At 73.4% G+C, this 96,141-nt stretch carries 47 protein-coding genes and 50 pseudogenes; 45 read left to right on the forward strand and 52 right to left on the reverse strand.

From position 1 onward, the window contains the following. Window positions 1-66: 66 nt before the first annotated feature. Together UK94_RS66450 and UK94_RS66455 are read right to left on the reverse strand one after the other, a co-directional pair. Window positions 67-514: zinc-binding dehydrogenase (locus tag UK94_RS66450; protein WP_235490019.1), on the reverse strand; the 448-nt coding region annotated here is incomplete at its 5' end. 1 nt (window position 515) lies between these two features. Further along, window positions 516-1,419 (reverse strand): annotated as a pseudogene (locus tag UK94_RS66455) (hypothetical protein); the annotation flags it as partial. Window positions 1,420-1,507: 88 nt separating this feature from the next. On the opposite strand from UK94_RS66455, the pseudogene UK94_RS75150 reads away from it, so the two are divergent. Continuing rightward, window positions 1,508-1,651 (forward strand): annotated as a pseudogene (locus UK94_RS75150) (pyridoxamine 5-phosphate oxidase); the annotation flags it as partial. A 1-nt stretch (window position 1,652) separates the two neighbouring features. After that, a pseudogene (locus tag UK94_RS66465) lies at window positions 1,653-1,995 on the forward strand (pyridoxamine 5-phosphate oxidase); the annotation flags it as partial. A gap of 462 nt (window positions 1,996-2,457) precedes the next feature. Here the strand turns inward: UK94_RS66465 and UK94_RS66470 are convergent. The 4 genes and pseudogenes from UK94_RS66470 to UK94_RS26580 all read right to left on the reverse strand — a co-directional run. Further along, window positions 2,458-2,778: pseudogene (locus UK94_RS66470) on the reverse strand (DUF664 domain-containing protein); the annotation flags it as partial. Window position 2,779: 1 nt separating this feature from the next. After that, window positions 2,780-2,865 (reverse strand): annotated as a pseudogene (locus UK94_RS75155) (DinB family protein); the annotation flags it as partial. A gap of 217 nt (window positions 2,866-3,082) precedes the next feature. Next, window positions 3,083-3,821, reverse strand: a pseudogene (locus UK94_RS26570) (nucleoside phosphorylase); the annotation flags it as partial. 649 nt (window positions 3,822-4,470) lie between these two features. Next, entirely contained in the window at window positions 4,471-4,959 is a 489-nt protein-coding gene (locus tag UK94_RS26580) for a MarR family transcriptional regulator (RefSeq protein ID WP_011605133.1), read from the reverse strand. A gap of 146 nt (window positions 4,960-5,105) precedes the next feature. On the opposite strand from UK94_RS26580, the pseudogene UK94_RS75160 reads away from it, so the two are divergent. The 13 genes and pseudogenes from UK94_RS75160 to UK94_RS26625 all read left to right on the forward strand — a co-directional run. Beyond that, window positions 5,106-5,169 (forward strand): annotated as a pseudogene (locus tag UK94_RS75160) (nucleoside-diphosphate sugar epimerase); the annotation flags it as partial. Window position 5,170: 1 nt separating this feature from the next. After that, window positions 5,171-5,717, forward strand: a pseudogene (locus UK94_RS26585) (NAD(P)H-binding protein); the annotation flags it as partial. A 287-nt stretch (window positions 5,718-6,004) separates the two neighbouring features. After that, window positions 6,005-6,180 (forward strand): TetR family transcriptional regulator (locus tag UK94_RS66480; protein ID WP_235490062.1); only part of this gene is annotated, 176 nt, incomplete at its 3' end. A gap of 1 nt (window position 6,181) precedes the next feature. After that, window positions 6,182-6,658, forward strand: a pseudogene (locus UK94_RS66485) (TetR-like C-terminal domain-containing protein); the annotation flags it as partial. 1,545 nt (window positions 6,659-8,203) lie between these two features. Then, window positions 8,204-8,430: pseudogene (locus UK94_RS66490) on the forward strand (ferredoxin); the annotation flags it as partial. 5 nt (window positions 8,431-8,435) lie between these two features. Beyond that, window positions 8,436-9,240, forward strand: an 805-nt coding sequence (locus UK94_RS66495) for an NAD(P)/FAD-dependent oxidoreductase (RefSeq protein ID WP_235490065.1), incomplete at its 3' end; no start/stop codon positions are given. A gap of 1 nt (window position 9,241) precedes the next feature. Continuing rightward, window positions 9,242-9,875 (forward strand): annotated as a pseudogene (locus tag UK94_RS66500) (oxidoreductase C-terminal domain-containing protein); the annotation flags it as partial. An 11-nt stretch (window positions 9,876-9,886) separates the two neighbouring features. After that, window positions 9,887-10,722 (forward strand): NAD(P)-dependent oxidoreductase (locus UK94_RS66505; RefSeq protein ID WP_268761664.1); only part of this gene is annotated, 836 nt, incomplete at its 3' end. A 211-nt stretch (window positions 10,723-10,933) separates the two neighbouring features. Continuing rightward, window positions 10,934-11,353: a carboxymuconolactone decarboxylase family protein gene (locus UK94_RS66510; RefSeq protein ID WP_235490069.1), complete on the forward strand. Its 420-nt coding sequence runs from the start codon at window positions 10,934-10,936 to the stop codon at window positions 11,351-11,353. Next, a pseudogene (locus UK94_RS66515) lies at window positions 11,350-11,679 on the forward strand (cytochrome P450); the annotation flags it as partial. The gene UK94_RS66510 and the pseudogene UK94_RS66515, both read left to right, overlap by 4 nt. A gap of 423 nt (window positions 11,680-12,102) precedes the next feature. Further along, a partial coding sequence (locus tag UK94_RS66520) for a cytochrome P450 (protein ID WP_268761665.1) occupies window positions 12,103-12,544 on the forward strand: 442 nt, incomplete at its 3' end. A 120-nt stretch (window positions 12,545-12,664) separates the two neighbouring features. Then, window positions 12,665-13,042, forward strand: coding sequence for a hypothetical protein (locus UK94_RS26620; protein ID WP_011605143.1), 378 nt, complete (start codon window positions 12,665-12,667; stop codon window positions 13,040-13,042). A 289-nt stretch (window positions 13,043-13,331) separates the two neighbouring features. After that, the coding region (locus tag UK94_RS26625) for a glycoside hydrolase family 27 protein (RefSeq protein ID WP_235490023.1) at window positions 13,332-14,846 on the forward strand (1,515 nt) is incomplete at its 3' end. Window positions 14,847-14,907: 61 nt separating this feature from the next. On the opposite strand, the gene UK94_RS26630 is transcribed toward UK94_RS26625, so the two are convergent. Continuing rightward, window positions 14,908-15,273: a hypothetical protein gene (locus tag UK94_RS26630; protein ID WP_011605145.1), complete on the reverse strand. Its 366-nt coding sequence runs from the start codon at window positions 15,271-15,273 to the stop codon at window positions 14,908-14,910. Window positions 15,274-15,597: 324 nt separating this feature from the next. Here UK94_RS26630 and hrpB point away from each other — a divergent pair, with 324 nt between their 5' ends. The 9 genes and pseudogenes from hrpB to UK94_RS33120 all read left to right on the forward strand — a co-directional run bounded on the left by hrpB (window position 15,598) and on the right by UK94_RS33120 (window position 29,939). Continuing rightward, window positions 15,598-18,306 carry an ATP-dependent helicase HrpB gene (hrpB, locus tag UK94_RS26635; protein ID WP_011605146.1) on the forward strand — a complete coding sequence of 903 codons (2,709 nt, stop codon included), beginning with the start codon at window positions 15,598-15,600 and terminating at the stop codon, window positions 18,304-18,306. 451 nt (window positions 18,307-18,757) lie between these two features. Beyond that, window positions 18,758-19,201 carry a carboxymuconolactone decarboxylase family protein gene (locus UK94_RS26640; protein ID WP_011605148.1) on the forward strand — a complete coding sequence of 148 codons (444 nt, stop codon included), beginning with the start codon at window positions 18,758-18,760 and terminating at the stop codon, window positions 19,199-19,201. Between the two features lie 137 nt (window positions 19,202-19,338). Then, on the forward strand, window positions 19,339-20,310 hold the full coding sequence (locus UK94_RS26645; protein WP_011605150.1) for a sigma-70 family RNA polymerase sigma factor: 972 nt from the start codon (window positions 19,339-19,341) through the stop codon (window positions 20,308-20,310). Between the two features lie 2,923 nt (window positions 20,311-23,233). Beyond that, a complete protein-coding gene (locus tag UK94_RS66525; RefSeq protein ID WP_268761666.1) occupies window positions 23,234-23,926 on the forward strand; it encodes a PP2C family protein-serine/threonine phosphatase in 693 nt (230 codons plus the stop codon). A 188-nt stretch (window positions 23,927-24,114) separates the two neighbouring features. Then, on the forward strand, window positions 24,115-24,330 hold a 216-nt coding region (locus tag UK94_RS66530), incomplete at its 3' end, for a protein kinase (protein ID WP_235490024.1). A 1-nt stretch (window position 24,331) separates the two neighbouring features. Continuing rightward, a pseudogene (locus UK94_RS66535) lies at window positions 24,332-26,837 on the forward strand (AAA family ATPase); the annotation flags it as partial. 1,267 nt (window positions 26,838-28,104) lie between these two features. Further along, window positions 28,105-28,401, forward strand: a 297-nt coding sequence (locus UK94_RS66540; protein WP_235490075.1) for a hypothetical protein, incomplete at its 3' end; no start/stop codon positions are given. Between the two features lies 1 nt (window position 28,402). Beyond that, a pseudogene (locus UK94_RS66545) lies at window positions 28,403-29,595 on the forward strand (sensor domain-containing diguanylate cyclase); the annotation flags it as partial. Window positions 29,596-29,759: 164 nt separating this feature from the next. Next, window positions 29,760-29,939, forward strand: coding sequence for a hypothetical protein (locus tag UK94_RS33120; RefSeq protein ID WP_011605154.1), 180 nt, complete (start codon window positions 29,760-29,762; stop codon window positions 29,937-29,939). A gap of 72 nt (window positions 29,940-30,011) precedes the next feature. Here the strand turns inward: UK94_RS33120 and UK94_RS66550 are convergent. The 3 pseudogenes from UK94_RS66550 to UK94_RS66560 form a co-directional block, all read right to left on the reverse strand. Next, window positions 30,012-30,292 (reverse strand): annotated as a pseudogene (locus tag UK94_RS66550) (LLM class flavin-dependent oxidoreductase); the annotation flags it as partial. 1 nt (window position 30,293) lies between these two features. Next, window positions 30,294-30,668 (reverse strand): annotated as a pseudogene (locus UK94_RS66555) (LLM class flavin-dependent oxidoreductase); the annotation flags it as partial. A gap of 1 nt (window position 30,669) precedes the next feature. After that, a pseudogene (locus UK94_RS66560) lies at window positions 30,670-31,031 on the reverse strand (MsnO8 family LLM class oxidoreductase); the annotation flags it as partial. Between the two features lie 412 nt (window positions 31,032-31,443). Here UK94_RS66560 and UK94_RS26670 point away from each other — a divergent pair. Further along, window positions 31,444-31,881, forward strand: coding sequence for a nitroreductase/quinone reductase family protein (locus UK94_RS26670; protein WP_011605156.1), 438 nt, complete (start codon window positions 31,444-31,446; stop codon window positions 31,879-31,881). Between the two features lie 66 nt (window positions 31,882-31,947). Here UK94_RS26670 and UK94_RS66565 read toward each other — a convergent pair. From UK94_RS66565 to UK94_RS66575, 3 genes and pseudogenes are all read right to left on the reverse strand, one after another. After that, window positions 31,948-32,445: SDR family oxidoreductase (locus UK94_RS66565; protein ID WP_235490027.1), on the reverse strand; the 498-nt coding region annotated here is incomplete at its 5' end. Between the two features lies 1 nt (window position 32,446). Beyond that, window positions 32,447-32,775 (reverse strand): annotated as a pseudogene (locus tag UK94_RS66570) (SDR family NAD(P)-dependent oxidoreductase); the annotation flags it as partial. Between the two features lie 472 nt (window positions 32,776-33,247). Then, window positions 33,248-33,839 (reverse strand): annotated as a pseudogene (locus tag UK94_RS66575) (dihydrodipicolinate reductase); the annotation flags it as partial. Window positions 33,840-34,098: 259 nt separating this feature from the next. Here UK94_RS66575 and UK94_RS26685 point away from each other — a divergent pair. Next, window positions 34,099-34,743 carry a DsbA family oxidoreductase gene (locus tag UK94_RS26685; protein ID WP_041939436.1) on the forward strand — a complete coding sequence of 215 codons (645 nt, stop codon included), beginning with the start codon at window positions 34,099-34,101 and terminating at the stop codon, window positions 34,741-34,743. Between the two features lie 433 nt (window positions 34,744-35,176). Here the strand turns inward: UK94_RS26685 and UK94_RS26690 are convergent, their stop codons facing one another. Beyond that, window positions 35,177-35,608: an Hsp20 family protein gene (locus UK94_RS26690; protein WP_011605162.1), complete on the reverse strand. Its 432-nt coding sequence runs from the start codon at window positions 35,606-35,608 to the stop codon at window positions 35,177-35,179. Window positions 35,609-35,759: 151 nt separating this feature from the next. On the opposite strand from UK94_RS26690, the gene UK94_RS26695 reads away from it, so the two are divergent. Beyond that, on the forward strand, window positions 35,760-36,061 hold a 302-nt coding region (locus UK94_RS26695), incomplete at its 3' end, for a helix-turn-helix transcriptional regulator (RefSeq protein ID WP_235490028.1). A 161-nt stretch (window positions 36,062-36,222) separates the two neighbouring features. Here UK94_RS26695 and UK94_RS26700 read toward each other — a convergent pair. The 7 genes and pseudogenes from UK94_RS26700 to UK94_RS66610 all read right to left on the reverse strand — a co-directional run. Continuing rightward, window positions 36,223-36,981: zinc-binding dehydrogenase (locus UK94_RS26700; RefSeq protein WP_235490030.1), on the reverse strand; the 759-nt coding region annotated here is incomplete at its 5' end. A 1-nt stretch (window position 36,982) separates the two neighbouring features. After that, window positions 36,983-37,158 (reverse strand): annotated as a pseudogene (locus UK94_RS75165) (alcohol dehydrogenase catalytic domain-containing protein); the annotation flags it as partial. Between the two features lie 154 nt (window positions 37,159-37,312). Next, on the reverse strand, window positions 37,313-37,623 hold a 311-nt coding region (locus UK94_RS66585; RefSeq protein WP_235490032.1), incomplete at its 5' end, for an SDR family oxidoreductase. 1 nt (window position 37,624) lies between these two features. Then, window positions 37,625-37,764: pseudogene (locus UK94_RS66590) on the reverse strand (SDR family NAD(P)-dependent oxidoreductase); the annotation flags it as partial. A 1-nt stretch (window position 37,765) separates the two neighbouring features. After that, window positions 37,766-38,098, reverse strand: a pseudogene (locus UK94_RS66595) (SDR family NAD(P)-dependent oxidoreductase); the annotation flags it as partial. A 23-nt stretch (window positions 38,099-38,121) separates the two neighbouring features. Beyond that, window positions 38,122-38,579 (reverse strand): SAM-dependent methyltransferase (locus UK94_RS66600; RefSeq protein ID WP_235490034.1); only part of this gene is annotated, 458 nt, incomplete at its 5' end. A gap of 22 nt (window positions 38,580-38,601) precedes the next feature. Next, window positions 38,602-38,979 (reverse strand): annotated as a pseudogene (locus UK94_RS66610) (SAM-dependent methyltransferase); the annotation flags it as partial. A gap of 1,290 nt (window positions 38,980-40,269) precedes the next feature. Between UK94_RS66610 and UK94_RS26720 the strand changes: the two are divergent. Both UK94_RS26720 and UK94_RS66615 read left to right on the forward strand, forming a co-directional pair. Then, on the forward strand, window positions 40,270-41,157 hold the full coding sequence (locus UK94_RS26720) for a LysR family transcriptional regulator (RefSeq protein WP_041939438.1): 888 nt from the start codon (window positions 40,270-40,272) through the stop codon (window positions 41,155-41,157). Between the two features lie 166 nt (window positions 41,158-41,323). Next, a pseudogene (locus UK94_RS66615) lies at window positions 41,324-41,530 on the forward strand (phosphotransferase); the annotation flags it as partial. A 249-nt stretch (window positions 41,531-41,779) separates the two neighbouring features. Here UK94_RS66615 and UK94_RS26730 read toward each other — a convergent pair. From UK94_RS26730 to UK94_RS66630, 4 genes and pseudogenes are all read right to left on the reverse strand, one after another. Further along, a complete protein-coding gene (locus UK94_RS26730; RefSeq protein WP_011605171.1) occupies window positions 41,780-42,439 on the reverse strand; it encodes an NAD(P)H-binding protein in 660 nt (219 codons plus the stop codon). A 125-nt stretch (window positions 42,440-42,564) separates the two neighbouring features. Continuing rightward, window positions 42,565-42,774, reverse strand: a 210-nt coding sequence (locus tag UK94_RS66620) for a Rieske (2Fe-2S) protein (protein WP_235490036.1), incomplete at its 5' end; no start/stop codon positions are given. Window position 42,775: 1 nt separating this feature from the next. Continuing rightward, window positions 42,776-43,017: pseudogene (locus UK94_RS66625) on the reverse strand (Rieske (2Fe-2S) protein); the annotation flags it as partial. Window position 43,018: 1 nt separating this feature from the next. After that, a pseudogene (locus UK94_RS66630) lies at window positions 43,019-43,722 on the reverse strand (DUF2231 domain-containing protein); the annotation flags it as partial. Window positions 43,723-43,730: 8 nt separating this feature from the next. Between UK94_RS66630 and UK94_RS66635 the strand changes: the two are divergent. The 5 genes and pseudogenes from UK94_RS66635 to UK94_RS66650 all read left to right on the forward strand — a co-directional run. Beyond that, window positions 43,731-43,931: DNA alkylation repair protein (locus UK94_RS66635; RefSeq protein WP_235490039.1), on the forward strand; the 201-nt coding region annotated here is incomplete at its 3' end. A 37-nt stretch (window positions 43,932-43,968) separates the two neighbouring features. Beyond that, window positions 43,969-44,441: pseudogene (locus UK94_RS33125) on the forward strand (DNA alkylation repair protein); the annotation flags it as partial. A 106-nt stretch (window positions 44,442-44,547) separates the two neighbouring features. After that, window positions 44,548-45,036: an SRPBCC family protein gene (locus tag UK94_RS26745; protein WP_011605174.1), complete on the forward strand. Its 489-nt coding sequence runs from the start codon at window positions 44,548-44,550 to the stop codon at window positions 45,034-45,036. Window positions 45,037-45,229: 193 nt separating this feature from the next. Next, window positions 45,230-45,380, forward strand: a pseudogene (locus UK94_RS75170) (slipin family protein); the annotation flags it as partial. A 1-nt stretch (window position 45,381) separates the two neighbouring features. After that, window positions 45,382-45,716, forward strand: a pseudogene (locus tag UK94_RS66650) (SPFH domain-containing protein); the annotation flags it as partial. Window positions 45,717-46,708: 992 nt separating this feature from the next. On the opposite strand, the gene UK94_RS66655 reads toward UK94_RS66650, so the two are convergent. From UK94_RS66655 to UK94_RS76545, 4 genes and pseudogenes are all read right to left on the reverse strand, one after another. Continuing rightward, a complete protein-coding gene (locus UK94_RS66655; protein ID WP_235490041.1) occupies window positions 46,709-46,894 on the reverse strand; it encodes an ATP-binding protein in 186 nt (61 codons plus the stop codon). Continuing rightward, window positions 46,819-48,084, reverse strand: coding sequence for a HAMP domain-containing sensor histidine kinase (locus UK94_RS26760; RefSeq protein WP_235490043.1), 1,266 nt, complete (start codon window positions 48,082-48,084; stop codon window positions 46,819-46,821). Before UK94_RS26760 ends, UK94_RS66655 begins: the two co-directional genes overlap by 76 nt. Further along, on the reverse strand, window positions 48,077-48,646 hold a 570-nt coding region (locus UK94_RS26765), incomplete at its 5' end, for a response regulator transcription factor (RefSeq protein WP_235490045.1). The genes UK94_RS26760 and UK94_RS26765, both read right to left, overlap by 8 nt. 1 nt (window position 48,647) lies before the next feature. Further along, a pseudogene (locus UK94_RS76545) lies at window positions 48,648-49,147 on the reverse strand (hypothetical protein); the annotation flags it as partial. Between UK94_RS76545 and UK94_RS66665 the strand changes: the two are divergent. The 3 genes from UK94_RS66665 to UK94_RS26780 form a co-directional block, all read left to right on the forward strand. Next, window positions 49,062-49,546 (forward strand): MFS transporter (locus UK94_RS66665; RefSeq protein WP_235490047.1); only part of this gene is annotated, 485 nt, incomplete at its 3' end. The pseudogene UK94_RS76545 and the gene UK94_RS66665 sit on opposite strands and share 86 nt — an antisense overlap. 1 nt (window position 49,547) lies before the next feature. Continuing rightward, window positions 49,548-50,567, forward strand: a complete 1,020-nt coding sequence (locus UK94_RS26770) for an MFS transporter (protein WP_313949600.1) — start codon at window positions 49,548-49,550, stop codon at window positions 50,565-50,567. A 331-nt stretch (window positions 50,568-50,898) separates the two neighbouring features. Further along, a complete protein-coding gene (locus tag UK94_RS26780) occupies window positions 50,899-52,179 on the forward strand; it encodes an EAL domain-containing protein (RefSeq protein ID WP_011605181.1) in 1,281 nt (426 codons plus the stop codon). On the opposite strand, the gene UK94_RS26785 is transcribed toward UK94_RS26780, so the two are convergent. Continuing rightward, complete coding sequence (locus tag UK94_RS26785) at window positions 52,109-52,756, reverse strand: VC0807 family protein (protein WP_041940691.1); 648 nt, start codon at window positions 52,754-52,756, stop codon at window positions 52,109-52,111. The genes UK94_RS26780 and UK94_RS26785 overlap by 71 nt on opposite strands. A 1,226-nt stretch (window positions 52,757-53,982) precedes the next feature. Then, the gene (locus tag UK94_RS26795; RefSeq protein WP_235490050.1) at window positions 53,983-55,905 is read right to left on the reverse strand and encodes a hypothetical protein; all 1,923 of its coding nucleotides are present in this window, start codon (window positions 55,903-55,905) and stop codon (window positions 53,983-53,985) included. A 526-nt stretch (window positions 55,906-56,431) separates the two neighbouring features. Here UK94_RS26795 and UK94_RS66670 point away from each other — a divergent pair. Further along, window positions 56,432-57,856, forward strand: a pseudogene (locus UK94_RS66670) (tannase/feruloyl esterase family alpha/beta hydrolase); the annotation flags it as partial. Window positions 57,857-58,453: 597 nt separating this feature from the next. Next, entirely contained in the window at window positions 58,454-59,233 is a 780-nt protein-coding gene (locus UK94_RS26805) for an SDR family oxidoreductase (RefSeq protein WP_011605187.1), read from the forward strand. A gap of 90 nt (window positions 59,234-59,323) precedes the next feature. Here UK94_RS26805 and UK94_RS26810 read toward each other — a convergent pair. The 4 genes and pseudogenes from UK94_RS26810 to UK94_RS66685 all read right to left on the reverse strand — a co-directional run. After that, on the reverse strand, window positions 59,324-59,898 hold a 575-nt coding region (locus UK94_RS26810; RefSeq protein WP_235490052.1), incomplete at its 5' end, for a TauD/TfdA family dioxygenase. A 1-nt stretch (window position 59,899) separates the two neighbouring features. After that, window positions 59,900-60,187, reverse strand: a pseudogene (locus UK94_RS66675) (TauD/TfdA family dioxygenase); the annotation flags it as partial. A gap of 122 nt (window positions 60,188-60,309) precedes the next feature. After that, window positions 60,310-60,774: SDR family oxidoreductase (locus UK94_RS66680; RefSeq protein WP_235490055.1), on the reverse strand; the 465-nt coding region annotated here is incomplete at its 5' end. Between the two features lies 1 nt (window position 60,775). Next, window positions 60,776-61,086, reverse strand: a pseudogene (locus tag UK94_RS66685) (SDR family NAD(P)-dependent oxidoreductase); the annotation flags it as partial. 946 nt (window positions 61,087-62,032) lie between these two features. Between UK94_RS66685 and UK94_RS66690 the strand changes: the two are divergent. Further along, a pseudogene (locus tag UK94_RS66690) lies at window positions 62,033-62,316 on the forward strand (class II aldolase/adducin family protein); the annotation flags it as partial. 1 nt (window position 62,317) lies between these two features. After that, window positions 62,318-62,947, forward strand: a pseudogene (locus tag UK94_RS26820) (class II aldolase/adducin family protein); the annotation flags it as partial. Between the two features lie 75 nt (window positions 62,948-63,022). Here the strand turns inward: UK94_RS26820 and UK94_RS26825 are convergent. The 3 genes from UK94_RS26825 to UK94_RS26840 all read right to left on the reverse strand — a co-directional run bounded on the left by UK94_RS26825 (window position 63,023) and on the right by UK94_RS26840 (window position 67,509). Then, window positions 63,023-63,793, reverse strand: coding sequence for a class I SAM-dependent methyltransferase (locus tag UK94_RS26825; protein ID WP_157734459.1), 771 nt, complete (start codon window positions 63,791-63,793; stop codon window positions 63,023-63,025). A 1,177-nt stretch (window positions 63,794-64,970) separates the two neighbouring features. Continuing rightward, window positions 64,971-66,212, reverse strand: coding sequence for a phosphotransferase (locus UK94_RS26835; RefSeq protein ID WP_268761667.1), 1,242 nt, complete (start codon window positions 66,210-66,212; stop codon window positions 64,971-64,973). 310 nt (window positions 66,213-66,522) lie between these two features. Further along, window positions 66,523-67,509, reverse strand: coding sequence for a hypothetical protein (locus tag UK94_RS26840; protein ID WP_055752025.1), 987 nt, complete (start codon window positions 67,507-67,509; stop codon window positions 66,523-66,525). Between the two features lie 468 nt (window positions 67,510-67,977). On the opposite strand from UK94_RS26840, the gene UK94_RS26845 reads away from it, so the two are divergent. The 4 genes and pseudogenes from UK94_RS26845 to UK94_RS66700 all read left to right on the forward strand — a co-directional run. Further along, window positions 67,978-68,602: SAM-dependent methyltransferase (locus tag UK94_RS26845; protein ID WP_235490057.1), on the forward strand; the 625-nt coding region annotated here is incomplete at its 3' end. 1 nt (window position 68,603) lies between these two features. After that, window positions 68,604-68,835: pseudogene (locus tag UK94_RS66695) on the forward strand (SAM-dependent methyltransferase); the annotation flags it as partial. 405 nt (window positions 68,836-69,240) lie between these two features. Continuing rightward, window positions 69,241-70,223, forward strand: a 983-nt coding sequence (locus tag UK94_RS26850; protein ID WP_313949601.1) for an ABC transporter substrate-binding protein, incomplete at its 3' end; no start/stop codon positions are given. A 1-nt stretch (window position 70,224) separates the two neighbouring features. Next, window positions 70,225-70,419, forward strand: a pseudogene (locus UK94_RS66700) (branched-chain amino acid ABC transporter substrate-binding protein); the annotation flags it as partial. 41 nt (window positions 70,420-70,460) lie between these two features. Here UK94_RS66700 and UK94_RS66705 read toward each other — a convergent pair. The 14 genes and pseudogenes from UK94_RS66705 to UK94_RS76560 form a co-directional block, all read right to left on the reverse strand. Further along, window positions 70,461-70,688, reverse strand: a pseudogene (locus UK94_RS66705) (methoxymalonyl-ACP biosynthesis protein FkbH); the annotation flags it as partial. 1 nt (window position 70,689) lies between these two features. Further along, window positions 70,690-70,737: pseudogene (locus tag UK94_RS66710) on the reverse strand (hypothetical protein); the annotation flags it as partial. A gap of 1 nt (window position 70,738) precedes the next feature. After that, window positions 70,739-71,394, reverse strand: a pseudogene (locus tag UK94_RS66715) (methoxymalonyl-ACP biosynthesis protein FkbH); the annotation flags it as partial. Between the two features lies 1 nt (window position 71,395). Beyond that, window positions 71,396-71,951: pseudogene (locus UK94_RS76550) on the reverse strand (methoxymalonyl-ACP biosynthesis protein FkbH); the annotation flags it as partial. Window positions 71,952-72,422: 471 nt separating this feature from the next. Further along, the coding region (locus UK94_RS66725) for an acyl carrier protein (RefSeq protein ID WP_235490083.1) at window positions 72,423-72,594 on the reverse strand (172 nt) is incomplete at its 5' end. A 1-nt stretch (window position 72,595) separates the two neighbouring features. Then, window positions 72,596-74,575: pseudogene (locus tag UK94_RS66730) on the reverse strand (type I polyketide synthase); the annotation flags it as partial. Between the two features lies 1 nt (window position 74,576). Continuing rightward, window positions 74,577-74,794 (reverse strand): annotated as a pseudogene (locus UK94_RS75175) (modular polyketide synthase); the annotation flags it as partial. Between the two features lies 1 nt (window position 74,795). Further along, window positions 74,796-75,548, reverse strand: a pseudogene (locus UK94_RS66740) (polyketide synthase); the annotation flags it as partial. Between the two features lie 133 nt (window positions 75,549-75,681). Continuing rightward, window positions 75,682-78,600 (reverse strand): annotated as a pseudogene (locus UK94_RS66745) (SDR family NAD(P)-dependent oxidoreductase); the annotation flags it as partial. Between the two features lies 1 nt (window position 78,601). Continuing rightward, window positions 78,602-81,253 (reverse strand): annotated as a pseudogene (locus UK94_RS66750) (type I polyketide synthase); the annotation flags it as partial. Window position 81,254: 1 nt separating this feature from the next. Further along, window positions 81,255-83,370, reverse strand: a pseudogene (locus tag UK94_RS66755) (beta-ketoacyl synthase N-terminal-like domain-containing protein); the annotation flags it as partial. A 1-nt stretch (window position 83,371) separates the two neighbouring features. Then, a pseudogene (locus UK94_RS66760) lies at window positions 83,372-86,064 on the reverse strand (type I polyketide synthase); the annotation flags it as partial. Between the two features lie 138 nt (window positions 86,065-86,202). Continuing rightward, a pseudogene (locus tag UK94_RS76555) lies at window positions 86,203-87,265 on the reverse strand (beta-ketoacyl reductase); the annotation flags it as partial. 1 nt (window position 87,266) lies between these two features. After that, window positions 87,267-89,010 (reverse strand): annotated as a pseudogene (locus UK94_RS76560) (polyketide synthase dehydratase domain-containing protein); the annotation flags it as partial. Between the last annotated feature and the right edge of the window lie 7,131 nt (window positions 89,011-96,141).

Here is a 96,141-nt window from a genome sequence, read left to right on the forward strand (position 1 = left end):
CCTCACGGTCCACCCGCCGGTTCGCTCACCATGCCACGCGACCGCGCACGGACACGCCGACAGGTCCTACATGCCTGGTCCGTCAACCCGGATGACGACCCGGCCGGTGAACGCCCCACGCAGCAGGTCGGTGAAAGCGCGTGGCGCGTTCTCGATCCCGTCCACGATGGTCTCGTCGAGTTGCAGCCGGCCCGTCGCCAGCCAGTGGCCGATCTCCTGTTCGGCCTCGGCGCGGCGGTCCGCGAAGTCGGCGGTGCGCAGACCCCGCAGGGTGAGCCGGTTGGCGATGGCGTAGCCCAGGTCCGGGGTCGTCTCCTCGCCCGCGGCCCGGCCGGGCCGCGGGCCGGTCTGGCGATCGAGCAGCCCGCACAGCACCACCCGGCCGTGCGGGCGCAGCAGGCGGACCGCGGCGGCGAGCTGTGCGCCGCCGGTGTTGTCGAAGTAGACGTCGATGCCCTCCGGGGCGCATTCGCGCAGCCGATCGAGCACGGGGCCGTCCCGGTGGTCGAAGGCCNCGTCGAAGCCGAGAGTCCCAGTCACGTGCGCGACCTTGGCCGGTGACCCCGCGCTGCCGATCACCCGGCCGGCACCGCGCAGCCGTGCGATCTGACCGGCGAGGCCGCCGACCGCTCCGGCCGCGCCGGACACGAACACGGTGTCGCCGGATCGCAGCTCGGCCGCGGCGACCAGACCGGCCCAGGCGGTCAGCAGCGGGGCCAGATACGCGGTCGGGGTGGGGAGGACGGCAGGGTCGACCCGCCGTAGCGCCGCCGCGTCGGCGACGGCGAACTCGCGCCATCCGAGCTGGTGACAGACCTCGTCGCCCACGGCGAAGCCGGGGTCGGTGCTGGCGACGACCTCACCGAGGGCGGCCCCCGGCACGACGTCGCCGAGGGTGAGCCGGGGCAGCGGCAGGCCGACGTCGCCGAGGAACAGGCGGGCGGCGGCGTCGAGAGCAAACAGGGTGGTGCGGACGACGACCTGCCCTGGCCGCGGGGCCGGCACTGCGGCCAGTTCCACGCGGAAGTCCTCCGGTGCCGGCAGCCCGACCGGATACGCGGCGAGACGTACCAGCCGACCGGCAGCCGGTGCGGACAGCGACTCGACGGGCGACGACGAGGTAGGCGACGACGAGGCAGGCGACGACGAGGCAGGTGCCGACGAGATGGGCGACGACGGGGCGGGTGGGGTGACCTGCGGCGGCTCGGTGGCGGACGAGGTGGCGGGGGTGGAGGCGCTCATGTCGCCGACGGTAGGGGCTTCCGCGTGCGTGAAGGTCAAGCCCGCCACGCCGGGAAAATGGCCGACCATAGGAAGTGGGAGTCTCGATTGCGTGCATTGACGGTGCAGGCCGGGTTCCGTGGCAGGCAGGCCATCGGCAGTGTCACCCAGTGCCCAACCGAAGGGAGATGCGGACATGANGGTTCCGACGGAGGATGCCGCCGCTGGTCCGGGCGCCGGCTTACCTGACGGGCGTGGGCGGGACGGCCAATCCCCCGGCGCCGGTCTGACGGACGAGCAGCGGCGGTTCCTCGCCGCGCACACGCGTGGCTTTCTGATCGTGACCGGCGCGGACGGCGGGCCGATCGGTTACCCGATGACCGTCCGGTGGTGCGACGGCACGCTGGAGTTCAACACCTACCGTAGGAGCNCGAAGGTTACCCACCTGCGCCGGGACGGCCGGGTCTGTGTGGTCGTGGTGCCCCGTGACCGGGCGGCCGATCGGCGTGTGCTCAGTGTCTGGGGACGCGTGCAGCCCGGCGAGGGAAGCATCGAGCACTGGATGCACGACGGCGACGGCACGGATCCGACGCCGAGCCCGTCCACGCCGCCGCAGACCACGCCGCCCCACGTCACGAGCCCGCACGTCACGGCCCCGCAGGTCACGACCCCGCACGTCACGACCCCGCCCCACGTTGTCAGCAGGGTCCGGGAGAGGCTGCTCGACGGCAGGCGGATCATCATCCGGGTGAGCCCCCTCACCGCCCTGTTCATNAATGCAGCGCAGGGAGCAGACGATGTCGGCTGAGCGCCGCCGGCGGATCGCGATGGACGCCGAGCAGCTCTCGGCGTTCCTCGACGGTTCCGCGGAGATGGTCGTCGCCTACGTGAACGCGGACGGTTGGCCCGTCGGAGCCCTGGCCGGCGCCGAGCGGCACGGGGAGGAGATCACGGTTGCGTTCGTCGATCCGTCCGGGGCCGCCGCCGAGGTCGGCGTCGGCGATGCGGTGTGCTGTGTCGCCGAGGAGGGGGCCAGCTACGACGAGATCCGGGGCGCGATCGTGCGCGGTGAGGTGACCACGGTCGCCACGGCGGCCGGCCGGCACCGCTGGACCGTCCGCGAGCGGAACATCAGCAGCTTCGACTTCGCAGCCCTGGCCGACCCCGGGCCGGGGGGCGCCGGCTGATCCGCCGGGCGCGTCGACCGGGCCGATCCGTCAACCCGGGGCAGACGCGTCAGACCAGGCCGGCACGGACGATGTCGCCGTCGTGGTGGTGGCACTCGTGCAGGGCGCTGCGGGCCACCAGGGCGACCTCGACGATCCGGCCGTCCAGGTCGATCGTGCGGCGTGCCAGGTCCGCGTCGAGCCGCGCCATCGTCTCGCGCAGGCGGGCGACCCGGCGTTCGAACTGGCCGAGGAGATCGTCCAGGTCGCCGCGGAGGTAGTCCGCCGCGGCCACTGACGCGTCGGGGTCGACGGCCGGGATCACCGGGGTCTGCTCGGCGGTGGCCCGTTCGATCAGCCAACGGTGGAAGGCCATCGATTCGCGCAGGTGNCCGAGGTACTCGATCGGCGACCAGACAGTCGGTCCCGGGCGGTGGCGCACGACGTCCGCGGGCAGGGCCCGCAGATGCTCGGCGATCCGTCCGGCGACCGGGCCGAGATCGGCGGCGACCTGCCCGACCCCGACGGCGGACGCGTCGAAGTCNCACTCGCTGCACACCTGCTCCACCGTCGACTCCTCCACGATCACGTCCACGAGCACGAACGACCACGACCACTAACGACCACGACCACTAACGACCACTGACGACCACGACCGGGTTCGCCCGCGTCATTCGCCCGCGCTCACGAGACTNCCGCGGCGCGGCCGAGTTCCACGCAGGTCTCGGCGGCGAGGTGGAACAGGCGCGCGCGGGTGGGCAGCGCCTGCTGCCAGTCCCGCGACGCCCAGACCGGGCCCGCCAACGAATCGCCGGCGTAGAGGAGCTGCGCGAACCGCACCCCGCGGAACCGGGCGACCGCGAAGAAGGCGGCGGCCTCCATCTCCACCGTGAGGCAGCCCTCCATGCGCCTGGCCTCGACCTTGGCCGGCGTCTCGCGGTAGATCGCGTCGGTCGTCCAGGTCTTGCCGCGAACGAAGGGCACCCCGTGACGGGCCAGCACCGCCTCGGCCGCCGCCACCCCGGCGGGATCGGCGCTCACCTCGCGGCTGGGCGGCTGGTAGTGGAACGAGGTTCCCTCGTCGCGGACGGCCCGGTCGGGGACGATGACCTGTCCGAGCACGAGGGAGTCGACCAGCGATCCCGCCCCGCCGCAGGCAACGAAGGTCCGGGCGCCGAGGACGATGGCCTCCTCCATGAAACCCGCGCACAGCGGTGCGCCGATGCCCGGCTGGAACACGGCGATCGGCGTCCCGTCGAGGAGCACCTCGTACACGGGATGCCGGCCGTGCTCACCGACGAGCTCGGTCAGCACCCGGGCCTGATGGGTCTCCACCAGGGCATCGACGACCTCCCCGAAGAAACACAGCACCGCGAGTTCCGGCAGCCGGACACCCGCCTTCTCCCGACCCCGGCCCGCGAACGGCCGGACCATGCCCGCGGGAGAGGGATNGAACTCGACCAACGGAAGCGACGCAGAATCCGAGATCTCCACCCGGATCATTCTGGCAGGCCCATGTATGGCGCGTCGCCGCTCATATCCGTGATCATCCTTGGCGGGATCGCGCCTGAGCCGCGCCGCGACACTCGAACCGTCACACCAATCCGGTCCGGCGGGCCTCTGAGGGAAGGAGACGGAACGAGGTCCGATGGATTCCGATGGATGAGGAGCGAGACGTCGAGTTCCGGGCGTACTTCGCCAGCCGGCTTCCGGCGCTGCTACGCCTGGCGNACCTGCTCACCGGGAATGCAGCCGACGCCGAGGGCGTGGCCCAGACCGCGCTCGCCCGGGAGTTCGCGCCTGGGACCGTGTGCGGAGCAGTAACGCCCCCGACGCCTACGCCCGGCGCATCCTCATCAACGCTCGCCGTCGCCGGTTCCGCCGCCGGCGGGTCGGCGAGACGTCGAGGTCCGATGTNCCCGACGGCGTCCCTACATCCCGGCGGGCTGGCCGGGGTCGAGGACCGGGTCGGGCTGGCTGCGGCGTTGGCCGTGCTGTCCACGCGGCAGCCGGCCGTGAGGCGTCGCATGATCACACCGTCGATTCCGCGGGCCTGGTCGACGACTCAGGCGACGCAGCTTGATCAGGGCTCGCGGGGGACGGACGAGGCGGCCGCCCGGCACGTGAACTGGCTCGGGTCTGCCCCCGCCTTGGCGAGCAGCGCGTAGAGGTGTTGCTGATCGTCCGGGGAGAGACGGGCGAGCGGGGAGCCCGCCGTGAAGGCCTGCACGAGCTGCGCGCGCACTTCGACGCCTCTGCGGGTCAGACTGATGATCTTCTGTCGGCGATCCGTCGGTGCCGGTCGCCGTCGGATCAGGCCGCGCTGTTCGAGCCGGTCCGTCAGGAACGTCACGGTGGACGGGTCACAGTTCAGCGTTGCCGCCAGCGCGCGCATCGAGGGCGGCGGGCCGTCGGGGTCCAGCCGCCACAGCGCGCCGGCGAGCGCCTCGGTGAGATCGAGCTCCTTCACCAGGTCCGCGGCCAGGTCGTTGGTCGCGACCGCGAGGGTGACGACCTGCTTGACGACGGCGTGGATCAGCGAGTCGTCCGCAAGGCCGTCGCCGTCGCCCACCCGCCGACATTACCTGGAGCGTCCGAACCTGGCACATCCGAACCTGGCATATCCGAAGCTTGACGTCTCCAAGTATNTGCCCAATACTTGGAGACTCAAAGTTTTTCGGCAATGTCGTCAACAGCGTTGATTAGCGGAGGGTCAGCATGCATCTGGCGGTCTTCGGCGGCACCGGGCACACCGGGCGTCACCTGCTCGAACAGGCGTTGGNGCAGGGCCACACGGTCACCGCACTCGCCCGCGACCCCCGCGGTCTCGCCACCCACGAACGTCTGCGGCCGGTGGCCGGTGACGTCCGCGACGCGGCCGTCGTGAAGCAGGTCATCGCCGGCAGCGACGCCGTGCTCAGCGCGCTGGGCCAGCGCAGATGGGGCAGCACGGTCTGCACGGACGGGATGCGCACCATCCTGCCGGCGATGCAGGACCACGGCGTGGAGCGTCTGATCGCCGTCAGCGGCTACGGCGTGGCCGACAGCCGCCACCGCAACCTCTACGTCGCCATCGCCCGGGTGGCGATCAGATCCCTGATGCGCGACAAGGAGGGCATGGAGGATCTCATCAGGGCGAGCGCCACCACCTGGACCATCGTCCGGCCGGCCCTGCTCACCGGCGGCCCGCGCACCGGGCGCTACCGCACCGGCACCGACCTGCGCCTGACGATCACATCCAGGATCTCCTACGCCGACGTCGCCGACTTCATGCTCGCCCACCTCACCCGGGACGACTACGCCTGCCGCGCTGCCGCCATCACCTCGTAGCCGTCCGGCCGGACGAGCCGACCATCGCAAAGGGCGCCGGCACATCACCGGTAGCGGCCTGGGACTGTCCATCCACGGGTTGTCCATCCCTGAGTTGTCCATCGGCCTGCGACGTAGGCTCTGGGCGGAGGTGGTGACCGGTGGCGACCGCGCAGTTTCCGCGCGGCAGGCCGGGCGGCTCGGGCAGGGCGCGCAGCATGCGCGGGCAGGGCGAGCAGCTTCGTCGGGAGATCCTGGCCGCGGTGAACCATCTGCTGGTGGAGTGGGGCAGCGCCGAGAAACTGACGATGCGCGCGGTCGCCCGAGAGGTCGGGGTCGCGGCGCCGAGCATTTACCTGCATTTCCCGGACAAGGCGGCACTGGTCTGGGCGGCGTTGTCCGACAAGTACGACGATCTGGTCGCAAGCATGGCGCGGGCGGACGAGGCCACCGACGACACCGATCCCCGCGAGCCGCTGCGGGCNCAGACGCACGCCTACTGCCGGTTCGCGCTGACCAACCCCGGGCACTACCGGCTGATGTTCGAGGTGCCGCAGCCGACGGTGGAGATCGCGAGGATCAGCGAGCACCCGGCCCACGGCGTCTCGGCCAGTCTCCGCGCCGGCTTCCGGCGCTGTCGGCAGAGCGGATACGCGCTGTCCCTGCCGGTGGAGCAGGCAGCCCAGACCCTGTGGGCGGGGCTGCACGGCATGGTGACGCTCCACCACAGCCTCTTCCACGACGAGTCGACGGAGAACCTGACGCTGCAGCTCGCCGACGGCCTGCTCGACTCCCTCGTCGCGAGCACGCCGGGCACCTCGCCGCCCTTCCGGTCCGCTCCCCCGGAAACCGCCGCCTCCCGCCACATCAGGGCCATTCTGGCAGGCAACACGGATCGTCAGGGGGGAGACAGCCTTGCGCACGCCCCCGGGGGAGCCTCCCACCGGCCTACGGGGCGGTGACCGGTAGCCAGGCGGACGGTACCCCCACGGGATCAGGGCTGGGGTACCGCCACTCAGCGCCGACCTAGGCTCGGCGATCTCGGCACGGAGGTCGTGAACCCGTACGCCTACGGCGCACAGATCGCGAAGACGGTGATGGGCTGATTGGCGCTGTGACGGACCGCCCAGCCGGTCGCCGGGGTGGTCGACNAGCCACCGGTGGGCACCGAGGCAGTGAGAGCGCTTCCGTTCGACGACGACCCGCCGCCGCCGAGAGCGAAGGTGNCCGCCGGACACGACACAGCCGCGACCCTTTCGGCGGTGGCGGAGACGACGAAGCTGCTCGACCCGACGCTTGGCCCTGGCGGGCCCTGAGTGCCTGGCGGACCCTGGATGCCTGGCGGACCCTGGGTGCCTGGCGGGCCCTGAGTGCCTGGCGGGCCTGGCGGACCCTGGGTTCCCGGGGTGCCCGGCGGACCTGGCGGACCCTGGGTTCCCGGCGGACCTGGCGGACCTGGCGGACCCGGCCGGCCCTGGCACTTCTTGAACAGGTCCTCACAGTCCTTGTCGTCCAGGATGTTCAGTTTGTGCGGGGAACCGCCGCTCAGGCCGGGTGCCCCGTGGACGTCCTGCTCGACATTGCTGGCGATCGGGGCGGNCTGAGCGGTGGCCGCCTGGCCGAGCGCCGCGGTGCCGAACAAGCCACCGACCATCGACAGCATGACGGTAGTTCTGACAGCCCTCTTGCTGAGGGACCTAAAATGCATGACCACCTCCACCTTTCAAGGAAAAGATTCTCACTGGGAGCGATCAGTCTGATCGCCGGTTCGCGACGGCCATATCACCNCAATCCTGGGTCCGGTTTCACCCAGAGCAAGGTCGTCCTCTTCTTTCGAGAANCTCCCTACCGCGCGACCGGATCCACTCCTCAGCCGTTTCCGGCACCGACTCGATCGGGTCATCGATCCAGTAGACCTGGTTGATTCCNAAGTAGTATGAACGGTCGATACCGCACGGGCTTTCCTGATGACTCGACCGNCGGCGCNGCGCCTTAATCAATATCAGAGGCGAAGATCCTCGCGCACGTGACACGCCGAACAGCGATCAATAGCCTCCGCAATCCGGGCAGAGAGATCGCGTCGCGCGTATTCACTTCAGCCAATGCCACTTCAGACGCGTCTGCGTCGGAAAATAAAGCCTGCAACTCCAGCGGAGTACCAGTTCCCGCTCAAGTGCACGGATTTTGAAGCGCGATGGAGACCATGCACGCGGCGCGGACATCCGGACCAGAGATCGGGATCCTCACCGTCCACCCAAACCCACCGAGAAAGAATCGCCGATTAATTGGACAAGTGGGTATATGCCCGCTTAAAGACGGTCGGTTTTGCCTACCCTCGAAGGTTGCGAGTACAGTCTGACTTAACTTTGTTAGGTGACCGGGGTCGACAGGTNACCGAGACCACGAAATCTGCCAGTCCCCCGGTCGGCAGAGCCCCCGGAAAGGGGCTTGCCCGGAGGTTTCCATGAAGATTTCTGTCGATGTCGACAGGTGCTGNGGCGCGGGCNAGTGCGTGCTCGCCGCCCCCGACGTCTTCGATCAGCGCGACGACGACGGCATCGTGATCCTGCTCGATGCCAACCCGCCGGCCGACCAACACGACAATGTGCGTAGGGCCGCCGCGGTCTGCCCGGCGGCCACCATCGAGGTGCTCGACATCGAGGTGCTCGACATCGAGGCGCTCGACATCGAGGCGCCGGGGATCGACGCGCCGGGGATCGAGGTGCGGAGGTGAGCGCGGTGGCCCCGTCGCGGGTCACCATCGTCGGCGCCTCGGCCGCCGGTCTGAGCGTCGCGGAGGCCCTGCGACGCGGCGGCTACCCCGGGCGGCTGACGCTCATCGGCGACGAGCCCCACCTGCCCTACGACCGGCCCCCGCTGTCCAAGCAGCTGCTGTCCGGCGCGTGGGACGCCGACCGACTGCGGCTGCGCAACGCCGGGGCACTGGACGCGCTCGGGCTCGACCTGCGGCTGGGCGCCGCGGCCGTCACCCTGGACACCGAGGCGCGCGAGGTCGCCCTGGCCGACGGCGACCGGGTCGGCTACGACGCGCTCGTCCTGGCCACCGGGGCCGCCGCCCGTCGGCTGCCGGGCACCGACGGCGTCGCCGGCGTACACGTCCTGCGCACGCTCGAGGACGCACTCGACCTGCGTCGGGAGCTGCGGCCCGGCCGCCGGCTGGTGATCGTGGGCGCCGGATTCGTCGGCGCCGAGGCGGCCGCCGTCGCCCGGAAACTGGGCGCCGAGGTCACCATGGTGACCGACGCTCCGGTGCCGCTGGCCGACGCGCTCGGCCCCGACCTGGGCGCCATGCTCGCCGAGGTCCACGCCGAGCACGGGGTACGGATCATCTCCGGCGTCCGGGTCGACGCCGTCCTGACCCAGGGTGGCCGGGCCAGCGGGGTGCGGCTGGCCGACGGCCGGACCGTCGAGGCCGACGCCGTGCTGGTCGGCATCGGCGCCCGTCCCAACACCGGCTGGCTCGCGGCAAGCGGCGTCGCCGTCGGGGACGGGGTGGAGTGCGACGCCACCCTCCACGCCGGTTNGGGCGTGTGGGCGGCGGGCGACGTCGTCTCGTGGCCGCACCCGCGCACCGGTGAGCGCATCCGCATCGAGCACCGCGCGAACGCCACCGAGCAGGGCCTGGCCGTCGCCCGCAACATCCTCGCCGGGCCGGCGCACGCGACTCCCTTCGATCCGCTTCCGTACGTCTGGTCCGACCAGTACGACCTGAAGATCCAGATCTATGGCCGGATCCGGGGCTGCGACCAGGTACGGGTTGTCGAGGGCAGCCTCGCCGAACGCCGGCTGACGGCGCTGTACGGCCGCGACGGCACAGTCCGCGCCGTCGCCGGCGTCAACATGCCGCGGGCCACGCGCGGGTACCGCCCGCTGGTCGCCGAGCAGGCCCCATGGCCGCGCGCGACCGACACCGTGCCGGCCCCCAGCGCAGATAAGACCCCGAGCACAGGTCAGGCCCCGGGCACAGGTCAGGCCCCGGGCACAGGTCAGGCCCCGGGCACAGGTCAGGCCCCGGGCACAGGTCAGGCACCGAGCGGACGTCAGGTCCCGAGCGCACGTCAGGTCCCGGTCGCGGACTCGGCCCCCGGCAGCGGCTCGGCGATCAAGGACGAGCGGGCACTCGGTGACGCAGTGGCGCTCAGTGGAAGGGACGCGTGATGGCGGAGACGATGACACTGCGGGCCGGTGTGGTGGGGCTGGGGATGATCGGCGGCGGGGTCGCCGTCAGCATGGCCCGGCGCGGCCGGGTTCCCGCGGTCCACGACGTCCGGCCAGATGCGTCGGCGGCCCTGCCCGGTGTCGGCGACCCGCTGGGCTCGCCCGCGGAGGTGGCGCGCAGCAGCGACGTCGTGATGGTCGCCGTCGTCACCGCCGACCAGGCGCGCGACGTCATCGGCGGGGAGAACGGGCTGCTGGCGGGCGCCCACCCGGGCCTGACGATCGTCCTGCTGTCGACCGTGGAGCTGGCGGTCGTCCACGAGCTCGCGGCCCTGTGCGCCGAGCACGACGTGGGCTTTCTGGACTGCGGGGTGACCCCGGGCGACCGGGCGGCGGACCACGGCATGGTCGCCATCGTCGGCGGGGACGAGGCCACCGTGGAGGCCGCGCGGCCCGTGTTGGACGACTGGGCGAGGCGCGTCGTGCACTGCGGCCCGCTCGGCGCCGGGATGGTCACGAAGATCGCCCGCAATGTCGTCACCTATGGCAGCTGGCGTGCCGTGTTCGAGGCTAGCGCCCTCGCACGCGCCGCGGGTGTGAACCCCGCCCGGCTCGCCGAGGTCATCGACACCGCCGACCCCGAGGGTCACACCCTGCTCACCCTGTTGCGGCTGCGCGGCGGCGACGACCGGCTGCCGCAGGCAGCCGGTCGAAAGATCCAACCGCTGATGACCAAGGACCTCGACGCGGCCCGCGACCTCGCGACCGCCCTGGACGTCGACGTGCCCCTGGTCGAGGCGGCCCGGACCCACGCCGACCAGACTCTCGACCTGCCCGACCCGCACAGNCAGCACAACCCACAGCACCCACAGCACCCACAGCACCCGGACAGCCCACACAATCCGCACGGTAACCCGCCTAGTTCCCATAGCCCGCTCAACCGGGATGATCCACANGTCCCGCACGTCCTGGGTGACTCGAATGACCCGCGCGGCTCGCGCGACTGGGACGTCACCGCCGACCTCGACGACGGCCCGCACCGGTACGGCCTGGAGATGATGGATCAGGTCTACGGCCCCGGCTTCAGCGCCGGCGTGCAGGGCGGGCACGACCCCTTCACCGACGAGACGGTGAACTACTTGTTCGCCCAGGTCTGGGGCCGACCCGGCCTGTCCGTGCGGGACCGCCGGCTGCTCACCCTCGGCGTCGCGGCGACCGTCGGCCGCCCCGAACTGGTCCAGATCATCGCCACCGGCGGGCTGGTCAACGACGAGCTCACGCCCGACCAGCTCCGCGAGGCCGTCCTGCACCTGGCGGTCTACACCGGCTGGTGCAAGGCCACCGCCACCCACGCCGGCGTCACCGCCGCAGTCGAGGCCCACACCGCCGGCAAGGGCCACTCAGCCGACGGAGCCCACACGGCCGACCGAGGCCACACCGGCGACGGAGCCCACACCGCGAAGGAGCAGACGAGATGACGACGCGGCACCTCATCGACCAGCCCATCTCCCGCGACCTGGCCCATCCCCTCGATCCGCCCGCGGCGTACACCGAGCTGCGCGAGAACCAGCCCGTGGTCAGGGCGCGCTTCCCCAACGGCTCCACCGGCTGGCTGGTCACCCGCTTCGAGGAGGGCAGCCAGGTCTTCAGCGATCCCCGCTTCAGCGCGAAGCGCCGCCGCCACGACACCCCCGAGGGCGAGCAGGCCGAGGCCGGGGACGACGCGCCGTTCGACGCGGGCTTCGTGATGATGGACGAGCCCGACCACGGCGTCTACCGCCGGCTGCTCACCGCCCGCTTCACCNCGAAGGCGGTACAGACCAGGCTCCAGCCCTACCTGGACCGGATCGTCGCCGAGCATCTCGACGCCATCGCCGCCGGGCCCGAGACCTTCGACTTCGTCCAGGCCCTGTCGCTGCCCATCCCGTGCCTGGTGATCTGCGAACTGCTCGGCGTCCCCTACGCCGACCGTGACGGCTTCCACCACGCCACCGAGGTGATGATGGACACGGGCGTCAGCCGCGCCGAGCGCGACCGTGGGGCCCACTGGCTGGTCGACTACATCACCGCGCTGGTCGCGGACAAGCGCCGCACCGGCGACACCGAGGGCATCCTCGNCGAACTGATCGGCAAGGCGGACGACGAGGGGTCGATCCTGAGCGAGCGGCAGCTCGTCGGCCTCGGCGTCCTGCTGCTGTTCGCCGGGCACGACACCACGGCCGCCATGATGGGCCTGTCCACGCTCACCCTGCTCACCCACCCGGAGCAGCGCCGGGACCTGACCGAACATCCGGAACGGATCGGGACCGCGGTCGAGGAGCTCATGCGCTACCTGACCATCGTCCAGTTCGGCCTCGGCCGGGTCGCCGCGCAGGACGTGGAACTCGGCGGCGCCCACATCGGCAGGGGCGAGCTGGTCGTGGTCGCCATGAACGCCGCCAACCGCGACCCCCGCGTGTTCGCCGACCCCGACGCACTCGACCTCGACCGAACCATGGTCCGTCACCTGGGCTTCGGCTACGGCGTCCACGCCTGCCTCGGCCAGAACGTCGCCCGCGCGGAACTGAGGACCGTGCTGCCCGCGCTTTTCCGGCGCTTCCCCCACCTGCGCCTCGCCACCCCGCCGAACGAGGTCCCGATGGATTTCACCGGCACCAACTACGGCGTCCNCAAACTCATGGTAACCCGCTGAAATCGGGCCCCGGATTCCGCGGAGCGTGTGAGGTATTCGGCTGTCGGGTACAACGACCACCACGCCGGCAGGTATTCGATGGCGTCGGAGGTGTGCCATGCGAGGGCTGTCACGAAGGCTGTCAAGAATCAGGGCGCTCGTCCTGATCGCGGGGACCGGAGCAACACTGGCCCTCGTTCCACTGGCGCCGGCCGGCGCCGGTACGACCAACAATCCGCTGACGGTCACCGGAACCGTCAGGTGCAAGCTCGGCTCCGCCGAATCACTGAAAATCACCGGCGGCGGGGAGTCCCACGGCACGACCGTGGGCACGGGCGGACGGTTCTCGGTGGTCTTCGGTAATCCGCAGCTCCCCAGCACCGCGAGTGCCGAGGTGCGATGCGACATCGCCGGCAAGAGGACCTTCCGGAGCACGAACTTCACCCTGTATCGACCGACGACCGGCCAGACTCTCGTCGTGGACCTCGCAGCCTGACCCGCTCGTAGCCTGAGCCGCTCCTAGCCTGAGCCGCTCCCAGCCTGACCCGCTCGCAGCCTGACCCGCTGGTAGCCCGATCAGCCGGGAAGCCTGCGAAGCCCGACAGGCAGGTGGTGCGCCCGCGTGTGGGGGCGCACCACCCATGAACGCCGCCGTCGCCCGCCTTCTCGGCCACGACGTCAGCCGCGTCTGCCTGGGCCGTGGACTGACGGCGCGGCGGCGACCCCGCCACCCCGGTGACGCGCCTCGCGCACGCACCGGCCGCGGTCGGCGGCAGGATGAGGCCGTGACCCTCGCCGGTCCACGGTCGCACACCGCGGACGAGCCCCACAGCGCGAACGCGCCCCACGCCGCAGACGCGCCCCACGCCGCGAACGAGCCCCACGCCGAGGGCAAGCCCCACGCCGCGAACGAGCCCCACGCCGAGGGCGACCTGGCGCGGGGACGTGGCAGGGCGCGCGTCGCCGTGGCGCTCGGTGCGCTGGTCGTCCTGCTGCTGACGTGCCTGCGCGGCGATGGCGGCGGCGTCCCGCTCGTCGCCGACTCGACGGCGAACCGACAGGTCTCGGCGGGGCTCGCCCGCACCCCGCCGATGGGCTGGAACTCGTGGAACGCCTTCGGCGGGACCGTGCGCGACGGCGACGTCCGAGCCGCCGCCGACGCCCTGGTGCGCTCGGGGATGCGTGCCGCCGGCTACCGCTACGTGATCGTCGACGACGGGTGGATGGCGCCGACCCGCGGCGGCGACGGGCGCCTCGTGGCCGATCCGGAGCGGTTTCCCGCCGGCATCGCCGCCCTCGCCGCCTACGTGCACGCCCGGGGCCTGCGGTTCGGCCTCTACGCCTCCCCCGGCCGCACCACCTGCCAGGGACTGCCCGGCAGCCTCGGCCACGAGGCCGCCGACGCCGCCACCTTCGCCGCGTGGGGGGTCGACTACCTCAAGTACGACGCCTGCGGCTACCCGGACCTGCGCCCGGCCGGTACCGACGCCCGCAGGTGGCTGATCGCCGGGTTCGGTCGGATGCGCGCCGCGCTCGACGCCACCGGCCGGCCCGTCGTGTTCAGCATCAACCCGTCGGCGGGCGGCGATCCCGCGGCCGCGCGGGCGTGGACCTGGGCGCCGCGGGTCGCCCACCTGTGGCGGGTCACCAATGATCAGGCTCCCTGCTGGGCGTCCACCGAACCGATGGACGGCTACCCGGGCGTCTGCACGGTGGACAACCTCGACGCCGCCCGCGCCTGGGCGGCCGCCGGCGGCCCAGGCCACTGGAACGACCTGGACATGCTGACGATCGGCCTGACCCCGACCACGGCCAACCCCGGGGTGCGCGAACTGGCCGGCCTCGCCACCGCAACCCCGGCGGCCGCCCTCGACGACACCGAGGCCCGCGGCGAGCTGAGCGTCTGGTCGATGCTCGCCTCCCCGCTGCTCGCAGGCAACGATCTGACCAGGATGACCGCGACGACGGCCGCGATCCTCACGAACGCCGCCGTGCTCGCCATCGACCAGGACCCGCTCGGCGCCGCGCCGGTGCCGGTGCCCCGCCGCGACGGTCTCGCGCTGTGGACCCGGCCGCTGGCCGACGGCGACACGGCCGTGCTGGCCGTCAACCGGAGCGACTCCCCCCGCGCGGCGACTCTCACCCGGGCCGAGCTGGCCCTGCCGGCAACCGCCGCCGGCTACCGCGCCACCGACCTGTGGACGGGCACGATCACCACCCTTGCCGGCGGCCCGCTGCCCCTGACCCTCGCGCCGCACGCCGCCGCCCTGCTCCGCCTCACCTCCGCCAAGCCCGCCCCCNCCAGATCCGCCGCGGCGGGACCCACCCCGGCCGGACCCTGAACTGAGCGCGGGAAGGAGTTCAGGCCGGCCAGCGGGCGCCCGGTTCCCAGACCGACATGACGACGCTGGACATGTCCAGGGTGTCGCTCAACGGCAGGCGCCCGTCACCCACCCGGGTGATGAACTCCCCGAACACCTTCGCCGGATCGTCGTCGAGCTCGTAGACTGCCAGGTGCCGTTGTGGCAGGCGGCCGTCACCGGCCTCGCCGTCTGCGGGCAGGACGTCGGCGGGCGGGACGTCCGGCCGCACCTGGTAGCGCTGGGCGGAGACGACGCCGGGGACCTCGCAGACGTCGCGGATGTGCACTTCGTCGTACCACTTGTTGTACTCGTCGTCCCGCCCATCAGCGGGATTGCTCAGAACCAGGAAAAGCGCGCGGGCCACGTCCGGTTTCCCCTCCTCGGCGAGAACCGGCCTCCCTCGGGGGCACGGCCGGTGTCCGATGATCGGGACACTAGCGGCCGCCCGCCGCGCCGTCCATGATTTTCTGGCAGATGACTGCCAGAAAGTGGCGCCGCGAACGCCGCCGCCACGCTCCACTGGTCCCCGCCGCACCCTCCCCCGGCACGCCCCGCATCTCCCGTCCGTCCCGCGCATCTCCCGGCCGCCCCGCGCATCCCGGGCCGCCCCCCGCATCTCCCGGGCCGCCCCCCGCATTTCCGGGCCGCCCCGCGCCCCCGGCCCGCCGCGCCCGAGGAGACTGGGCGCATGCTGCCCGACCGCGCGGTCACCGGCGCGGATCTACCCGTGCGGGAGGTCCTGCCCGCGCTCGTCGCCGCGCTGACCGGCGGCGGCCGTCCCGACCCGGTCAGCGGTAGCCGTCCCGACCTGACCGGCGGCGGCCGTCCCGACCCGGACGGTGACCACGAGCCAGGCCGCCATCCCGATCCGGGCGGCGGCCGTCGCGATCCGGGTGGGGTCGCGGTGCTGGTCGCACCGCCTGGGACGGGCAAGACGACGCTGGTCCCGCTCGCGCTCGCCGGCGAGGTCACGGGCCGGGTCGTGGTCGCCCAGCCGCGGCGGATCGCGGTGCGGGCGGCGGCGCGGCGGATGGCGTGGCTCGTCGGCGGTGAGGTCGGCGATGCCGTCGGTTACACGATCCGCGGGGAGCGTCGGGTCGGGCCGGCCACCCGGGTCGAGGTGGTCACGACGGGGGTCCTCGTCCGGCGTCTGCAACGCGACCCGGACCTGCCCGGCACCGGCGCGGTGATCCTCGACGAGTGCCACGAACGCCACCTCGACGCCGACCTGGCACTCGCGTTCATGCTCGACGTGCGCGCGACGCTGCGGCCCGACCTGCTGCTGCTCGCGACCTCGGCGACCGCCGACACCCCGCGGCTGGCCGGCGTGCTGGGCGCGCCCGGGCCGCCCGCCCCCGTCGTCGGCGCCGCCACCGCGCGCTTCGACGTCGAGGTGGTCTGGTCTCCGCCGCCGGGACCGCTCACGCCCGCGCACGGCCTGCGCGTCGACCCGCGGCTGCTCGACCACGTCGCCGCGACGGTCGGGCGCGCCCTGCGGGAGACGTCCGGGGACGTGCTCGTCTTCCTGCCCGGCGCCGGCGAGATCGCCGCGGTCGCCGGGCGGCTCGCGGGCCACCGCGACAGCGTCGACGTGCTCGCCCTGCACGGCCGGCAGTCCGGCGGGACCCAGGACGCGGCCCTGCGCCCCGGGCCGCGGCGACGGGTCGTGCTGGCGACCGCGGTGGCGGAGAGCAGCCTCACGGTGCCCGGGGTCCGGGTGGTCGTCGACGCCGGGCTGGCCCGCTCCCCACGCATGGATCACGCCCGTGGGCTGGGCTCGCTGGTGACGGTACGGGTGTCCCGGTCGTCCGCCGGGCAGCGCGCGGGCCGGGCCGGGCGCGAGGCGCCGGGCCGGGTCTACCGCTGCTGGTCCGCCGCCGAGCACGACCGGCTGCCCGCCCAGGCCGAACCGGAGGTCGCCGTCGCCGATCTGACCGGCTTCGCCCTGGACCTCGCGCTCTGGGGTCATCCCGGCGGCGACGGACTCGGCCTGCTCAGCGACCCGCCGGCGGGCGCGATGGATGCCGCCAGGGCGTCCCTGCGCGCGCTCGGCGCGCTCGACGACGCCGGCCGGGTGACGCCGCGGGGGCGATCGATCGCTGCCGTCGGCGTCCACCCCCGGCTTGCCGGCGCCCTGCTCGCCGGCGCGGGCGTCGTCGGCGCCGGGCGCGCGGCCGACATCGTCGCCGTCCTGTCGGGGGACGGCCCGGCGGGCGGCTCCGGACCGGGTTCGGGGTCCGACGACCTCCTCGCCGCGTGGCGCCGCCTGCGGGCGAACGCCGACCGGGCCGCCTCCGCCCGCTGGCGCGAGGAGTCGCGGCGGTTGCGCTCCGCCGTCGCAGCAGCCACCGCAGCCGCAGCCGCAGCCGCCGTCCCCGCCGACGCCCCCGCGGCGCGGCCCGGTGACGGCGTCACCGACGATCTCGCGGCGGGGCTCGTGGTCGGGCTCGCCTTCCCCGAACGGCTCGCGCGGGCCCGCGTCCCCGGTGGGACGACGTACCTGATGGCCGGGGGAACGGCCGCGGAGCTGGCCGCCGGCTCGGCGCTCACCGGCGCGCAGTGGCTGGCCGTCGCGGTCGCGGACCGCGGGGTCGGGCGGGCGTCGGCGCGGGTGCGCCTCGCCGTCGCCCTCGACGAGGCGACCGCGCGCGAGGCGGGCGCGGCGCTGCGGCGCACCGACGAGGAGGTCGCCTGGTCCGGCGGCGACGTCGTCGCCCGCCGGGTGGAGCGCCTCGGGGCGATCGTCCTGACCGAACGCCCGCTGGCCCGGCCCGATCCGGCCCTGCTCGAGGCGGCGGTGCTCGACGGGCTGCGTCGCGAGGGGCTGGCGACGCTGCGCTGGACCCGCGACGCGGCGGGGCTGCGGCAGCGGCTCGCGTTCTGCCACCGGTTCCTCGGCGCACCCTGGCCGGACGTCGCCGACACCGCGCTGCTGGCGGCGGCGCCCGACTGGCTCGGTCCGGATCTCGCCGGTGTCCGCCGCCGGGCGGACCTGGAGCGCATCGACGCCGGCCAGGCACTGCGCCGCCTGCTGCCCTGGCCGCAGGCCGCGCGGCTCGACGCGCTGGCACCGGAGCGGCTGGTGGTGCCGAGCGGGTCGCGGGTGCGCCTCGACTACAGCGACCCCGACGGCCCCGTCCTCGCGGTCAAGGTCGCCGAGGTGTTCGGCTGGGAGCGGGTCCCGCCCGTCGCGGACGGCCGCGTCCCCGTCGTCCTGCACCTGCTCTCCCCGGCGGGTCGTCCCGTCGCCGTGACCAGCGACCTCGCGTCGTTCTGGCGCACCGGCTACCCGCGGGTCCGCGCCGAGCTGCGCGGACGCTACCCGCGCCACCCCTGGCCCGACGACCCCACCACCGCTCCCCCCACCCGCCGCGTCACCCCCCGCGCCCGCGGATAGAGGAGCCGATCCCGGCCGCCCGGACAGCAGACGGTGGCCCGGTTCCGCGGAACCTCTGTTCGCCGGGAGCCAGACCGGGGCCGCGGTCGGGGTTGGGGGCGGGGGCGGGGGCGGGGGCGGGCAGCGTGGGGGCGGTTCCGCGGAACCCGACGGGCGCCACGATGGGCGTCCCCGGCCGGAGCGGGATCTCTCTGTACGGGTAGGCCGCCGAGGTCGGCGCGAGTGGCGGGGGTGCCAGCCCGCCGGAAGTCGACCGTGGGCAGCAAGAGTCGCAGTCGCTGCGGCGACCGGCAAGGCCCGACCTTCTCTGCGGCCCGGACCCCGGAAGCCCACCGCCGTCACATGTGCGCCGCACCGCGGGTCAGACGAGGTGACGGGCGGCCGACGGCGCCGCCGCGGCTTGGGCCCGGCATGGGCCCGGACGAGAGGACCTGAAACGGTGGCAGCACGGATGAGGAACCCGGCGGCGGTCATCCCCGAGGCGTGGCCGGCGATCGCGGCCCTGAACGCGGCCAGCGAGACGGGCGGCGTGCCGGCGGCGACCCTCGCGCTGGTGCATCTGCGGGTCAGCCAGATCAACGGCTGCAGTGCCTGCGTGGACGCCGGCTTCCGCGATGCACTGAAGGGCGGGGAGACCGCGCAGCGGCTCGGCGCCGTGGCGGCCTGGCGGGAGACGAGCTACTACGACGACGCCGAGCGGGCCGCGTTGGCCCTCGCCGAGGCCGCCACCCGGCTCAGCGACCGCACCGACCCCGTCCCCGACGACGTCTGGGCCGAGGCGGTCGGGCACTACGACGACCGAGGCCTGGCCGCACTGATCCTCAAGATCGCGACGACGAACGTCTTCAACCGGCTGAACGCCGTCACGAAGCAGGTCGCCGGCTCCTGGGGATAGGCCGCCATCCTGGGGCCGAGATCGGTCGGTTCGTCCGGTGGGACGCCGACGATCCTGCCCGCCACCGACCCGAGCACCTGTGCTGCGTNCCGACAGGACGGCAACGGCAACGGCAACGCGACGGAGGATCGTGACCGATGGACGAACGCGAACGGCTCGCCCGGCGCTTCGAGGAGCACCGCGGGCATCTGCGCGCCGTGGCCTACCGGATGCTCGGCTCCCTCGATGAGGCCGACGACGCGGTGCAGGAGGCCTGGCTGCGCCTGAGCCGATCCGACGTCGGCGCCGTCGAGAACCTCGCCGGCTGGCTGACCACGGTCATCGCGCGGATCTGCCTGAACATGCTGCGCGCCCGCAGGAACCGTCCCGAGGACCTCGCCGGCGTCCACGTGCCCGATCCGATCATCGATCTCGCCCCGGCCACCGGGGCGGGGCAGCCCGAGCAGGAGGCCCTGCTGGCCGAGGCGGTCGGGCTCGCCCTGATCACCGTGCTGGACACCCTGGCTCCCGCCGAGCGACTGGCCTTCGTGCTGCACGACCTGTTCGACCTGTCGTTCGACGAGATCGCGCCGATGGTGGGCCGCTCGCCGGCCGCGGCCCGCCAACTCGCCAGCCGAGCCCGGCGACGGGTGCGGGCGCTGGACACGCCCGTCCCCGACGCCGACCACGCCGTCCAACGCAGGGTCGTCGACGCGTTCTTCGCCGCGGCCCGCGGCGGCGACGTGACGTCCCTGGTCGCGGTGCTCGACCCCGACGTCGTGCTGCGTGCCGACGGCGGGGCGGGCCGGCCGCAGGCCTCGGCGGTGGTGCGCGGGGCGCGCGACGTCGCCCGCCGGGCGCTCCTGTTCGCCCAGCCCGCGGCGGTGGTGCACCCGGTGCTGGTCAACGGCACCGCCGGAGTGGTCATCACCATCGACGGAAGGCCGGTCTCGGTCATGGGATTCGTCGTCGCCGACGAGCGAATCGCCGAGATCCACGCCCTCGTCGACGCCGGCCGCCTCGCCCGGCTCGACCTCCCGGCCCGGCTCGGCCTTCCGGCCCAACTCGACCTCGCGGCCCGGCTCGGGCCGGCCGACGGCGAACGGGCCCGATCTCCACGCTCACGCTAGTTCGGCCCTCGGCGGCAGACGGCCATGCTGGCACCCGAGATTCTGGGCGCGGCCTTCCCCAATATCGTGTGCGTACTCGGCGTGCTGCGGGAGGTGCATGGTCCGGTGTTGGCGGACAGCGGTGGCCAGGCCGTGCGCAGTCCTGCCGTCCTGCCGGACGGAGTGACCGAGCTCGAGGACGACGATCCCCCGGCGCTGGGGCCGTACAGGTTGTTCGGCAGACTCGGTGAGGGCGGGATGGGGACCGTGTTCCTGGCCTGGAACCCGGNCGGTGGCTGGGTTGCGGCCAAGACGCTGCACCGTCACCTTGCCCGGCAGGCCGACTTCCTTGCCCGGTTCGCCCGGGAGGTNGACAACGCTCGGCGGATCAACAGTCCGTACACCCCGTCGGTGTTGGACGCGGACACCGCGACCCGTGACCCGTATCTGGTGACCGAGTTCATCGCCGGGCCGACGCTGAGCCAGGAAATCAGAACACGCGGGCCGCTGTCCCGATCGGAGCTGCATCAGCTCGCCCTGAACCTGGCGTCCGCCATGCTTGCCTTTCACCGCGTCGGGATCGTGCACCGTGACATCAAGCCAGCCAACATCATCCTTTCCCGGACCGGTCCACGAGTCATCGACCTCGGCATCTCCCGCGCGCTGAACGAGGCCGTCGGCATCACCGTGTCCAGCGGCCAGCAGCCCGGAACACCTCAGCTCATGGCCCCAGAACAGTGGACCGGTCAACGCCCGACCCCGGCGACCGACGTGTTCGCCTGGGGCAGCGTGCTCACCTATGCCGGCACCGGACGCTTCCCCTTCGCCGGGGTGGACCACCGGGAACTGCGGGACGCGGTGCTGCACTCCCGACCCGCAACGAACGGCCTGGACGCCTCCCTGCGACCGCTCATTCTTCGGGCGCTGGCGAAGGACCCGGCGGCGCGCCCGGATGTCGCTGATCTCCTGGCCGACCTTCTGGGCGGCGCCGCCCCCCTGGCGGCCGCCGGCATCGAGGCGACGCCCGTCAGTAACGCGACGCTCATCAGCAACCCGACGCCCGTCAGCAACCCGACGCCCGTCAGTGACGCGACGCTCATCAGCAACGCGACGCTCGGCGGCAACGCGGCGCTCGGCAGCCAGGCGACGCTCGGCATCGGGGCGGGCGTCACCGAGATCCCGCCTGTCGCGGCCCCTCCGGTGACCGACGAGTCGGTCACCGCACACGCCGAACCCGATTCCGCCGTCCGGCGGGGTCGCCGACCGGGCCGGCGGCTGACCGTCCTCGCCGGCACGCTGGCGATCGCGGCCGTCATCACGGTGGTCGCACTCCTCATCCATCGGACGACGTCACCGTCCCGCCCGGCCAACGCCGCCGTTCCCGACGGGCTGGTCGGCCTTCCCGTCACCCGCGCGAAGGCCTCGCTCCAGTCTGCCGGCTTCCGCCAGATCACCCAGACCCGCAGGCCGGATGACCGGGCACGGGGCACCGTCCTCGCGGTCAGGCCGCAGTCCGGCGACGTCGTCCGCGCGGACTCGCCCGTGGTTCTCACCGTCTCAGCCGGTCGCTCCGCGGTTGCGGTCCCGAATGTCGTCGGTCGGTCGCAGTCNGATGCCGAGACCGTGCTCCGCCGGTCGAACCTCGCCGTCACCGCGCAGATCAGCACCGCGGTCAGGGCGGGCGCCCCACCGGGGTGGGTCGAGGCGCAGGATCACNCCGGGGAGAAGGTGGAGCCCGGAACCGAGGTGACCATCACCGTGGTGAGCCTTCAGCTCCCGGTGCCCGACGTCGTCGGCCAGCCTGCCAGGACCGCCGTCGAACAGCTCACGGACGCCGGATTCCAGGTCACGNGGGAGGAACGTCGGTCGGATGCCGCGGTGGGCACGGTCATCGACCAGCAGCCCCGGATCACGGCGGCGGACCGAGGCTCCGACGTCCGTCTCGTCGTCTCCGCCGGTCGCCCGGCCCAGACAGCACCGCCCCGCCCCACCGCACCCCGAAACGTCACACCCCGAGCCACAGCCCCTCGAACCACCACACCCCGGGCTACGACGACCCATGCGCCGACTCCGCGGCTGACCGGGCTCTTCAGTGATCCCCTCGGGTAGGACGGCAGAGTGAATCCGGGCCTCCGGNGCGGGCAGAAGGTCCGGGACGCAGATCGACACCTGCCGGCACGTCTCGGCGAACACAGGTCCGTACGGGGCTGCGGGAACGGTACCCGGGTGTTCCCTGGCTGAACGACTTCGCCAGCGCTCCCGGCGCCCGCCCCGAGACGGCGCAGTGGTTCTCCAGCCTATCGAGCAGTGGTTGAGGCGGGGTGTCGGCGTGACCGGTTGACGTCGTCCGGTCAGGCTCGCACAGCTGGGAGGGGCGGGCGAGGGACAGGGGATGGCCACGGTGGCAGGCGGACAGGGCTCTCGCGATGTTCCGGTGGATCGGTCGGAGGGGTTCGGCGAGCGGCTGCTCGGCCTGCTGCTGGACCGCGCGCACGAGATGCCGCCGCAGTTGATCGCCCCGCTGGTGGCCGAAGAAGTGAACAGGATCGGCGGTCGGGACATCACGATCCTGCTGCAGGACTACGAGCAGCGGGTGCTGACGCCGCTGCCGGGCCGAGGCCTCGCGATCGGAGAGCCCGAGCCGATCGACGACTCCCCGGCTGGCACGGCGTTCCTCGGCGCGACGACCGTCGAGCAGTCACGGGCGGACGGTGTGCGGATGTACCTGCCCCTGCTGGACGGAAGCGACCAGGTGGGAGTGCTCGCTCTCACCCTCACCACCGTCGATGACGACGACCGCCGGTTGCTGCGCCNGCTGGCCGGCCTCGTCGCCGACATGCTGGTCACGAAGAGCAACTACACCGACCAGTTCTTCCGGGCCCGGCGCCGCGCGCCGATGAGCGTGGCCGCGGAGATCCAGTGGTCCCTGCTGCCCCCGCTGACCATGCTCACCCCGCAGGTCGCGGTGGCCGGCATCCTCGAACCCGCCTACGACATCGCCGGTGACAGCTTCGACTACGCCCTCAACGACGACATCCTGCACGTGTCCGTCATCGACGCGATGGGGCACAACCTGGACGCCGCCGTACTGGCGACGGTCGCGATCGGCGCCTACCGGCACGCCCGACGCGCCGACGTCGGGCTCGCCGAGCTCTACATGTTCATGGACGCGGCCATCAACAGGCAGTTCGGCCCCGACCATTTCGTCACCGCGCAGATGATGCGCCTGGATGTCGGGACAGGTCACCTGCAGTGGGTCAACGCGGGTCACCCACCAGCACTGCTGATCCGCGATCACCAGGTCATCCAGACCCTGGCGGGTCCGGGAACGCTACCGGTGGGCTTCGGCGGTGACATACCTCAGATCAGCGAGCAGAGACTCCGGCGCGGGGACCGCGTCCTGTTCTTCACCGACGGTCTCGTCGAGGAGCATGAAAGCGGCGGAGAACAGTTCGGCGAGGAACGACTGATCGGAATCGTCGAACGCGCCCGAGGCGAAGACGTGCGGGAAATGGTGCGTGGAGTCTCCCATGCGCTGATGCGGGAACGGCGCGGGATCACCAGCGACGACGCGACCCTCTTCCTGGTCGAGTGGCGCGGGGGCACCACCGATCATCTCGCCACCGTGGATCTGTGACCAGGGGGACGCCGAGCGCACCCGGCCGGCGGATCCCGGCGGTCGTCGCGGTGCGGACTCGACGTGCGATCACCCGCATATCGCGAGACAGTCACCAGGTCCGGGGTGAGCCGGTACGGACCGCGACAGGTGGAGCATAGGCGCGGACGAGATGACGCTGTGTGGTTCAGGTGACGAGGTGACGCTGTGTGGTTCAGGTTGAGATACCCGGCGTCCTGATCCGGGAGGAGCTGGGGCGCGGCGCCTACTCCGTCGTGTATCGGGCGGAGCGGGAGGGCCGGAACTATGCGGTCAAGGTGCCCCTTCGGGCGGTGGCGCGCGACGAGTCCGTCGTGCGTGCGTTCGCCCGCGAGGCCACCATTCTGGCCTGCATAAACCACCCCAACATAGCGCGGGTTCGGGCCNCCGGGCACACGGCGGATCACCCGTTTCTCATCATGGACATGATCGAGGGAGAGTCCCTCAAGGCGCGGATCGCCGAGGGGCCGCTGGGGATCGCCGAGGCCACCCGGGTGGCGCTGGACGTGGCGTCGGCGCTGTCCGAGGCGCACCGGCGCGGCCTGGTCCACCAGGACGTCAAGCCCGCCAACATCATGATCGGACCGGACGGGAAGGCCACCCTGCTCGACTTCGGGCTGATGACCCGGGCCGGCGGGCCACCCACCGACCGGGCCGTCGGCACGGTTCTGTTCGGTGCCCCGGAACAGACCGGTATGTTGCGACGGCCGGTCGAGCCGCGCTCCGACCTCTACGCCCTCGGCGCGGTGCTCCACACCTGCCTGGCCGGCTCGCCGCCGTTCCAGGCCGGCGACACCGCCGAGCTGCTCCGCCTGCACGCGGTCGCGACGCCTCGTCCCCTGACGCAGGTCCGCGCGGACGTCCCGGCGGAACTCGCCGCGGTCGTGACGCGGCTGCTGGCCAAGGACCCGGACGACCGCTTCCCGTCCGCCCTCGACGTCGTCGCGGCGCTGACGCCGCTCGCGCCGGGCGTGGCCGGGCTCGCGCGTCCCCCGGTCGACCAGGCCGCGGCGGCCGGCGCGGGCGACCCGGACCTGCTGGTCCGGGGTCGCCACGTCGGCCGCCGCCACGAACGCGCGCTGCTGCGACAGGCGTGGGCACGATGCCTCACCGCGCAGCGACGGACCCCCGGGGAACGATGTACCGCCGGCGAACGATCCACGGCGGGGCAACGATGGACCGTGGGGGAACGTGGCGTCGTGACGGTCGTCGGGGAGGCCGGCGCCGGCAAGACCCTCCTCATCCAGGACCTCCTCGCCGCGCCCGGGCCGGCCGCCACCCCACCCGGCACTCCGCCCGGCCCGGCGGACGGCCCGGCGGACGGACCGGCGGAGGCACCAGGGGCCGGACCGGTGGTCCTACGCGGGCGGTGCGCCGCGAACGGCTCCGCGCCCCTGGCACTGCTGCACGATCTGATCGACGGCTACCTGCGCGGCCTGGCGAGCCTGCCCGAGCCGCGGCGGCGGGAGCTGCTCGCCCGGATGGTGTCGGCCGCGGGTCCCGACGCCGCGTTGCTCGCCCGCGTGCACCCGCTGTTCGCCCGCGCGTGGGACGTGGACCGCCCCGCCCGCGAACCGGAGGCCGGCGAACCGCGCTTGCGTGCGGCCGCGGCCGGCTTTCTCAGCCGGCTCGCGATCCGCAGCCACGGCCTGGTCATCTGGGTGGACGACGCCCACTGGCTGGGCCCGGCCGACCGGCAGATCCTCGAGGATCTCACGGCCTCGACCGACCCCGCGCCGCTGCTGCTGGTCAACGCGACCCGGGATCCGCGGCTGCGCGTGGCGGCCGGATCCGCCACCAGCTGGGACATCACGCTCGGCCCGTTGGACGAGCACGAGGTCGCGGAGGTGATCCGCGACTATCTCGGCGAGATCACCGACCACGCCTTCGCTCGCGATGTCGCCGTGCGCTCGTCCGGGAACCCGCTGGCCGTGGCGGAGTACGTCCGGGCCGTGATCGACGCCGGGCTCGTCCGGCCCGACTGGGGCCGCTTCGTCCTCGACCGCACCGGCCTGGACTCGCTGCCGCTGCCCGAGGAGGTCCTCGACCTGATCCGCCATCGGGTGCACGCGCTCAGCCCGACCGCGGCGGCGGTCCTCGGGGTCGCCGCCGTCATCGGCCGCGGCTTCGACCTCGCGCTTCTGACCGCCGCGAGCGGCCAGAGCAGCGCCGCGATCTCGATGGCGACCGCCGAGGCGCAGGCCCGTCAGCTCGCGGCCCGCGGCCGGGACGGAACCTGGTCCTTCGTCCATGACTGCGTCCACGAGGCGCTGCTGTCGACCATGAGCCCGTGGGAGCGGATCATCGCGCACCGGCGCGTCGTCGAGGCGCTCGACACCGTCGGCCCGCGCGGCGACGGTGCGAGCGGCGACGGTGCGAGCGGCGACGGCCACCTGTACGAGTTGGCCCGGCATGCCATCGCCGGGCGGATCGCGCCGCAGCGTCGCTTCCGGCTGGCCTCGGCCGCCGCGGCGGCGGCGCTGGCCACCCCGGCGCCCTACGAGGCCGTGGCCCTGTACCGGGCCGCGCAGGCGGCCGCGGACGAGGCGGGCGTCGAACCGGACGCCGCGTTCGAGGAGGGTTTCGCGCTGGCCTCCGCGCGCACGCTCGCCCCCGCCGACGCCCGCACCCACTTCACCCGCGCGCTGCGCACGCAGACCGATCCGCGCCGCCGCGCCCGCGCCCTGCTGGAACTGGCCGGGGTGGAGTTCGCCGAGTTCCGGACGGCCGCGGCGCTGGACTACGTCCACCGGGGGCTGGCCGAGATCGGCCGCGGACTGCCCGCCAACCCGGCCGCGATGGCTGCCGTCAGCGTGGGTCGGTGGGCGGCGGGCATGGCGTGCCGCCGACCGTGGACGGGCTTCGGCGCAGCCCGCGGGGAGTGCCGGGAGCTNCACGAGATCCGCTGCCGCCTCTACGAGATCGGCATCCTGAGCGAATGGATCTCGGGGCGGATCGGTCCGATGCTGGCCTTCATGATGTCGGCCGTCCACCCCAGTCAGCGGCTGGGTTCGGGCGAGGAGTACGTGCGCAGTCACGGCTGTTTCGTCCTCGTCGCGGCGGACTTCCGGCGCGCCCGGGTGGTGGAGCGCGGGGTGAGCCGGCTGCGGGAGCTCGTGGCGGACAGCGACGATCCGGTGCTGCGGGCGGAGGCCTACCTGTACACGTCCGCGGCGCTGCTGTTCGCCGGCCGCAACGTCGCGGGTGAGCGGGACTCCGAGGACACGTTCCGGCGCGCCCACCGGTGGATCGAGACGTTCTTCTTCACCAGCAGCTACTCGATCCTGGTGCGCAGCCTCGCGCTGCGCGGGCATGACCGCGAGGCGTGGGCGAGCTGCGAGACCAGGCCGCACGGCGATCGCGTGCAGGCGGACCTCGCCATCCTGCGGGCGAGGCTCGCCCGGACCCTGNGGTATCCGCCGGTCCCCCATCCCGGGCTCGGTGCGCTCGACGACGAGTCCGAGGTCGAGCGGATCCGGCGCTACCTGATCTGCAGCGACGTCGCCGAGCTCGAGGTCGAGGACGACGACTTCGGGCCGACCTTCGACGCCGCGGTCGAGATGGGCGACGCCGTCGTCCAACCGTCCTGGCGCGTGCCCCGGTTCTTCCGGAAGTTCTGGATCACCCGGGCGCGGGGCCGGCTGGAGCAGGCGCGGGCCGCCCCGCCGGGGCCGGTCCGCGCCCGGCGCCACCGCACGGCGCACGCGGCGCTGCGCGAGGCCCGCCGCGCCGCGGACTACCCCCCGTTCGCCGCCGACCTGCAGGTGCTGCGGGCCGTCGACCGCCAGCTCGCCGGCGACCACGCCGGCGCGCTCGACCTGGTGGATGCGGCGGAACGGGCCGCCCGCACCCTCGACCTGCCCCGGGTCCGCTTCGACGCCCTGCTGGAGCGGGCCCGCTGCCTGCGCGCGCTCGACGAGCCCGACCGCGCCACCACCGAGGCGGAGCTGGCGGCGACGGTGGCCGCCAGGTACGGCTGGATCGGCCGGGAGCACAGGGTGTACCGCGAGTTCGAGCTGACCGAGCGGGGGCTGTCGTTCGCCGAGGCCAGCGGCGCGGCGTCACNGGCCACCGCGTCCCGGGACCGGCGCCGGCTCGACGCGGTGCTCCAGGTGAGCGCGGCGGCCGGGCGGGAGACGACGCCGCAGGCCGTCGCCACCGTGGCCCTCGACGAGATCATCTCCATCCTCGGGGCGGACCGGGCGCTGCTGCTGCTCCCCGACCCGGCCGACCGCGAAGGCGACTCGGGGCGGCTGCGCCTCTACGCGGAGCGCCACGCCGACCAGAGCGACGAGCGCGCAGCGGACGGGGAACCCGGCGGCGGGCAGGACGGAGGGCCGCGCGAGGGGTCGGACGAGCCGCCGCGCGGCATCGCCATGACCGTCGTCGAGCGCGTCCAGGCCGAGCAGCGGCCGCTGGTGGTCACGGGCACGGACGAGGGGGCCGCGCTCGGTTCGNAGAGCGCCGTCCAGTACGGGCTGCGCAGCATTCTCGCGGCGCCGGTTCCGATCGACGGCGGGCGCAGCGGCGTCATCTACGTGGACAGCCGGGTCGCCAAGGGCCTGTTCAACTCCGACGACGCCCGCATCCTCATCACGTTGGCCAAGCAGGTGGGCCTGTCGCTGAACATGGCCGAGGCGGCCCGCCTGCAGGCGGTCGTCGCGGCGGAACGCCGGCAGCGGGACCTGGCCGAGACGATGCGCAACGTCACGCTGCAGGCGACGTCGACCCTGAACACCCGGGAGATCCTCGGGCGGGTGCTGACGGCGGCCGGGCCCGTGCTGCCGTTCGACGTCGCCTGGGTGCTGACCCGGGTGGGCGGCACCGTGCGGATCAGCTCGACGCACGGCGAGGTGGCGGACGGCCTCGTCGGCACCGAACTGCGCCCGGCCCCCGGCGGTCCGATCGCACGCGCCTTCGACCACGGCGAGGTGCTCGCCACCGCCGACGCGATGGCGCTGCCGGGCGGCGGGCGGGGGGCCCGCAGCTGGCTGGCCGCGCCCGTCCCGCTGCGGGAGAGCATCGAGATGGTCGTCGTGCTCGCCTCCCGGACACCCGACTGCTACTCCGAGACACGCATCCAGATCGCGCAGACCATCATCGATCAGGTGGTCATCGGCTACCAGAACGCCTGGCTGTTCGAGAAGGTGCAGCGCCTGGCGGCCACCGACCAGCTCACCGGCCTGGCCAGCCGGCGGCACTTCCTCGAGCGGGCGGACCACCTCTACGCCGCCCAGGCCGCCGCGGGCCGCCCGGTGTGCGCGGCGATGGTCGACATCGACCACTTCAAGCGGGTCAACGACGCCTATGGGCATCTCGTCGGGGACGAGGTCCTCACGGAGGTCGCCCGGCGCATCCGGCGGGCGTTCCGCGACGACGATCTCATCGGCCGGATCGGCGGGGAGGAGTTCGCCGTGCTGATGTCCGGGCCGGTGACCACCGCCGAGAGCCTCGGGCAGCGGCTGCGCAACGCCCTCGCCCGGGATCCGATCGACACCTCGGCCGGGCCGCTCGACATCCGGCTGAGCGTCGGCCTCACCGCGCGGTCACCCGCCGACGGCAGCCTGCGCGACCTGCTGGCCCGCGCCGACGCCGCGCTGTACGAGGCCAAGCACGGCGGGCGTGACCGCGTCGCCGTCCAGCTCCGCTGACCGGCACCCCTGCAAACCGGAATGATCTTCCGTATCGTTGGGGCCCCCGAAACGGAAACGGATTCCTGTTCCGGCGCCCGAGGCGGACGGACGGCGGGATCTCGAGAGGGCCCGCCGGGTCTCCCCGCCGGGGCGTCGGCCACGGCCTGGAGACGCTGGCCGCGTTGGGAGTGCCGTTCGAGGAGAACTGGATCAACGCGTGTTGCGTCTCCTTCGGCTACCCGACGGGGCGCTGGGCGGTCGCCCGTCGAGAACCCCCGCAGGCGGTGACGTATCGCAATCGTTGGCTCGCGCCGAGCGGCTTCGTCGGCACCGGCCCCCTGTGGCCCGACAGCGCGTCGTGATCGGAGCCGCCGAGCTGTCCCAGGCCGAAGGGCGCCGCCCGCAGTGAGGCGGCCGCTGCGGCGGCGGTGCGCTCAGGCGAGCTGGCGCCAGGCGTCGGCGAGGGCGGCGAAGCTGTCCCGGCGGCGGTCCCGGTCGAGGTTCGGGGTGACGACGACGATCTCGTCGACCTGGGCTTCCTGCTTGAGCTCCAGCAGCCGCCCCGCGACGGACTTCGGCGCACCGGTCACCATCCGGCCGTCGTCACCGCGGGCCGCGCGGAACTGGGGCGACCGGGCGAACGCGCGGATGTCGTCGGGGCGCAGCGGCTCGCGGATCCCGCGGGTGATGTTCTGGATCATCAGGGTCCAGGCGGNCTCGAACTCGCCGATCGCCTCCTCGTCGTCGCTGGCGAAGGCCAGCACGGACATCGCCGCGTACGGCGTCGCGCCGTCGGTGCGCGCGGTGAACTCGCGCCGGTAGGCCCGCAGCGCCTCCACGGCGAGATCCGGGCTCATGTGGTGCGCGAACACCGCGCTCAGGCCGTTGACGGCGGCGAAGCGCGGGCCGTACGGGCTCGACCCCAGCACGAACAGCTCGGGCCGCTCCTCGACCAGCGGCGCGGCCACGAGCTGCGCGTAGGGATGGCCGGCGGGGAAGCCGTCACCGAGGAACGCCAACAGCTCGCCGACCTGCCCGGGGAACTCCGCGCCCGGGTCGCCTGCCACCCCCCGGCGCAGCACGTGGGCCGTNAGCGGGTCGGTTCCCGGGGCCCGACCGAGCGCGAGGTCGATCCGCCCCGGGTACATCGCCAGCAGCGTCCGGAACGTCTCGGCGACCTTGAACGGCGCGTGGTTGGGCAGCATGATGCCGGCCGCGCCCACCCGGATGCGGGACGTGTGCGCGCCGACGTGGGCCGTCAGCAGCTCCGGGGCGCTGCACGCCAGGCTGGTCATGTTGTGGTGCTCGGAGACCCAGTACCGCCGGTAACCGGCCGCCTCGACGGCCTGGGCGATGCTCACCGCGCCGGCGATCGCGGCGCTCGGGCTCTCGCCGTGCTCGATCCCGACGAAGTCGAGAACGGCCAGCGGAAGGACGTCGTCAGCAACACTCACCCTCAGGTCAATTCCCCGTCCCGCGACCGCATTCCCGCCGCCGCCACCCAGGTGCGTGCGGTCGACGACGCCGCAGTCGCGGCCGGCCCCCTCCGGGGTGGGCGGGTTGCGGCACGTCCAGCCCGGCCCGAGCCCGCAGACCGTGCACGACGCACCGCATCCGAGCAGCGCAGCTGACGTCCCGCGGCACCGCCGGGGCGCAGCGAGTCGGCGGGTACCCCGCCGTCCGACCGCGGGCCGGACGTCGGGCGGCGGCGGGCCGGACGGCGGGCGCCGCCGGGAGGAAGGTCCCGCGGAGCCGGGTCCGGCTCGTCCCGTATTCAGAATGCCCGGCCGAGCGACCACGTGCCCCGACCGGGCGACGCATCAGCCCGATCGTCGGGTCACCAGCTGGGAAGAGAAAGCGGACACGATGAGCAGGAAGACCTTCACCGCCCAGGACATCGAGGACTACATCACCGAGTACCGGGCCACCGGCGGCAAGCCGACCGGCAGGTTCGCGGGGCCCACCCGGCTGCTGCTGCACAGCGGCCACGATGCCGACGGCACGCCGCACATCGTGCCGTTGAGCTACTTCGCCGACGCCGACGCCGACCGTTGCGTCGTGCTGGCCATCAACGACGGGCTCGACGAGGATCCGCGGTGGCTGCGGCACCTGCGCGCGCACCCGGAGGTCACCGCCGAGATCGGCAGCGACACCGTCCGGCTGACGGCCACGGAGATCCTCGGTGAGGAGCGCGACGCCATCTACGCGCGCCACGCCGAGACGTTCCCGATCCTGCTGGAGTTCCAGTCGGCGACGACCCGGGTCATCCCGGTCGTCGCGCTCACCCCGACCGGCGGCGCCTGACCCACTCGACGCCGCCGTCGCCGCCGCCTCGCTCCGCCCTCCTGGCCGGGAGCGAGGCGGCGCCGGTCAGTCGCCGAGGGCGGCGGCGCTCGCCGTGTCGGGCATCTCCAGGTGGCACGTGAGTCCGCCGTCGATCGGCAGCAGGACGCCGGTGATGAACGAGCCCTCGTCGGAGGCGAGGAACACCGCTCCGCTCGCGATGTCGCTGGACAGGCCAAGCCGAGGCAACATGATCGTCTTGCGGACGGGCGCCATCAGCGCCTCGTTCGCGACCATCTTCGTCATCTCCTCGCCGCCGGTGTTCGTGAAGCCGACGATGATGGCGTTCGAGCGGATGCCGTACTGGCCGTAGTCGACCGCGATCTGCCGGGTCAGCGAGTTGATCGCACCCTTGGAGGACTGGTAGCTCGGCCGCCCGGTGATCGACAGGACGCTGGAGGCCGCCGAGATGTTGATGATCGCGCCGCCGCCCGCCGCGATGAGGTGCGGGATGGCGTACTTCGCCGCCCAGAACGTCCCGTACAGGCCGATGCGGACGATCTCGTCGAAGACCTCGGTGCTGACNTCGGCGACCTTGGTGTCGGGCCGTCCCGGCCCGGTGAGGTGCGTCGCCGCCGCGTTGTTGACGACGGTCGTCAGCGAACCGTAGGTCGACACCGCCAGCTCGACCGCCGCGCGGACGTCGTCCTCCGACGCCGCGCTGCCGGCGGCGAACGTGACGTTCTCCCCGCGGGCCTTCGCCTCCTGCTCGATCTGCGAGCCGGCGTCCACCGAGCGGCCGGTGAAGACGACGGACGCGCCCTCCCGGGCGAACCGCTCGACGAACTCCCGGCCGATGCCCCGCGTGCCGCCCGTGATGAGGGCGACCTTGCCGGACAGGCGCTGCGCACTCATGACTGCAGCGCCCCGGACACCACGCCGACCGGCGCGGGCAGGTCGAGCACCGTGACCCAGCCGGTCTTCTGCGTGGCGGCGACGCCGGGCAGGCAGGCGACCGCGCGCGCGGCGTTGAGGGCGGCGACGTGGTCCGGACCGTCGTGCGAACCGGGCAGGCCGAACTGCAGCTCGATCGACGGGCTGCCCTCGACGACGACGCGCCAGTTGGGCTCGTCGTCGTCCTGGCGCCAGTCGTCGCCGAGGCCGAGCACCGCGCTCTGCTCGTTGACGAGCTCGTAGAACGGCTTGCCGTTGGAGTAGGCGGTCAGCGTCCACCGGGCCCCGGCGACGTGCCCCTTCGGGATGTGAAGGCCGCTGGGCTNCAGCGTGAGGTCCTCCGGCGCCGCGCCGAACTCCTTCTTCGTCAGCTTGGTGCCGTCGTACGGAATGCCGAGGGCCCGGGCGACGATCTGCGCGGACTGGCCGATGNACCACTGCCAGGACGCGTCGGCGAAGGAAAGCTCGCCGTCGAGGTCCACCTTCTCGGGGATCTCCTGGCCGAAGCCGAGGAACTCGCCGAGCTGGAAGGCCGACGGGTAGTGCGGGACGTGGTCCTTCTGCCAGGCGCGCACGTACGTCACGTCGGCGCTGTAGCCGGTGGCGAACAGCGGCAGGACGTCGCTGATCAGGCCGGGGATGTTGCCGCCGGCGATCAGGGCGGAGCCGCCCTCCTCGCCCGCGGCCTGAATCAGGTCGTACGAGGGTTCGCTCGGCAGGAACCAGCCGCCGTGACTGGAGTAGACGCTGGTGCCCGCGCGCATGAACCGCGCGATCAGCTCCGGCTGCCAGTCGATGCCGTGCCAGGCGAGGACGTCCGCCTTCAGCCCGATCAGCGCGTCGACGTCGCGGGTGGCGATGACGCCCGTGGGGGCGATCCCGACGATGTCGCCGGCGTCCTTACCATCCTTGTCCTCGCTGTGCACGAGAACACCGACGAGTTCGAACGCCGGGTTGCCCTGCACGAGCCGGACCACCGTGCTTCCGACCCCGCCGGTGTAGCCGACAACCACCCGTAATGCCATGCGTCGCCTCCGCGTTCACCTCTGCGCGTCCAACCGGACGTGCCGAGGGTCACACGCGTCGNCCAACCCAGTCAATCGACGGTCAGGAAGCTGAACACTTGTACAGCACCCGGAATCTCCCCGTCCGGCGCGGTGTTCACCTCCGGCGACGGTGGACGGCAGGGTCGCCGGTCGGGCCTGGTGCGCCCGCCGGCCGCGGGGTNGCAGCAGGTCGGCGCCCCGCGACGGGCCCGCGACGAGGAGGGTGACGGTCGGACNCATGCGCGTGGACATCTGGAGTGACGTCGTCTGCCCGTGGTGCTACATCGGCAAGGCGCGCTTCGAGCAGGCCCTGGCCGGTTTCGCGCACCGCGACGAGGTGAGCGTGGTGTTCCACTCCTACGAGCTGGACCCGACGCTGCCCCGCGGCGAGTCCGGCCCCCTGCGCGAGGCGCTGGCCGCCAAGTTCGGGCGCCCGGTCGAGGAGGTCGCCGCGATGGAGAACCGCGTCGCCGACGCCGCCCGCGGCGAGGGGCTGCAGTACACCGCCGACCGGCTCAGCGGGAACACCTTCGACCTGCACCGGCTGCTGCACCTGGCCACCGACGCCGGCCGGCAGGCCGAGGCGGTCAGCGCCCTGAACGCGGCCCACTTCGGCGCGGGCCGGCCGGTGTTCGACGCCGAGACCGCCGTCGAGGTCTTCACCGCCGCCGGCCTCGACGCCGCCGAGGTCCGCCGGGTCTGGAAGGGCGACGACTACACCGACGCGGTGCGCGCCGACGAACGCGCCGCCCGCGACCTCGGCATCACCGGGGTACCGTTCTTCGTCCTCGACGACGCCTTCGGCGTCTCCGGCGCGCAGCCCGTCGAGCTGTTCACCCAGGCCCTCGACCAGGCCTGGGCGCACCACCGGGCCGCCGTCTGAAGGCAGGTCTGGCCCCGGGTAAGGGCGCCCGGGGCCAGACCTGTGCGCGAGACGACGTGCTGAGGGAATCTCCTTGGGTCGTGAGTAGTGGCTAGGTCTCCCTTCGCCGTGCTGCTGCCTCGATGTCGGGGTTCGGGCTGCTGGGCGGCGCCCGCTGCCCGGCTCTGCGTTGGGGGCGTCGGGCGACCGGCGGTCCGGACGGGTGCGGGTGGGGACGGCACGCGGTCGGCGGTGGTCCCGGCGACGCTGGGCCCGGCACGGGTGGCCGCCCTGGCCTGCCCGTCGGAACGTCGCTGTCCCACCCGGCCGAGATGATCGCGTCGAACTCGGCGTGCAGCAGGTCGGGGTCGGCGCAGATCAGGTCGGCCAGTTGTGCCTCGACCGGCCGGACCGGCGCCGGCCCCGGTGGGGTCGTCATCGGTCCCGCCCCGGCTCAGGCGTGGATGGCCCGGCGGTCGTCGCTGGACGTCTCGATCGCGATCTTCCGGGGCTTGGCCTTTTCCGCGACCGGGATCCGCAGGGTCAGCACGCCGGCGTGGTAGCTGGCGGTGATCTTCTCGGTGTCCAGGTTGTCGCCCAGGATCAACTGGCGGCTGAACACTCCGCGGGGCCGCTCGGCGACCAGGACCTCGCGGTCTCCTCGCAGGGCCGGGCGTTGCGCCCGCACGGTCAGCACGTTGCGCTCGACGTCCAGATCCACGCTGGCGGGGTCAACCCCGGGCAGATCGAACTCCGCCACGAACTCCTCGCCGTCGCGCCAGGCGTCGATCGGCATCCCGCTCGGCCGGGCCACCGTGCCCAGGGTGCCGAGCACCTGCTGGCTCAGCCGATCCAGCTCCCGGAACGGGTCGGTGCGCACCAACATCGGAACTCCACCTCCACGATCACGATCTTGTAGACCAGCACGTCAGGTCATCCACTTATCTGTGGCTGCTGACATAGATTTTGTATAGCACCGGTGGCAGACTGAGGCAAGACCCCGGCCGGCCGTCCGGGCGAGTCCCTGGAGGCGCCCCGTGAGCCCGTCCGACGTCGACCCGGCCCAAGGGGTGTACGGGATCTCGGTGGCCGCCGATCTGGTCGGGATGGACCCGCAGAGCCTGCGCGCGTATGAGCGGCGCGGGCTGCTGGACCCGGCCCGCACCGGCGGAGGGACCCGCCGCTACAGCAGCGACGACCTGGCCCGGCTGCAACGGATCGGGCATCTACTCGCCGCCGGACTGAACCTCGCCGGCATCGCCAGGGTGCTCGAGCTGGAGACCGAGAACGCACGGCTGCGAGCCGCACTCGAGCTGACTCAGGCGGCGGACGTGAAGCCNCNACCTCGGCCGGACCGCCCTCGAGCCACGGACTGAGGCAGGACCGAGGCAGGACTAGGGCAGGAAGGCCGCGCCCGCGACGCGGACCGGCGCGGTGACGCGGACTACCCGTCCAACGGACTACCCGTCCAACGGACGGCCCGTCCAATGGACCGCCCGTCTAACGGACCGCCACGGTGCGCCCCTCGGCCTCGCCCCGGCGCAGGCGCTCGAGCCCGTCGGGGATGGCGTCGAAGCCGACGGTGGAGATGACCGGGTCGAGCGCGCCCGAGGCCAGCAGCGCATAGACCGCGACCAGGTCCTCCTTGGTGGCGCCGAGGGTGCCGCGCAGCTCCAGGCGGCGCACCACCAGGTCGACGATGCTGATGGTCGTCTCCGGCCGGCCCGCGCCGACCTGCACGACCCGGCCGCCGGGGCGGGCCGCGCTCAGGGCGAGCCGCGTGGTGCCGACGCCGGCGAAGTCGAACACCACGTCGAGGTCGAGGCCGGCGAACCGACCGGCGTCGGTGGTGAACGACGCCGCGCCCAGCAGGTCAGCCGTCGTCGCCAGCTCGGCCCGCACGTCGGTGACGTGGACCTCGCCACCGAGCAGGACGGCCACCCGGGCGCCGATCTGACCGAGGCCGCCGAGCCCGATCACGCCGACGCGACTGCCGCCGGCCACCTCGCCGACCGCGCTCACCGCGTGGTAGGCGGTCGCCCCGGCGTCGGTGGCGGCGGCGGCCTGCGCGTAGTCGACCCCGGCGGGCACCGGCACGAGCTCGTCGACCTGCGCCAGCGCCCGCTCGGCGTAGCCGCCGTCACGGCCCACCCCGGGACCGTCGTGCAGGACCGGGGCGATGCCGACCCGCTCGCCGACGGCGAAGCCCGTGACGCCGGCGCCGAGTTCGGCGACCACCCCGGCGATCTCGTGGCCGAGNACGATCGGGAGGTGCGACGGCATGCCCGGCACCTCGCCGTTCATGAAGGAGATGTCCGTGTGGCACAGCCCGGCCGCGCGAACGTCCACGACCACCTGGCCGGGCCCCGCCACCGGGTCGGGAAGCTCCACCGGCCGCAGGGGCTCCCCGGTCGCCACGAAATGCCACGCCTTCATCACGGTTCTCCTCGTCACGCGCCGCCCGCAGCGGTGGGAANTGGCCGCCTGGCGCCCCTATTCCCACTGGTGGGAGGGCTGACCCGGCCTCAGGGAGGCGGACGGGACGCGAGCTGACCAGGCGGCCGGGCGGGGGCTGACCGGCGCGGGCGGATCAGGAGTAGAGCGGGAAGCCGCCGGTGACCTTGAGCGTCTCGCCGGTGACGAAGCCGCCCTCGGCCGAGCACAGGTAGATCAGCGCCGCGACGATGTCGGCGACGCGGCCCTGGCGGTGGATGAGCTGGCGCTGGTCGATGATGTCCCGGACGAGCTCCGCGGGCAGGTCGGCCATCGCGCTCTCGGTGTCCATGAGCCCGGGTGAGATCGCGTTCACCCGGATGTTGTCGGGCGCGAACTCGGTGGCGAAGGCGACCGTCAGGCCACGGACGGCCAGCTTCGACACCGCGTACGGCGACGTCCCGAGGTNCGACGCCATCGACGAGATGTTGATGATCGACCCGCCGCCCCTGGCCGCCATCGACGGCCGGGCGGCCAGCGAGCAGTTCACGACGCCCATGACGTTCACGTCGAACAGCTCGCGCACGTCGTCGCGGGCCAGCGTCTGGANCGGCAGGTTGTACCGGGTCAGGTGCCGGCCCGCATTGTTGACCAGGATGTCGATCCCGCCGAAACGCTCGACGGCCGCAGCGACCGCCGCGTCGACGGTGTCCTCGGCGGCGACGTCGCACCGCACGGGCAGCACCGGGTGGCCGGCCTCGGTCAGGGCGGCCGCGGAACGTTCGGCGGCGGCGGCGTCGATGTCGGCGAGCACGATCGAGGCCCCGCGTTCGGCGAGTTCCCGGGCGAACGCGAGGCCGAAACCGGCCGCGCCGCCGGTGATGAAGGCGACGCGGCCGTCGAAGCGGCGGGCGGGCTCGTGGGTGCCTGACGGTGCGGTCATCGCATGAACCTCCGGCGCGGGGACTACGGCTTGCGGGCGACTGCGCCGTACGTGCCGACCTGAGCGTCGGCCAGTCCGTCCGTGGTGCCGTCGGCCCGCCAGCGCAGGACGTTGACCAGGCCGGGGTCGACGAACTCGAAGCCCTCGAAGAAGCGGAGCACCTCGTCGCGGGAGCGCAGGCGCGTCGGGATGCCCTGCTGCCGGTAGATCTCCGCGGCCGACTCCGCCTCCGCCGGGGCGAAGTCCGCCGTGCCATGCGTGAGCGACAGGAAGCTGCCCGACGGCAGAGCATCCGTCAGCGTACGGACCAGGCCATGCGGATCACCCTCGTCCGGGATGAAGTGGAGCATTCCGATCAGGGACAGGACAATGGGCTGCGTCAGGTCGAAGGTGTCACGCACCTCGGCGGAGGCCAGGATGCGTGCGGGGTCGTGGAAGTCGGCGTCCACATACGCGGTGCGACCCTCCGGGCTGCTGGTCANCAGCGCCCGGGCGTGCACGANCACAATCGGGTCGTTGTCGACGTAGACGACCCGGGAGTCCGGCGCGAGCTCCTGGGCGACCTCGTGCAGGTTCGGGCTGGTGGGAATGCCGGTCCCGATGTCGAGGAACTGCCGGACGCCCGCCTCCCTGGCCAGGTAGCGGGTCGCCCGCAGCATGAACGCCCGGTTCTGCTGGGTGGTGTTCTGGACGTCCGGGAAGACACTGATGATCTGCTCGGCGGCGGCCCGGTCGGCCGGGAAGTTGTCCTTCCCGCCGAGGAAGTAGTCATAGACCCGCGCCGAATGCGGGATGTCCATCTTCAGATCGGCCGCGATGAATCTCTGCGCCGCGGGAACATCCCGTGCCGCGCTCGACACCTCGTCCTCAGCCGTAGCCACCGCGACCGCCCTCTCCCCGTCTGACGCTCGTCAGACGCTCCGTGGACCTCACCTTAGCGGTCAAATCGCCCACAAGCAGTCATGGGTTCGGCCGTCCGGGGAGCCGGGCTCCCGCTGGGGAGAGGCTCTCGCGCACCTGCGCCCCGGACCGCCGTTTCGGTCGCCCGCACAGGGCCCGCAGCCCGGTCCGNCGTATGCGCCCTGACCTGGGATTTCACGCGCTACCGTGCCCGCTTCGGAGCCCGTGCTCCCCCGCGGAGGTGTCACGCGGGCACTGCGGGTACCTCCGTGACGCGGAACCGGGCCCTGATCATCGTCGTGATCACGGGCAGCGCGCTGGCCGCCGCGCTGGTCGTGGCGTCCCCNCTCCCNCGTACGAGCACCTCCCGCACGGCGTGATCGGAACCCTTGCGCACGATGACGTCGNCCCGCTCCCGGGTGGGCTGGATGTTCTCGACCAGGTTGACCTCGTTGATCTCCCGATAGCGCCTCGTCGCCTCCTCGGCGATCTCGGTCGCGGAAAGGCAGGCGTACCGACGAAGATGCGCGGGAGGATTTCCCTGTGCCGTCCGCAGGAGTGTCCGCAGGCGAGCCACATACCACCGGCGCAGATCGTCGAGGTCGGCGTCCACATACAGGGTGAGGTCGAAGAGGTCGTTGAGGTGCACTNCCGGGCCGCGGCCGTCCGGGCCGCGACACGACTGCAGCACGTTGAGACCTTCGACGATCAGGATGTCCTCCCGGNCCACCGTCACCGACCGGCCCGGCACCACGTCGTAGTGCTCATGCGAGTACACCGGGACTCGCACCTGCCGGCCCGCCCTCGCCGCCGTGAGGAACCGCAGCAGCGCCGCCTGGTCGTACGACTCCGGAAATCCCTTGCGATCCAGGATTCCGCGCCGCTCCAGGACCAGGTTCGGCTGGAGAAATCCGTCGGTCGTGACGCTGCCCGTGCTCNGGGCCGCCGGCCGGCGGGACAGCAGCTCGCCCAGCCTGCGCGCGATGGTNCTCTTTCCGACGGCGACCGGCCCGGCGATCCCGATGAGGAAGGGCATTGTCGGCTCTCTCCCCGGTCCTGGCTGTCCGCCGTCGCACTGTCGGGGTCGGCACCCGCCCGGCGGCACCCGGGCAGCCGTGGCCGGGACCCGGGTCCCTGGACACGCCGCCTGCGAGGCCGCGGACGGGTTGCCGCCACGCTTCCGATTCCGTGCACCGTCATCGTGCGGCGAATCTGGACCCAAGTCAATCGACGGGTTTTATCGAGCTGACCCAAGTGATAGCTTGGGTCAGGTGACCCTCGAGGATCTCCGGGTGTTCGTCGCCGTCTGTGCTGCCGGCAGCCTGGCCAGCGTCGCCCGGGACAGCTCCCGATCCCAGTCCGCCGTGAGTCAGCACGTGAAGCGGCTCGAGCGGGCGACGGGCCTGACGCTCCTCGAGCGGCAGCCGCGCGGAGTGGTGGCGACGCCCGCCGGTCGGCTGCTGTACCTGGCCGCCCTGAGCGCCACCGCCTCGCTGGACGACGCACTGCAGCACCTGGACGACCTTCGCCGCGGCGTCGGCGGGGCCGTCCGGATCACCACCGGCGGTGTCACCGTGCGGCACTTCATGGCCGAGGCCGTCGTCGCGTTCCGTGCGCGCTATCCGAAGGTGACGCTGGAGTTCCACGCGGCGAACTCGACCCAGCACTGTGTCCAGATCCTGCAGGCGGGCCAGGTCGACCTGGCCTGGATCACGCTGGGTCAGCCGCTGCCCGGCATCGAGCAGCGATCCGTGATCGACCTTCCGTGGGTGCTCGTCGTGCGCCCCGACGACCCGCTCGCGCAGCGCGCCGTGATCCGGCCGGAGGATCTGGGCCACATCAGTTACATTGCTCAGCCCGAGAACTCGACCTCGCGTCTGCGACTCGAGGAAAGCCTCGTCCGACTCGGCGTCAGCCCCCCGGCACCGGCGGGAATCGCCGACTGGGACACGGCCCTTCTCCTCGCCGAACTCGGCACCGCCCCGGCCATCCTCCCGGCGCTGCCCGGACCCACGTCGCTGCCGGAAAGCCGTACCAGGACGATCCCGATTCCCGCTCTCACCCCACTCGCCGTGGGCTGGGCGGCCCGCAGCTGGCCGGCGCTGTCGCCCTACGCCACCGAGTTCGCCGACACCGTCGCCGCCACCCTGACGCCGTAGACTGCGCGGCATGTCGCAGGGTCCCGAGCGCGACCTTTACGTCGTCACCGGCATCTCGGCCAGCGGAAAGTCGACGGTGGCCCGACTGCTTTCGGACCGCCTCTCGCCGAGTGTTCTGGTCGAGGGCGACGTGCTGNGGGTGATGGTCCGCAACGGTCGCGAGGAAATGACCGCCCAACCCACCGCGCCGGCTCTGGCCCAGCTCGATCTGCGGTATCGACACGCCGCCATGATCGCCGACTCCTGTAGTCGGGAAGGGTTTCACACCGTCGTCGAGGACGTGATTGTCGGCCGACTCCTGGAGACATTCCTGTCGTACCTGCGAAGCCGTCCGCTGCGGCTCGTGATCCTGGCTCCCGACGTCGACGTGGTGNGACGACGAGAGGCAGGGCGCGACAAGGTCGCGTACGGCACCCGGTGGAGTCCCGCCCAGCTCGACGCGGTCCTGCGCACCGAGACACCGCGCGTCGGCCTATGGCTGGACAGCGGTGCGCTGACGCCGGAGCAGACGGTCGACGAGATCCTGCGCCGCCGCGACGAGGCCCTGCTGCCGGACCCGGGCCCGGGCTCGGGCTCGGCGGCGTAGGAGGCGGGAGTCGGGCGCCGGGTGTCGCCGCGGGACCTACGCCTCGAGGACGACGACGACGTCGCGCTCCTTCGCGTCGACGAGGACGTCACAGACCCGCTCGCCGATGACGTCGGAGCCGAGCATGCCCGGGCCCGGCTCGCCGGGCTGGCCGAAGCCGTGGACCATGGCACGGATCATGACCTCGCGAACCAGCACCTCGCTGGCGCGGGCCTCCCGCTCCAGGTGCCGGTAGAGCATCCGCTGCGCGGCCTGGGCCATCGACACCACGCCCATCCCGCGGGCCGGGATGTCCGCCATGCCGCCGCCCATGCCCAGGTAGACCGCGCCGGCCGACAGTGCCGGCAGGAAGGTGGTCGCCGCGCTCAGGTGCAGCCGCAGGTAGGGGCCGAGGTGGTCGTCGGCCTGCTGCCAGGTCGTCGCCAGGACCGGCGTGGGCGTCCACGGGATGTTCACGGCGACGACGACGGCGTCGGCCGAGGCCAGGTCCAGGCGCGCCGCCAGCTCGGCCGCCCGCTCGGCGTCGGCGACGCTGCCCACGACGGTCTTGACGCCGGCGAACTCCTCGGGCAGAGCGTCGAAGCCGACGGTGTCGCGGTCGACGGCCGTCACCTCCCAGTCCCGCTCGCGGGCTGCGGCGACGATGCCGCGCCCGACGTTTCCGGTCGCGCCGACGACGATGAGGGAGAAGGCCATGGAGGAAACCTAGCGAAGGATGCCGTCAGGTGTCCGAAGCAGCACAGGGGCAGGTCTCCGCCCGATGCCGGGCACCGGACACCCGACGGCCCGACGGCCCGACGTCGGACGTCGGACGCCGAACCTCAGCCGACCGGTACCCGGTCGGGTGAGGGACCGACGGGGTTGGCGCGCAGGGCCCGGACCTCCGAGCGGCGCAGCTCCACCCGCCCGCCGCGCTCGCGGACCTCGTAGACCGGCTGCGGGCGGGTCGCCGGCCCCTGGACGACGTCACCGGAGGTCAGAGCGAACCGGCTGCCGTGCCAGGGACACTGCACGCAGTCCCCGTCGCGGTCNCCGTCGCTGAGAGGGGCGCCCCGGTGGGTGCAGCGGTCGTTGATCGCGACGATCCGGCCGTCGACCCTGGTCAGCAGCACGGGCACGCCGTCGACCTCGACCTGCCGCAGCGCCGTGGTGACCTCGCCGGCCGCCAGTACGTCCGTCCAGTCGGCCGGGCCCCGCTGGAACGCGGTGGTGTCCACCCCCACCCCGAGCGCGTAGGCGAGATGGCCGCCCAGCCACCCACCGACCCCGAGGGCNCTCGCCCCGGCGAGGCTCGCGGCCAGCCCGCTCCCAGCCACCCCGCCCTTAGCCACCCCGCTCCTGCCATTACGCCGCTGCCACCAGGATGCCGTGTAACACCCGATACCGACGATGTTGCAGGCGGCGTGCACGAGCCCGACGCGGCGTTCGGCGCCGTCGGTGTCGAGCCAGTCCGACCACCCGGCGACCGCCGCGGGACCGGCGGACAGCAGCCCGAGCCCGATGAGCCGCCGCGCGGCCGGGCGCAGGGCGGACCCGCCGGTGACGTCGAGCAGGGTCGCGCTCAGCAGCGTCCCCGCCGGCACGATCACGGCCGCGGGGTGCAGCGGATGCCCGAGTGCCCGGCCGCTGAGCAGATCGCGCAGCCGCGGCGAGCGAAGCGCCTTCGACCAGAACGCGTGGGCGCGCCCGGCGACCGCATCAAGCGCCTGCTCCCGTTCGAGCCGATCGAGTACCCGTTCGGACCCGCGCATACCTACCTCTTCTCGCCAGATTCCGCCACCCTCGGCGGCGGCGCCGCTGCGCGGCGCGACCGGCGAACTACCCGCGTCCGCGTCCCGCACACGCCCCCGGCCCGCCAGGTCCCGTGGGCGGCGGCGATGGCTACGACGTTCGTGCCGGCGCGGTCGCCCGACGCGAAGAATCCCGCGGCCACGATCGCATCCCCCCGCGAGCGGCCTGCCGGTCGTGGCGGGCACCATGTCAAGCCGTGGCGGGAGAGCGTGACGCAGCGGTCGACGGCGCGGTCGACGGTGGGCTGGTGGCGGGGGTGCGGGCCGCGCTCGCCGGCGCCGCCGACCCGGCGAAGGCACCGGGCATGCAGGCGTACATGAAGTCGGACATGCCCTACCGCGGCGTGCCGAAGCCCGCGCGGGAACGGGTGCTGCGTCCCGTCTTCGCCGCGCGGACGNTGCCGGACCTGGCCAGCTGGACGGCGACCGTCCTCNCGATCTGGCGGGACGCGGCCTACCGGGAGGAGCGGTACGCCGCGATCGACCTGACCGGCCATCGCGCCTACCGCCCCTACCAGCGGGCGCAGACGCTGGACCTGTACGAAGAGATGATCACTACCGGCGCCTGGTGGGACTATGTGGATGAGATCGCCGCCCGCCGGATCGGACCGCTGCTCGCCGTCGACCCCGCCGCGATCCGCCCCGTGATGCTGCGCTGGAGCCGCGACGGCGACCTGTGGCGGCGCCGCACGTCGATCATCTGCCAACTGTCGTTCACGACGGCGACCGACCTCGAACTGCTGTACGCCTGCATCGACGCCAACCTCGACGACCGGGACTTCTTCATCCGCAAGGCGATCGGCTGGGCGCTGCGCCAGTACGCCCGGACGGACCCGGCGGAGGTCCGCCGCTTCGTCGGCGCTCGCGGCCAGGCCCTGTCGTCGCTGTCCCGCCGCGAGGCGCTGAAGAAACATAGGCTGATCCGTCGACCAGAGCCCCACGAGCGACGAGAGCCCCACGAGCGACCAGGGCCCCACGAGCGACGAGAGCCCCACGAACGACGAGGACGACGTCATGACCGTGTCCGTCATAGACACCGGACCGCACCAGATCAGCCGGTCGGTCCTGGTGGCCGCGCCGGTGAGCGACCTGTTCGCCATCGTGGCCGACCCGCGCCGGCACCGCGAGCTCGACGGCTCCGGCACGGTGCGGGCGACCGTCTCCGGGCCGCCGCGGCTGGCCGCGGGGGCGACCTTCTCGGTGAACATGAAGGCCTTCGGCCTGCCCTACCGGATCACCAGCAGGGTCACGGCGTTCGAGGAGGACCGCCTCATCGAATGGCGGCACCCGGTCGGCCACCGGTGGCGCTGGCAGTTCAGCCCGGAATCGAACGGATCCACCCGCGTCACCGAAACCTTCGACTACAGCGGAATGGGACGCATCAAGGCCACCATTCGCTACTACGACCTCATCCGCGCGCCGAAGGCCAACGCGGCCGGCATCGAGGCGACCCTGACCCAACTCCAGGCCCGTTACGCGCCGCCCGGCCCGACGACCACCTGACGGCACCGTCGGGACGTCCCGAAGGGTGCCGATCGGAGCGTAGAGTCGGCAGTGACCGGGACGACGACATCCCACCCTTTCGAGGTGCCTGCCACACCGGCGAGGCAATGAGGCTGTCATGGGTGTTCTGATCGCCGTGCTGGTGGCGGTGGTAGTCGTGGTCCTGGTTTTTCTGGCGGCGAGTGTGCNCCGGGTGGAGCAGTACGAAAAGGGCATCGTGTTCCGGTTCGGCCGGGCGCTGCCGGCGGTGCGTGGCCCCGGCCTGAACATGATCCTTCCGGGTGCGGACCGCATGGTGAAGGTCCCCATGCGCACCGAGGTCCTCGGTGTTCCCGCCCAGGGCGNAATCACCCGGGACAACGTCACGCTGACGGTGGACGCGGTGGTCTATTTCCGGGTGATCGATCCGATGAAGGCGATCGTCAACGTCCGGGACTATCGCAATGCGGTGTCGCAGGTCGCCCAGACCTCCCTGCGGTCGGTCATCGGCCGCGCCGATCTCGACACCCTGCTGTCGGACCGCGAGCAGATCAACCTGCAGCTCAAGAGCGTCATCGACGCCCCCACCGAGGAGCCGTGGGGGCTGCGGATCGAGCGGGTCGAGGTCAAGGACATCGCCCTGCCCGACTCGATGAAGAGGTCGATGTCGCGCCAGGCCGAGGCGGAACGTGAGCGGCGTGNCCGGGTCATCGCCGCCGACGGCGAGTTCCAGGCGTCCCGCAGGCTGTCCGATGCCGCCGAGGCGATGGCCGCCACTCCCGGGGCACTGCAACTGCGGCTCCTGCAGACGGTCNTCGACGTCGCGGCGGAGAAGAACAGCACCCTCGTCATGCCGTTCCCGGTCGAACTGCTGCGCTTCTTCGACCACGCCAACACCTCCGCCGCCAACGTCTCCGCCACCAACACCCCCACGGCCACCAGCACCCCCACGGCCACCAGTGCCCCCACTGCCGCCGACACCACTGACACCACCGCCGCCGGCGCGGTGCGCACCACCGAGGCGAGGGACATCGTGGGAAGCGCGGAACCCCTGGGCGCACGTGGCAGGCTCCGCCGGCCGTCGACGGCGAACGACGCGCCGACCCACAACGGAGCGGGTCCCACTCAACCCGTGTGATCAGGCGGCGCGACGTTGATCCCGTTGCTGCGCAGGCAGCCGGCCAGCGCGAGCAGTTCGTCGTTCTTCTGGGCGAGCTGGTCGGGATCCTGCTTCCCGCGCTCCTGCACCACGCCCGCCAGAATCCCGGCGCACGCCTTGTCGGCCGTCTGGAACGCGACCGACGAGGTGTCGACGCCCTGGTACAGCGACGCGGGATTGCTCGGCTGCGGATCCGGTACCTGGACTCCTTTGTCCCGCATGCACTGGGCGTAGGACAGCATCGGATCGCCGGTCGGGCTCGCCGCCGAACCCGGCGCCGCCGAGGCCGCCGCCACCGGATTCCCGCCGGCGTCGTCGCCGCTGCCCGAGNAGGCGACCAGCGCCAGCAGCGGGAGGAGCAGGAGGAGCAGACGTCCGTTCATGAGTCGTGTCATCGGCGATCGCCTCCGAGAGTCCGGTTCCAGTCACTGTCTGGCGCCAACCGTGACCCACGAACCTGCGACGCAGCTGAGCTCACCTGAGAGGAAGCTGAGAGCCCAGGCCAGCGGCCCGCGCACGCCGGCGGCCGGGCGGTCAGTCGGTGATCGCCCCCGGCAGCGGCAGGCGAACCTCGAAGCGAGCACCGCCGAGGAGAGCCGTCCGCACGACGACGTCGCCCCCGTGGCGGCGGGCGATGCTCCGGGTCATCGCCAGGCCCAGGCCGACCCCGCCACTCGACCGGTCCCGGCCGACGTCCAGCCGGAAGAAGCGGTCGAACACCCGCTCCCGCTGCTCGGGGGGACGCCGGGGCCGTCGTCGTCGACGGTGAGGACCACCCGGTCCCCCTGCGTACCGAGCCGCACGGCCACGGTCGCGACGGCGTGGCGGTCAGCGTTGTCGAGCAGGTTGCGGGCCAGGCGGGCGAGCTCCGCCGCGACCCCGAGGACCTCGACGGGTTCGAGGGACACGGTCAGCTCGACGTGGCTGACGGTCGGCAGCTCGCCCGCCACGACCTCGTCGAACCGCAGCGTCTCGACGGGCCGGGTCACCGTCAGGTCCTCGGATCGGGCGAGGACGAGCAGGTCGCCGGTCAGGCGTTCCAGGCGCCGGGTGTCGGTGTGCAGGCGGCCGGCGACGGCGCGCCAGTCGGCCGCGCCGCGGTGGGTCAGCGAGACCTCCAGCTCCGCGCGCATCGCGGCAAGCGGGGTGCGCAGCTCGTGGGAGGCGTCGGAGAGGAACTCGCGTTGCACCCGGGCGCCCGCGTCCAGGCGGTCGAGCATCTCGTTGAGGGTGCGCGCGAGGCGCTCCACCTCGTCGCCCGTCGTCGGCTCCGGCAGGCGTTCACCCAGCGTCGAATGGCTGATTGCCTCCGTGCGTACCCTGAGCGCCTCGATCGGCCGCAGCGACCGGTCCACCGCGAACCAGGTCAGCAGCCCCACGACCAGCGTGAGCAGGGGCGCGGCCAGCTCCAGCGACCGCTCGACGAGGGTGATGCTCTGCGAGATCTGGCCCAGCCGGGACACGGCGATCACCGTCCGTCGGCCCTGCGGCGTCATCACCGTCCGCGAGGCGACCCGCAGGTCTCGGGGCGGTGGCTGCCTCGGCACAACACCCGGCTGGGGCGCGCTACCCGGCTGGAGCGACGGGCGCGCCGACGGGACGGGCCGCGCCGAGGTCGCACCCGGCGACGCCGCGGGCAGGACCGCTATCACCCGGCCCGCGTCGTCGCGGACCTGGATCGCCGTGATGTAGCCGGCGGGGACGCCGGGACGGTCGATGATCGGCTCGCCGCGGACCAGGGCCTGCGCCACCCGGTCCACCTCGGCGCTCGCGGCGGCCTCGGCTCGTCCGAACAGCGTCCGGGACATGGCGATGACGAACAGGACGGAGGCAGCCGCCAACGTCAGGCCGACCGCGAGCGTGACTGTCAGGGTCAGGCGCACGCGCAGGGAGCGCAGGAACCTAGGCATCGGGGTCCAGCAGGCGATACCCGAGGCCCCGCACGGTGGCGATCCGGTCGCTGCCGATCTTGCGCCGCAGGCTCGACACGTAGACCTCGACAAGATTGCCCTCCCCCCCGCCGTCCAGACCCCACACCGCGGCCAGCAGGCGGTCCTTCGACAGCACTCGGCCGGGGTTGCGCAGCAGAACCTCGAGCAGCGCCCGCTCGCGCGGCTGCAGCGACACCGGCGCAGCGCCGACGGAGCAGTCGCCCGACTCCGGGTCCAGCACCAGGCCGCCGTGGCTCAGCAGCCGCGGGCGGGGGCTGGCACCCCGGCGGGCCAGCGCTCGTAGCCGGGCCGTCAGCACCACAAAGGAAAACGGTTTGCGCAGGTAGTCGTCCGCGCCGGCGTCCAGACCGTCCGCCTCGTCGTAGTCGCCGTCCTTCGCGGTCAGCATCAGCAACGGCGTCCAGACCTTCTCCGCACGCAACCGGGCGGCGACCGCGTAGCCGGTCATCGACGGAAGCAGGATGTCGAGGACGACGACGTCATGGGCACCTTCCCTGGCCTGCCAGTACCCCTCGAGACCNTCATGGACGACGTCGACGTCGAAGCCTTCGGCCCGCAGGCCTGAATACAGCACTTCCGCCAGCCGAAGATCGTCCTCGACCACCAGGATCCGCCTACGCCCAATGATCCCCGGGACGGCGCAGACCACGGCGTCAATGCCGCCGTCGAGACTTCCCGCTTTCCCGCCATTGCCATGTTTTGATGTGTACCGGCCACATCCGGGCGGGCCGGTGTCAGGCGAGGGGCCGGTGTCAGGCGAGGGGTGAGTCTCCACGGCGACGACCACGACACGAGACGAGGACGATGCCGGGCGGAGACCTTTCTCCCCGACCGCCACCGACACCGCTGCCACTGCCACTGCCACCGACACCGACACCGACACCGACACCGACACAGCCCCCGCCGACACCGCCGCCGCGGCCCACCGGCGGACGATGCGCGCCATCTCCGGTCTGCTGGTCGGGCTGTTCGTCTCGATGCTGTCGACCACGATCGTGACGAACGCGCTGCCGACCATCATGGCCGACCTGCACGGCAGCGCCACCGGCTATACCTGGGTGGTCACCGCCCACCTGCTCGCGATGACGGCCAGCATGCCGATCTGGGGCAAGCTCGCGGACCTGGTCGACAAGAAGCGGCTGGTCCAGTCGGCGCTCGGCGTGTTCGTCCTCGGCTCCGTGCTCGCCGGGCTGGCCGGCTCACCCGGAATGCTGATCGCCTGCCGGTTCGTCCAGGGCGTCGGCGGCGGCGGGATGTCCGCCCTGGTCCAGGTGGCGATGGGCGCGATCATCCCGGCCCGGGACCGGGGCAGGTACAACGGCTACGTGGGGGCGACCTTCGCGGTGGCCACGGTCACCGGGCCCCTCGTCGGCGGACTCGTCGTCGACGCCCCCTGGCTGGGCTGGCGCTGGTGCTTCTANCTGAGCCTGCCGATCGCGGCGCTCGCCGGTGTGCTGATCCAGCGCACGCTGCGGCTGCCCGTCGGTACCCGCGAGGTCTCCATCGACTACGCCGGCGCCCTGCTGATCTCCGGCGGCGCGTGCTGCCTGCTGATCTGGGTCTCGCTGGCCGGGGGCGCCTTCGGCTGGGCCTCGGCGCAGACCGGCTGGCTGGTCGGCGGCGGCGTGCTCCTGCTGGCTGTCGCGGTGGCGGTGGAGTTCCGGGTCCGCGAGCCGATGATCCCACCCCGCCTGTTCCGCGACCGCACCCTCGTGCTCTGCGTGGTCGCGGCCTTCTGCATCGGGACCGTGATGTTCTCGACCCCGGTCATGCTCAGCCAGTACTTCCAGCTCGGGCAGGGCCGATCCCCGGTGATCTCCGGGCTGCTCGCGGTTCCCCTGGTCGGCGCGATGGCCTACGCCTCGCTCCACGTGGGCCGGGTGATCTCGCGATCCGGGCGCTGGAAGCGCTTCCTCGTCCTCGGCTGCGGGCTCGTGCTCGCCGGCCTGCTGCTGCTCGGGCTGGTCGGCCCGACGACGACGCCGGTGCTCGTCGGGCTCGCCATGGTGCCGGTCGGCCTCGGCCTGGGTCTGGTCCAGCAGAACGTCATCGTGATCGCCCAGAACACCGCCCCGCTGGCCGATCTCGGGGCCGCGAGCGCGACCGTGCAGTTCATCCGCAGCCTCGGCGGAACGACCGGCGTCGCCGTCCTCGGCGCACTGATCGCGCACCGGATCACCGACCTGACCGCCGCCGGGCTGGCGGCCGACGGCCTACCCGTGGACGCCCTGGGAGACGGCCGGGACATCCCGGATCTTGACGCGCTCGGCCCTCCGGTGGCCTCCGTCGTCCGCCACGCCTACGGTACGGCGGTTCCCGAGGCCTTCCTGAGCGCGATTCCGCTCGTCGTCGTGGCCGCGGTCGTCATCCTGCTCATCGTCGAGACCCCGCTGCGCACCACGGTGCGGGTCGAGCCCACCGCCGACCCCGCGCCTCGCTGAGGCCATCGGACGACGCCGGACCTCCGCTCCGCCGGACACAGCCGGTTCACGGCCGGGATCACAGGCGGGATCGCAGGCGGAACGTACATGTTGGTGTACGACCGGTTACGGGGGGCACGGCGGAGGCAGGCACCAATCGCGTGACGGCTGGGGGTGAGGGGCGATGGCACGGGCGGAATCCGCCTCCGGACCCTCCTCGGACGGGCCCGCCCCGTCTGCGACCGCCTCGTCCGGGACCTCCTCGTCCGGGACCTCCTCGTCCGGACCCTCCTCGGACGGGACCTTCTCGGACGGACCCTTCTCGGACGGGACCGAACCGGACACGACGGTCATGGAACTGCTCGGGATACTGCGCCGTCACCTGCGGATGGATCTCGCCTATCTCGCTCGGGCGGACGGCGACGATCTGGTCATCCAGGTGCTCAACGGACCAGGCGGACAGTTCGGGCTGGCAACGGGGGCCAGGGTCCGCCCCGATCCCCGGTTCTACCGCAGCCTGCTGGCCGGCACGCTGCCGAAGGTGATTCCCGACACCGGACGGGATCCCTTCCTGGTCGACACGCCGCTCGTGACGAGGCTGGGCATCGGGTGCTATGCGGCGACGGTGGTGACCGACACCAAGGGCAAGGTGTTCGGAGTGCTCGGCTGCATCAGCCGTGAGCCGCGGCCGTACCTGCGGGAGCGCGACAGCCGCTTCCTGGGGCTGGCCGCCGAGTACCTCAGCGACGCCGTCATCGACCTGCACCGGATCTGGGAGGCACGCAGCCGGGTCTGGTCCAGCATCAGCGAGATGATCGACGCCGGCGGCCCGAAGATCGTCTACCAGCCCATCGTGGACCTGACAACCGGTCGCACCGCCGCGGTGGAGGCGCTGTCCCGATTCCCCCATGAGCCCGGGCTACCCCACGAGCCCCGCAGGCCGCCTCGAGGCCCGTCGAGCTGGTACTTCGACGCCATGACGATCGGCCTGAGCGCCGAACTGGAGCTGGCCGCGATCCGGCGGGCGCTGCGCGTGCTGCCCCAGCTGCCCGCCGGCGTCTGCCTCACGGTCAACGCCTCGCCGGCCACCATCACCTCCGGGCTGCTCGACGTCCTCCACGAGGAGCAGACCTGCCGGCGCCTGGTCGTCGAGATCACCGAGCACGAGTACTTCTGCGACGACGCCGAGGTCCTGCGCGCCGTACGGGACCTGCGCGCACGCGGCGTGCGGATCGCCGCCGACGACACCGGGACCGGCTACGCGGGGCTGGAGCAGCTCATCGAGCTGCATCCGGACATCGTGAAGCTCGACTATCTGGTCACCCACGGGATGGACGCCGACCCGGCCCGCCGGGCGACCGCCGCCGCCCTCGTCATGATCAGTAGGGAGTTCGGCGGCTGCGTCATCGCGGAGGGCATCCAGACCCCCGCCGAGCTGCACACCGCTCTCGACGTGCACATCCCCTACGGCCAGGGATTTCTTCTCGGCGCCCCGACCCCCACCCCCTCCCTCGCCTGCGCGGGAGGCGCGGACACCGGTCGGGGGCGGCGGTCGGGAGGGCTCAGGCCAGGCGGGAGCGGGGGGCGCGCAGGCCCTCCAGCCGGGCGACGCGCCACGACCAGGCGACGGTGATCGCCACGGCGGTCGCGGTCACGGCCGTGCCGGTGACCCCGCGGATCGCCACGAACACGGCGGTGGACTGCGACACCAGCAGCCAGAAGGTGAAGGCGGCGTTGCCGAGATTCACCGCGGCCCACAGCAGGGTCAGGCCGAGGAACAGCCGGCGCACACCGATCCGCTCGGTGACGCCCGCGGGCAGCGGGCAGAAGTCGCCGGCCAACCGGTGGACCAGGGGCCGGGGGGTCAACGCCGACAACAGGAAGATCATGCCGATCACCCCCGCGACGATCACCGGCTGCAGGAAGTAGAGGAACGCATTGCCGTTGATGATCACAATCACCGTGCGGACGGTGAGCCCGACCGAGGAGAGGATCAGCAGGGCGGGGATGCGTTGCCGGCGCACGACGCGGCGGCCCAGGGCGACATAGCCCCAGGCCACGGCCGTCAGCGCGGCGAGGGTGAGACCACCGAGATGCAGAAAGACCAGGAAAAGCGCCGCGGGGATGACCGTCGCCTCGACCAGATGCGGCACCGCGTGTTTCGCGATGCTTCTGGGCCGGGGCAACTGGACGGCGGCCAGGTCGGTCACGGGCGCGGAGCCCGGCTCGCCCACGGGTGGACGCGGGGGTGGACGCGCAAGCGCCAGTTCGGCGGTCGGGTGAACGTCGGGAGAGACATGTGCTCCTAAGGGGCCATCCCCGGGTCGCGATCACGCTGGAGGTGAAAACGGTACGCGACGATCGCTCGCGGGCGGCAGTGGCCCACCCCCGATGTGCCGATGTGGTGCTAAGCGTGCCCAGGACGTCCTTCTGCGCAATCCGCGCCCTGCGACCGCCGTCGGCGAGACGACGGCCACCGCCCGCCGCCACCACCAAGTCGCCTGCCAGCACGGGAGAACCGCCACGCCTGCGTCGTCCTGACGCCAGCCCCGCGTGCCACCACCACCTTTCGGCGAGGCCGTGGCTTCCGCCGGAGAACTCGTCTCCTCTCGGACGGATCTGATCAGGCTGAACCGGGCAACCCTGCCCGGNCCAGCCGCGCTCGACTCCCGGCGATCCGGCCCAGGCCGACGAACCGAGTCAGCGAAACACCACCAGCGGCGTCAGAATGGCCACGAGAACCACTGCGATCGCGGCGGTGACAAGAAAGGCGACCAAGAACGGTCGACGGTCGCTCAGGCCCAGGTGCAGACCGGGAAAGGACGCCGGGAGCTGGGCCACTCGGGCGGTACGAGCGACGACACGGACCGGTAGGCCCTTGCGCTCCAACAGCCTGCGCGTGCGCTCGCGANTCAGCGCGGCGCTGATCATCATGACCGGTGGAGCCGATGACACGCGTTCGACGATGATGCGGGTATGCGGGCCCGAGGTGGCAGTCTNCTGAACCCTGACGAGGCTCGCGAGGCGCACATCGTCGCATGGGACCGTCGTCTCCCGCCCCCGCCAGTCGACGAGCGTCAGGTTCCCGTTGCGGACGACCACGCCCTCCGGAAACTTCAGGACGACCAGCCCGGCCACCAGCGCGACGAGGNCAATACCCAACCCGGCCAGGAACCACCAGTCGCCGATGGTGCCCTCTTTGTGTAGCGCCCGCAGGACGGAAGCGGCCATACCTGCCGCGAGGAACGGCAGCAGACTTAGCAGGCGTGCCCGGGACGGTCGAGCAATCGGTTCCGCATCGCCTGCGCCCCCGTCATCGGTCATGCCGTCGGTGTTTCCCGGCGGCGAGACAACAAACGCTCGGAGTAACGGCCGGAGTCGGCGCGAGCCGGGCGTGCGACGCCGGCCGGGAAGGGCACAGCCCGGCCGCGCCGCATCACCGGTCCGCGGATACCTGGGCCGCCCCACCACCGATACTCACGTCCAGGCGCTCCTGGCGTTGCCGCCCGACCCCGGCGACGTCGCCCGGCGGGTCCTCGTGCTCGGCTGCACGCCACGGTCTGCCACCGACATCACCGCCGACATCACCACCGACATTGCCGCCGAGTTCCACCGAGCCGCCGAGTTCCACCGACGGGTCGCCGAGCTTCCACAGGGCGACGGCCAGCAGGAGACCGCCGACCAGCGCGAATCCCGCCAGGCCGGGCAGGACGAGATCGGCCGGCCCGGGAGCCCCGGCCGCCCACGCCGTCCGCAGCCGGTCCACCGGCGACAGGGGCGCGAGCGCGCGGTTCCGCCACGCCAGGTCCCGAACGATCATCGTCACGGTCAGCACGGCGAGCGCGGCGACGAGCACGACCGTCGGCAACCCCCGCCGTCCCAGCGGCAGCGCCCGCCAGCTGAGTTCGACGACGAACGCGAGCACCGGCAGCATCGGCAGCAGGTACCGGGTGAACGCCGCGCCACCGGCGGCCGCGTATCCCACCAGCGTCGCGACGACGAGCAGGCAGTGCGCGGCGAGCAGGATCCAGACGACACCCCCGGCCAGCCGCGCACCCGGCGGGCCGGGAGCCGGAGCGAGGGCCAGGGTCGGAGCCGAAGACGGGGCCGGGGCCGAAGCCGACGACGGAGCCGAAGCCGACGACGGAGCCGAAGCCGACGACGGAGCCGAGGACGGAGCCGGCAGCCCGCTCCCCCGCGTCCCACCGCCGTACAACCTGGCGCTGACGGCCAGGGCGTCCGCAGCCAGGAGGTCCGCGGCCCGGGCGGCCCGGATCCGCGCCGTCAGGACCCGGAGCACCGCGGCGAGCACGCCCACACCGGTGACGATCGCGAACCCGACGACCATCTTCTCGGCGTAGCCGGTCTGCAGCGAGACACGACCGAACAGGCCGCGATAGACGTTCCACCACCAGTCGGGATCGCGCACCACCTGCTGCGCCGACGGTCGCGGCCCGCGGATCGGGAGCATGGCGGCGATCCGGCCGAAGGCGGTGGGGTCGCCGTACCGGCGCACGTTACGCAGGTAGAACCAGCCGGTCGCGGCGAAGCTCAGCGCGGCGAGCCCACCGGCCACGGCCAGGCCGCGCCCGGCCCGCCGAACCGGGCGGCCGGCGGTGCGCGCCGCGACGGCGACCCCGACGGCCGGCACGACGACCATCAACGCCACCGCTCCGCTCGCCCGGCTGGCCGCGGCGGCCGGGCCGAGCACCGCGAGCGCCAGCAGCGTGCGCGGCCGCGGTCCCCGGCGCGCGATCGCGACGGTGACGGCGAGCAGACCGGTGATGGTCGCCACCGCCATCGTGTCGTTGTAGACCTGCCCGGCCGGGAACACGAACAGGCCGACGACCCCGGTGATCGCGGCCGCCGCGACCGCGACGGCCGGCTGCCCCGGCAGCACGCCCCGGACCAGGGCCGCCGTCGCGATGAGGGCGGTCACTCCGAGCGCCACATTGATCCCTCGGGCGGCCCGGAAGCCGGCCAGCGGGTGATCCAGGGCGATGCCGGACTTCAGCGGGACGGACTCGACCGCGTAGAACAGCGGCGGATGGTTCGCCGTGTAGACGACGTCGAAGTTGGTCAGCGGCCGCCGCAGCCGCCGCCCGCACAGGTGGTCGGCGTGCACGTTCACCGCGGCCCGGAACTGCCGGGGGGACACGCGGCACCCGGCCGGCAACCCCGGCATACCCGGAATGCGGGAGCGCACGGGTGTGTCCAGCCCGGGCAACGATCCATCGGCCACCTCAAGCGCGTACGCGGTGTGCTGCGCCTCGTCAGCGCTGGCAAAGGGCGGCACGACGACGGCGACCAGCAGTCCGAGCGCCGAGAAGACCATCGCGGCCGCGACCACTCCGACCACCAGCCACCGATGTCCGGACCGACTGCCCGGGCCGGAACCGCCCCGGTCTGTGACCTTCAACCACCACACCCCAACGCCGGCCGGCCAGCCGGCCGAGGAAACATCGGCCACGCTCGGCCTGGCGGCAACGGTAGCGCCTGGCGCGCCACGACTGTCCGGCGGACCGGACTTCCGGCACTTACGGGACATGGTCGGGCAGGGAGTGGACTCGGACGGGGAGTGGACGTGGAGGGACGCCGTCGACCGAGCCGGCCTCCCGGAGTTCGACCCGGAGTTCGAACCGAAGTACGACCGGGAGTACGCCGGGAGTGCGGCCGCCCGGACTGGTGAACAGCGTTGACACGTGCGCGGATGTTCTGCGACGCTGCAGCTCCCACAGCCGGCGAGGCGCGAGGGCGACGAAGACGGAGCTGTCTCATGGGCGCTATCGATCTGTCCGGGTACGAGGTCACCGACGCCTTCTTCGGGGCGCCGTTCATCGAGGTGGACGAGCAGCGTGAACGCCCGTCGCCGCACCGTTTCGTGNAGGGCGGCTTCGCGGGTACCGACACGGAGTTCGCCTTCTATCTCCCGCCCGCCGAGTACTACACGGGCCGCATGTTCCAGCCGCTGGAAGGCGGCAACGGCGGTCACGCGGTCACCTTCGGCGGCGGCATTCTCGGCGAGATGTTCCAACGCATCGACATGAGCGCCCGCCTCGGCGGCTACATGGTCGAGTCGAACCAGGGCCACAAGGGCGACGACTACGACCCGAAGGCCGGGGAGGATCCGACGCTCTACGGCCACCGGGCCAGTGCCGAGGCCGCGCGGCTGTCCAAGTACGTCGCCGCCCAGGTGTACGGCAGCGCCCCTCATCACAGCTACGTCTGGGGCGGCAGCGGCGGCGGGCGGCGTTCCCCGCTCTGCCTGGAGAACGCGCCCGGCGTGTGGGACGGGTGCATGCCGTCGACCAGCGGCGGTGAGATCGCCGAGCCCGGCAACACCGAGCGGGTCAAGGCCGGCAGCATCATGTCCTTCGGCCAGATGTTCAACGTCCAACGGCTGCTCGGTCGCGACCGGATCATCGCACTGGCGGACCGGATGGCGCCGGGCGGCAGCGGCGACCCGTTCGCGGGGCTCGGCACGCACGAGCGCGAGGAGCTGGCGTCGCTGTACCGGCAGGGCTTCCCCCGCGGCAACGAGTTCATGATCAGCGAGCCGATGGGCCAGATGTGGCTGTGGACCTCGCTGGCCGACGAGCTGCACCGCGAGGACCCGGACTACTTCGCGAACTTCTGGACGAAGCCGGGCTACGTCGGTCACGACTCCCCCGAGCTGGTCGAGGCGGACCTGATCCACCAGACCGGACGGGTCGTGCGCACCCTGTCGGCCCGCGACCTGAACGAGTCGGCCGACTTCGCCGGACCCGAGTTTCAGACCATGCGGATCCTGGCGGCGATCGTCGGCGCCGGCGGCGAGGCGTACGAGTTCCCCTACGCCGTCGAGATCGAGGGGCTCAAGGGCGGTTACCGCGTCGGCGCCGGCGTGAAGGTCCTGACCGGGAAGGCCGCGGGACGGTCGCTGTACGCCACCGGCGCCGCCGGGGACGTCTTCGCCTGCGACGGCCAGGGCGACGCGAACGTCCTGCGGTTCACCGGGGTCGAGCCGGGCGACGAGGTGCTCGTCGACAACCGCAGGTTCCTCGCCTACTGCTACTTCGCCCGCCACCACGTCATGGCCGATCCCGCGTTCGCGCACCTGCTCGTCGACGGCCGGCCGATCTACCCGCAGCACCCCGTGCCGCGGATGTCCTCGCTGATGGGCGTCTGCTACTCGGGCCAGTACGAGGGCAAGGTGCTCTGGCTGCACCACACCCACGACTCGTCGGTCTGGCCCGCGTGGGGCACCCTGTACGACCGGGCCGTGCGCCAGGCCCAGGGCGAGGCGGGCGCGCGGGCGAACTTCCGCATCCNTTGGACCGAGTACGCCGAGCACGGCCCGTACGGCATGGTCCCGCCGGAACCGAACCGGGTGGCGGCGACTCGGCTGATCGACTTCCGCGGCATCACCGAGCAGTCGATGATCGACCTGATCGACTGGGTGGAGAACGGCGTCGAGCCGAACGGCAGCCACTACACGTTCGTCGACGGCCGCGTGCACCTGCCGTCGAGCGCGGCGCAGCGGGGCGGCATCCAGCCGGTCGCGTCGGTCACGGCGAACGGCGGGGCCCGGGCCGACGTCGGCGTGGGCGAGCCGGTGACCCTGACGGTCACCGCCGCCGTCCCGCCGGGCGCCGGGCGGATCATCGCGGTCGAGTGGGACTTCGACGGCACCGGCACCTACCCGTTGCGCCACGCCGGGATCGACGGCACCGCCGCCGAGCTGACGGTCTCGACCACGCACGCCTACGACCGGCCGGGCACGTACTTCGCCACCGCGCGCGTGACGTCCCACCGCACCGGCGACGTGGCCGCGCAGCGGTGCCGGATCGAGACGATCGCCCAGGCCCGCACCGTCGTCGCCGCGCCCGCCGCGCCCGCCCCGTCCGCCGCCGGGACGGAGGCCTAGGATGGCGGGTTCACTGAAGGGCAAGATCGTCCTGATTACGGGTACCGGCAGCGGCATGGGCCGGGCCGGGGCGCTGCGGTTCGCCGCCGCCGGCGCCACCGTCGTCGGCGCCGACCTGAACGCCGAGGGCAACGCCGAGACCGAGGCCCTGGTGACGGCGGCCGGCGGTCGGATGCTCGGCACGGCGCCGGTCGACCTCGGCGACTACGCCGCGTGCAAGCGCTGGGTCGACGCAGCCGTGCGGACCCACGGTCGCATCGACGTGCTGTGGAACAACGCCTCGGCGTGCGTGTTCGCCACCATCGAGGCGATGACGGTCGAGCAGTGGGACTTCTCGATCCGCAACGAGCTGAGCATCGTCTTTCTCGTCACCAAGGCGGCCTGGCCGCACCTGACCGCCAGCGCCGGTGCCGGCGCGGACGCACGACCCGTGGTGATCAACACGGCGTCGGTGGCCGGGCACGGCGGTGGCCCGGGCGGAATCGCACATTCGGCGACCAAGGCCGCCGTCCTCGCGATGACGCACGTCATCGCGGCCGAGGGTGCGCCCTACGGCATCCGCGCCGTCAGCATCAGCCCCGGCGCGATGGACACCCCGGGCTCGGCCGAGCAGCTCGCCCTGCCCGGCGCCCGGGAGGCGCTGCTGAGCCACGCGCTCGTCCCCCGCCTCGGGGATCCGGACGAGGTGGCCCGGGCCGCGGTCTTCCTCGCCTCCGCCGACGCCTCCTTCATCACCGGCGCCGACCTTCTCGTCGACGGCGGCCTGACCAACCACGGCTGAGGCCGGCGCCCCGCCCCGCCGACCGGGACGAGATCCGGCCGCCGGTCCGGACCTTGGGCCACAGGTCCGGCCGCCGGTCCGGACCTCGGGCTACAGGTCGGCGTGGAGCGGCTCGTCGGCGATGAGGATGCGCTCCAGCAGCCGCGGCGCCGACCCGTAGTTGCGGACCGCGTAGTGCACGGCCGCCCGGTTGTCCCAGAACGCCACCGAACCCGGCCGCCAGGTGAAGCGCACCTGGTTCTCCGGCTTGCGGTACTGGTCGATGACCGCGGTCAGCAGCTCCTTGCTCTCCGCACGGTCGAGCCCGATGATCGTCGGCCGCTGAGTGAAGTTCACCCAGGCGATCTTCTCGCCGGTCTCCCGGTGGATCCGGATGACCGGATGCGCCACCACCGGGTAGTCATGCCCGCTGGCGTGCAGCGCGGCCCGGAAGTCGTGGGTGACGTGGCGGCCGTCGAGCCGCTCCTTCACCTCGTCGGACAGACCCTGGTACGCCAGCGCCGCGTCCACCCAGATGGTGTCGCCGCCGACCTCGGGCAGCTGCACCGCCCGCAGCACCGCGCCCCAGGTCGGGACGAGCCGCCAGCTCGTGTCGGTGTGGTAGGGGTCCCAGATGTCGTCGTCGGCCTGCGGGGTGTGCACCTTCGCGACCTTGTCGAAGTCGGNGGAGGAGATGCGATGGATCGCGGTGGTGCGGGCGTCGGCCTTCGCCGCGCCCGGGTGCGTGTACAGGGGACCGAACTGCCCGGCGAAGTTCTCGTGCCCTTCCTGGGTCAGCTCCTGGTTTCGGAAGAACACGACCTTGTACTTCAGCACGGTCGCCCTGATCTCGTCGCGCACGGCCGGCGAGAGGGGCTGGCTGAGATCGACGCCAGCGATCTCCGCGCCGATGGTGGGCTGCAGCGGCCGGACGGCCAGCGGCGACTGGACGGATGCCTCCACAACAGTGGTCACGGTCTGTCCCTTCGATCGAGTGGTGCAGGTCGGGTGGGGTGGTGCAGGTCGGGCGGCGTGATGCAGGTCGGGCGGCGTGATGCAGGTCGGGCGGCGTGATGCAGGTCGGGCGGTGAGGGCGCTCAGTAGTGGATGGGGCCCAGGGTGCCGCCGCCGGCGGCGATCGCCTCGCCGGTCACGGCGACCGCGAGCGGGGATGCCAGGAAGGTGACGACCGCGGCGACCTCGTCCGCGGTGACGGCCCGCCCGATGGCGATGCGGGTCGCCGCGGCCTGGATCTGCTCCTCGGACAGCACGACGCTCCCGCCGTGGTCGGCGGTCAGGGTCAGCCCGGGATGGACGACGTTGACGGTCACGCCGTGCGGACCCAGCTCGTCGGCCAGGGTCTTGGTGAGAGCGGCGACGCCGACGTTGCGGATGGAACCGGAGGCGAGGCCGACCTGGCGGGCCGCCAACCCGCCGATGTTGATGATCCGCCCCCAGCCCTGCGCGACGAAGTGCGGCGCGACCGCCTGCGCGGTGCGCAGGTAGCCGAGCACCTTGACGTTGAAGTCGGCGGCGGCGTCCGCGGTGGACAGGGCGGTGACNCCCCCGGGCCCGCCGGCGCCGCCGGGCCGGGCGGCGTTGTTGACCAGGATGTCGACGCCGCCGAGTTCGGCGACGGTGCTCTCGACCAGGGCCTGGACGGAGGCGTCGCTGGCGGTGTCGGTGACGATCGGCAGCACCGTCGCGCCGCCCGCGGCGGACAGCTCGGCGGCGGCCGACTTCAGCACGTCGACGTCCCGGGCCGCGATGACGACCTGGACTCCCTCGGCGAGCAGCGCGCGGGCAACCGCCCGCCCGATGCCGCGGCTGCCGCCGGTGACGATCGCGCGGCGGCCCGCGAGGTGCAGATCCATGCGTGCTCCCTGTCTGTTGGTTGGGCTCCCGCCTGTCTGGGCTCCCGACCGTCCGGCGGCCTGCGCCGCAGCCACGGCGCGGACCGGCAGGACGCCGGCCGCCAGGGGGCACGAGTCGGCCGGCCCGGAGCCGATCGGGCCCCGACCTCCGCGGTTGCGCAGGCAGGGTGACGGCCTGGTGCGGAAGGGAGGCCGGTGCGAAGCGGACCGACCGAGTACGGGAGGCCGGGTGCGCAAGGCCGGTGCAGAGGGCCGGGTACGGAGGCCCCGTACAGACGGCCGGGTACGGAAAGCTGGTGCGAACGGCCGGGTANGGAGGGCCGGCCAAGGGGACGGGTACGGAGGAGTGCCTGACGGTCGACGAGGCGAAGCGCGCGTCACCGGCTCGACGCGGCGAGGACGTCGCGCCGCGGGTGGCGCTGGCGAAACCTCGCGCGCGGCGAGCAGACCGGGCGGGGNGCGGGACTGACCGGGCGTCGGGTGTCGGCGTCAGCTGCGGCGAGCCGGACAGCTCGCGGAGGTGACCCGCAGCAGGTCGATGTGCTCGCGCCTGGTCAGAGAGGCGATCGTCAACACCTCCCCAACATGAACCCGATTTGTCGATCGGTCAAGTGGGAAAATAAGGTGACNCACACCACATGACGGGACTCCGTCGGAGGCACCGGACCGGGGCCCGGCTGGGGATTGACAGCTCGCCGAGGCGGGGCACCATCCCCCTCGGGAAGCTTGACAATGGCTTCGACCCTGCCGCACAGTTGCGGCGCGCACCTGCTCCGGCGGCGCACCGCCGACACCTGCGCCTCCCGCCACGCGGGTGCTCCCGGCTGGGAGGGCCTTCTCCGTACTCCGCCTTCACTCCGCCTTCGCTCCTGGCACCGGCGATGCCCTGGTGAGCCCGCGTCAGGCCGGTTCCCGCCCGTCATCGAGATGGAAGGACCAGACCCCCATGGCGCTCTCCACCCATGCCCCGGCCCCGACGACCCCGGTCACCGGGGCGTCCGGCGCCGCGGCACCCCACGAGGCGCCATCCCAGAAGGCGCCATCCCAGAAGGCACCATCCGAGGGCCGACAGGGGAGCCCCTGGGCCGGGGTCTCCCCCGCCGAGGGCGGGGAATGGCCCCGTCCGGTGCCGGTCCGCACGGTCGAGCAGGAGCGGCTGCACCGTAAGCAGAAGCTCGCGGCGGCGTACCGGATCTTCGCCAAGCTCGGTCTCGCCGAGGGCCTGGCCGGNCACATCACCGCCCGCGACCCCGAACTGACCGACCACTTCTGGGTCAACCGCGCCGGCCTCGACTTCAGCCGCATCAGGGTGTCGAATCTGCTGCTGGTCAACGCGGCGGGAGAGATCGTGGCGGGGCAGCCGCCGTTGAACAGGGCGGCGTTCGCGATCCACTCGCAGATCCACGCCGCCCGCCCGGACGTCGTCGGCGCCGCGCACACCCACTCGCCGTACGGCCGGGCGCTGTCCGCGCTCGCGGTGCCGCTGCATCCGATCTCTCAGGACGCCTGTGCCTTCTACCAGCAACATGTCATTTTCGAGGAGTACAACGGGGTCGTGTTGAGCGAGGAGGAGGGCCGGAAGATCGCCGCGGCGCTCGGCCCGCACAAGCTGGCGATCCTGCGCAATCACGGCCTGCTCACCGTCGGCACCAGCGTGGAGTCGGCGGCCGCCCGGTACATCGCCGCCGAGCGGGCCGCCAGGACCCAGCTCATCGCCGCGGCGGCCGGGCCGCTGCACATCCTGGACCACGAGACCGCCAGCTTCACCGCCGGTCAGGGACGCAGCGACGACTCGGACCGCTGGGCCTTCGACGCCCTCTACGAGATCATCGTCGAGGAGCAGCCCGACCTGCTCACCTGACCTCCCCGGCACCCTCCTCGGTGACGTCCCCGCCCCGGTGACATTCCCCGCAACACCGCCGAGCCGGGGCCGCGGTCAGGCCGCGACGGCGACGACCGCGTAGTCCTGGGGCCCGAACAGCGCCGAGGTCAGCGCGGCGCCGACCAGCCGGGCGGTCGCCTCGTCGACGCCGTCGAGCCGCAGGGTGGACAGGTCGACCTGCTCGCGGGGGTGCAGCCGGCGGATCTCCGTACCGGTGAAGCCGCTGGTGGTGACCAGGAACTCGGTGAGCGCCGGCGGCAGGGGTCGCCGGTGGGTCGGGTCCAGGTAGAAGTTGCAGGCCCCCATGGCCAGGTTCGTCGGGTCGGGCGTCTCCAGGATCAGCCCGCCGCCGGGGCGCAGCGCCCGACCGGCCTGCGCCAGCACGGCGAGCAGTTCGTCGGTCGCCAGATGCTCCACGACGTGGAAGGCGGTGACGAGGTCCAGCGTGGCGTCGCCGACCGTGCGGAGATGGTCGAGAATGTCCCCGACCTCGACGCGCAGTCCCCGCGCCCGCGCCGCCGCCGCGAACGTCGGATCGGCGTCGACCCCGACCGCGTCGACCCCCCGGGCGGCGAGCATCAGCAACCACTCACCGCGCCCGGGACCGAGATCGAGCACGCCCCCGCCGGCGACGAAACGGTCGACGTCGGGCAGGTAGACCTCCAGCCGCCGGCTGATCTCCTCCTCGCTGCCCCGGAAGCGGTCGGTGAACGCCGGATAGTGCTCGGCGAAACCGGCCTCGGCGGCAGGAACGGCGCTGGTGGGAGGCTCGGCCGGGTCGCGGCCGTCGAGGAGATCGCCGCTGTCGCCGGCATCGGTTCTCATGTCGTAGGTCTCCCCGCCGCGCCCCGCACGCATCCCGAGGTCGGACACCGCGGCCCACCGCCGATGACGGCTGGTCGCCATGCGCGGGAGGACTGCGGTACGAAGTGTGCGATGTGGCGCCGACCGCGCACAACGCACCGCAACCGGCTCCCGCCTGGTTCGGGCACTATCCCCCGACGACCCGGGGCAGGGTCGCGNCGGTGTCGAGCAGGCCGATCAGCCAGCCCGGCGTGGCACCCAGGTAGAGGGCGTTGCACAGGACCGCGGCCGTGGNCGCCGCGGGGTCCTGGTTGATCACCGCGACGAACGCGGCCAGGCCCGCCGCCTCCATGCCGAACGTCAGGATCGAGCTCCAGCGGATGGTCTCGTCGAAGTAGGCGTCGGTCCAGACATCCTGCGCGTCCCCNCCCCAGGTGGTGTTGCCGAAGGCCACCGCGCGGGCCCAGATGTCGCGCAGGTCGGCCTGGCCNCCCTCGCCGACGATCGCCCTCTCGTAGGCGTCCGGGTGGGCGGCGACGGCCCGCTCGAACGCCGAGCGCCAGACCCTCAGATAGTTCGGGGTCGGCAGGTCGTAGTCGACCCGCATGAAGTGACGTGCGTTGATGCGCACCGCGGCCGGCCGGGGCGTGCGGTGCGGGCGGCGCTGGCCGATCGGCGGGTCCTCGGTCTTCACCACCTGAACCCCGGCGTTGTAGGCGATGCCGTGGACGGGGCCCGACGGCGTGTCCTCCCGCAGGATCGAGGGCAGGATCTCCAGGCAGCGTTCGCCGCCGTCGCGCAACGCCGCCAGCCGCTGCGCCATCTGCGTGACGATGCCCTGCTCGACCTCGGCGAACGGCGGTGACAGGGCGATGCCGAGCCGCTCGAACACCGGTGGCATCCCCCAGTGCTCCCGCAGCTCCAGGCCACCCCAGTAGCTGGACGCGAGGATCGCCCAGGCCTGCTCGCCGATGTCGTCGACGGCGACGGCGCCCTGCATGATCGGTCCGGACAGCCGGTCGGTCAGCCAGCCGTTGAACCCGACCCAGTACGCCTGCGGGGTCGCCATCGTGGCCGCCGTGGGCGCGAACTCGGCCACGAGACGGTCCACGAGCGCCGGCGCGGCGGGCATCACCGCGGCCAGCTCCGCCAGCAGCGGCGGCCCGTCGCCGTCCACGTGCACGTGCACGGTCATGCGTTACCTCCGTAAGGGCTGGCCCCCGGCCTGCCAGGCGTCGCCGGAGAGTGGTTGCAGACTGAGGTGGATGAGCTTCTCGTGCCGGGCACCCGTGCCGGCGATGAGGAACTGCTGGCGCTGCGTCCAGCGGTGGAAGTACTGCACCAGCGGGACGTCGAGGTCCGGGGAGGCGCGCAGCACGAACTCCTCCAGCGCCGCCTCGGCGGTGGCGAGGTCCGGCTGGCGGGCGCCGAGCAGCGCGGAGATCTCCTCGACGTCGGCGCTCTCCAGGTCGGCGCCGAAGGCGTGGACGTGCTCGGCGAACCGGGTCACCGCCCGGGCGCTGTCCGCCCGGAAGCCCTCGAAGGCGCTGGCGGTGGGCCACTCGTCGAGTAGTGCCATCAGGTTGGTGTAGGCGGCGCTCGCGTAGGACGACCGGCGCTGCGCGGGGGGTTCGACGGGGGGCAGCGGCGCGCCCGCGACCGCGGCGATGGCCTCGAGCGCCCACCGGCCACAGCCGACGAGCCAGGTGAAGTACTCCAGCCAGCTGTCGCCGGGCGCTGGGTTGCGTACGGAGTCCTCCCACTGGAACGGGGTCATCAGCGACCAGCCGGCGGTGTGGAACTCCACGGCGTCGCGGTCGATCCGCTCGCCGGTGACGGCCTCGTAGCGCCGCGCGATCCGGCCGATGTCGCCGAGCGGCTCCTCGCAGTCGCGGCTGCGCATCGCGGCGAACTCGGCGATCGGGTCGCCGATGTAGGCGGCCTCGAAGTCGATCAGGCCGGTCAGCCGGCCCCGGTCGAACAGGAACTGCGCCGCATCGGCCTGGATGAGCCCCCGCTGCGTGCGCCCCGTCGGGACGTTGCGGCACAGCCACCGCCACATGAACTCGATCATCGGGCTGGGCGCGGTCTTGGCCCGACGGTAGTTGCGCTCGCCGGTGGCGTACATGGTCAGCGCCGCGGCCCGGTTGTCGGCCGGCACGGGCAGCCCGAGCGCGCCGAACTCGCGCACGTCGATCGCGTGCATGCGGCACATGGCGTCGACGTACTGGTCCAGCACGGCGTCGCGTTCGGCGTCGTCGGACGCGGTGGCGAGGTTGACCCGGCCGGGCAGGCGGTCCATGACGATCGCGGGCGGGTCGTCGATCATCCCGTGGACGCGCGGGACGGGTACGCCGTGCCGGTGGAGCACCCGGTTGATGTCGGCCTCCTGCCGGAGGGTGATCATCTCCCGGAAGTTGCCGCCGCGGTGGCCGCGCACGTAGTACCGGTGCAGCTCCCCGTCGCTCGCCAGATCGGCGAACCAGGCGGCGCGCCAGCGCTCCTGCCNCTCGAACGCCACGACGGTGCCGTCGAGCTCCCGCTCCAACCAGGCCCGAACCCGCTCATCCTGGCTCACGACTCTCCCTCCCACGAACGTTCCCGGCGAGGCTACGGATCTTTCCTGGTCGAAGACCCCGATGCGCGAGCATGGCACCTTCGGGCCGAGCCGGGGGCCCACTGCCGTCAAACCTCGACGTCGACGAAGGCCTGCGCGTCGGCCACCGGCTCGACGTCGGCAGCGTCGGCAGCTACCTGGCGACGGGGCGGCGCAGGCGCGTGGCGAGGCCGGCGGCGCCGAGGGCGGCCACGACCTTGGCGCCGAGTTCGATCATGCGATCCATGCCCGCGTCGCCGATCGGCGCGTAGGCCAGCGCCGCGAGTTGGTCGGTCCGATCCTCGATCCAGCGCCTGCGGCGGCGACCCTCCGCCGTCAGCTCCGGCGTCACCGCCGCCGTCAGCTCCGGCGTCACCGCCGCCGTCAGCTCCGGCGTCACCTCTGGCGTCACCTCTGGCGTCGCGGCCTCGGTCAGCCAGCCCCGGCGGCGCAGGCTCGCGACCGAGGCGTCCCAGGCCGGTGGGTCCCAGCGCCGGGAGTCGCGCAGCAGCTCGCCGGGCCACCCCTCGTAGGCGGCGTGGATGACGAGCGCGTCGATGCCGCGCAGCCCCTCGAGGACGAGCCCGGCGATGTGCCCGTCGCCGCGGTGCTCGCGCAGCACCTTGGCGGCGTGCCAGATCACGAGATGGTCCTCGCGCGGCCACGGCAGCGCCGCGAGCCCGGCGAGCAGCGGACGGCCCTCCCTGTTCGCGGCCGCGGCCTGCCCGGCCGCGCGCGCGAGCTCGGCCAGCTCACCGAGTTCCGCCGGGTCGATCGGTGCGAGCGCCGCGGCGAGCACCGGCGCGAACGCCGCCTGTTGCGCCGCGAGGACGGCCTCGGGTGACGCCTTGCGCCACACGGCCGGAATGACGCTCTCGACCAGCCGGGGGTTGACGTTGTAGAAGGTCGCCACCACCACGTCGGACGATGCGGCCCCCAGCAGCGCGGCGCGCGTCACCAGATTCACGACGGCGACGTCGTCGAGCCCGAGGTCGAGCCGGTCCAGCGCCGCGTGGACGGCCGGGCACAGCACGCCGGCGCCGAACGTGGGCTCGATCGCCAGCAGCGCGGGACGGGTGCGGGCCACATCCACGCCGCCGTCCGCCTCGTGGCCGGTCAGGAGGTTCCCCTCCGTGGTCACAGTCCGTCTCCTCTCGTCGCGCGGGAGTCCCGCCACAACGGCGACCTGACCCGCCGGGCGCGAAGAACCGACCGAAAGAACGATATGGGTACGCNCACCGAGAATCCATCGAGCGGACGGCGAGGTTGTCGGGCTCGATATCGNCGTTCGACGGCCGTACNNGGTCCCGCACAGCCTGCGTATGACATCCGTCAGCATGCGGGAGAACAATGTCGGCAGACTATCCGGTCCGCGTGCGAGCCGGGCCGCAGCCAAGCCCGTCCGTGCTACTCGGCAACCCACATAAAGGTGGTCCGACGTCGGTCATGGTGTTCGCCGGGCGAGGGAAATGATGGTCACGGCGGCACCGTACCACTCCGCGGGCACGTGGTGAACAGCGTTGACCATGCCGCAACTCGTGGACCCACCGAAGCCGAGGCGACTAGGGTGATTAGGGCAGGATCGTCCGGCTTTGAGGGGCAGGCTGCGGTGACCGAAGCAGGAGCAGGGAACGCCCCCGGCGGGCAGTGGTGGACGTCCCTGGCCGACGAGCCCCAGCCGGCCGACCTCAGGACGGACGAGGCTCATTCCGCCCGCATGTACGACTACTACCTGGGCGGAAAGGACAACTTCCCGGCCGACCGACAGGCCGCGGAGCAGGTGCTGGCCACGTACCCGAACGCCCGTAACGTCGCCCGCCACAACCGCGCCTTCATGATCCGCGCCACCCGGTTTCTCGTCGGCGACCGTGGGATCCGCCAGTTTCTCGACATCGGGACGGGCATTCCCACCTCGCCGAATCTGCACGAGGTCGCCCAGGGGATCGCCCCGGACACCAGGGTCGTCTACGCCGACAACGATCCGATCGTGCTCGCCCACGCCCGCGCCCTGCTGACCAGCAGCCCCGCCGGCCGCACCGCCTACCTCGACGCCGACCTGCGCGACCCGGCCCTCATTCTCGACTCCCCCGAGCTGACCGAGACCCTCGACCTGACCAGGCCGGTCGCCCTGTCGCTCATCTCGATCTTCCCGTTCATCCCTGACTCCGACTCCCCGCTCGACATCCTCCGCACGCTGATCGACGCGCTACCGTCGGGCAGCTACCTGGCCCTCANCCACGCCACCGCCGACTTCGATCCCGCCTTCGAGGCGTCGGCGTCGGCGTACCGCAGTCGCCGCATCCCCAACCAGCTCCGCAGCCGCGCCGAGGTGGAGCGCCTGTTCCTCGACCTGGAACTGCTCTCCCCCGGCGTCGACCTCGTCCACCGCTGGCTCCCGGACCCCGCCCACGCCGGTCTCGCCGACGCCGACGTCAGCGTGTACGGCGGCATCGCTCTCAAGGCGTGACCCGCGGGCGGTGAGCGCGGTCCGCACCGGCGGGCCGGCTCACCGGACCGACGCATGGCGACATTGTGACGATTTGGGCGGTATAGAGGCGCTTTCCGCCTGTTCGAGAACTGCTCCCCCTGCCGTTGTTTCTCGCGTCCCGCGAAGGCGCCGGCACCCGAATATGCCAGCCCGTCATTAGCCACGGAGGCGGGCCTCGGTAATGTTGCCGCACTGATCAGGACCACGGCATCGATCAGTACACAATCGAGTGCACGGACGCCGAATCCGCCTCGCCGGCGCCAGGCCCATGTCTCCGGCGGATGTGCCGTGCCGCCACCCGATTGGCGCGTCCGCGCGCCCACGTCCGTACCAGGGAGTCCCATGTTCACGTGCCGCCATTCCAGAGCTCTGGCGGTAAGCGCCATGTTACTTCTGGTGGTCGCGGGTGCCGGCGGATGTTCTACCTCCGGCGTGGCCTCGGCGTCCACCTGCGACACCCCGGGAGTGACGGCCGACCACATCAATCTCGGCGTCCTCTATCCCGACACGGGAGCGGTCGCGAGCGCCTTCGGCGCCGTCCGCTCCGGAATCGACGCCCGTCTGGGCGTGGCGAATGCCACCGGCGGCGTCCACGGCCGCACCATCGGTTACACCTGGCGGGACGACCAGGGCGCGGCGGCCACGAACGAGACCGCCGCCCGGGATCTCGTCGACGGCCAGCATGTCTTCGGCATCATCGAGGCGACCCTCGCCGCGAGCGGCAGTGCCCAGTACCTGGCGGACCGGGATGTTCCGGTCACCGGCCTGGCGGCCGAGCAGGTCTGGTCGAAGTACGCGAACATGTTCGCCTTCTCCTACGTCAGCGCCGCGCCCACGGACACCTACGGGCAGTTCGTGCGGTCCCAGGGGGGCACCCGAGCGGTCGTCGTGCAGACCGCACTGTCGACCGGCGTCTCGGACGCGGCGGCGCGCTACGGGCGCAGCGTGGACGCCGCCGGTGTGCCGGTGCTCGACACGCTGAACTACACCCCGGGCGCGGACAACCCGCAGTCGGTCGCCCAGCGGATCGCCGCCCTCGATCCGGACACCATCATCAGCGTGATCCAGCCGGACGCTCTCGTCGCGGTCCTCGACGCGCTGCGCGCCGCGGGCCGAAACCCGAAGGTCGTCCTGTCGGCGAGCGGCTACGACCGGCGGTTGCTACGCACCTTCGGCCCCCGCATCGCGGGACTCACCGTTCCCGTCTTCTACCGGCCCTTCGAATCCGGCGGCCCGGCGATCGCCGCCTACACGGCGGCGATGACGCGCTACTCACCCCAGATCAGCCAGCCGGAGCAGGACATCGCCGTGACCTCCTACATCGAGGCGGACATGTTCATCCGCGGCCTGGAGCTCGCCGGCGACTGNCCCACCCGAGAGGGCTTCATCACCGCGCTGCGAGCCGTGACGCGCTACGACGCGGGCGGCCTGATCAGTCCGATCAACATCAGGACCGGCCTCGGCAAACCGACCACCTGCTACTCCTTCGTCCAGGCCAACGCGAGGGGCACCGCGTTCGACGTGGTGGCACCGGATCTGTGCGGCAAGGAGCTCACCTCCTGAAGCCCCGACGCACCCGGTCCTCACAGGAACGCTCCGAAACACTACTGAGAGTCGGGAACGATGTCGCTGCCGACGGTCAACGACAGGTGCACCGGCACCGGCACGATGTCGACGAGGCTGTGGCGATAGCTCGTCAGCCCCTCGGAAGCGGTCTCGACGGCGAATCCGTAATGCGGGTAGAGGTCCGCGACCTTGCCGTTCTTGGCAGTCCGGCGATACTCGCCGTGGACGGCGCCGTGGCCGGCCTCCCGGGCCGCCCGCAGGACCGCNCCCAGGCAGGCCTGTTCGATGCCGCGGGCGAACACCCGGCAGCTGAGCNGGAAGTTCTCGATGTGCAGCCCATCGGGGCGAGCCCGCACGAACAGCGCCCCGACCGTCCCGTTGCTGCCGAAGCGGTCGGCGGCGACGATCGAGAGCACCCGCGCGGCCGGATCCGCCGCGAAGGCCCGCACGTCGGACTGCGACCGGCGCTCGGTGGTGAGGTTGAACTGGTTGGTCCGCAGGGTGAGCTGGGACAGCCGGGCCAGATCGGCCTCACCGGCCCGTTCCAGCACCACCGAGACCCCGAGACGGTTGAGGAACTCCTCCGCCGAGCCCGCGGCCGACAGGAACTCCGTGCGCGCCGACTCCTCGTGGTAGAGCCGGGTGCGGGCCCGATCCTCCACGGTCAGCTCGGTCGTGACGAACCAGCCGTCGGCGAGCAGCCGCTCGCCGTGCAGCGCGGGCTCCCCGTCCAGACCGATCACGGACACCTCCGGCAGCTCGGCGGCGACCGCGGCGCACTCGGCCTGGCTGTCGTCGACGAACACGACGCTGTCGAGCCCGACGTTGAGATCCCGGGCCAGGTCCCGCAGGTTGCCCGGCTTCGGCGCCCAGTTCGCGATCACGCGGACGAAGTCCTCCTCGCGCAGAACCATGCCGGGATGCTCGCGCAGCGCGGCCAGCACCGTGTCCTGGTCGTTCTTGCTCACCGCGNCCAGCAACACTCCCTGTGACTGGAGCTGGCGGACCAGCCGCTGGAACCGGGCGAACGCCTCCCCGCGGTAACCGGTGCCGACCTCGACGCCCTCGACCCCGTCATCACCGAGAACGCCGCCCCACAGCGTCTCGTCGAGGTCGACTGCGAGCACCTTCCTGGTCCGTCCCCCGCGCGCGCGGACCAGATCGCTCACCTCCCGGGCGTAGGCCGCGAGCAGGGCGTCGGAGAGGTGCGCTCGGGCGTAGGCCTCGAAGCGGGGTTCGACGACGGCCACCCCCGACGCCACGATCGGGTCGAGGTCGAGCACCGTCACCGGCCCGGCCGCCGCGCCCAGGCCCAGCAGCTGCGCGTTCGCCGAGCGCCAGGCCGCGCCGAGCCGCGCCCGGGCCGGATGGTCGAGCAGCTGCGCCGACCAGTACCTGGGCAGCGGCACGGTGTTGAGCACCAGCACCCCGGAGCCGCTCGCGCGGTAGCGCTCGACCAGCCCGGTCCACAACGCCAGTTTCTCGGTCAGCACCCGTTCGACGTCGTCCACCGTGAACGGCACGGCCACCTCGTCGAAGACGGCCGCCTGGTCCAGAACGCACAGGACGATGTCGGGCTGCTCGGCGTAGAGCGCGCTGGNCGGATCGCCCAGCTCGAAGACGTAGCTGTCGAAGTCGGCGACCCGTATCCGAGGCACCAGGCCGTGCCGGGCGAGCTGGCCGGCGAGCGCGGTCTGCAGGAGGTTCACCGTCCCATGGCCGGTGATCGTCACGGTGACGGCGGGAAGGTCGGGATGGATCCGGCGGACGGCGTCGGGGTCCACACCGGCCACCAGCCGCGCGGCGGCCAGCGCATCCGGCCCGGTGACGGCCCCGAGCAGCGGGCCGAGCGCCGGGTACCGGTCGGCCAGCAGGCCCGCTCGGTGCAGGGAGCGCACCTCGGCGAGCGCCTCGGCACTGTTCATCGTCCTCGTCCTCTCACGGATCGTCTGGAGATCGGCGGGGCCGCCGGGCCGGCGGGGCCGGCGGGCTGGTCTTGCTCAGGTCGCGAGCCCGCGCAGGCACGACACGAGCCCGACCGAGGTGTGGTGCTCGAAGACCGCGCTGGGCGCCAGGTCCAGCCCGGTGAGCCGGCGGATCCGGCCGGCGATCTCCAGCGCGGTGAACGAGGTGACCCCGATCTCGGTCAGGTCGTCGTCGGGATCGACCGACNCGGCGTCTCCCCCGAGCGCGTCGGCGACCGACTCGATGACCGTCCGGAGCAGGATCTCGTGGTGTTCGTGCTCGGGCACCCCGGCCAGCACGGAGACCACCGGCTCCGCATCCAGCGCCGACTCGGCAGGGGGTGGCGGCTCCTCGGGTACCGGCGACTCGGCGGATCCCGCCGCGGGCCGGGCGGCCACGAACCAGTAGTGCTCGTGCTGGAAGGGATACGTCGGCACCGCGGCCGGGTCGGCGAACGGCCCCGGGCCCAGCACCGCGGCCCAGTCGACCGCCACTCCGCGGCCGTGCAGCGCGGCCGCCGCGGCCAGCGCGGAGCGGGCCTGGGAGTCCGGGTGGCGGATGAGCGGGGTGAGCGCGACGGCGTCCGGCTCGTCCGCCAGGCAGTCGCCGAGCATCCCGGTCATCGTCGGGTCCGGGCCGATCTCCAGGAACGTGTCGACGCCGAGCTCGCGCAGCGCCCGGACGCCGTCGTGGAAACGGACCGTCCCGCGTACCTGCTCCGCCCAGTACCCGGGATCGGCGAGCTCACCGGCGGCGGCGACCCGTCCGTCACGGTTGGACACCACCGGGACGCTCGGCTGCCCGACCCGCAGCCCGCCGGCGAAGTCCATCAGCGCCGGCAGCGCCGCGTCCATGTGGGCGGAGTGGAAGGCATGACTGACCTTCAACGCCTTGGTCCGTAGCCCCTGCGAGCGCCACCGGGCCGCGAGCCGGCGCAGCGCGTCGGCGTCACCGGAGACCACGGTGGACCGCGGGCCGTTCACGGCGGCGACCGACACCGTCCCGGCCAGCTCGGCCAGGGCGGGACGCACCTCGTCCACCGGCGCACGCACCGCGAGCATGGCGCCACCGCCCGGGGCGGCCTGCATCGCGTTGGCCCTGGCCACCACGAGGCTCGCGACGTCGGTCAACGACAGCGCCCCGGCGACATGGGCCGCGCTGAGCTCACCGATCGAGTGCCCCAGCACGGCGGTCGGGGTGATGCCCCAGCTCCGCACGAGCCCGGCCATCGCGACGTGGGTGGCCAGCAGGGCCGGCTGGGTGAACTCGGTGCGGTGCAGCAGCCCCGCCGCCGACCCGGCCTCGGCGAAGACGACCTCCCGCAGGGACGGGCCCCCGCCGTGCTCCCGCCGGGCGTCGTCGACCGCGGCGCAGACGGCGTCGAACGCCGCCGCGTAGACCTCGGACCGCCGGTACAGCTCCCGGCCCATCCCCTCACGCTGCGTTCCCTGGCCGCTGAACACCAGCGCCACGCTCGGCGCGGGCAGGGCGCGGGTCACCGGCGCGGCGCCGGCGAGCGCGCCGAGCTCACGGTCCAGCGCGGCGGCGTCCGCACCCGTCGCACCGGCCCGGAAGCGGAACTGGGAACGCCGGATGGCCAGCGTCCGCGCGACCGCGGCCAGATCGGTGTCCGTGGGCGCGTCGCGCAGAAACGCCCGCAGCCGGCCGGCCTGGGCCCGCACCGCGCCCGGCGTCCTGCCGGAGACGACCCAGGTCACCGCCGTAGGCGGCGCGCCGCCCGGCCCCGGTTCACCCCGCGCCGGTCCGGCTGGGGCCGGTTCGGCTGGGGCCGGTTCGGCTGGGGCCGGTTCCGGGGGCGGGGCCTGCTCCAGGATGAGATGCGCGTTGGTGCCGCTGATCCCGAACGACGACACCCCTGCCCGGTACGGCCGGCCGAGCGCCGGCCAGGTCCGGGGTACGGCCAGGACCTCGACCGCACCGGTGGACCAGTCGACGAACTCGTTGAGCTCGGCGGCGTGCAGGGTCGGCGGCAGGACTCCGTGCCTGAAGGCCTCCAGGATCTTGATCACCCCGGCCACCCCGGCCGCGGCCTGGGTGTGCCCGATGTTCGACTTCACCGAGCCGAGGTACAGCGGGTGCTGCCGGTCCGGGTGCGCGCCGTAGGTGGCCAGCAGCGCGCCGGCCTCGATCGGATCGCCCAGCGCCGTGCCGGTCCCGTGCGCCTCGANGGCGTCGACGGCGTCCGCGCCCAGCCCGGCACCGCGCAGCGCGGCCTCGATGACCTTGCGCTGGGCGGTGCCGTTCGGTGCGGTCAGCCCGTTGCTGGCGCCGTCGGAGTTCACCGCGGAACCCCGCAGCACCGCCAGGACCGGATGGCCGTGTCGGCGCGCGTCGGAGAGTCGTTCCAGGACCACGATGCCCACGCCCTCGCCGAAGCCGGTGCCGTNGGCACCCTTGCCGAACGCCTTGCACCGCCCGTCGGCGGCGAGCCCGCGCTGGTGCGCGAACTCGACGAACACCCGCGGTGTCGCCATCACGGTCGCGCCGCCGGCCAGCGCCAGGTCGCACTCCCCGTGGCGCAGCGACTCCGCGGCGAGGTGCATCGCGACCAGCGACGAGGAGCATGCCGTGTCCAGCGTGAGGGCCGGGCCCTCGAAGCCGAAGGTGTAGGCGAGCCGCCCCGAGGCGATGCTCGCCGCGTTGCCGGTCATGAAGTAGCCGTCGAGCCCGGCCGGGCTCGCGCCCAGCGGCGGCGCGTACTCCTGGTAGATCAGGCCGGCGAACACACCGGTCCGGCTGCCCCGTAGCTCGCCGGGCACCAGCCCCGCGCGTTCGAGGGCCTGCCACGCGGTCTCCAGCAGCACTCGCTGCTGTGGGTCCATCGCGAGGGCCTCCTTGGCGCCGACGCCGAAGAAGGCGGCGTCGAACCCGGCGGCGTCCGCGAGGAAGCCGCCGACCTCGGGGTAGTCCCCGTCGGCGGCCCAGCCGCGGTCGCGCGGGAACTCGGCGATCGCGTCGGTTCCCTCGGAGACCACCCGCCAGAGGTCCTCGGGTGTCTGGATCCCGCCGGGGAAGCGGCAGGCCGCGGACACGATCGCCACCGGTTCCGGGGTGCGCAGCTCGGTGAGCTCGCCCTTCACCCGGACCAGCTCCGCGGTCGTCCACTGCAGGTAGTCGATCAGTTTCTGCTCGTCGGTCACGTCAGGTCACCTCCACGTCGGTCGTCCGGCGGCGGGCGGCACGGCGTCAGGGGCGCAGTTCCGCGTCGATGAACCGGAACAGCTCCTCGGCCTGGCTTGCGGGGGAACTGACGGTGATCTCCACCACCGGGGNAGGCACCGCCGGGCCGGCCTGCACCGGGGTGGTCGCCGGCGGGTTGGTCGCCGGCGGAGTGGTCGCCGCCGGGGTGGGCTGCGCCGGGACCAGCCGGTCGAGCAGGTACCCGGCCAGGGCGGCCGGGTTCGGGTGGTCGAACACGATCGTGGCGGGCAGGCGCAGGCCGCTCGCCCGGCCGAGCCGGTTGCGCAGTTCCACCGCGGTGAGCGAGTCGAAGCCGAGCTCCTTGAAGCTGCGATCACCCGGGCCGTCGCCCTCGCCCGCGTCGCCGGCGGTGTGGCCGAGCACCGCCCGAACGTTGCTCACCACGAACTGTCCGACCAGCTCACGGCGACGATGTGGCTCGGCGTCCGCGAGTTGGGTGGCGAGATCCGCCACCACGGGCTGGGGGCGCGCGGCGGCCTGCGCCGGGCGGGCCAGCGACCGCAGCGGCGCCGGCAGGTCAGCCCCGGCCACCAGCCGCGCCGGGTCCAGCCGCACGGCGACCAACGCCGGCACGTCCGCGCCGAGGGCGGCGTCGAGCAGGGCGAGGCTGTGGGCCGCCGAGAGCGGCAGCACCCCGGCCCGGGCCATCCTCGCCTGGTCCGTCGCCGACAACGAGCCGGTCATCGCGCTGTCGGAACGCCACAGGCCCCACGCGACCGAGGTGGCCGCGAGCCCGTCGCGGGACCGGGCGACCGCGAGCGCGTCGAGGAACACGTTCGCCGCCGCGTAGGCGGCCTGGCCCGGGCTGCCCACCACGCCGGCCGCGGACGAGAAGAGCACGAACGCGGCGAGATCGACGTCCCGGGTGAGCTGGTGCAGGTGCCAGGCACCGTCCACCTTGGGCCGCAGCACGGCGTCGAGCCCCACCTCGGTCAGGGTGGCCAGGGTCGCGTCGCGCAGGACGCCGGCCGCATGCAGGACGGCGGTGAGGGGATGCTCGACGTCGATCCCGGCGAGGACCCGCCGCACGGCGTCGGCGTCGGCGACGTCGGCCGCCGCGAAGGTGACCCGCGCGCCCAGCTCGGTGAGCTGCGCGCCCAGCTCGTCGGCCCCCGGCGAGGCGGGCCCGCGCCGGCTGACCAGCAGCAGGTGCCGCGCGCCGTGCGCGGCGACGAGGTGGCGGGCGACGAGGGAGCCGACCCCGCCGGGCGCGCCCGTGATCAGCACTGTGCCCTCGGGGTCCAGCGGGCGCGACAGGCGCAGCACGATCTTGCCGACGTGCCGGGCCTGGCTGAGATGGCGCAGCGCCTCGGGCGCCCGCCCCGCCGCCCAGGCCGTCACCGGCGGTGGCGTGAGGACGCCGGCCCCCAGCAGGTCGGCCAGCTCGGCGAGCATCTGGCCGATCCGGTCCTCGCCGGCCTCCATCAGGTCGAAGGCGCGGTACTCGACGCCGTGCCGGGCCTGGATCTGCGCCGGGTCACGGACGTCGGTCTTGCCCATCTCGACGAACCGGCCGCCGGGTCCGAGCAGGCTCAGGGAGGCGTCGACGAACGCACCGGACAGCGAGTTCAGCACGACGTCGACACCGCGCCCGCCCGTCGCCAGGCGGATGTGCTCGGCGAAGGCCACCTCACGCGAGTTGGCCAGGTGATCCGCCGCGAGACCGAGGGTGGCCAGGAACGGCCACTTCGCGGGGCTCGCGGTGCCGTAGACGGTCACCCCCCAGTGTCGGGCGAGCTGGATCGCCGCGCCGCCGACCCCCCCGGCCGCGGAGTGCACCAGCAACGACTCCCCCGGCTGTACCCGGGCCAGGTCGCGCAGTGCGTAGTACGCGGTGAGGTAGACGGCGGGGATGGCCGCCGCCCGGGCGAAGCTCAGCCCGGCCGGGATCGGCACCAGCAGCCGGTGGTCGGTCACCGCGACCGGGCCGATCCCACCGGAGATCAGGCCCATCACGGCGTCGCCGGGTTCGATCCCGGTGACGTCCGCTCCGGTCTCGACCACGATGCCGGCACCCTCCGTGCCCAACTCGGCCTCGCCGGGGTAGAGCCCCAGCGCGAGCATGGCGTCGCGGAAGTTCAGCCCGCTGGCGCGGATCGCGACGCGGACCTGGCCCGGTTCGAGCACCGGCCGTGGCTGCCCCAGCAGGACCAGATCGTCGACGGTGCCGCCCTCGCCGCGGGCCAGCCGCCAGTCCCCCGCCGCCGGTGCGACCAGCGCCGGGCGCCAGCCGCCCAGCCGCGCGGCCAGCAGGACGCCGTCGCGCAACGCCACCTGGGGCTCGCCGCCGGCGACCGCGTCGCGGAGCAGGTCGGTCGACGGATCCGGCCGGTCGGTGTCAACCAGCACGATCCGGCCCGGCTCCTCCGCCTGCACGCTGCGCACCAGCCCCCAGATCGGGGCCTGCGCCAGCGCACCCACGCGGTCGCCGGGCACGGCGGCCACCGCGTCGCGAGTCAGGACCACGAACACCGCCTCCCGCAGCCGTTCGTCGGCCAGCAGGCGCCGCAGGTCGTCGAGCACACCGGCCAGCGCGGTGCGGGTGGCCTGCGGCACCGGGCCCGTCGCGGCGGGCAGGAGCAGGACCAGCGCGTCGGGCCGGTCCCGGCCCTCGTCGAGCGCGCCGAGGGCGGCGGCGAGATCCGGCTGGTCACCGCCGGAACCCACCGTCCACAGCCGGGCCGGACGGGCGCGGTGCGCGCCGTCCACCGGTTCCCAGCCGAGCCGGTACAGCAGGCCCGCCAGGCCAGCGACGTCCTGCGGTCGCACGGCGTCCAGCTCGCCCGCGTCCACGGTGCGCAGCGCCACCTCGTCGACCGCCGCCACCGGTGTTCCATCCGGCGCGAACAGGTGGACGCCGACGGCGTCCGCTCCGGTGCGGCGCAGCCGGATCCGAAGCCGGCCGGCCGGCGGCGCGGGCGCGAAACGACGCAGGCCGCGCCAGACGAAGGGGAGTCGCACCGCGCCGTCCACGGCGCCAAGCCCGGCCAGNCCGACGGCGTGCAGCGCGGCGTCCAGCACGGTCGGGGCGACGACGAAACCGGCCGGCCCGGTCACGGCGATCTCCGCCAGCACGGTGTCACCGAGCCGCCACGCGGCTGCCAGCCCCCGAAACGCCGGGCCGTAGTGGTAGCCGGCCGCGGCCAGCTCGTCGTACACGCGGTCCGTGGCAAGCGGCTGCGCCCCCGGCGGCGGCCAGGCACCGGGCAGGGCGCCGAGGTCGGCGGCGGCAGCGGGGGTCAGGGTGCCGCTGGCGTGCTCGGTCCAGGACGCGCCCAGCGATCCGGGCGCCGGCACGGCTCGGGAGTGGATCCCGACCTCCCGCGCGCCGTCGGCCGCCGGCGCCCCCAGGGTCACCTGGATCTCCACGTCCTGCCCGTCGGCCAGGACCAGCGGGGTGCGCAGCACCAGCTCGTCCACTCGCCCGGCCTCGACGACATCACCCGCCGACGCGGCCAGCTCGGCGAACAGCGCGCCGGGCACCAGGACGGTGCCGGCCACCGCGTGGTCGGACAGCCAGGGCTGGCTGGCGAGGCCGAGGCGGCCGAGCAGCAGCAGCTCGGGCCCGTGCGCCGGGCGTAGCGCCGAGGTGAGCAGCGGATGCGCCAGCGGCACGGAGCCGGCCGCGGGCGGTCCGACCGGGGCGGCGTCGAGCCAGTGCTGCCCACGGTCGAAGGCGTACGTCGGCAGGACCGGGAGGCCGGGGTGGCGGGGACCCACCTGGGCCCGCCAGTCGACGGCGACTCCCGCCACCCAGGCCTCGGCGGCGGACAGCAGGAAGCGGTCCAGGCCGCCGTCCCCCCGACGCAGGGTGCCGAGCGCCGTGGCGGCCGCGTCCGGCACCTCGTCGACGATGTCCTGGAGGCCGACGGTAAGCACGGGATGCGGGCTGATCTCGATGAACGTCCGGTACCCCGCGTCGATCGCCGCCCGCACGGCGTCCTGGAGCAGCACCGGCTGGCGCAGGTTGCGGTACCAGTACTCCGGCTGGCCGAAGTCGTCGGCGGACTGCGGGTCGAGCCGGGCACCCGTCACCGTCGAGAAGTAGTCCACCCCGGACCAGTCCTGCTCCTCGACGCGCGGCAGGACCCGCAGCAGCTCGTCGCGGAGCACCTCGACCTGCGCCGAGTGGGAGGCGTAGTCCACGTCGATCGGCCGGGCCCGGAACCCGTCCCGCTCGAACAGCTCCCGCGCGGCCTCGATCGCCTCGGCGGTGCCGGCCAGGACGGTCGAGTTCGGGCCGTTGAGGGCCGCCACCGACAGGGCGCCGACGGTGACGGCGGCGAGCGTCGCGTCGACCCGGTCTCGCGGCGCCGACACGGACAGCATCGCGCCGCGGCCCGCGATCGCGGCGAGTGCCCGGGAGCGCAGCGCCGCCACCGCGGCCGAGTCGGCGAGCGACAGCGCCCCGGCCGCACCGGCCGCGGCGATCTCACCCTGGGAATGCCCGATCACCGCGGCCGGGCTGACCCCGACGGACTCCCAGACCGCGGTCAGCCCGGTCATGACGGCCCACAGCAGTGGCTGGACCACGTCCACCGACTGGACGGGGCCGGCCGCGTCGACCTCCCCGCCGTCCCCGCGCAGCCGCTCGAGCAGGGACCAGCCGGTCACCGGGTCCAGCGCCGCCGCGCACTCGGCGATCCGCGCCGCGAAGGCGGGGGACGAGGCCAGCAGCTCCCGCGCCATCTCGGTCCACTGCGCGCCCTGCCCCGGGTAGAGGAACACCGCCTCCCGCTCGCCGTCGCTGTGCCCGCTCACGACGCCCGCGGCCGGTTCGGCCTGCGCCAGCGCGGTCAGGCCCGCGATCGCCTCGCCGTGGTCCCGGGCGACGACGACGGCGCGGTGGTCGAACTGCGGGCGGGTGTGCACCAGCTCGGCGGCCACCCCGGCCAGCGACTGACCGGGATGGCTGCGCAGGTAGGCGTGCAGCCGCCGCGCCTCGCCCCGCAGGGAGGCGGGCGACTTCGCCGACAGGACGAGGGGCACCGGTGGGCCGCCCGGCCCGCTACCGCCCGCCGCCGCGGCGTCGACCGTCGCGGCCGGGGCGCGCGACGGCTCCTCGATGATCACGTGCGCGTTGGTGCCGCTCATGCCGAACGCGGACACGCCGAACCGCCGCGTGCGCTCACCGTCCGGCCACGGGACGTCCTCGGTCAGCAGCGCCACCGCACCCCGGCCCCACTCGACGTGGCGGCTCGGTGCGTCGACGTGCAGGGTACGCGGCAGAACGCGGTTCTCCAGCGCCTGCACCATCTTGATGATCCCGCCGACGCCGGCCGCGGCCTGGGTGTGGCCGATGTTCGACTTGAGCGATCCCAGCCACAGCGGCGGGGCCGAACCACGGTCGGCGCCATAGGTCGCGAGCACGGCCCGAGCCTCGACGGGGTCGCCGAGGGTGGTCCCGGTGCCGTGCGCCTCCACGACGTCGACGTCCACGGCGGACAGCCCAGCGTCAGCGAGCGCCTGCGCGATCACGCTCTCCTGCGCGGGCCCGTTCGGGGCGGTCAGCCCGTTGCTCGCGCCGTCGGAGTTGATCGCCGAACCCCGCACCACCGCGAGCACGGGATGGCCGTTGCGCCGGGCGTCGGAGAGTCGTTCCACCACCAGCATGCCGACGCCCTCGCTGAACCCGGTGCCGTCGNCCGCGTCCGCGAACGCCCGGCACCGGCCGTCCGGCGAGAGTCCCCGCTGCCGGCTGAACTCGACGAAGATGGACGGGGTCGCCATCAGCGTCGCCCCGCCGACCAGGGCGAGGTCGCATTCGCCGTTGTGCAGCGCCTGCCGGGCGAAGTGCAGGGCCACCAACGACGACGAGCACGCCGTGTCGACGGTGACGGCGGGCCCGCGCAGCCCGAGGGCGTAGGAGATCCGACCCGAGGCCACGCTGCCCGCGCTGCCGGTCGACAGGTAGCCGCCGTGCTCGGCGGGGTTGCCGGCGGCGCGCGCGCCGTACTCGGTGTAGATCAGCCCGACGTAGACCCCGGTGCGCGAGCCGCGCAGCCGGGTCGGGTCGATCCCGGCGCGCTGCACCGCCTCCCACGACGTCTCCAGCAGCAGCCGCTGCTGGGGGTCGGTGGCACGCGCCTCGCGCGGATTCATCGCGAAGAACTCGGCGTCGAAGCCGGCGACGTCCCCGAGGAACCCGCCGCGGCGGGTGTAGGACGTGCCCGGCGTGTCCGGGTCGTCGTCGAACAGGCTGGCAAGGTCCCATCCTCGGTCGGCGGGGAACTCGCCGATGGCGTCCGTGCCCGAACTGACCAGCTGCCACAGGTCCTCGGGCGTCACGACGCCGCCGGGATAGCGGCAGGCCATGGAGACGATCGCGATCGGGTCGTCGGCGTCGCGCGCCCGGCGAGCGCCGGCTCCCGCCACGGCGCCCGGCTCGGCCGCCAGGTGGCGGGCCAGGTCGCGGGGAGTCGGAAAGTCGAACACCAGGGTAGCGGGCAGGCGCCGGCCCACGGCGCGGCTGAGATGATCCCGCATCTCCACCGCGGTCAGCGAGTCCAGGCCGAGGTCACGGAACGTGCGGTCGGGACGCACCACCTCCGCCGAGCGGTGGCCGAGCACACCGGCGACGGCGGCACGGACCGCGCCCAGCAGCGCCTCGACGCGCTCCTCCCCGGCCAGCCCGGCAAGCGCGTCCGGCGTGAGCTTCGCGGCGGCGGAGCGCCCGCCGACGCGTGCCCGCTGCCGACGGGCCCGCGTACGCGCGGGCGCCACCACGTCGACGCCCGTGCCGGTGGTCGTGCCGGTGGTCGTGCCGGTGGTCGTCGAGCCCGCGCCGCCGGCGCCGTCCACCGCACGCAGGGTCAGGCCGGCCACGGTCAGCACCGGCGAACCGTCGACGGCGAACGCCGCGAGCGCGAAGGCGTCGGCGCCGGTGGGCGTGAGCCGGACCCGCAGCTCCCGGGCGCCGGTGGCGTGCAGGTGGACGTCGGTCCAGGTGAAGGGGACCACGGCCGGGTCGGTCGGCGCGCGCGGCCCGGTGGCCCGGTCGAGAAACGCGACCTGCACGGCGGCGTCCAGCAGAACCGGGTGCAGCAGGTAACCGTGCACGCCTTCCCCTTCGGGCAGCGCGAGGTCGGCGAACACCTCCCCGTCCGCCCGCCAGGCCGACCGGACGGCGCGCAGCGCAGGCCCGTAGTGGACGCCGAACCCCGACAGCGCGGCGTAGGCGGCCGGCAGGTCGATCGCCTCGGCGCCCGGCGGCGGCCACGATGCGGGGCCGGTCGCGACGGCCCCGCCGGACTCGTCGGAAGCTGCGAGCGAACCGGTCGCGTGGCGCCGCCAGGTCGCGCCGGGACTCTGCCCGCCGACGCGGGTGTGGATCGTGAACCGGCTGTCCTCCCCCACGCTCACCTGGGCCTCGACCGGCCCGTCCGGCATGTCCACCGGGGCGAGCAGGACCAGCTCCTCGAGGGCGGGCACACCGAGCCAGTCGCCGGCGGCCAGCGCGAGTTCGGCGAGGGCGGCGCCGCTGAGCAGCGTGCGCTCACCGAGGCGGTGCTGGCGCGCCCACCCCGGCCCACCCGGCAGCCGACCGGTCAGCAGCACACCCGACGCCTGGTCGACGACGATGCCCAGCACCGGATGGCCGGAGGCGGCGACACCGGGACCGGCCGTGGGCACAGCGTTGGTGTCCAACCAGTGCCGGCTCTCCTGGAAGGCGTAGGTCGGCAGGTCGGTCAGCCGCCCGGCCGCCGCCGTGCCCCAGTCGACCGGCGTGCCCGCGGCGAACAGCGCGCCCGCAGCGGTCAGNAGCTGCTCGACGCCGCCGTGGTCGCGACGCAACGTGGCGAGCGCCCGCGCCGGCTCGGCCAGCCCGTCGAGCACCTCACGCACCGGGGCGACGAGCACCGGATGTGGGCTGACCTCCAGGAACACTCGGTGACCGGCCTCGGCGAGCGCCGCGACCGCCTCCGCCAGCCGCACCGGCTCACGCAGGTTGCGGTACCAGTAAGCGGCGTCGAGCTCCGCCGTGTCGATCCGGCTCGCCGTGACCGTGGACAGGAACTCGACACCCGCCGAACGCGGTCGCACCCCGGCGAAGGCGGCCAGCAGGCGGTCCCGCAGGGGCTCGACCGCGGCCGAGTGCGACGCGTAGTCGACCGGGATGAGCCGGGCCCGCACGCCCTGGGCCGTGCAGCCCTCGACCAGGGCGGCCACCGCTGCGGGCTGCCCCGCCACCACGGTGGCGTTCGGGCCGTTGAGCGCGGCGATGTCGATGCCGGGGAGGAGCCGGGCGCGCACGGCGGACTCCGGCAGGTCGATCGATGCCATGGCACCCGTGCCGGCGATCTCGACGAGCGCCCTGCTGCGCACCGCGACCAGTTCCGCCGCGTCGGCCAGCTCCAGCGCACCGGCGACGTAGGCCGCGGCGATCTCGCCCTGGGAGTGGCCGACCACGGCGGCGGGCTCGACGCCCAGCGCCCGCCAGGCCGCGGCCAGCGACACCATCACCGCGAACAGCGCCGGCTGCACGACGTCGACGCGCTCCAACGCCGCGCCGTCGCCGGTGAGCACCTCCCTGAGGTCCCAGTCGACGTGGGGCGCCAGCGCCCGCGCGCAGCGGTCCAGCTCCGTCCGGAACGGCTCGGACGTCTCCAGCAGCCCGGCCGCCATGCCCACCCACTGCGAACCCTGGCCGGGGAAGACGAACACCGGGCGGCCCGCGGTGATCGCCTCGCCGCGGGCCCCTCGGGTCGTCGGGAGGTCATGTTCGAGGGCGTCGAGCACCTCGTCGAGCTCGACGCGGCTCGTCCCCACCGCGACCGCACGGTGCTCCAGCGCGGCGCGGCCGTGCGCGAGGGTGTGCGCCACGTCCGCCGGGTCGGCCTCGGGATGGTCCGCCAGGAACCCGCGCAGCCGCCCGAGCTGGGCGTCGAGCGCCTCGGCGGTATGCCCGCTGACCACCCAGGCCACCGGCCCGGGTTGCTGTGGCCCGGGCGCGTCCGGGTCGATCCGCGGGCCGCTCGCCGCCGGCTCGCTCCCGGCTCCTGCCGGCTCACTCCCGGCTCCTGCCGGTTCGGCCACGGCCTGCCCGCCGTCCGGCGCGGGCGCCTGTTCCAGGATGACGTGCGCGTTCGTGCCGCTGATTCCGAAGGAGGAGACCGCGGCCCGTCGGGGCCGCTCGCGCGACGGCCATGCGATCGACCGCGTGAGCAGGCTGACCGCCGAGGAGTCCCAGTCGACGTGGGGGGTGGGGGCGTCCACGTGCAGGGTGGCCGGCAGCCGGCCGTGCCGCATCGCGAGCGCCATCTTGATCACGCCGCCGATGCCGGCGGCGGCCTGGGTGTGACCGATGTTGGACTTCAGCGAGCCGAGCCAGGCCGGGTCATCCCGGGTGTGCGCCCGCCCGTAGGTGGCCAGCAGCGCGTTCGCCTCGATCGGGTCGCCCAGGCCCGTGCCGGTGCCGTGCCCCTCGATGGCGTCCACCTCGGACGCGGCCAGGGCGGCGTCGCTCAGGGCGGCCCGGATCACCCGCTGCTGCGCCGTCCCGTTCGGCGCGGAGAGCTGGGTGCTCGCGCCGTCGGAGTTGATCGCGCTACCCCGCAGCACCGCCACCACCGGATGGCCGTTGCGCCGGGCGTCGGAGAGCCGTTCGAGCAGCACCAGGCCGACGCCCTCGCCCCACCCGGTGCCGTCGGCGCCGGCCGCGTACGCCTTGCAGCGGCCGTCCGGGGACAGGCCGCGCTGGCGGCTGAACTCGATGAAGGTCGCCGGGGTCGCCATGACGGTCACACCGCCGACCAGCGCGAGCGAGCACTCGCCCCGGCGGATCGCCTGCGCGCCGTAGTGCAGCGCCACGAGCGAGGATGAGCAGGCCGTGTCGACGGTCACCGCGGGCCCCTCGAACCCGAACGTGTAGGCCAGCCGGCCGGAGGCGATGCTGCCGGCGCTGCCGGTGCCGATGAAGCCCTCGAAGCCCTCCGGCGCGCGGGAATGCCGGGAACCGTAGTCGGAGTACATCAGCCCGACGAAGACCCCGACCGGCGCACCGGAAAGCGACCGCGGGTCGAGCCCGCCCCGCTCCAGTGCCTCCCACGCGGTCTGCAGCAGCAGGCGCTGCTGCGGGTCGATGGTCAGGGCCTCCCGCGGGCTGATCCCGAAAAGGTCCGCGTCGAAGTCCGCGGCATCGTGCAGGAAGCCGCCCTCGCCGGCATAGCTGGTGCCGGGGGTGTCGCCGGCGGGGTCGATGAGCTCGTCCAGCGGCCAGCCGCGATCGGTGGGAAACGGCGTCACGGCGTCCGTCTGTGCGGAAACGAGATCCCACAACTGGTCGGGAGTGCGCACGCCCCCCGGATACCGGCAGGCCATGCTGACGATCGCCAGCGGTTCCCGCGCGGCAAGTTCGACGTTCTCCAGTTTCGCGCGGGTGGCGAGCAGCTCGTTTGTTGCGCGCTTGAGATAGCCCCGCAACCGTTCTTCGTTCGACATCTCTTCGTTCGACATCGCCCGCGCCTTTTCCCTTCAGTCCTTCAGCTCGCGGTCCAGCAACCCGAAAATCTCATCATCGGAGGCTGAATCCATTCCAAAGGCTCGTTCGTCGGCGTTGTTTTCCCCGGCGCCGAGCGTTCCGAGTGCGGCGCNCAGCGCCCGGACCAGATCACCGCGCCGCTCGTCGTCGGCGGGTAGCCCCGCGGTGGTGGCGACCAGCCCGTCCAGGGCGGCCAGATCCAACGCGGCCTGCGCCGGGGCGCACAGCTCCACCAGATGATCGGTCAACGCCCTGGCGGTCGGATGGTCGAACAGCAGCGTGGTGGGTAGGCGCAGTCCGACGTCCTCGCTGAGCCGGTTGCGCAGTTCCAGCGCGGTCAGGGAGTCGAGTCCGATGTCGAACAGCCCTCGGTCCGCCGGCACTGCGGCCCGCCCGCCAAGCCCGAGCACCTCGGCGATCCGGGCCAGCACGGCTTCCTCGACGATCCTGCGCGCCGCAGCCGCGTCGAGGCCCGCCACCGTCTGCGGCAGCCGCACCGGCCGGGCCGCGGCGGCACCACCAGCACCGCCGACCCCGTCGGCCCCGCCGTACTCTCCGGACGCGACCGGTCCGGCGGGTGCCGACGCGCCGGCGGTCGCCGGCACCAGATCGGTCAGGACCGCCGGCAGTTGACCGGCCCGGCGGGCCAGGGCGCGCGGGTCGAATCGGGCGGGCACGAGCAGCGCCGCCGTCCCGCCCGAGCCCCGGTCAGGCAGGGGCTGATCGAGCAGGGCCTGGTCGAGTGGCTGCTGGTCGATTGGCGGCTGGTCGAGTGGCGGCTGGTCGAGTGGCGGCTGGTCGAGGAGGGCCTGGTCGAGCAGGGCGAGGCCCTCGTCCACGGTGAGCGGGAGCAGGCCGAGCCGGCCGAGCCGGGATCGGTCGGCGGCGGCGAGCTCGCCGGCCATCCCGGTCTCCCAGGGCCCCCACGCCAGGGAGGTCGCCGGTAGCCCCACGGCCCGACGGTGCGAGGCGAGGGCGTCGAGGAAGGTGTTCGCCGCGGCGTAGGCACCCTGACCGGCGTTGCCGACGATCCCGGCGATCGAGGAGAACAGCACGAAGGCGTCCAGCCCCGACCCGGCGGTGAGGCGATGCAGGTTCCAGGCCGCGTCGATCTTCGGCCGTAGCACCCGGTCCACCTGCTCGGCGGTCATGCCCGCCAGGATCGCGTCGTCGAGGNCGCCGGCCGCGTGCACCACGGCGGTGAGCGGATGCTCGGTGCCGACGCCGGCCAGCAGCGCCTGCGCGGCGTCGTGGTCGGCGAGGTCGCAGGCCGCGACGGTCACCTGCACGCTCGCCGAGCGCAGTTCGCCGGCGAGCGCGTGCAGCCCGGGGTCCGCGTCGCCGCGCCGGCTGACCAGCAGCAGGTGCCGCGCGCCGTGCGCGAGGGCGAGCTGGCGGGCGACCACCCCGCCGAGGGCCCCGCCCGCCCCGGTGACCAGCACCGTCCCGGCGCCGAACCGTCCGGTGCCCGGCCGCGGTCCCGGCCGGGGGCCGGGGCTGGGCACCGCCCGCAGCCGCGGCCGGTACGCTCGGCCGCGGCGCAGCGCGAGCTGGGCGGGCCGGGCCGCGATCGCGTCGGGAAGCAGCGCCAGCGAGTCCGGCCGCCCGTCGACGTCGATCAGGCTGATCCGCCCCGGGTACTCGGCCTGCGCGGTGCGCACCAGCCCCCAGACCGGCGCGTCCGACAGGCGCGGTACCGCGTCGCCGCCGCCGGCCGCGACCGCGCCGCGGGTGACCACGACCAGACTGGTCTGCTCGGCGGTTGCGACGATCAGCTCCCGGACCACCTCGATCCCCGCTCGCGCCGCGGTCGCCGGGTCGCCGTGCGGGCCGGGGACGTCGCCGTCCGGCGCCCCACCGGGCGAGACGACGGCGACCAGCACCTGCGGGCCCGCACCGGGGTCGCCGGCGGGCTCGGTGACCTCGCGGGCGTCGGTGACGATCGGGAAGGGCAGGCGGAGCTCGGCGGCGTCGGCGCCGAGGTCGAGCACGGTGACGCCGCGCGGTGCCGGCGCCGGCGCCGGTACGAGTGTCTCGGGCGCCCAGTCCACCTCGTACGCCGACGGTGGCGCGGCCCCGGCCCCCGCCCCCCGCAGCAGGGACTCCTCGACCGGCCGCAGGGCGATCTCGCCCACGGAGAACACCGGGCTGCCCGCGGTGTCCACCGCGGCAAGGGAGAACGACGTCGCGCCGGTCGGTGTGACCCGGACCCGCAGCGGGCCGGTCGGGACGCCGTGCGCCCCGTGCACGCGGATGTCGCGCCAGGTGTGGGGAACGTCGATGGTGCCGTCGTCGCGGTCCTCGCCCTCCCCCGCCGCGACGATCCACCCGTGCAGCGCCGCGTCGAGCAGCTCGGCGGGCCCGCCGCCGGCGACGTCCACCTCGGACACCAGGTGTTCGCCGTCGCGCCACAGGGCCCGCAGGCCCTGGAAGGACGGCCCGTAGTCGTAGCCCCGCTCGGCGAGGGCCGGGTAGACCCCGGTGACGTCCACCGGCCGCGCCGCCGGCGACGGCTCGCCCGACCAGGGCTCGCCGGCGGCCGGACCGCCCGCGTCGGCGGCGGCCACGAGGCTGGCCTGGGCGTGCAGGGTCCAGTCCTCGGCGCCGGGAACCCGACCGAAGATGCGGGCCGTGGCACCGTCGGGTGTGCGCTCCAGGGTGACCCGCAGCCGCACGTCGCCGCCGCCGAGCAGCACCGGGGCGAGCAGCGTCAGCTCCTCCACCGCGGTCGTGCCCACCCGGCCGGCCAGCCAGCCGAACAGGTCCACGACCGCGGCGGCGGGCAGCAGCGGTGCGCCGTGCAGCGCGTGGTCGGCCAGCCATGGCTGGCGCCGCGTCGAGAGCACCCCCGTGTACACGCTGTGCGCGCCGCCCGGCATCTCGACCGCCGCCGAGAGCAACGGGTGGTCCGGCTCGTCCATGCCGAGCGCGGCGGCGGTGGCGGGCTCGGCCGGCGGGTCGAGCCAGAGCCGCTCGCGGGCGAAGGCGTAGGTGGGCAGCGGGACGGTCACCGCGTCGTCGCCGAACAGCNCCCGCCAGTCCCACCGCACGCCGGCGATGAACGCCCGGGCGACGAACGACCCGATCGCCGCCAGCTCGCCGTGGCGTCGGTCCAGCGCGGCCAGGGCCACGACGCCGTCGCCGAGCTCNCAGTCGTCGGCCAACGGGGCCAGCACGGCGTCCGGCCCGACCTCCAGGAACGTGGCGGCGCCCAGCTCTCGCAGCCGGGTCAGCGCGTCGGCGAACCGGACGGTCCCGCGGACCTGATCCACCCAGTGCCCGGCCGAACCCAGCGTCGGCGCATCGACCTCACGCGCGGTCAGGGTGGACACCAGGGTGCGGGTCATCGGGCCGGTGGCCGGCCGCCCGGCCGCGTCCCGGAACCGCTCGAGCATCGGGTCCATCCGGGCCGAGTGGAACGCATGGCTGACGGACAGCCGCCGGGTGCGGTGGCCCCGCTCGGCCAGGCGGGCGGCCAGCTCCACGACCTCGGTCTCGTCCCCGGAAATCACCACCGACCGCGGGCCGTTGACCGCCGCGAGGTCGACCCGCAACGCGGCCTGCTCGGCGAGGCTGCGTACCTCGTCGGCGGAGGCGCGCACCGAGACCATCGCGCCACCNCCGGGCAGCTCGTCCATCAGGCCACCCCGGGCGGCCACCAGCGTGACGGCGTCGGCCAGCCGCAACGCCCCGCTGACGTGCGCGGCGGCGAGCTCGCCGATGGAGTGCCCGGCGACGAGATCGGCCGGCAGGCCCCAGGACTCCAGCAGGCGGAACAGCGCCACCTCGACGNCGAACAGCGCGGCCTGGGTGTACCTGGTCTGGTCGAGCCGGCCCGGTTGCGCGCCGGTGACGACCGCACGCACGTTCAGGCCCGCGACCCGGGCGAACTCGTCGCACACCGCGTCATACGCCGCCNCGTACACCCCGAACGCCTGGTAGAGGCCGGTTCCCATGCCGACACGCTGGCTGCCCTGACCGCTGAACAACACGGCCATCGCGCCCGTCACCGGCTGGCCGGCGAACACCAGCGGGAGCGCCCCGGACGGGCCGGGGGGTACGACCTCGACCGGCCCGGGACCGGCGATCGCATCGAGTGTGGCGATCCGTTCGAGGCCGGAGATCAGCTCCTCGCGGGTGCGGCCGAGCACGACCGCCCGGTGCTCGAACGCGCTGCGGGTGGTCGCCAGCGACAGGGCGACGTCGGCGGCCCGTTGACCGGGTTCGTCCAGCAGGTGCTGCCGCAGCCGAACCGCCTGCCGGCGCAGCCCGTCCGGGGTGCGCGCGCTGAGCACCCAGGGCAGCAGCGGCGTTTCGGGACCGGCCTCGCCGGGGGCTGTTCCCCCGGCCGCGCTGACGCCATGCTCCGGCCTCGGCTCGGGGATCTGCGGGTGGACCTCCTCGGAGCCCGGCCCGGTCATCTGCTCGGCGTCCTGCTCGAGCACGATGTGGGCGTTGGTGCCGCTGATACCGAACGACGACACCGCGCTGCGGCGTGGCCGGCCCGAGTCGGGCCAGGGGAGCAGCGTGGTCGGCACCGTGACGGTGCCCTGCGACCAGTCGATGTGCCCGCTCGGGCGGTCGAAGTGCAGGGTGGCGGGCACGGCGCCGTTGCGCATCGCCAGCACCAGCTTGATGACCCCGGCCACGCCCGCCGCGGCCTGGGTGTGGCCGAGGTTCGACTTGAGCGAGCCCATCAGCAGGGGGCGGTTCTCGTCGCGGTCCCGGCCGTAGGTCGCCAGTACCGCACCCGCCTCGATCGGGTCGCCGAGCCGAGTCCCCGTGCCATGTGCCTCCAGCACGTCGACGTCGGCGGCCCGCAGTCCCGCGTCGCGCAGCGCGGCCCGGATCACCCGCTCCTGTGACGGGCCGTTCGGCGCCGTCAGGCCGTTGCTCGCGCCGTCCTGGTTCACCGCGGAGCCACGCATCAGCGCGAGCACCCGGTGGCCGTGGCGGCGCGCGTCGGAGAGCCGTTCGAGTACCANCACCCCGGCGCCCTCCGCCCAGGCGGTGCCGTCCGNGGCGGCCGAGAACGGCTTGCATCGGCCGTCCGGCGCGAGCCCCCGCTGCCGGCTGAACTCGACGAAGGTCGCCGGGCTTGCCATCACGGTCACGCCGCCCACCAGCGCGAGGCTGCTCTCACCCAGGCGCAGCGACCGGGCGGCGTCGTGCATCGCGACCAGCGAGGACGAGCACGCGGTGTCGATCGTCACCGCCGGGCCCTCCAACCCGAGGACGTACGACACCCGCCCGGAGGCGACACTGCCGGCGCTGCCGCTGACCAGATATCCCTCCAGCTCGTGCGCGCCGCCGCGACGCTGGTGGACCCGCGCCCCGTAGTCGGAGTACATGACGCCGATGAACACCCCGCACGACGTGCCGCGCAGGGACGCCGGATCGATCCCGGCGTCCTCGACCGCCTCCCAGGCGGTCTGCAACAGCAACCGCTGCTGCGGATCGACGGCGAGCGCCTCCCGCCGGCTGATGCCGAAGAACTCCGCGTCGAACTCGGCCGCGTCGTGCAGGAAGCCACCATGGCGGACGTAGGAGGTGCCCGGCCGCTCGGGATCCGGATCAAACAGGTCGGGGTCCCAACCCCGGTCGTCGGGGAACTCGGTGATCGCGTCGGTGCCCGCGGTGACCAGCCGCCACAGCTCGTCCGGCGTGCGCACGCCGCCGGGGAGACGGCAGGCCATCCCGACGATCGCGATCGGGTCCTCGCCGGTCCGCCCCGGCCCGCCCGCCGGTGCCGCGCCGGCCGCCTCGGCGCCGGCAGCCTCCGGTTCCGTGCCACCCTGCTGACTGGCGATGAGCCGGATCAGCGCGGTGGGGTTGGGATGGTCGAACACCACCGTGCTCGCCAGCCGGACGCCGAACGCGGCGGTGAGGCGGTTACGCAGGTCGACGGCCATCAACGAGTCGAACCCGAGCTCGACGAACGCCCGGTCGGCGTCGATGTCCGCCCGACTGGGGTGGCCGAGAACCTCGGCCACCGTGTCCAGAACCAGACCGGCGACGTCGGCCTGCGTCGCCGCAACCGCCGCGAGTGGCGCCCGAGCGCGAGTCGCAGGCTCGCCGGAGCGCCCGAGCCGCCCGATCGCACGCGGATGGAGGTTCGCCGCGACGACCGACGGTACGCCGGCGCGCAGCGCCCGGTCGAACAGCGCAAGNCCCTCCGCCACGGTCATCGACCCGATGCCGGCGCGTTCAAGTCGAGCCAGGTCCCGCTCGGTGAGCCCGCCGGCCATCCCGGTGTCGACCTCCCACCGACCCCAGTGGATGGTCAGGGCGGACAGCCCAGCCCGGCGACGTTCGTGGCCGACCGCGTCGAGGGCGCTGTTCGCCGCGGCGTAGTTGCCCTGCCCGGCGGTGCCGAGGATCCCGGCGATCGAGCCGAACAGCACGAAGGCGTCCAGCTCGTCGCCACGGGTCAGCTCGTCGAGGTGCCGGGCCGCGAGGGCCTTCACGGCGACCACCGCGTCGACGGCGGCTTCCGAGAGCCGCTCGACGACGGCGTCCTCGGTCGTCCCGGCCGCATGGATCACCGCGCTCAGCGGGGCGTCGAGGCCGGCGATCAGCTCGGCCAGGTCCTCGCGGCGGGTCACGTCGCAGGCCAGGACGAGCACGCGGGCCCCGAGCCCGGCGAGCTCCGCCTCGACGCGGGCGGCGTCGGGATGCGCCGGACCGGACCGGCTGACCAGCACAAGGTTGCGTACACCATGACGTTGCACGAGGTGACGCGCGAGCTCGCGGCCCAGGGCACCGGTGCCGCCGGTGAGGAGCACGCGTCCGCCCGCGGCGCTGCGCGGCAGCAGCGGACCGGACGCCCCGCCGCCGTCGACCTGCCCCGCCGAACCCGCCGAAGCCGCCGAAGCCGCCGAACCCGCCGGCTCCACCGGTTCCGCCGCGTCGACCGATTCCGCCAGGTCTGCCGATTCCGCCAGGTCCGCCGCGTCCGCCAGGTCCGCCGCGTCCGCCAGGTCCGCCGCGTCCACCGGGTCCAGCCTTGGGACCAACACCGTGGCGTCACGGATCGCGGCCCGGTCCACGGCGGCCCACTGGTCGGGCACCGTGACCGATCCGGCCTGGCCCACGTCGAGCAGCGCGAAGCGGCCCGGATGCTCCGCCTGCGCGGCCTGAACGAGGCCCCACACGGCGGCGACGACCGGGTCCGCAGCCTCACCTGCAGCCGTCGCGACGCCCCGGGTGACGAACACCAGCCGGGTGGACGCCGTCCGCTCGTCGGCCAGCCAGCGGGTGACGGCGAGCCTGGCCGCGTTCGCCGCGGCGCGGGGGTCGTCGCCAGGCGTCGGCGCGAACAGCACCGTGGCGGGCAGCGGCTCGCCGACGTCGCCCAGCAGCGCGTCGAGGTCGGCGAACGCCGCGTCCGCCGCCCCGCCGACGATGACGGTGCCGGCGCCGGGCGTGGTCGCCGGCCCCGCCTGCTCCCAGCCCAGGCGGTACAGCTCGGCCGCCGACGCCAGCGCGCGCAGCCGGACCCGCGCGACGGTGAGCAGCGGGGCGCCGGTCGGGTCGGTCAGCTCCAGTCGGTAGGTGCCGGGCGTGGCCGGCACGAGCCGCACGCGCGCCTGTCCCCCCCGCGCCTGCCGCTCCCGCACCGCATGCAGCCGGACCCCGTCAAGCGCGTACGGCACCCAGCGCGGGCCGCCGAGGTCGTTGAGCGCCAGGACATGCAGGGCGACGTCCACGACAACCGGATGCAGGTGGTAGTGCGCGCTGTCGGCCAGGACCGGCGTCGGGACCTCGATCTCGGCAGACAGCGTGCCGCCGTCGCGCCAGGCCGCGCGCAGCCCGCGGAAGGCCGGCCCGTACTGATAGCCGTGCTCGGCCAGCAGCTCGTACGTGGCCGTCGCGTCGCCGAGGTCGAGGCGCTCGCCTCTGCGCTCCCACGATTCTGCGGGTGCACGGGAGCCGGCGTCGGACGGGCCGGGGGCCTCGCCCGCCGGGCCCAGGTCGGTGAGCAGCGCGGTGGCACACGTGGTCCACGCGGCGCGCCCGTCCGGCCGGCCGGAGCGAGCCCGCAGGACGCACTCACCGGAGGGCGCGACCGTCGCCTGGAACGCGGCCTGCCCCTCGCCGTCCAACACCAGCGGGCTGTGCACGACGAAGTCGTCGACGCCCGGCCGGCCGGTGGACGCGCCCGCGGCCCGGACGAGTTCGAGCAGCACCGCCGCGGGCACGAGGGTGCGCCCGTCGATCCGGTGGTCGGCCAGCCACGGCTGCGTGTGCGACGAGAGCAGGCCGGTGAACATCGAACCGGCCCCGTTCGGCAGCTCCACCGCCGCCGCCAGCAGCGGGTGAGGCGTGCCGTCCAGCCCCAGATCGGTGGGCCGCGCCGGCTCGGGCGCGGGATTGAGCCAGTACCGCCTGGTCTGGAAGGGGNAGGTGGGCAGTTCGACGTACCGGCCGCCGGCGAAGAACGGCACGAGGTCCACCGCCGTCCCGGCGACGTGCACTCGGCTGAGCGCCTCGCGCACGGACGCCGGCTCGGGGCGCCGCGGGTGCAGCAGGGGCACGGCGAGGACCTCGTCCACGGTGTCCTGCACCATCGCGGACAGCGACCCGTCGGGGCCTAGTTCGACGAACCGGGTCGCCCCCGCGCCGTGTGCGGCGCGGACGGCGTCGGCGAACCTGACCGGGCGGCGAAGCTGCTCCAGCCAGTAGTCCGCCCCGGACATCTCCTCGGCGTCGGCGATCCGGCCGGTCAGGGTGGACACGATCGACGTCGCGGCGGGGGCGAACGTGACCTCGGCGAGGACCGCGCGCCAGCGTGCGAGCACGTCGTCCATGTGCGGCGAGTGGAAGGCGTGGCTGACCGCGAGCCGGGTGGCCCGGCGGCCGCCGTCCTTCCAGCGCGCGACGAGCTGGTCCACCGCGTCGGCGTCGCCGGACAGCACGACCGAGGCTGGCCCGTTGACGGCGGCGACGGCGACCCGGCCGCCGGTCTCGGCGACCAGGTCCCCGGCCTCGTCCTCGGTGGCGGCGAACGCGGCCATCGCGCCGCCCTCGCGGGCGGACTGCATCAGCTCACCGCGGGCGGCGACCAGGGCGCAGGCGTCGGACAGCCCCAGGATCCCGGCGACATGCGCGGCGGCCAGCTCGCCGACCGAATGGCCGAGCAGGAGGTCCGGTGTGAGCCCGTGGCTTTCGACCATCCGGTACAGCGCGACCTGCAGGGCGAACAGCGCCGGCTGGGCATACCGGGTCTGGCGCAGCCGGTCGGCGTCACCGTCGACGAGGTCGTGCAGGCGGACGCCGAGCAGCGGGTCGAGGTGCGCGGCGACCTCGTCGAAGGCCGCGGCGTAGGCCGTCGACGCCGCCAGCAGGCCCGCGCCCATGCCCCGCCGCTGGGAGCCCTGGCCGGTGAACAGCAACGCCAGCCGCTGATCGGGCTGGGCCCGCCCGCGCCTGAGCGCGGGGTGCGCGGTCCCGCCGGCCAGCGCCCGCAGCGCCGGCAGGACGGTGTCGGCGTCGACCAGCACCGCCGCGCGCTCGGTGAACTGGGTCCGGTGGCGCGCCAACGTGAACGCGACATCGACCAGCGCGGGCGCGCCCGCGGAGGCGAGCAGGTCACCGAGGGCGCTCGCCTGCGCCTGCAGCGCCGACTCCGTCCGCGCGGACAGCAGCAGCGGCACCGGGCCGGCGTCCACAGCCGACTCGGTCGTGTCGGGCCGGTCGCGCGTGTCGGTCGTGTCGGAGGTGTCGGAGGTGTCGGAGGTGTCGGTGGGTGCCTGTTCGAGGATGACGTGCGCGTTCGTCCCACTGATACCGAACGACGACNCCCCCACCCGCCGCGGCCGACCCCCCTGCGGCCACCCCACCTCCTCCCGCAACAACGCCACCCCCGACCCCACCCACTCCACCCGCGGCGACGGCTCCTCCACAAACAACGTCCGCGGCAACACCCCCGCCCGCAACGCCATCACCATCTTGATAACCCCACCCACACCCGCCGCCGCCTGCGTATGCCCCACATTCGACTTCAACGACCCCAACCACAACGGCACCTCACGACCACCACCCCCATACAC

The organism is Frankia sp. AvcI1, from assembly GCF_001420875.1.
GTDB lineage: Bacteria > Actinomycetota > Actinomycetes > Frankiales > Frankiaceae > Frankia > Frankia alni.

Excerpts from the sequence above, each read along its gene's own strand:
- UK94_RS66510 (WP_235490069.1), top strand. The coding sequence starts at position 10,934 with ATGGATCAGGTCTACGGCCCCGGCTTCAGCGCCGGCGTGCAGGGCGGG.
- UK94_RS26620 (WP_011605143.1), top strand. The coding sequence starts at position 12,665 with ATGCGAGGGCTGTCACGAAGGCTGTCAAGAATCAGGGCGCTCGTCCTG.
- hrpB (WP_011605146.1), top strand. The coding sequence starts at position 15,598 with ATGCTGCCCGACCGCGCGGTCACCGGCGCGGATCTACCCGTGCGGGAG.
- UK94_RS26640 (WP_011605148.1), top strand. The coding sequence starts at position 18,758 with ATGAGGAACCCGGCGGCGGTCATCCCCGAGGCGTGGCCGGCGATCGCG.
- UK94_RS26645 (WP_011605150.1), top strand. The coding sequence starts at position 19,339 with ATGGACGAACGCGAACGGCTCGCCCGGCGCTTCGAGGAGCACCGCGGG.
- UK94_RS66525 (WP_268761666.1), top strand. The coding sequence starts at position 23,234 with ATGCTCACCCCGCAGGTCGCGGTGGCCGGCATCCTCGAACCCGCCTAC.
- UK94_RS26670 (WP_011605156.1), top strand. The coding sequence starts at position 31,444 with ATGAGCAGGAAGACCTTCACCGCCCAGGACATCGAGGACTACATCACC.
- UK94_RS26685 (WP_041939436.1), top strand. The coding sequence starts at position 34,099 with ATGCGCGTGGACATCTGGAGTGACGTCGTCTGCCCGTGGTGCTACATC.
- UK94_RS26690 (WP_011605162.1), bottom strand. The coding sequence starts at position 35,608 with ATGTTGGTGCGCACCGACCCGTTCCGGGAGCTGGATCGGCTGAGCCAG.
- UK94_RS26730 (WP_011605171.1), bottom strand. The coding sequence starts at position 42,439 with ATGGCCTTCTCCCTCATCGTCGTCGGCGCGACCGGAAACGTCGGGCGC.
- UK94_RS26745 (WP_011605174.1), top strand. The coding sequence starts at position 44,548 with ATGACCGTGTCCGTCATAGACACCGGACCGCACCAGATCAGCCGGTCG.
- UK94_RS26760 (WP_235490043.1), bottom strand. The coding sequence starts at position 48,084 with ATGCCTAGGTTCCTGCGCTCCCTGCGCGTGCGCCTGACCCTGACAGTC.
- UK94_RS26780 (WP_011605181.1), top strand. The coding sequence starts at position 50,899 with ATGGAACTGCTCGGGATACTGCGCCGTCACCTGCGGATGGATCTCGCC.
- UK94_RS26805 (WP_011605187.1), top strand. The coding sequence starts at position 58,454 with ATGGCGGGTTCACTGAAGGGCAAGATCGTCCTGATTACGGGTACCGGC.
- UK94_RS26825 (WP_157734459.1), bottom strand. The coding sequence starts at position 63,793 with ATGAGAACCGATGCCGGCGACAGCGGCGATCTCCTCGACGGCCGCGAC.